Below are 112,904 nucleotides of genomic sequence, written 5' to 3'. Positions count from 1 at the left end.
CGGCATCACCCTCGCGGACCTGGCGGCGACGACCGGGGTGTCGGAGAGCACCCTGTCACGGCTGGAGAGCGGGCAGCGCCGGGCGACCCTGGAGTTGCTGCTGCCGCTGGCCCGTACCTACGACGTCCCGTTGGACGACCTCGTCGGCGCCCCGCACACGGGCGACCCCCGGATCCATCTGAAACCGATCAGGCGGTTCGGGATGGTGTTCGTTCCGCTGTCCAAGCGGCCGGGCGGTACACAGGCGTTCAAGATGATCATTCCAGCTCGACCGGAACCGCTCGGACCGGCCCCGAAGACGCACGAGGGCTTCGAATGGCTGTACGTGCTCAACGGTCGCCTGCGGCTGGTGCTCGGAGAACGCGACCTGACGCTGCCGCCCGGGGAGGCGGCCGAGTTCGACACGTCCACGCCGCACTGGCTGGGCAGCGCCGACGGCGGCGCGGTCGAGCTCCTCATCCTGTTCGGTCTGCAGGGAGTACGCGCGCACGTGCGCACCAGCCCAGGGGTCTCCCCCGGTCAACACGAAGGACGACCCGGCGAGCGCGGTCACGCGCGAGCAGGGCCGCCCTGAGCCCGGTGGACCCTGGTTGAGCCAACTACAACCCGTGGGGCGAAGCCTCACATCGGGGGTCCGGGGGTCGCCCCCCAGAAGAAACGACGAGACGACCCGGTGAGGCGGCCGAAGGCCCCCGAACAGGGTCGTCTCGGAGTCGAGTGGGCGCGAAGGGACTCGAACCCCTGGCCTATTGCTTGTAAGGCAATTGCTCTAACCAACTGAGCTACGCGCCCGTGCGTCGGAGAAGATCATACCGCTTTGCGAGGATCCTCGCGCCTGGTTCTCAGGCGAGCTCGCGCAGCCGCACCAGGTACTCGCCCACGTCGCGCGGCTGGGAGGCCGCGGTGAGGACCGACCAGCGCACGGCACCCCCGGCGTCGACCAGGAAGGTGCCCCGCCGTGCTGTACCCCGTTCGCGGTCGAACACCCCGTAGGCGTCGGCCACGCGGCCGTGCGGCCAGAAGTCCGACAGCAGGGCGAACGGGAAGCCCTCGCGGTCGGACCAGGTGCGCAGGGCGAAGACCGAGTCCACCGACACCGCCAGGACGGCGGCGCCGAACTCGGTGAGTTCCCTGTGGCGCTTGCTCAGGTCGGCGAGCTCTCCGGAGCACACACCGGAGAAGGCCAGCGGGTAGAAGACCAGCAGGACGGGGCGGCCGCGCAACGCGGCCAGCGAGGTGTCCTGACCGTACTGGTCCTGGAGAGCGAAGTCGGGCGCGGCGGCGCCCACGGGGACGGTCATGAAACGCCTTCGTCGACTGGCGGCCCGCCGTCCGGCGGGCGCCCCTCAGGGCCGCGCGCCCGCCTCTGGGACGCGCGGCACCGGATGCCTCACCCTTCGCGGGTGGTGTCCGTCACCGCTTGGGGACGACCAGGCGCGTACCCGACCAGTCGGCTCCGACACTGACCGCGCTGGTCTGTGAGAGTCCGGAGGTCGTCGCGGCCTCGGCGACGTCGTTCGGGGACACGTGCAGCTCACGTCCCGCCTTCGGGGTCAGCACCAGAATGGTCCCGCCGTCGGCGATGGTGGTCACCGTGTCCATCAACGCGTCGGTGAGGTCCTCCTCCTCGTCGGACCGCCACCACAACAGTGTCGCGTCGACGTCGCCGTCGAAGTCCTCGTCGACCAGTTCCTCACCGGTGAGTTCGGTGATGGATGCGCGCAGGCCCTCGTCCACGTCATCGTCGAAGCCGAATTCCTGCACCACCTGACCCGGCTTGAATCCGAGTCGGTCAGCCAAGCCACGTTCGCTCTGTGCCTGGCCCGCGGTCGCGCTCACGAAAGTTCTCCTCCACAGATGGTTTTTCTCAATCTTGCCTGCACTAAGCAGTTGTCACAACGATGCCGGGCCATTGCGCCGCCCGTCACGTGGGTTCGCGACCATCGCTGATGGCCTAGTTCACACGCTAGCGGCATGTTCCGTCAACGCGCTGCCAAACCTGTCCGCGTTCCCTCCGCTCAGGAGGACGACAGGTAGGACAGTCGTACCCGCCGGTCCGGGTTGTCCACGTTCAGGTCGACGACGGCGATGGACTGCCACGTACCCAGTTCGAGTCTTCCCGAGACCACCGGGACGGTGGTCTGGGGAGCGACGAAGGCGGGCATCACGTGCGACCGCCCGTGGCCGCGCGAGCCGTGCCTGTGCCGCCATCTGTCATCGGCCGGGAGCAGATCACCCAGGGAGGCGAGGAGGTCGTCGTCGGACCCCGCCCCGAGTTCGATGATCGCCACACCCGCCGTCGCGTGCGGGACGAAGACGTTGAGCAGTCCGTCGCCCCCGGTCTCTGCGACGAAGTCGCCGCACTTGCGGGTGATGTCGGTGACGCTCTCCGATCCACCGGTGTGCAGCTCAAGGATCTGTGTCCGCATAGCGCCACCTTCGCGCAGGCGCGGCGCTCGTGCAACCATCCCGGTCCGGCTGTGGACCTCACGCACCCCCGTGGAGGGCCATACTCGTCCATCACATGTGCGAACCTGGTCGAATGGAGGGAAAACGGTGACTGCTTCTTTACGTCTGGGTCCCCTGCTCAGACACGCGGGGCCGACCACGGCCACGGTGTGGGTGGAGACGGACGCTCCCTGCCTGGTACGCGTCGTGGTCGACGGTGAGGTGACGGCGACCGCACGGACCTTCACCGTGCACGGCCACCACTACGCCGTGTGCACGGTCGAGGGCCTGCCCTCCGGGGCGGTCCTGCCCTACGAGGTCTTCCTGGACGAGGACCGGGTCTGGCCCGAGCCCGACAGTCCCTTCCCGCCCAGCACCGTGCGAACCGTACACCCGGACGCGCCCACCCGACTGCTGTACGGCTCCTGCCACACGCCCACGGGCGACACTCCCGAGGGCGTGGTCCGCTACGGCCCCGACATGCTGCGCGCCACCGCGCGGCGGCTGGCCCACGAGCCGGTCGAGGGCAATCTGACGCTGTTGCTCATCGGCGACCAGGTCTACGCCGACGAGGTCCAGGAGCCGATGCTCGGCTTCCTGCGCCGCGCCCGTGAGCGGGAGGGTTCCGACGAGGCCCCCGTGGACGAGGTCGTCTACTACGACGAGTACGCCGAGCTGTACCAGCAGGCCTGGAGCGATCCCCAGGTGCGGTGGCTGATGTCCACAGTGCCGACCCTGATGGTCTTCGACGACCACGACATCCGCGACGACTGGAACACCTCCGCCGCCTGGCGACGCGCCATGGAGGAGCATCCCTGGTGGCACACCCGTGTCACCAACGGTCTGGGCACCTACTGGGTGTACCAGCACGTGGGCAACCTCTCCCCCGAGGAGAGGGGCAAGGACCCCCTGTGGACCGCCGTGCACGACTCCGAGGACGACGCCGCCGAAGCGGTCGACGCCTTCGCCTGGCGGGCGCACACCGAGCCGTCGGAGTACCAGTGGGGCCACCGCCACGACATCGGTTCGGTCCGGGTGCTGGTGGTCGACACCCGGTGCTCGCGTGCCCTGGGCGAGGACGACCCCTCCGACGGGTCCCGGTCGATCCTGGGCCCGCAGGGCCACGACTGGCTCGACGAGCACCTCGCCGGCGGCCCCGACCACGTGGTGGTCGCCTCGACGGTCCCGGTCCTGCTGCCCCACGCGGTGCACCACCTGGAGAGCTGGAACGAGGCCGTGTGCGCGGGCGCCTGGGGCCGGTGGCCGCGCGGGCTGGCCGAGAGGCTGCGCCAGGACATCGACCTGGAGCACTGGGCCGCGTTCCGGTACTCCTTCCGCCGGCTGTCCGACGCGGTCGGGGAGCTCTCACGCGGCGAGCGCGGCCCGGCACCGGCCACCGTGCTGTTCCTGGGCGGGGACGTGCACTTCTCCTACCTGGCGCGCGCCGAGCACAGGGCCGGCGGCGGCGAGAGCCGGGTGGCCCAACTGGTGTCCTCACCCCTGTGCAACCAGGCGCCGACCAGTATGCAGCGCATGGTCCACCTGTCCGTCCGCTGGCCCCTACGCCTGGTCGGACAGGCTCTGGCACGGCTGGCGCGGGTTCCCCGACCCGGCCTGCGCTGGAACGTGGAGAGCACGCCCTACTTCGGCAACACCATCGGAGAGGTCTCCTTCGAGGGCCGCGAGGCGCGGGCCTCCTGGTACCACTGCCCCGAGGGCGGCGCCGACTCCCTGCCCCGGGTGCGCCTGCACACGAGGATCTGAGGGGCTTCGTCCCCGCCCGAGGGAATCCCCCGCCCGGCGGAGCGGCCGTGCGCGCTCACGGGCCCGGCCGCTCCGGCACGTGGTAGTCCTCCCCCGGCTCCCGCCGCGGACGGTGGGAGAGGACCACCCGGGCCCCGGAGCGCGTCAGGGCTTGTTGGCGGTCGGACGGCGGGTGGACGGGGCGCCGCGCCGGGTCCTGCGCACCGCCAGGCCGAGCGCGCCGCTGCCCTGTGCCAGAAGGGAGCGGGCCCGGTGCACGGTGCCGCGAGGGGTTCGGGAGGAGGTGCCGGGACCGGAGCCCTCATCCTTGCCCGTGCCGGTGTCGGACTCCTCGCCGGTACCGGTGCCGCGGTCGGTGGCGTCCTCGTCACCGGACTCCCGGGTGGTGCCGGTGTCCGCCTCGGCGCCGTCCAGGCGCGGGAACACGCGGGTCGGCCCGACCTCCCGGTCCGAACCCAGGCGGGGCAGGGTCTCGGTCGGTTCCTCCTCCCCGTCCCCCTGTCCGGAACCCAGCTTCGGGATCACCTCGGTCGCCTCATGGGCCGAGCGGCGCCCGTCCAGCGTGTGCTTCGAGGCGGCCGGGGCAGCGGAGGCGTCGTCGCCGTCCGCCTGCTCGGTCTCCTCGCGTACGACCCGCTTCCAGGCCTTCTCCTCCTCCTTCTGGCGCAGCTCCCGGCCGGCGTTCTCGGCCTGCCAGGCGCGCCAGGTCTTCACCAGGGTCGTGATGACCGGCCAGGTCACCTTCGCCGGGCGCGACAGCGCGTGCCACAGGTAGGCGGTGGTGCCCCACGCCTCCATGGCCCTGCGCGCCCTGGTGATGGTGAAGAAGGTGGGCATGGCCAGCAACAGCTGCGGCCAGGCCAGCACCAGCGCGGCGAACAGCGGGTACATGCCGCCTCCCGCCACCGAGGCGGCGGCGCCGAGCACCACCGGCACCAGCGCCAGGGCGATCCGCAGGCCGGTGAACTGGCGGAAGCGGTGCAGCGATCGGCGCGCGGACACCGGCGGCGCCAACCCCTCGGGAAGGGGTGTGGGCTGCACGATCAGCGCCAGCAGCAGCGTTCCCACTCCCACGCTCGACGCCAGCAGTATGGTCCACCCGGAGGCGGAGAGCGTTCCGCCGACCAGGAGGTAGACCAGCCCCAGCACGGGCAGCGGCGCGGGCAGCCAGAACAGCGCCCGTCTGCGCAGCTCACCCTCCTGCGTGGGCTGGAGAACGAAATCGATCACAGGACGAAAGAACCGGGAATCCATCCTCGGTCGCTCTGCCACAGCGTTGACCCCCAAAGAAAGAACGTCGTGACGAGGCGGTGCGGGGACCTTCGCCCGAGGGTGATATGCCAACCTCAACGGTTCTATCAGTCACCCGCCCACCACAAAGCTATCCGTTTTCATGTAGTCCCCGGGCACATACGGTCAGTTACCGACATACCCGGTGCTGGTGAAACTTCCCTAAGCGAACAGACATGCCAGGCAACGATCAGGTTACGCCCTATGGTTCCCTCTTGTAACGATGTCCGCTGGCCACGGGCGTTCCGAGGCCGCCGGTTCAGCCCTCCTCCGCCCGGGAGAGCCTTCCGAGGGCGACGGCCACGCGCAGGACGAACGACCCGCGCCCGTCGGAGGGGGTCCGTCCGGTCAGTTCGGCGATCCGGCTGAGCCGGTAGCGGACCGTGTTGGGGTGCACGAACAGCATCCGCGCGGTGGCCTCCAGGGAGGAGGCGTGCTCCAGGTACACCGACAGCGTGTCCAGCAGCGGGGAGCCCGCGCCGAGCAGGGGGACGTACACCTCCTCCACCAGCTGCCGCCGTGCCTCGGCCTCGCCCTGCAGCGCGCGCTCGGGCAGCAGGTCGTCGGCCAGTACCGGCCGCGGCGCGTCCGGCCAGGCCGCGGCGGCGCGCAGCCCGTTGACCGCGGCCCGCACCGAGGACCCCGCGGCCCTCAGGTCCGGAACGGCGGGACCCGCCACCACCGGGCCGGAGCCGAAGAGCCCGGCCAGCGGCTCGGCGGCCGCCCCCGGCAGGTCCCGTACCGGGTAGCGGTCCCCCACACCGACCACCACGACCACGCGCCGTCCCTGCATCCCGGCCAGCACGTCGTGTCCGAGGCGGCGCGCGGCCGAGCGCAGGTCGTCCAGGACCTTGCCCCCGTCGTCATCGTCGCCGACCTCACCGGCCACCGCGATGACCGGGGTGTGCGACCAGCCCAGCGCCGAGCCCCAGGTCTGGAGCCCGTCCTCGTGGTCTCCGTGCAGCAGGGCGTCGACGATCAGCGCCTCCAGCCGGGCGTCCCAGGCACCGCGGGCCTCCGCGGCGCGCGCGTAGACCTTCGCGGAGCTGAAGGCCACCTCGCGCGTGTAGCGCAGCACCGCCTCACGCAACTGCTGGGCGCCGCCGGGAGCGGCCAGCTCCTCCACCTGGCCCTCGACCACGTCGATGACCACGCGGATCATGTCGACGGTCTGCTGGAGGGAGACCGAACGGGTGAGCTCGCGTGGCGCGGTGCCGAAGACCTCGACGGTGATGGCGGGGCGCCCGCGCGCCGGGTTGCGGAACCAGTCGACGAAGGCGGCCACACCGGACTGGGCGACCAGGCCGATCCACGAGCGGTCCTCGGCCGACATACGGCGGAACCAGCTCAGGCGCTGTTCCATGCGCGCCACGGCGGCCGTGCCGAGCACCCCCATGGAGCGCTCCAGACGGCGCACGGTCTCGGCGCGGACGCGTTCCCGCTCCGTCGGGGACGACGCTTCCGCGGCCTCCTCCCCTTCCGGGGTTCCCGGAGCGGTCTGGTCGTCCTGGGGCTGGTGGGGTTCGGTGTTCACACCACCAGGTTCGCATCCCCTCGTACTCTGGTCAGCGGCCTGCCCCATGTCCGCGGTGGCCGGAGGCGGCCACCGCGCCGTCGCCGCCGCCGAACGCGCACGCCGCGTACCGTCGAAAGTGATCTCTCCCACCTGTTTCGTGGCTTGTGGACACGCACCCGACCTCGTTTTGTGGAATCCCCACAAACGGTGTTGAGTGAACTTCGTGTCCCTCCCCCTCTGACTGGTGACCTCCTACAGGGCAAGGTTGATGCTGTGCTTGTTATCGTCGCTCCCGGCCAAGGTGCCCAGGTTCCCGGTCTCCTCTCCCCGTGGCTCGAACTGCCCGGTGTCTCCGCGCAGATCGACGCGTGGTCCGAGACGGCCGGACTCGACCTGGTGCGCTACGGCACCACCGCGGACGCTGAGGAGATCCGCGACACCGCCGTCGCCCAGCCCCTGCTGGTCAGCGCCGGCCTGGTGGCGGCCTCCGCCGTGCTCGGCCCCGTGTCCTCCCCCTCACCGGCTCTGCCCGCCGAGCGTTCCCTGGTGGACGCGGTCGCCGGTCACAGCGTCGGCGAGTTCACCGCCGCCGCGATCGCCGGCGTCCTGTCGCCCAAGGAGGCGCTGGCGCTGGTCGCCGAACGCGGCCGGGGTATGGCCGACGCCGCCGCGCGCACGGAGACCGGGATGACCGCGGTACTCGGCGGCGACCGTGAGCAGGTGCTGCAGGCCCTCTCGGACGCCGGTCTGACCCCGGCCAACGACAACGGCTCCGGGCAGATCGTGGCCGCCGGTACCACCGAGCAGCTCGCCGCGTTCGCCGAGAACCCGCCCGCGCGGGCCCGGCTGCGCCCTCTGCCGGTCGCGGGCGCCTTCCACACCGAGCACATGGCCCCGGCCGTGGAGCGGGTGCGTGAGGCCTCCGCAACCCTGTCCCCGTCCGATCCCACCGTGCGCCTGCTCTCCAACGCCGACGGCGCTGTGGTCGACGGCGGCGCCGAGTACCTGGAGCGGCTCGTCTCCCAGATCTCCTCCCCGGTGCGCTGGGACGCGTGCACACGGACCCTGGCCGATCTGGGGGTGACCGCACTGATCGAGCTCGCCCCGGCGGGCACGCTCACCGGTCTGGCCAAGCGTGCGCTGCGGGGCGTCGAGCTCCTCGCGGTGAAGACCCCCGACGACCTCGACCGCGCCGGCGCCCTCGTCAAGGAGCACGCCGGGTCCCCCGCGGCCACAGACCAGGAAGGCTAACCATGTTCAGCTCCCCGAGCGCTCCCGGAGGCGCGGCGATCGTCGCCTTCGGTGAGTACCAGCCCTCCAAGGTCCTCACCAACGCCGACCTGGAGGCCCGCGTCGAAACCAACGACGAGTGGATCCAGAGCCGTGTCGGCATCAAGGAGCGGCGCATCGCGGGCCCCGAGGACACCGTGGCGAGTATGGCCGTCGCGGCGGGCGGCAAGGCCCTGGCGGCCAGCGGGCTGTCCGCCGAGGACGTCGACCTGGTGATCGTGGCCACCTGCACGGTGGAGGACCAGATCCCCAACACGGCCGCCACCGTGGCCGCCCAGCTGGGCATCGCCGCCCCGGGCGCCTTCGACCTCAACGCCGCCTGCGCGGGCTTCTGCTACGCGCTGGGCGTGGCCTCGGACATGGTCCGCGGCGGCAGTGCCCGCAACGTGCTGGTGATCGGGTCGGAGAAGCTCAGCGACTGGGTGGACTGGGAGGACCGCGGCACCTGTGTGATCTTCGCGGACGGCGCCGGAGCCGCGATCGTCTCGGCCTCCGAGGAGCAGGGCGTGGGCCCCGTGGTGTGGGGTTCCTCCGGCGAGCGCGCCGACACGATCTACCTGCGCGACCACCGGTACCTGTACCAGGAGGGCCAGGCGGTCTTCCGGTGGACCACCACCGAGCTGTACAAGGTCGCCCTGGAAGCCCTGGAGCGGGCGGGTGTGGAACCCTCGGAGCTGACCGCCTTCGTCCCCCACCAGGCCAACCTGCGGATCGTGGAGTCCATCGCCAAGAAGCTGGGCGCGCCCCAGGCACTCGTGGCCCGCGATATCGTCACCGCTGGCAACACCTCCTCCGCGTCCATCCCTCTCGCGCTCTCGCGCATGATCGGACGCGGGGAACTGCCGTCGGGGAGCACCGTACTCACCCTGGGCTTCGGCGCGGGGCTGGTCTACGCCGCTCAGGTGATCAGCATCCCCTGAGCACCGCCCGAACCCGCGGTCACACCGTGCGGAACCGGACCCACGCGTCCGCGGCCCACACGATGTCCCTGAAGCGACACCGAACCACCAAGCAAGGAGAAACACGACATGGCTCACAGCGAGCAGGAGATCCTGGCCGGCCTCGGCGAGATCATCGAGGAGATCGTCGGCACCGAGGCCTCCGAGGTCACCCCGGGGAAGAGCTTCGTGGACGACCTCGACATCGACTCGCTGTCCATGGTGGAGATCGCCATCGCCGCCCAGGACAAGTTCGGCGTGGAGATCCCGGACGACCAGCTCAAGGACCTCAAGACGGTCCAGGACGTCATCAACTTCATCCAGAAGTAGCCCGTCCGGGGCGCCGGGGCACACCCTGCCCCGGCGCTCCACCCGCCGCCACACGCGGCCCTTTCCTCACAACCGCCAACGCCTCCCGGCACCGTGACCGGGAACGACCCACGAGAAGGGCGATCGGATCATGTCCAAGACCGATGTCGTCGTCACCGGCCTCGGCGCCACCACCCCCCTCGGGAGTGACGTCGCGACCACATGGTCCGCGCTCCTCGACGGCCGCTCCGGCATCACCGCGCTGCCGGAGGAGTGGCACGAGAAGCTACCGGTGCACTTCGCCGGGCAGATCGCGCAGGAGCCCTCCGAGAAGCTGCCCAGGCCGCGTCTGCGCCGTCTGGACCGCACCCAGCAGTTCGCGCTGATCGCCGCGCAGGAGGCCTGGCAGCACGCCGGGTCCCCCGAGGTCGATCCCGTTCGCCTGGGTGTGGTGGTCTCCAGCGGTATCGGTGGCATCCTCACCATCCTGGAGCAGTACGACACCTTCCGTGAGAAGGGCTGGAAGCGGGTCTCCCCGTTCACCGTGCCCATGCTCATGCCCAACAGCCCCGCCGCCGCGATCAGCCTGGAGTACACCGCCCGGGCCGGTTCGCACGTGCCGGTGAGCGCCTGCGCCTCCAGCGCCGAGGCCATCGCCAACGGTGTGGACATGATCCGCGCCGGCCGCGCCGACGTGGTGATCGCGGGCGGCACCGAGGCCGCGATCCACCCGCTCAACATCGCCTCGTTCGCCTCCATGCGCGCCCTGTCCACGCGCAACGAGGACCCGCAGAGGGCCTCCCGCCCCTGGGACAAGGACCGCGACGGCTTCGTCATGGGCGAGGGCGCGGGCATCCTCATCCTGGAGTCGGCCGAGCACGCCGCCAAGCGCGGCGCCCACGTGTACGCCCACGCCTCGGGTGTGGGATACACCAACGACGCCTACGACATCGTCCAGCCCGACCCGGAGGGCATCGGCCAGGCCCGGGCCATCACCGTCGCCCTGGACGACGCCGACCTCAAGCCCACCGACATCGTGCACGTCAACGCACACGCCACCTCCACCCCGGCCGGCGACGTGGGAGAGACGCGCGCCATCCGCTCGGCCCTGGGCGACTCCGCCACCGACCGGATCGCGGTGACCTCCACCAAGTCCATGACCGGCCACCTGCTGGGCGGCGCGGGCGCCGTGGAGTCGATCGCGACCATCCTGGCCCTGCACGACGGGCTCATCCCGCCGACCATCAACATCGATGAGCTCGACCCGGACGTGGTCGTGGACATCGTCCGCGACAAGCCCCGGGACATGCCCGGCGGCGACGTGGCCGCCATCAACGAGTCCTTCGGGTTCGGTGGCCACAACGTCGCGGTGGTCTTCCGCCGCGCCTGACCCCGCGGCGCCCACGGCGACCTCCCGTTGCGGCCGGGTTCCCCGTGGTGGTCAAGGCCGAAGGCACCGACGCCCCCGCCGGCCGGCGGGGGCGTCGTCGTGCGCGGGCCACGGTCCGGAAGAGGGCTTCGGCCGCGGAACAGGCCATGAAGGTGAGTTGAACAGCCGAGAACAGGCCTTCAGGTAGGACCGGTTTCCGGTCACCATGAGGATCGTGTCTGCTCTGCATCCCCAACACACTCCCCCGGCGCAGCGGAACGGACCCGGTACGTCCCTCCACCGCTCCCCACGCGCTTCCGCCTACCGGCCCGTCGTCGACCTGGACTCGGGATCCGTGGTGGCCGTCGAGGTCGCCGCCGCCCCGCCGCCGACCGTGCGGGGCTCCCACGCGGAGGTGACCGTCCAGGAGGAGTCGGCCGTGGCCGAGTGGCTCCTGGCCCTGGTGCGGGAGGCGGCCGAGACCGAGAGCCTGCTTCCGCTGGTGCTGCCGATGCCCGCGCGGATGCTGGCCGGCGGGGGGTTCGTGTCGTTGATGGAGAGCCATCTGCGCCGTGCGGGCCGCCGCCCGCGCGACATCACCCTCATGCTCAGCGCCGACCTGGCCGAGCTGGCGAGGCCGACCGTGGTGTCGGGGACCGCCCGGCTCCGGTCGGCCGGATTCCGATGCGGGTTCGGCACGGCGATGGTGCGCCCCGACCTGGTGGTGGAGGCCGCGCCGTTCCTCATGCGGATCGACCCCGCGATCGTGTCCGGGGTGGCCGAGGACCAGCGGCACGCCACGGTCGTGGAGGGCCTGGCACGGATCGGGCGGGGCAGCGGGGTGTACGCACTGGCCTCGGGCGTGCTCTCGGCCGAGGACGTGATGCGGCTGCGACGCTGCGGGATCCGTGTGGGGACGGGCCCGTTCTTCGCCGACCAGGGCTGGCGGCCCGGTGAGCGGGTCGCCCCGGTGCCCGAACCGACCGCCGGTCAGGGCGGGCAGGAGGACGCCGGACCGCGGGTCACCGAGTTCATGGTGCCGCCGGTGGGGCTGGACTCCGACGCCACCGCCGAGCAGGTGCTGGAGTCCTTCACCGGGAACCCCGCGCTGAACAGCATCATCCTCATCGACCACCGGGAGCGGCCGGTGGGAGTGGTCGACCGCACCAGGTTCCTGCTGTCGGTGACCGGCCGCTACGGGCACGCCCTGCACGCCAAGCGCCCGGCGCTGCGGCTGGCGGAGTCACCGCGCACGGTCCCGGCGTGGATGTCGGCGCTGGCGGCGCTACGGGTGGCCGGCCAGGACACCGAGCGGGTCTACGAGGACCTGATCGCGACCAACACCTACGGCCAGTGCCTGGGTGTGGTGCACATCAGCGACCTCATCCAGTCGCTGTCGCGCAGCTGATCCCGGACGCGGCCAAGCCCCGTGGCCGGAACGCGGGGCTCCGCGAGCGCGCGTCAGTCCACGGGTTCGGGGCCCTTGGTGCCCGACGGGCTGCTGGTCGGCATTCCCTCGACGGGGTCGAAGCCGTTGTAGGCCGCCTCCTTGGCCCCGCCCTCCTCGATGGTCCTGGCGATCTCGGCACGGGCGGTCTCGTCGTGCAGGTAGTCCAGCCGGGGGCGCTTGGGCATGCGGCCGTCGCCGGAGGAGCGGCCCATGACGCGGCGGCGCAGCCACGGCACCGCGTACTGGCGGGCCCAGCGACGGTTCTCCCTGCGGCGCAGGATACGAGGCAGCTTCTGGGGCGGGGTGGTCCACGGATCGGTCCAGGACTCGGGCGGACCCATCGGGAAGCCGAGGAGGTCGGCGATGCGCGCGGCGACGATCTGGTGTCCCGCGCCGTTGAGGTGCAGGCGGTCCTCGCTCCAGGCCCGGGGGTCGGTGAGGGCGTTGAGCGCCCACAGGTCGACGATCTCGGTGCCGGTGCGCTCGGCGACGGCCCTCATGTGCATGCTGAACACGGCGATGCGGCCGCGGTAGTACCGCAGGACCGGGATCCAGCCGGTGTCGTGGCCGGACAGGATCACCACGCGGATGCCCGCGTCGCGCAGTCGGCGGATGCCCCACTCGAAGTGGTCGGCCAGACGGTCGAGGTCGTTGCCCGGGCGCAGGACGTCGTTGCCTCCGGCGAGGACGGTGACCAGGTCGGGCTTCCACCGGAGTGTCTGGTCGAGCTGATCACCGAAGATGTGCTGCATCCGGCGCCCACGCACACCCAGGTTGGCGTAGCGGAAGTCGGGGGTGACCGTACCCAGGTGCTCCGCGAGGCGGTCGGCGAAGCCCCGGTACCCGCCGTTGGGGCCGCTGTCGTCTTCCATCCCCTCGGTGATGCTGTCGCCGATCGCCACGTAGGACCGGATGGCGTCCGGTCTGTTCAGGCGGGCGACCGCTGGGGGATTCGTCTCAAGGTCTGTCACGTCAACCAATCATCCGGCTCGACCGTCCCACGCCTGAGCAGCGCCGGGGGCGCGCGTGTACGGCAATCGCTGGTGTCGGGCCGTATTCCGGCCACCGACCCGTGTCCGAACACCGTCGACCCCTGCTCGGCCGCCGGACGCGGCCGCCCGGCCGGAGGTCGTTCGGGCGAGGACAGTGCCCGTCCAGCATACCCACCACCGGTGACAGCCCGCCTGGATCAGGGTGCGTCGACGCACCCCCGCGCCGGCCCCGTCCCACCCGGTACACGGCACGCGCCCGCGGCCCCGGGAGGGGCAACGGACACGCAGGTGTCGTGGACACCGACGACCGATGAGCCCGTGGGCATCCCGAAGTCCGATATGAGGTAGATCACATACCCGCGCAGGTCACAGGCGTGAAACTCCCCCGCCCAGGTGGACACGCACCGTGTTCGCCCGGCGGCACCTCCAGGCCGGGCCCTGCTCGGGGCTACCCATGTGGCCCGCAGGCACGTACGATCTCGGAGAAGTGCTCACGGCACCCCTGTCCCCCGGCTCGCCGTGCCCACCCACGGCGCACCGGACCGGCTTTCCGTCCGGGCCCCACGCGGGTGAGGGGCGCGTACTGTGGTGCATCGAACCGAAGGCCCGTGCGGTTCCTTCCCAATTCACGTGCAGACACCAGGAGGTCGAGGTCCCCAGCGGATGAACGCCGTCTCTCCGATCTGCCTCGTCGACCTCGCGCCCGCGTTGCGGTGGTCGAAGTCGCCGGATGTGGCACCCCTGCTCCACCACGACCGCCTGATCGACGGTTGGTGGTACTCGCTGCCGGTCGCGCGCGTCCTGGACATCGCGGGCCCGCCCTGGCTCGCCCACGGCATCGCCCGCCTGGCGCTGGAGCAGTGGGCGCACGTCCCCCTGGCCGAGTTCCTGCCGAGCCTGCGCACCCAGCCGGTGGACTGCTCCGACCTCTCCGAGCCCGTCCGCGGCGCGGTCACCGCCACCGCCGGGGACTGGGAGCACCTCATCTCCGCCAGTCCCCAGGAGATCGGCGAGTGGCGGCTTCCCGGCTGCGGCGCCATGGACGTGGTGAGCACGGTGGCCTGGCGTGCGCTGCGCCCCTGCTGTGAACTGCCCGCGGGCCCCACGCCCTCCCCCGCGCTGATGATGGAGGCCGTGCGCACCATCACCCACTGGATGCCCGACTCGGCCCCCGAACACGTGCGCAACGCGCTGGACTACCTCAACGCCGCCACGGGCGCCAACCGCGACGCGGGAGGCTCCGGGAGAGCCGGGACCGGCCCGGCGCCGCCCCAGACCCCGGCCACCCGCGCGATCCGCACTCTGAGGGCCCTGCGCGCCCAGCGCGAGGAGAACCCGGAGTCCGGGGCCGAGACCGGTGACCAGCCCATGGCCCCCACCGCCATGGTCAGCTCCGCCGCGATGATCCCCAGTTCCGCCCTGAACTCCGAGGCGGTGGGCGGTGACGGCGCCCGGGCCGACGGCGCGGGCGACCTGCGCTCGCAGTTCCGCAGTTCCCTGCTGGGCCCCGGGCGCACACTGCGCCGCCCCAGCTTCGGCCCGCCCAAGGCGACACGCCCCGACCACGTGGAGGAGCGGCCCCCCGCCCCCGCGCTGGGCCAGCACCCGCTGGTGGACCTGGTGGAGGAGATGTTCCGCTCCTGGCCCGAGCTGGAGCGCACCGTCGCCGCCGAGCGCCTGTTCGCGACCGACCCCATCAGCATCCGCGTGCTGTCGGAGCAGATCGCGGTGGACGTCACCGAGATCCGCACCGCCCAGCGCAAGGTCGAGGAGCGCCTGCTGCACTGGCTCAACGCGCCCGAGGGCGCGGCGATCACCAAGCACCTGCGCGAGCTGTCCGAGCAGCTGGGCTCGGCCACCACCATCGACCGGCTGATCAACGCCCACCCCGACCACCCGGTGGACGTCCCCACCCTGCACACGCCCCTGTGGCGGGTGATCATCACCCTGTTCACGGACCGGCGCATGCACAACGGCTGGCTGATCGCCGACGACCCCAACCGGTTGCGCTGGCAGACCCGCGAACTGCTGGGCGACTCTCCCAGCATGACCGAGGCCGGTATCCGGCTGAGCCGGATCGGCATCCGCCAACAGGAGTTGCGCGCCTGGCTGCTGAGCACTCCGGGAGTGAGTCTGAGGGACGGGCACGTGTTCGTGGACCCGTCGGTTCCCATGGAGGTGCCCACGGGCCACGCGGGCCACACCGCACAGGAGGAGTCGGGGGCCACCACCGAGAACGGACTGCCGATACGGCGCCGCATGGACGGGCAGCCCCAGTCCCCGAGCGAGCCCGAGCCCGTCCACCAGCAAAGACCCGTGCACGACCAGGGCGCCTCCTTCGGCACCGCGGTCCTGGACCCGCACCGCGTCGTTCCGCTCGGGCCGCAGCCCGGGCAGGCCCACGGCGCCCCGCCCCCCGGGGTGCCGGCGGCCGCACCCGCCTCTCACCCGCCTCCGCCCTCACGGCCCGGTGCGAGCGACTCCGCCATGTCGGCCCGCTGCTTCCGCGCACCGGACGGGCGCTGGTGGCACCGCATCGACATCACCGCCGACCACCTCAACGGCGCGCCCGTGGCCGTCCCCAACGGCTACGCCACCCACCTGGGCCTCCAGCCCGGGCGCCTGCTGTGCCTGACCGCGCCGGGGGCCGACCTTCTGGTGCTGGTCTGGCGCGACCAGCCCGCGTTCGACTCCCTGCGCCCCCTGCTGCGCCGCCAGGCCGCACAGCCCGGCGACCGCATGTTCATCACGGTGGCCGGTGACCGTCTGGACGCGCGCAAACTGCCCGCCACCGACCTGAGCCGCTACTCCCCCGCCTCCCGGGCGCTGCACCTGAGCGGGTACACCGCCCCCGCCTCCACCGACGAGGCCCTGAAGATCCTCTCCCGCCGCATCACCGACAACGACGACGAGTCCCTCGCCGACCCGCAGTCGCTGATCGACCTGCTGTCCCTGCGCGGGGACAACGACATCGCCGCGGAGCTGCGCTCGGGTCTGTTCGCCACGCACTAGGCACGGGGCCGCGCGTGTCCGCCGGACACGCCCCGCAGGCACGCGGGCCCGTCACCCTGCGCCGCTTCGACGGCACCCCGGTCACCCTCTGACCCACCACCACGAACGCGGGCGGGGGGGGGGCCCCCCCCCGCCCCCCCCCCCCCCCCCCCCCCCGCCGGGGGGGGGGCCGCCCCCCCCCGGGCCCCCCCCCGCCCGCGTGTGCGTACCGCGTCAGACGTTGAAGCCCAGCATGCGCAGCTGGTCACGCCCGTCGTCGGTGATCTTGTCCGGACCCCACGGCGGCATCCAGACCCAGTTGATCTTGACCTCGCGCCCGAACTCGTCGAGGGCGCTGTTGGTCTGGTCCTCGATGACGTCGGTCAGGGGGCACGCCGCGCTGGTCAGGGTCATGTCCAGCGTGATGGTCGTGTCGTCGGCGTTCACCCCGTACAGCAGGCCCAGGTCAACGACGTTCACGCCCAGCTCGGGGTCGATCACGTCCTTGAGCGCCTCGCCGATCTCCTCGGCCAGCGCCTCCGCCTCCGGAGAGAGGGGCGCGGCCTCGGCGGCCTCGGCGGCCTCCGTGGCCTCGGTCGTTGTCATCTCGTTCTCGCTCATCAGACGGTTTCCTTCTCCAGCGACTGGGACACCGCGTCCTTCCAGGCCATCCACCCCAACAGGGCGCACTTGATCCGCGCGGGGTACTTGGACACCCCGACGAACGCCACGGCGTCCTCCAGCACGTCCTCGTCGGGCTCGCCCTTGCCCCTGGACTGCATCAGCTCCGTGAAGGCGTCCAGGGTGGTCATGCCCTCGGCGACGGTCCGGCCGATGAGCAGGTCGGTCAGCACCGAGGTGCTGGCCTGGCTGATCGAGCAGCCCATCCCGTCGTAGGAGACGTCACTGATGACGGCCTTGTCGTCGAGGACGTCGGTGCCCTCGGCGGGGGTCAGCGCCACACGGAGTGTCACCTCGTCCCCGCAGGTGGGGTTGATGTGGTGGGCCTCGGCGTCGTGCGGATCCCGTAGGCCCTTGTGGTGCGGATTGCGGTAGTGGTCCAGGATGATCTCCTGGTACATCGCGTCCAACTGCATGGTCGTCCTCGCTCTAGGGCCGGGTCCCGAAGAACTTCTGCGCGGCCCTGATGGCCTCCACGAGCGCGTCCACGTCCTCCAACGTGTTGTAGAGGTAGAAGGACGCACGCGTGGTTGCGACGATACCCAGCTTGCGGTGTAGCGGCCAGGCGCAGTGGTGGCCCACCCGGACCTCCACGCCCTGGTCGTCGAGCACCTGGCCCACGTCGTGCGGATGGATGTCGTCCACGACGAAGGAGACCGCGCCGCCGCGGTCCACCGCCTCGGTCGGACCGACGATCCGCACGCCGTCGAGCGCGCCGACGCGTTCGAGCGCGTACTCGGTGAGCGCGTGCTCGTGCTCGGCCACCCGGTCCATGCCCACCTCGGACAGGTAGTCACAGGCCGCGGCCAGGCCGACGGCCTGGGGTGCCATCGGCACCCCGGCCTCGAACCGCTGGGGCGGGTCGGCCCACGTGGAGTACTCCATGTGGACCACGCCGATCATGGAGCCGCCGGTGATGAACGGCGGGATGGCCTCCAGCAGTTCCCGGCGTCCCCACAGCACCCCGATGCCGTTGGGACCGAGCATCTTGTGCCCGGAGAAGACCAGGAAGTCCACGCCGAGCTCGGACACGTCGACCGGCATGTGCGGAACCGACTGGCAGGCGTCCAGCACCGTCAGCGCGCCGACCTCGCGGGCCCGCTCGACCAGGGGCCGAACCGGGTTCACGGTGCCCAGCACGTTGGACTGGTGGCTGAACGCCACCACCTTGGTGCGCTCGTTGACCAGGTTCCCGAGGTCGGAGAGGTCCAGACGGCCCTCCCCGGTCACCGGGAACCAGCGCAGCGTCGCACCGGTGCGCTGGCACAGCTGCTGCCAGGGCACCAGGTTGGCGTGGTGTTCCATCTCGGTCACCACGACCTCGTCGCCGGGTCCGACCTGGAAGCGGCGCAGCTCCTCGTCGGCCGTCGCGGAGTTGCTCAGCGCGTAGGTCACCAGGTTGACGCCCTCGGTGGCGTTCTTGGTGAACACCACCTCCCCGACGTCGGCCCCGATGAACCGGGCGATGGTCTCCCGTGCCGCCTCGTAGGCGTCGGTCGCCTCCTCCGCGAGCTGGTGCGCGCCACGGTGCACCGCGGCGTTGTGGTGTTCGTAGAACTCACGCTCGGCGTCGAGCACCTGACGGGGCTTCTGTGAGGTGGCGCCGGAGTCGAGGTACACCAGCGGCCGCCCGTCGCGGACGGTCCGGGAGAGGATCGCGAAGTCCTCCCGGATCGCCGCGACGTCAAGCGGGCCCGTCCCGGCCCGGCCGAACTCGCTTGTGGTCATGGGATTACGCGCCCGCCTTCACGAAACGCTCGTAGCCGTCGGCCTCCAGCACGTCGGCCAGCTCGGCGCCGCCGGACTCGGCGATGCGGCCGTTGGCGAAGACGTGCACGAAGTCGGGCTTCACGTAGTTGAGGATCCGGGTGTAGTGGGTGATGAGCATGACGCCCATCTCGCCGCCCTCCTTGGCGCGGTTGACGCCCTCGGAGACGATCTTGAGCGCGTCGACGTCCAGGCCGGAGTCGGTCTCGTCCAGGATGGCGACCTTGGGCTTGAGCAGCTCCAGCTGGAGGATCTCGTGGCGCTTCTTCTCACCGCCGGAGAAACCCTCGTTGACGCCACGGGCGGCGAAGGCCGAGTCGATGGCCAGGTTCTTCATCGCGCCCTGCAGCTCCTTGGAGAACTGACGGAGCTTGGGGGCCTCGCCGCGCACCGAGGTGACCGAGCTGCGCAGGAAGTTGGACATGGACACACCCGGAACCTCGACCGGGTACTGCATGGCCAGGAACACGCCGGCGCGGGCACGCTCGTCGACGCTCATCTCCAGGATGTTCTCGCCGTCGACCAGGACATCGCCCTCGGTGATCTCGTAGCGCGGGTGGCCGGCGATCGCGTAGGCGAGGGTGGACTTGCCCGAGCCGTTGGGACCCATGATGGCGTGGGTCTCACCGGAGTTGATGGTCAGGTCGACGCCCTTGAGGATCTCCTGCCGCTCGTCCTCACCGATGAGGACGTCGGCGCGCAGACCGCGGATTTCGAATTTCGTCATTTCAGGCCTCAGGAATTCTTCTCATCCAGCGACACGAGCACGTTGTCGCCTTCGATCTTCACGTCGTAGGTGGGGACCGCCTGTGTGGCGGGCGGGTTGATCGGCGCTCCCGAGCTCAGGTCGAAGCACGAGCCGTGCAGCCAGCACTCGATGGTGCCGTCCTCGACCTCTCCCTCGGACAGGCGGACCTCGGCGTGCGAGCACACGTCTCGCACGGCGTAGACCTCGCCCTCGCTGCGGACCAGGGCGATGGGCGTCTCGTCGTCGGTCTCGATTCCCAGAACCCCTTCTTCGGGGATCTCCTCGAGTTCGGCGACCTTCACCCAGCGACCGGACTCACTCATGCTCGGCCAGCTTTCGCTCGACCTTGGCCATGATGCCCTCGCGCAGCTCCCCGACCGGGATCCGACCGATGAGCTCCAGGAAGTAACCGCGGATGACCAGGCGGCGGGCCTCGTCCTCCGGGATGCCCCGGGAGCGCAGGTAGAACAGGTGGATGTCGTCGAGGCGGCCGCTCGCGGAGGCGTGCCCGGCGCCCTCCACCTCACCGGTGAAGATCTCCAGGTTGGGCACCGAGTCCACGCGGGTGTCGTCGGTGAGCTGGAGGTTGCGGTTGTGCTCGTAGGAGTCGGTACCGGTGGTGCCCTCGCCGATGATCACGTCACCGATCCACACACCGTGGGCGCCCTTGCCGCTCAGCGCACCCTTGTACTCCACCCGCGAGCGGGTGTTGGAGACGTTGTGGTCGATGAGCGAGCGGTGCTCGTGGTGCTGGCCGTCGCCGGTGAAGTACAGGCCGTGCAGCTCGGCGTTGGCGCCGCGCCCCTTGTAGGCCACCTTCGGGGAGAGCCGGACCAGGTCGCCGCCCAGGGTGATCACGATCGACTTGAACGTGGCGTCCTTGGCGACCTGGGCGTTGTGCTGGGAGACGTCGACGGCGTCGTTGTCCCAGTCCTGGAGGCTGATCAGGGTCAGGCGCGCGCCCTCGCCGACGTGGACGTCCACGCTGCCCGCGCGCACGCCCGTGCCGGTGTGGTTGAGGACGACGACCGCCTCGGCCAGCGGCTTGACCTCGACGACGAACTGGTCGTAACGGGTTCCGCCCCGGGCCTCGCGGTTGACGGTGACCGGCCGCTCCGGGACCGCGCCCTGCGCGACGGTGATGACCGTGGCCTGCTCGAAGGAGCTGTGGGCCTGGGCGGTCACACGGTCGGCGGGGAAGCCGGCGGTGCCGATACGGGCGTCGTCGCGGCCGACCGTCTCGACGGTGACACCCTCGGGGGCGTCGACGTCGACCTTGTCGGTGCCGCCCGCGACGGCCTTGCCGTCGTGCAGACCCCTGAGGCGGCGCAGCGGCGTGAAGCGCCACTCCTCCTCACGGCCGTTGGGCACGGGGAAGTCGTTCACGTCGAAGGACCCGTGGGTGGCCAACTTGGAGAACGGGATCTCCCCGAGGCCGTGGCTGTGGGCCTTGGGTTCGGTGCTCGGGCTGGTCAACTTAACCAACCGCTCCTTCCATCTGAAGTTCGATCAGCCGGTTCAGTTCCAGCGCGTACTCCATGGGCAGCTCACGCGCGATGGGCTCGACGAACCCGCGCACGATCATGGCCATGGCCTCGTCCTCGTCCATCCCCCGGCTCATCAGGTAGAAGAGCTGGTCCTCGCTGACCTTGGAGACGGTCGCCTCGTGCGCGAGCTCGGCGTCGTCCTCGCGCAGGTCGTTGTAGGGGTAGGTGTCCGAGCGGCTGATGGTGTCGATCAGCAGCGCGTCGCACTTGACGGAGGACTTGGAGTGGTCGGCCCCCTCCTGAACCTGCACCAGTCCCCGGTAGGAGGCGCGGCCCCCGCCGCGTGCCACCGACTTGGAGATGATGTTGGAGGAGGTGTTGGGCGCGCAGTGCACCATCTTGGAGCCGGTGTCCTGGTGCTGGCCCTCGCCCGCGAAGGCGATGGACAGGGTCTCGCCCTTGGCGTGCTCGCCCATCAGGTACACGGCCGGGTACTTCATGGTGACCTGGGAGCCGATGTTGCCGTCGATCCACTCCATGGTCGCGCCCTCTTCGGCGACGGCGCGCTTGGTGACCAGGTTGAAGACGTTGTTCGACCAGTTCTGGATGGTCGTGTAACGGCAGCGGGCGTTCTTCTTGACGATGATCTCGACGACCGCGGAGTGCAGCGAGTCCGACTTGTAGATCGGCGCGGTGCAGCCCTCGACGTAGTGGACGTAGGCGCCCTCGTCGACGATGATCAGGGTCCGCTCGAACTGGCCCATGTTCTCGGTGTTGATCCGGAAGTAGGCCTGGAGCGGGATCTCCACGTGCACGTTCTTGGGCACGTAGATGAAGGACCCGCCGCTCCACACGGAGGTGTTGAGCGCGGCGAACTTGTTGTCGCCGGGCGGGATCACCGAGCCGAAGTACTCCTCGAAGACCTCCGGGTGCTCCTTGAGAGCGGTGTCGGTGTCCATGAAGATGACGCCCTGCTCCTCCAGGTCCTCGCGGATCTGGTGGTACACGACCTCGGACTCGTACTGCGCGGCGACACCGGAGACCAGGCGCTGCTTCTCCGCCTCGGGGATGCCGAGCTTGTCATAGGTGTTCTTGATGTCCTCGGGCAGTTCCTCCCAGGAGGTGGCCTGCTTCTCCGTGGACCGCACGAAGTACTTGATGTTGTCGAAGTCGATCTTGGACAGGTCCGCGCCCCAGTCGGGCATGGGCTTCTTACCGAAGAGCTTCAGGGACTTGAGACGGAGCTTGGTCATCCACTCCGGCTCGTCCTTCTTGGCGGAGATGTCGCGGACGACCTCTTCGTTGATGCCACGACGGGCCGTGGAACCGGCCACGTCGGAGTCGGACCAGCCGTACTCGTATGTTCCGATCCCCTCAAGCTCGGGATGCGCGATAGAAGTCATGCGCGGACTCCTCCTGGACTCAGACGTCCTGCTGGTGAACTGAACCGTCCGCCGCCTGGCGGACGGCCTTGGACGCGGGGGTGCCGTCCTCCCCGCTCGCCACGTCACCCCGCGGGGTGACGTGCGTGGTGCACACACCGTCGCCGTGGGCGATGGTGGCCAATCTGCGCACCGGGGTGCCCAGAAGTCGCGCGAAGGCCTCGATCTCGGCCTCACAGAGTTGCGGGAACTCGGCGGCCACGTGCGCGACGGGGCAGTGGTGCTGGCACAGTTGGTCGCCGCCCCCGGGTGCGGGCGCCTGGCCCGCGGTGGCGGCGTAGCCGTCGTTGGAGAGGGCCTCGGCCAGCAGCCGGACGCGTTGTTCCGCGGGAACCGCGTCCAGCACGGGCTTGTAGCGCCGCTCCAGGTCGGCGACCTGGCTGCGGGCGAACTCACCGACGGCCCCGGGCCCTGACGTCTCGGCCAGGAAGCGGAGCGCGCTGGTGGCGAGGTCGTCGTAGGCGTGGACGAAGGCGTCGCGTCCGGCCTCGGTGATGGCGAAGACGCGCGCCGGACGGCCCCTGCGGCGGCGTTCGCCGTGGGGCCGGGCGTCGCGGGCCTCGACCATGCCCTCGCTGGTCAGGTTGTCAAGGTGGCGGCGGATGGCCGCCGGAGTGAGCCCGAGTCGCTTTCCGAGCGAGGAGGCGGTGATCGGACCCTTCTCCAGGATGAGCCGGGCGACCCGGGCGCGGGTGCCGGTCTCGGCACCGCGTTCAGGTCCGGCCAGGGGGCGGGGCATACCTTCGGACACGGGCGCTCCCCTCCCTCCTCGAAAACACGGCTCATCTTTTGACAACATCAGTGTGGCCTAAATAAGTCCACCTAGGCAAACCCCGCCTCATGCCTTTTGTCACGAAGGTCAGCCTTGCCTAACAGCGAATTCACTCACGCGACGCACTCGGGGCGTAACCCCGAACCGGGGCCGAATCATTCCGACTGACCGCATGCTGGTACGGCCGTCCCGGAATGCGGACCTCCCGCGCTCCTCGCTCCCCCCGGCCCGACGGCGCCCGGTCCGGGGTGGTGAGCCGCTCCGCCGGGCCGCACGTAGACTCAGGCCCCATGGACACAGCCGCGGTCGAGGTCGTCGATCTGGTGAAGCGCTACGGCGCCACCACCGCAGTCACCGGCCTCACCTTCAGCGCGCGCCGGGGCGCGGTGACGGCACTGCTCGGGCCCAACGGCGCGGGCAAGACCAGCACCATCGAGGTCTGCGAGGGCTTTCGCCGCGCCGACGGCGGGCGGGTGCGGGTACTGGGTCTGGACCCCGTCGCCGACGCCGCCGCCCTCAAGCCCCGCGTGGGGGTGATGCCCCAGTCCGGCGGGGTGCCCACCGGCGCCCGTGCCGCCGAGTGGCTGAGGCTGCTGGCCTCCTTCCACGCGCGGCCGATCGAGCCCCGCCTGCTGCTGGAGCGGCTCGGCCTGACCTCCGTGGCCACCACGCCGTTCCGCCGCCTGTCCGGCGGCCAGCAACAGCGCCTGTCGCTGGCCTGCGCCGTGGTCGGGCGCCCCGAACTGGTCTTCCTGGACGAGCCGACCGCGGGGCTGGACCCGCAGGCGCGCATGGCCACCTGGGACCTGGTGACGGCCCTGCGCGGAGCGGGTGTGGCCGTGATCCTGACCACGCACCACATGGAGGAGGCCGAGCGGTTGGCCGACCACGTGGTCGTCATCGACCGCGGCGCCGTCGCCGCCGAGGGCACCCCGGCCGAGCTGACCGGGGGCCGCCGCGAGGTGTGCTTCTCCACGGACGCGGCCGTGGACACCGGGCGGCTGGAGGCCGTCCTGCCCGCGGGCAGCCGGGTCGGCTCGCAGGGCGCCGCCGACGGCCGCCGCGAGTACACGATCACCACCGACGACCCCGACGCGCTCGACCCGGAGTTCCTGGCGGCGGTCACCGCCTGGTGCGCCTCGACCGGAGTGCTGGCCGAGGATCTGCGCATGCGGCGACGTACCCTCGAAGACGTCTTCCTCCAACTCACCGGTCGGGAACTGCGCGAACAATGACCGAGCACACCTCCACCGCATCCGCCCGGGCGACCGCGCCCGCCGCCGGAGGCGACGACGTCTCACTGTTCACTCCCGCGCCCGGGGCCGCCCCGATGTGGCGGATGGTCGCCTCGCAGGCCGGTATGGAGCTGCGGGTGATGCTGCGCCACGGCGAGCAGTTCCTGCTGACCATGGTGATCCCGGTGCTGCTGCTGGTGGGGTTCAGCCTCACCTCGGTGCTGGACGTGGGCGAGGGGCCCCGTGTGGACGCGCTCACGCCCGGCGTGCTGGCGCTGGCGGTGATGTCCACGTCGTTCACGGGCCTGGCCATCGGCACCGGTTTCGAGCGCCGCTACGGGGTCCTCAAGCGGCTGGGGGCGACCCCGCTGTCCCGGTTCGGGCTGCTGGCCGCCAAGACCCTTGCCGTACTGGGCGTACAGACGATTCAGGTGGTGGTGCTGTGCGCGGTGGCGCTGGCGCTGGGCTGGTCTCCCTCGCTGGCTCCGGGGAGCGTGCTGGCGGCGGCCGTGCTGGTGCTGCTGGCGACCGCCGCGTTCAGCTCGCTGGCCCTGCTGATGGCGGGCACGCTGCGGGCCGAGGCGACCCTGGCCGGAGCCAACCTGGTGTACGTGCTGATGCTGGGCCTGGGCGGGGTGCTGTTCCCGACCAGCAGCTTCCCCGGCCCGTTGGAGCAGGCTGCGTCGGTCCTGCCCATCACCGCGCTCAGTTCGGGGCTGCGGGCGGCCCTGGCCGAGGGCTCCCTTCCGGGGCTGGGCGCCTTCGCGGTACTGGCCGTGTGGGCCCTCGTCTGCGGCCTCCTGGCCAGTCGCTTCTTCCGCTGGGACTGACCACCGCCAGCGGGGCGTGCGCCCAGGGGCGGGGAGGGCTGGGTCCTCCGGCGGCCACCCGGGCCGCGGGGGGCGGGTGCCCCGCCCGACTCCGTTCGGCGGGCCGGGTTCTAGCATCGGACCATGTTCGACGTCGACGCGGTGACCGCCATCCTCCACGAAGCGGTGGAGGAGGTGGTCCTCCCCCGCTTCCGGGCCCTGTCCGAGGGCCAGGTCGTGGAGAAGTCGCCCGGGGAGATCGTCACCGTGGCCGACCGCGAGGCCGAGGAACTCATCAGCGGCCGGCTCCGCGCGATCGTCGACGCGCCGGTGGTGGGCGAGGAGGCCGCCTCGGCCGATCCCGCACTGCTGCGCGCACTGCGCGAGGAGCCCACGGTCTGGCTGGTCGACCCGCTGGACGGTACGAGGAACTTCGTGAACGGCCGCCCCGAGTACGCGGTGATGGCGGCCCTGGTGCGCGGGGGCGAGACCGTCGCCGCGTGGATCGTGCAGCCCTGCGCACGGCGTGTCTACGTCGCGGAACGGGGCTCGGGCACCTGGCGGGACGGGGTGCGCGTGCGGCGGGCGCCGGCCCCCGCCTCCCCCTCCGGCATGCGCGGTGCTGTGCTGACCCGTTTCCTCGGCCCCGCCGCGCGACGGCGTGTGGAGGAGGTGGCACCCGGGTTCGCCGAGATCGGACCGGGAACGCACTGCGCCGGGGTGGACTACCCCCTCCTTTTCGAGGGTGAGCTGGACTTCGTGCTGTTCCACCGGACCCTGCCTTGGGACCATGCCCCCGGCGCGCTGATGCTGACCGAGGCGGGCGGTGTGTCCCTGCGTCCGGACGGAAGCGCGTACCGGCCCGGAGACGACGCCGTCGGGCTGCTCGACGCCGCCGACGAGAGGTGTTGGAAGACCGTGCGCTCCCTGCTGCTCGGCTGACCCCGGGGACGCCCGCGGCGGGGTGTGCGTGGGACGGGCTCAGCCCAGGGGTAGCAGCCGCCACTGCTGGTGGGCGTGCCCGCCGTCGGGCGCCTGGGTGATCCGGGTGCCGTTGTCCGGGGCCCCGCCCTGTCCTTCCAGGGCCTGGCCGGTGGCGCGGTTGACCAGGCGGACCACGTTCGGGCCGACCTCGATCACGGCCCAGTGCTGGTTGGGCGACCCGGTACGGGTGAGCAGGGCCGATCCCGGCTGGGCCGCGGGGTCGGAGGGGATCTCCAGGAGCTTGCCGCTGCCGATGCCCTCGATCTCGTAGAAGCCCTCCTCCACGGGGACGAACCGCCACTGCTGGTTGGTGTCGTCATGGCGGTCCCAGAGGTGGACGGGGGCGCCGTTGGCGGTGGACTTGTCGACGACGTCCATGACCCGGTCGCCGTGCACGTTCTGCAGGACGTAGACGAGTTCGGGGTCCAGCCCCGCCGGATGGACGACCGCCTCCTCCGTCTCCTCCTCGGCCAGCGCCTCGGTCTCCTCGGGAGCACCGGGGGGCTGGGCGAGGAGGCCTGCTTCCACACGCACGTCCGGCTCCTCGGCCTCCTCGCCGTCGGCCGCGAGCAGGCCCCCGGTGTAGCCACCGATGACGGCGACCAGGAGCAGTGCCAGGGCTCCGGCGACGAGGGGCCAGCGGGGTACGTACCGTTCGTGGGCGCGGGGGGCGCGTGCACGGCGTCGGGACATGTGAGGGACTCCAGCGGGCTACCGGGTGAGGGGCGTGGAACGTCCACGGCCACGGACCATTTCACACCACTTGGCCTGTTTTGTGCATGCTCACCCTCTGTTGCTCGCGGTGGGCTCGGTAGTGTCCGAGCATGGAAGCGATCGGCGTCCCCTGGTTCATGGCGGTCCGACACCTCGGGCCCCCGCTGCTCCTGCTCGCGGTGGGCGGCGCGCTGCTGGTGCGGCGGCGCCCGGCGCGTCCCGGACTGGTGTGGGCCGCGTTGGTGACGAACCTGGGCGCCGCGGCGCTGCCGTACCTGTGGATCGGACTGCAACTCCTCACCGACCAGGCGGAACGGACGGTGTACGGGCTGGTCATGACGCTGGTGCAGCCCGGGGTGGCGACGGTCGCCTGGCTGCTGCTGCTGGCGGCGGTCGTCGCCCGTGGCCCGTCCGGAGGTGGCCGGGACGTACCGGTCGGCAGGAAGACGGAGGGGCTGCCCGAAAACATAGGATGATTTGCCATGAGCACCCCGGACCGCCCCAAGGCACCCCTCTCCCCGTGGCGCGCGGCGGAGGCGGTACCCCCGGTCTGGCTGGTGCTGGTCGGCATCGTCTCGGTGCAGACCGGCGCGGGGGTGGCCAAGAACCTGTTCGACGCGCTTCCCCCGGCGGCGGTCGTGTGGTTGCGGCTGCTGACCTCCGCGGTGCTCCTGGTCCTGGTGGCCCGGCCTGTGCTCCGCGCGCGTTCCCGCGCCGACTGGCTGGTGGTGGTCGGCTACGGCACCGCGCTGGCGATGATGAACTTCCTCATCTACCAGGCGTTCGCGAGGATCCCGCTGGGGATCGCCGTCACCATCGAGTATCTGGGGCCGCTGGCCATCGCGATCCTGGGCTCGCGGCGCCGGATCGACCTGCTGTGGGCGGGCATGGCCGGGCTGGGCGTGGTCGCGCTGGGAGCGGAGTCGGGGTCGATGGACCCGCTCGGCATCGCGTTCGCGGTGCTGGCGGCGGCCGCGTGGGCGGGGTACATCCTGCTCAGCGCGGCGACGGGCCAGCGGTTCAGCGGTGCGTCCGGGCTGGCGATCGCCAGCGTGGTCGGCGCGGTGGTCATGGCCCCGATGGGCGTCATCGAGGGCGGCGCGGCCCTGCTGGACTGGCGCCTGCTGCTCTTCGGCCTGGTGGTCGGCGTACTGTCCTCGGTGGTGCCGTACACGCTGGAGTTGAACGCCCTGCGCCGCATGCCGCCGCGGGTGTTCGGCGTGCTGATGAGCCTGCAGCCCGCCGCGGCGGCGCTCGTGGGACTGGTACTGCTCGATGAACTGCTGACCGTGTGGCAGTGGTTCGCGGTGGCGTGCGTGATCGCCGCCAGCGCGGGCTCCACCCGCGCCTCGGCCGGGCACGGCGACCACGGACGTGAGTCCGGCGAGCCCTCCGCGCGGTCCTCTCGCGAGGACCACCCCCGCGACCGCTGAGGCGGGAACCGGCGTCGACGCCTCCGTCCCGGCGCACCCGACGACGTACCGGGCGGGCGGCGACCCCACGACACGCGGAACGGACCGCGGTGACACCGCGGGTGACTTGGGGTGCTCCGTCCGAAAGGCAGGGAGAGAACCCAGATCTGCACTCTGTGTTTCCGAACGCGCACAAATGGTTATCTGTCCTGGTGGGTCGGCCAAACGGTTCGACCACCGCATTCGAAGGGGGAGCCATGCGCACCACCGCCAAACTGATGATGACCGCTCTGTTCACCGCCGGCCTGCTCGGTATGGGTGTCGGCACCGCTTCCGCCGGGAGCGACGCGTACGAGGCATGCGTGTCCCAGCAGAACGACCTGGGCCTGATCATCCTGGACCTGAACCTGCTCAACCAGTGCATCTCGGACCACAGCGGCTAGGCGGCCCAGGGGGCGCCCACCCGTGGGCGCCCCCTTCCGCCTGCCGCGGGACGGCCGCGTCGACGCAGGTGGAGGCTGCGCCGGGGCTGGGTAACAGCCCCCGAAGCGATGTACTACAGTCTGTCGTATGTCTGTTTCCCCGGCCTCCGCGGTGCTGGCCGCGAACACGGTCCCCCCACTCGCGGCGGAGGACATCGCCCTTCTCGGAGCCCCCCTGTGGGCCTGGCAGATCGCCGTCGTGGCCGCCGGAGTACTCGCACTGGTGCTTCTGGCGCGCACCATCTGGCACCCCACCCGGAGGTCGCTGAGCGCCTGGACGTTCGGCAACATCGTCGTCAACGCCGGAATCGCCGTCACCGGCGCCACCGTGCGTGTCACCTCCTCCGGCCTGGGCTGCTCGGAGTGGCCCAGGTGCACTCCTGAGAGCTTCGTGCCCGTCGACACCGGGCACGCCGCCTTCAACGCCGCCATCGAGTTCGGCAACCGGACGCTCACCTTCGTCGTGCTGGCGGTCGCCGTCATCACGTTCGTCGCCGTCATGCGGATGAGCCCGCGCCGCCGCGACCTGGTCCGGATGGCCGCCGTCGTGCCCTTCGGGGTCCTGGGGCAGGGCGTGGTCGGCGGCATCACCGTGTGGAGCGACCTGCACCCCGCCTCGGTGGCCGCGCATTTCCTGCTGTCCATGGTGGTGGTCTTCGTCACGGTCGCCCTGTACGTGCGCTGCCGGGAGCCCGAGGGCAGGCCGCGCGTGTCCGTCGGCCCGATGCTGCACGCGATCAGCGTCGGCCTGGTCGTGGTCGGCTTCATGCTGCTGGCCGCCGGGACCGTGGTGACCGGTACCGGTCCGCACGGCGGCGACGCGGCCGCCCCCCGCTGGACCTTCGACCTGCCCGCGGTCACACGTCTGCACTCCGCGCTGGCCTGGCTCACCCTGGCGGGCGCCCTGCTGGCCGCGGTGATCGCCTTCCGCACAGGCGCCCGCCGGCCGGTCCGGACGAGCAGCGCGCTCCTCCTGGCCGCGGTGGTCCTCCAGGGCGTGCTCGGCTACACCCAGTACGCGCTGGGCCTGCCCGCGACCCTGGTGGTCCTGCACGTCCTCGGCTCGACCCTGACCTGGGTCGCGATCTGCCGCCTGTACTTCTCCACCACGCGCCTGACGCCCCCGGGCCGGGAGGTCAGCGAGGACCCCGCTGACCCTGCTGTCCGTGACGCGGAGCGTAGTCCTGCTGAGCCCGCGCCTGGGCGATGACGTGCGCGAAGTCGGCCCGGCGCAGGAAACCCGAGTCGGTGGGGCTCTCCGCCCAGCCCGGGTTGACCGGCTGGGGCAGACGTCCCAGGAAGGTGTCCCGGGCCACGTGCATCAGGGCCAGGAAGGAGTCCCGGCGCGTCTTCCAGTCCCCGCGGGGCCGTCCCGCCTCCAGCTTCTGGTGCAGCAGCGCCAGCTCGGTCGCGGCGAGCTGGTACTCCCTCATCGCCTCGCGTCCCCTGCGCCCGGCGTTGCGCGCCGCCCAGTCGCGGGCCTGACGGCGTCCCTGCAGCGAGCTGAGCATGGCGATGTCGGCCGGGGTGACCAGTCCGGTGGGGACGTAGGGCGGCAGGTGGCGGGCGATCGCGCCGATCTGGCGGTGGCGGTCGCGGGTGGCCAGCGCCAGGATGCCCACGAGCGCGGCGAACAACACCATGTAGGCGACGGCCAGGCCGTACCAGCCGAAGTAGGTGGACCCGTTCCACATTCCGTGCAGGAGCACCGCCGTCGCCCACCCGGCGACGGGGGCCACGAGGCGCAGGGGACCGGTGCGCATGGCGGCGTAGGCCACGCCGATGCCCACCATCGCGGTGTAGACGGGGTGCCCGAACGGGGCGACCAGCCCGCGGATGGCGAAGGTGGCCACCAGGGTGCCGTCGAAGAACGCGCTGAGGAAGTACAGGATGTTCTCGGTGAAGGCGAAGCCGGTGGCGACCATCCCGGCGTAGATGACCCCGTCGGTGAAGGTGTCGAGCTCGTAGCGGCGGCGCCAGAGCAGGATGAGCAGCACCATGCCCTTGGCGCTCTCCTCCACCAGGGGGGCCACCACCGACGTGCCCAGGAAGTCGCCCAGGTCCTGGCCGAACAGCGGCACGGTGACGTGGGCCAGGCCCCAGCTGTTGAGCAGCAGGGAGACCACCACGGCCACGCCCGCGCCCCAGGCGAAGGCGAAGAACAGCACCCATCCGGGCTCGGGTTCGATCCGGTCGAGCATGAGGATGAGCGGCACGAGGATGCACACCGGGATGACCGCGGTGACCAGGCTGACGGCGAAGCCGAGACCGCCGTCGATCCCGGCGGCCGCTCCCCCGGCCAGGGCCAGCAGCCACAGGTAGACCAGCATTCCGATCATGCAGAGCACGCTGACGGTGGTGCCCAGGATGAGGGTCAGCGAGTAACGGGAGCGGCGGCCCTGCAGGATGGCCTTGCTGTCGAGACGGGGCATGGGCACCGATCGTAGCGGGAGGTGGGGCGGCCTCGGATCCCGCCCCCGCGTGACCGTCCCGGAACCCGCACGTCCGGCTCCGGCGGTGCGGCGGAGACCGGAATGGGGCAGGATCTTATCCGGACGAGACCGCCGATCCTCGAACGAAGGGGCCGCACGCATGGACCGGTCGACCACGAACCCCGCCACGGGCCCGCTGTGGCTCCTGCGCGTGGCCGTACTCCTGCACCTGGCCGCGATCCTGTGGGAGGGCGCGACCGCCGGGCAGTTGGTGACGTTCAACGCGGACGCGCTGCCCCTGCACTACTACGGCGCCTTCGGGGTGCACACACTGGCCGGGCTGCAGGCACTGGCCGCGGCGCTGTACTGGCAGGGGTCCGGACGCGGCGCCGGGCTTCCCCGGACGGTCCTGCTGGTCAGCCTGCTGGCGTTCGCGCTGGGCTTCGCGCAGGCCGCGCTGGGCACCTACGGGCCGCTCCAGGCACACGTTCCCCTGGCGCTGGTCCTGACGGGGGTCGCGGTGTGGACGGCCGTGCTCGCCTGGCGCGGACGCTGAGGCTCCGGGACCGGTCAGGCCAGCATGTTCGCGATCAGCGGGTCGACGGTGACCGCGACGAACAGCAGCGCCAGGTAGGCGTTGGACAGGTGGAAGAAGCCCATCGTCTTGAGCCGGGCCCCGGTCACACCGGCGCGGGAGCGGTTGAGCAGGCGGTGCGCCTGGAAGACCAGCAGCGCGCCCAGGGCGACGGCGACGGCCCCGTAGAACCAGGTGGTGCCCGCCACCGGCCAGAAGGCGACCGACACGATCGCGGTGGCCCAGCTGTAGAGCAGGCACTCCAGCAGCACCCGGCGGTCGCTGGCGACCACGGGCAGCATCGGGACCCTGGCCTGCGCGTAGTCCTCCTTGTAGCGCATGGCCAGCGTCCAGGTGTGCGGCGGCGTCCAGAAGAACACCACCAGGAACAGCACGAACGGCGCCCAGTCCAGGCTGTTGGTCACGGCCGCCCAGCCGATGAGCACCGGCATGCACCCGGCGATACCGCCCCACACCACGTTCTGGGCGGTGCGCCGCTTGAGCAGCATCGTGTAGACGAAGATGTAGAACAGGATCGCGAAGGCCGACAGCACGGCCGAGAGCGGGTTCACCAGCAGGGCGAACCCGGCGGTGGAGCCCACCGCCAGCACCAGGCCGTAGGCGAGCGCGCCGCGCGGGGTCACCAGCTCCATCGCGCCGGGGCGCTGGCGGGTACGGCGCATCTCACGGTCGATGTCGCGGTCGATGTAGCAGTTCATCGCGTTCGCGCTGGCCGCCGACATGGTGCCGAAGAGCAGGGTGGCCACCGCGGTCCACAGCGGCGGCACTCCCCCGGCGGCGACGAACATCACCGGGATGGTGGTGATGAGCAGCAGTTCGATGACACGGGGCTTGGAGAGCGCGACGTAGGCGCGGACGTAGGCGCCCAGGGAGGCGGCCCCGCGGGGAGGCTGGGGCCCGGTACCGTCCGGGTTCGTTCGCGGAGCGCGGTTGGTCAGGGCCATCAGTACCGCGTCCTCGCGGCCGGACGGCTCGCTCGCGTCCCCACGGGGGGCACCGGCTCGGTTTCAGACACGCGGATACCTCGACAACTCTAGGGATTTCGACACTGCTCGCCACGCGGGGTAGAGCGGACCGACAAAGCGTCAGGATCGGCCGAAACCCCGTCAACGACATACTGTAGTACTTCCTCGCGGGGACCGGGGACCAGCCCCCTCGACGGGAGAACTCCCTGATCCCCGGGGGTCGGGCGCCGGCGGAGGGTCACCGGGTGTACAGCAGGGTCGCACACGCCCCGACACGCTTCCAGCCTGCCACGCACCGCCCGGGGGTGGCCACGGACCCCCGGTTTTCACCCGCAGTGACCGAATCAACACTCTCCGAACCGGAGGTGGCGGACATCCCTTTCCTACCTGCCGGTAATGAGAGGTGTCGGGCAAAGACATCCCCCGGGTCGGACGATAGGCTCGATATTGGCCGAACCCGCCGTGGTTCTCAGGCCGCGACGGCCGTCGTTCGGGGGACGACAAGGGGGACACGTCCGCGCCCTGTACACCATGCGCGGACCTTCTCTCCCCTGTTCCCCACGGCCCCGCCTCGCGGGCGGGCCGCTCCGGTGTGCCCGGCGGCGGTTCGACAACCAACGCAACCGACACACCCCCGCGCTCCGGCCACCGGACGCGAGGGGTGGCCCGAGAAGGAGAACGAAAGTCCGTGAACGCCCACACCCCGCAAACCCTGGAGTGGTCGGACCTCGACCTCCGCACCGTCGACACGGTCCGGGCGCTGGCGATGGACGCGGTCGAGAAGACGGGTAGCGGACATCCCGGCACCGCTATGAGCCTGGCTCCCGCCGCCTACATGCTCTTCCAGAAGATCATGCGGCACGACCCCTCGGACCCCGAGTGGACGGGCCGGGACCGCTTCGTCCTGTCGATCGGCCACTCCAGCCTCACCCTGTACATCCAGCTCTACCTCGCCGGATACGGGCTGGAACTGGAGGACCTCAAGAACCTGCGCCAGTGGGAGAGCCGCACTCCCGGCCACCCCGAGTTCAGCCACACCCCCGGCGTGGAGACCACCACCGGCCCGCTCGGACAGGGCCTCGGCAACGCGGTCGGCATGGCCATGGCCGCCCGCCGCGAGCGCGGCCTGTTCAACCCGGACGCCGGTCCGGGCGCCAGTCCCTTCGACCACCACATCTACGCGTTCTGCTCCGACGGCGACGTCCAGGAGGGCGTGAGCCACGAGGCCAGCGCCCTGGCGGGGACCCAGAAGCTGGGCAACCTCATCATGATCTGGGACGACAACCGGATCTCCATCGAGGACGACACCCGCATCGCCCACTCCGAGGACGTGGCCGAGCGCTACCGCGCCTACGGCTGGCACGTCGAGGAGGTCGACTGGACCGCCGGGGGCGAGTACGTCGAGGACGTCGACGCCCTGTACCAGGCGATCCTGCGCGGCAAGGCCGAGACCGGGCGCCCGACCTTCATCCGCCTGAGCACCATCATCGGCTGGCCCGCGCCCAACAAGCAGAACAGCGGCGCCATCCACGGCGCGGCCATCGGCGAGGCGGAGGTCTCCGCCACCAAGCGAATCCTGGGTCTGCCCGACGAGCCCTTCGCGGTCGAGGACGAGGTCATCGAGCACGCCCGCCGCGTCGTGGACCGGGGCCGTGAAGCGCACGCCGCCTGGGAGGTCGAGTTCAAGGCCTGGCACGAGAGCGCCGGGGAGCGCGCAGAGCTGTTCGACCGCCTGGTCGAGGGCAGGCTTCCCGAGGGCTGGGAGAAGGCGGTGCCCACCTTCGAGCCCGACGAGAAGGGCATCGCCACCCGCAAGGCCAGCGGCGAGTTCCTCTCGGCCGTCGCGCCGCTGCTGCCCGAACTGTGGGGCGGATCGGCCGACCTGGCCGGGTCCAACAACACCACGCCCAAGGGCGAGCCCTCCTTCCTGCCCTTCGACCGCGCCAGTGAGATGTTCCCGGGCAGCCCCTACGGGCGCGTGCTGCACTTCGGCGTGCGCGAGCACGGCATGGGCACGATCCTCAACGGCATCGCCCTGCACGGACCCACCCGCCCCTACGGCGGCACGTTCCTGGTCTTCAGCGACTACATGCGCCCCGCCGTCCGGCTGGCCGCGATCATGCAGTTGCCGGTCACCTACGTGTGGACGCACGACTCCATCGGCCTGGGCGAGGACGGCCCCACCCACCAGCCGGTCGAGCACCTGTGGGCGCTGCGCGCCATCTACGGCCTGGACGTGATCCGGCCGGCCGACGCCAACGAGACCGCCGTGGTGTGGCGGTCGGTCATCGAGAGGGGCGACCGCCCGTCCGCGCTGGCGCTGACCCGGCAGAACGTGCCCACCCTGGACCGCGAGGAGTACGCCTCGGCCGAGGGCGCGGTCAAGGGCGGCTACGTGCTGGCCGAGGCCGACGGGGACGCCCCCGAGGTGATCATCATGGCCACCGGCAGCGAGGTGCAGATCGCCCTGGAGGCCCGCAAGGCCCTGCAGGAGGCCGGTACGCCCACCCGTGTGGTGTCCATGACGTGCGTGGAGTGGTTCGAGCGCCAGAGCGAGGAGTACCGCGAGCAGGTACTGCCGTCCTCGGTGCGCGCCCGCGTGTCGGTGGAGGCCGGGATCGCCATGGGTTGGCGCGAGTACGTCGGTGACGCCGGCGAGTCGGTCAGCCTGGAGCACTACGGGGCCTCCGCCTCGTACCAGGTCCTGTACGAGAAGTTCGGATTCACCTCCGAGGCCGTCGTCGAGGCCGCCCGCAGGAGCCTCGCCAAGACCGGAAGCTGAGCCCGGCGGGCCCCGCCGGACACCCCGGCGGGGCCCGCCCCACTTTTGACGTGTGCGACCGGGGGCGGCACCTTCCGCCCCTAGGAAGGCGTGAGAACCCATGAGCAACGCACTCCGAGACCTGTCCGAGGCGGGCGTGTCCGTCTGGTTGGACGACCTCAGCCGTGAGCGGCTGCGCAGCGGCAACCTGGCCGGGCTGATGTCGACCCACCACCTGGTCGGCGTCACCTCCAACCCCACCATCTTCGACAAGGCGCTCGCCGAGGGCGACGCCTATGACCAGCAGGTCCGCGAACTGGCCGTGCGGGGCGTCTCGGTGGAGGAGGCGGTCCGCATGATCACCGCCTACGACATCCGCTGGGCCGCGGACACCCTGCGTCCGGTCTACGACTCCACCGACCGCGTGGACGGACGGGTCTCCCTGGAGGTGGACCCGCGTCTGGCCAACGAGACCGAGCGCACGGTCGCCGAGGCCAAGGCGCTGTGGTGGCTGGTGGACCGGCCCAACATGATGGTCAAGATCCCGGCGACGGCCGCGGGCCTGTCCGCGATCACCCAGGCGCTGGGGCACGGCATCAGCGTCAACGTCACGCTGATCTTCTCCCTGGAGCGCTACCGCCAGGTGATGGACGCGTTCCTGGAGGGCATGGAGCTCGCCCGCACCAACGGCCACGACCTGTCCCGGATCCAGTCGGTGGCCTCGTTCTTCGTCAGCCGCGTGGACACCGAGGTGGACAAGCGCCTGGAGGCGATCGGCACCGACGAGGCGCTGTCCCTGAAGGGTCGGGCCGCGCTGGCCAACGCCCGCCTGGCCTACCAGGCCTACGAGGAGGTGTTCGCCTCTCCCGAGTGGAAGGCCCTGGAGGCGCACGGCGCCAAGCCGCAGCGGCCGCTGTGGGCGTCCACCGGTGTGAAGGACCCCTCCTACGACGACTCCCTCTACGTCAGCCAGCTGGTGGCGCGCAACACCGTGAACACGATGCCGCAGGCCACCCTGGACGCCACCGCCGACCACGGCGAGATCGCCGGCAACACCGTGCTCGGCACCTACGAGCAGGCCCGGGCCGACTTCGCCGCCCTGGAGAACGCCGGGGTGGACCTGACCGACGTGTTCGCCGTGCTGGAGCAGGAGGGCGTGGACAAGTTCGTCAAGTCCTGGGAGAGCCTGCTGAACGAGCTGTCGGCCAAGCTCGACGAGTCCGCCTGAGCCGCGGCCTCCTCCCCCGGCCGGTCCGCGCCCGCCCGTCTCCGCCGGGACGGGCGGGCGCGGACCCAGCCGTCCACCGGCCACTCTCGACAGGAAGACGGGATACGTGAAAGAACCGGTGATGCCCGGAGCGGTACCCAACCCGCTCCGCAATGCCCTGGACCGCAGACTGCCCCGCATCGCCGGACCCAGCGTGCTGGTGCTCTTCGGCGTCACGGGCGACCTGGCACGCAAGAAGCTCCTGCCCGCCATCTACGACCTCGCCAACCGGGGGATGCTGCCGCCGGGCTTCGGCCTGGTGGGGTTCGCCCGCCGTGACTGGGAGGACCAGGACTTCGCCGAACAGGCCTACCACGCGGTGCGCGAGCACGCGCGCACCCCCTTCCGCGAGGACGTGTGGCGCCAGCTGAGCGAGGGGATCCGGTTCGTACAGGGCGATCTGGACGACGATGACGCCTTCGACCGCCTGGCCCACTGTGTGCGCGAGATGGACTCCGCGCGCGGCACCGGCGGCAACTACGCGTTCTACCTGTCGCTGCCGCCCAAGCTGTTCCCGACCGTGGTCAGGCAGCTCAAGCGCTGCGGCCTCGCCGAGGCCGGCGAGGAGGAGGCGACGCACGGGGTCCGGCCGTGGCGGCGGGTGGTGATCGAGAAGCCGTTCGGGCACGACCTGGCGAGCGCCCAGGAGCTCAACGCGGTGGTGGACGACGTGTTCCCGCCGACGTCGGTGTTCCGCATCGACCACTACCTGGGCAAGGAGACGGTCCAGAACATCCTGGCGCTGCGCTTCGCCAACACCCTGTTCGAGCCCCTGTGGAACCGCAGCTACGTGGACCACGTGCAGATCACCATGGCCGAGGACATCGGTGTGGGCGGCCGCGCGGGCTACTACGACGGCATCGGCGCGGCCCGCGACGTCATCCAGAACCACCTGCTGCAGCTGCTCGCGCTCGTGGCCATGGAGGAGCCCATCTCCTACAACGCGGACGCGATCCGCGCGGAGAAGGAGAAGGTGCTGGCGTCGGTGTCGCTGCCCGAGGACCTGGAGACGGGCACCGCGCGCGGCCAGTACGCGGCGGGCTGGCAGGGCGGCGCGTCGGTGCGCGGCTACCTGGAGGAGGAGGGCATCCCCTCCGACTCGGTGACCGAGACCTACGCGGCGCTGAAGCTGGCGGTGAACACCCGGCGCTGGTCGGGCGTGCCGTTCTACCTGCGCACCGGCAAGCGGCTGGGCCGCCGGGTGACGGAGGTGGCGCTGGTGTTCCAGGCGGCGCCCCAGCAGCTGTTCCCCCGCTCCGACGTCAGCGAGCTGGGGCAGAACGCCCTGGTCCTGCGCATCCAGCCGGACGAGGGCGTGACGCTGCGCTTCGGCTCCAAGGTGCCGGGGGCCAGCATGGAGGTCCGCGAGGTGAGTATGGACTTCGCCTACGGGCAGTCCTTCACCGAGGCCAGCCCCGAGGCCTACGAGCGGCTCATCCTGGACGTGCTCATCGGCGATCCGCCGCTGTTCCCGCGCCAGGAGGAGGTCGAGCTGTCCTGGCAGATCCTGGACCCGGTCGAGGAGTACTGGGCCAAGGAGGGACGTCCCGAGCAGTACGGTTCGGGCACCTGGGGCCCGGACTCGGCCCATCGACTGCTCGCCGGGGACGGACGCCAGTGGCGACGCCCGTAGCCAGCCACCAGACCGCCGGGAGGAACCGATGACGCTCTACCTGCCGCGCACCACCACCTCGCAGATCACCGAGGCGCTCATGTCCGAGCGGCTCAGCGTGGGCGGCGGTGCCATGAACATGGTGCTGACCCTGGTCATCGTCACCGACGAGGCCGACCACTACGACGCCGTGCGCGCCGCCACCGAGGCGGGCCGCGAGCACCCCTCGCGCGTGGTGGCGCTGATCCGGCGCGACCCCGAGGCCGAACCGGCCATCGACGCCGAGATCCGCCGTCCGGGCACCTCCGGACCCGGCGAGGCGGTACTGCTGCGGCTGTACGGGCCGCTGGGCGAGCACGCCGACTCGGTGATCACCCCGCTGCTGGTGCCCGACGCGCCGGTGGTGACGTGGTGGCCGGGCGTGGGCCCGGCCGATCCGGCCGCCGACCCGGTGGGGCGCCTGGCCCAGCGGCGGATCACCGACGCCCTGCGCGCCCCGGACCCCCTGAGGGACCTGGTGGAGCGGGTGTCCCACTACAGTCCGGGCGACACGGACCTGACCTGGACCCGGCTGACGCCGTGGCGTTCGCTGCTGGCCAGCGCCATGGACCAGCCGAGCGGGTGGGTGACCTCCGCCAGGGTGACCGCCGAGTCGCACTATCCGAGCGCCGAACTGCTGGCGGCGTGGCTGAGGGACCGGCTGGAGGTGCCGGTGGAGCGCGGCACCTCCAACGGCCCCGGCCTGACCGAGGTCCGGCTGACCACCGACCAGGGGGACATCGTGATCTCCCGGGTGGACGGCCAGGTGGCCACGCTGTCGCGGTTCGGGCAGCCGGACCAGACGGTGGCGCTGGCACGGCGCAACGCCTCCAGGGCCCTGGCCGAGGAGCTGCGCCGTCTGGACCCTGACGAGATCTACGAGAGCGCGGCCCGTCACCTGGGACCGCTGCTCACCGGAAGCGGAGCAAGAGGATGAGTGAACCGGAGATCGTCCGCCACTCCGACGCGGGTGCGCTGGCCGACAGCGTCGCGTTGAAGCTGGTGAACATGATCGTCCAGGCCGAGTCGGACAAGCGCGACTTCCACCTGGTGCTGACCGGGGGCGGAATCGGTATCCGCACCCTGGAGGCGGTGCGCGACCACGCCAGGGAGGCCGGGATCAACTGGTCGCACGTGCACCTGTGGTGGGGCGACGAGCGGTTCCTGCCGGACAAGGACCCCGAGCGCAACGAGACCCAGGCGTGCGAGGCGCTGATCGACGCGGTCCCGGTCCCGCCGCACAACGTGCACCCGATACCCGCCTCCGACGGGATGGACGGCGACCACGTCGAGCACGCGGCCACCCGGTACGGCCGGGAGCTGGCGGTGGCCGCGCGCGGCCGGGGACCCGTGCCCGTCTTCGACGTGTGCCTGCTGGGCGTGGGCCCGGACGCGCACGTGGCCTCGCTGTTCCCGGGCCTGCCCGAGGTGCGTGAGGAGGAGGCGTCGGTGACCGCGGTGCACGACTCCCCCAAACCGCCGCCGCGGCGGGTGTCCCTGACCATGCCCTCGATCCGGGCCGCCCGCGAGGTGTGGTTGCTGGCCTCGGGTGAGGGCAAGGCCGAGGCCGTGCGCCTGGGCCTCACCGGGGGCAGCGTGGACAAGGCCCCCGTGGCCGGTGCGCGCGGCGCGGAGCGGACCGTGTTCTGGCTGGACGAGGCGGCCGCCTCGAAGCTGTAGCCCGCCCCACACGGGTGGCCGCCCCGGCCGGACACGGCCGGGGCGGCCGTGTGCGCGGCGGCCGCTCCCCCGCCGGGCGGCGGTCCCCTCCGCGGGGGAAGCGCGGCCTCAGGCGCGGGTGAGCTCGCGTACGACCGTCATGTCGTCGAAGGGGACGAGGTCGTCACCGACGCTCTGGTACGACTCGCTGCCCTTGCCCGCGACCAGGACGACGTCCCCGGGACGGGCCGAGGACAGCGCGAGGGCGATGGCCCCGCGCCGGTCGCCGACCCGCTCGAAGGGCGTGCCGGTCGCCTCGATCCCCGGGACGACCTGGTCCATGATCGCCTCCGGGTCCTCGTACCGGGGGTTGTCCGAGGTGAGCACGCACAGGTCGGAGTAGGTGCCCGCGATCTCACCCATCCGGACGCGCTTGGTGGTGTCCCGGTCGCCGCCGCAGCCGAAGACGGTGAGCACCCGGTGCGGGGCGAACCCGCGGATCGTGCACAGGACCTTGTCCAGCGAGTCGGGCGAGTGGGCGTAGTCCACGATGACGGAGACCCCGCCCGGTGTGCCGAAGTGCTCGAACCGTCCCGGGATCTGCGGCATCCGGTCGAGGGCGTCCACCAGGCCCTGCAGATCGTGCCCCAGGAGGTGGCAGGCCGCCACCGCGGCCAGCGCGTTGGACACCGAGAAGCGGCCCGGGATGGGGATCGCCGCCGGGTACTTGCGCTCGTCGTGGTGCAGGACGAACCGTGTCCCCGAGGCGTCGACGACCAGGTCGGTCGCCCGGTAGTCCGCGTCCGCCTCGATGGCGTAGGTGGTCACGGCACCGGGCATCATGGCCGGGATCGTGGCGCCCACGGGGTCGTCGGCGTTGACCACGGCGCGCCGGCACATGCCTCCGAACAGGAGCATCTTCGCCTCCCTGTAGTGCTCCATCGTGCCGTGGTCGTCCAGGTGGTCCTGGGTCAGGTTGGTGAAGATCCCGACGTCGACGAAGGAGCCCTCCACCCTGTGGTTCAGCAGCCCCATCGACGTCGCCTCCAGCACGACGCTGTCGCTGCCCCGGTCGCGCATGCACGCCAGCAGGTACTGGAGGTCCGGTGCCTCCGGCGTGCTCAGCACCGACCTCGGCATGAGGATCGGGTCGCCGCCGGTCCGGGCGCCGGAGGTCCCGATGACCCCCACCCGGGCAGCCTCGGAGATCCTCAGCAGCGACTCGAATATGGACGACACCGACGTCTTGCCGTTGGTGCCGGTGACGGCGACCACGTCCATGGCGCGCCCCGGTTCACCGTGGTAGCGCGTCGAGACGAGTGCCGTCGCGATCCGCGCGTCCGGTACCCGGACCACGCGCACCCCGGGGTCCGTCGGCCGGTCCCCGGCCGGGTCCGGTCCTTCGACGATGACGGCGACGGCCCCGCGGGCGATCGCCTCCCCCAGGGCCTCCGGACCGCCCTCGGGGTGTCCTGGCAGGGCGATGTAGAGCGAACCGGGGGTCACACGGTCGGCGTCCAGGCACGGCCCGGCGGTGATCGGAACGTCCCGGTCTCCGTGCAGTACCTGGTGGTCGTGGCCGTGCAGCAGCTCGCTCAACTTCACGAGGGGTCCCTTCGAGAGTGGCGCGGCCGGCCTTGTGGGCACGGCCGCACCCGTGGGCGCAGCCGGTGAAGCCGACTGGCGGGGATGGTGGTGCGGGACTGGATGGAGAGGTGCGGTGCGGGTCCGGCGCGAGAGCTCGGACGGACGCGGTGCGGCGCGCGACGTGCGCGGGGAGTGACGGTCCGCGGATCGCGGGATCACGGTCGCGGGCGCCCGTGGGGGCGCGGAAGGCGGGAATACGCGGGGAGGCCGCTAACCGTGGCCGTGCAGGGCCGTGAGGCCGGTGCGGGGTGCCTCCGGGAGAACGGAGGTCGATCGGCTGACGGTCGAGGAGCCCGCGGTGGCCGAGCCCGGAATGAGGGCGGTCCGGAAGGGACCCTGATCCACCGCGCGCGTATCGGCCATGACTCAAGTGTACGCTCCTGGCCGTGACCCCAGGAGAAGGGGCCGGGAAGGGTGTGGCCCGGTCGCGCCGCGGAGCCGCCCCTGAGGCGGACAGCGGGTCTTCCGGCTCTCCCCCGCCCCCGGACGTCGACGGCCCACGCGGCCTCAGGTTCCTGCCGGGGGACAGGTGAGCCCGGGCCGGGGCACCTCGCCGGTGAGCAGGTAGGCGTCCACCGCACCGTCCACGCACGGGCTGCGCCCCCACCCGTAGACGGTGTGCCCGGCACCCTCGTAGGTGACCAGGGTGGCGGTCTCCAGCCGTTCGGCCGCCTCCCGGGCCCAGGGGTAGGGGGTGGCGGGGTCGCCGACGGTGCCGACGACCACGATCGGGGGCGCCTCAGGAGCGGTGGGGGCGGTGGGCGCCTCCTCGGTCCCGGGCCAGTAGGCGCACGGCAGGTGGTCCCACACCGGGCCGGGGCCGAACAGCGGGGAGACGTCGGCGGCCTCGTCGGCGGCGTCGCGGTAGGCCGCCACGTCCTCCGGATCGGCGCGGTCGGCGCACCTCACGGCCGTGTAGGCGGCCCCCGCGTCCTGGTGCCCCGTCCCGGGTTCGCCGGACTCCGCCTTCGCGTACCGGCCGAAGGTGTCGTCGTACAACCGCCCGAGGTGGCGCTCGACCCCTCGGGCGTCGCCCTCGGCGAGGGCGGTGAGCACGTCGGCGAGAGGGTCCCAGCTGTCCTCCTGGTACAGCGCCATACCGACCATGGTGAGCAGCATCCGGCCGTCCACCGGGATCCCCCGGACCTGGGCGGGGTCCCGGTCGAGCCGCTCCAGGAGGCCGGCCATCCGGGCGTCGGCCTCGCTGGCGGCTCCCGCTCCCCCGGAGCCCCGGCCCCGGTCCGCGCCGGCGAACGGGCACGCGCCGACCTCGGCGACGCAGTCGGCCAGGAACATCTCCCAGGCGTGCTGGAAGGCGGCGACCTGGTCGACGGCGGCCTCCGCGTTGGACATCCCGGTCGCCACGGCGCCGTCCAGGACCAGCGCCCGGGTGTTCTCCGGGTACATGTGGGCGTACAGGACGCCGATCAGCGCGCCGTAGGAGTAGCCGACGAAGTTCAGCCGGTCCTCGCCCAGGGCGTCGCGGACGATGTCGAGGTCGCGGGCGACGTTGACGCTGCCGATGTGGGCCAGGAACTCCTCCCCCGCCCTCCCCTCGCACGCGCGGGCGTACTCGCGGGCCGCGTTCGCCAGGGGCCGGAGTTCGGCGGCGTCCAGGTCGCCGGGGTCGGTACCGGCCACGCTCTGACGGGCGTCGATCAGGGCGTACCGGTCCCCGCAGGCGAAGCCCCCGCTCGCCCCGACGCCGCGCGGGTCGAAGGAGACCAGGTCGAAGGCGGCGCGGATCCCGTCACCGAACAGGGGGGACTCCAGCGCCCGGACGCCCGAGACACCGGGACCGCCCGGATTGACGACCAGGGCTCCCAGGTGGTCCTCCTCCGGGCCGTCGGCGGGCGCGCGGACCAGCGCGATGTCGAGGGTCCTCCCGTGGGGCTCGTCGTGGTCCAGGGGAACGGTGACCGTGCCGCACTCCAGGTTCTCCAGCCACTCCGGATCGGCTCCCCGGTCGGCCGCGGCCTCCTCCCCGTCGTGGCAGGGCCGCCAGGAGACCTCCTGTCCGAGGAAGGGGGTGTCCGCGGGAGAGCACCCCGTGGCCAGCGCCACCGCCATGAGCCCGCCGAGTCCGGGGGCCCGTACCCCGTGTCGCACCGCCGGCTCCGTTCCCACGACGTTCCCCTGCCCCTTCCATCCTCACCGGAAAGGGACCGCGCGGACCGTGGTGCGGGCCGCTGAGCAGGCAAAAAGTCGGTCTTGTCGGGGCGGCGGCTCCCCAACGGCGATGATCTTGCTCCCAGTGGCACTGTCGGCGGGGTGGTTTCTAGAGCTTGCTGACGTCGGTGTCCAGCAGCGGGGGCAGCGCGCCGGGGGAGGCGACCGCCACCAGGGGGCGCAGGGGCTCGCCGAAGGCGATCCGCCCCGGTTCCCGCTCCGGGTCGGCGTGGGCGATCCAGTCCACCAGTTCGACCGCGCGGCTGACGTCGCCTCCGGGCCGGGTCAGGGCGACCACCGTTCCGGCCACGTCGCAGCGCGTGCCGAGGTGCACGGTGGCGGCGAACACGCTCTGCGCCCACGCGCCCCGGCCGACCCCGTGCACCCGGCCGCCGGGGGTGCGGCGCCGGTACCAGCCCGGCGCTGTCAGGCCCACCGCGCGGTCGTCGAAGGTGAGGACCAGGCTGGGCCGCTCCTGGGCGGTCAGGCACTCCTCGGGGTCGGTGAGGGAGGCGTCCAGCCACACCCCGACCGGCCCGCTGGCCGCCCGTACCAGGGCGGTGCGGGCGGCGTCGAGCAGACCGGTGTCCACCTGGGAGCGGGCCGCAGGGCACACCCGCTCGGCCAGGGACCCGGCCGGGCCCCCGGCGCCCTCCCCCGGCCGGCCACCGGTCAGCGGTGTGTAGCCGGGCAGGACCAGCGACCAGTCCACGCTGGCGCGGCCCCGCAGGGGCAGCGAGCCGTGGGTCAGGCAGACCACGGTGCGCCTGCGCGCCAGCTGGTAGGTGGCGCAGGCGCCCGAGCGGCGGGCGGCCAGGGCCAGTCCCAGGCTCATCGCCTTGGTCCCGGTGGTGATGTCGGCGATGACCGGGGGCGGCGGTTCGGTGTCCTGTTCCCGGATGATCCAGTCCCGGGCGACGGTGGCGACCGCGTCGGCGTCGAAGCCGTCCACGGGGTCGGGGGTGAAGCGGACCCGGTCGCGGTACCCGGCCTCCTTCAGCCGGGTGGCGTCGGCGGGCGGCGCGCCGGGGTGCTCGGCGGCGTGCAGGGTGCGGGCGGCGGACTCGCGTACCCCGTCGCGCACGCTCTGTCTGGAGGGCAGGATCAGTGTGCTGGCGGGCCGGTGGGCGTGTACGGCGGTGAGGGTGCCCAGGCGGCTGCCGCCCAGGGAGGTGACCAGGACGGGTCCGTCCCGGGGGCCGGGGTGGTGTTCGGGCGGCGGGGGCGCGGAGGGCTCCGGCGGTGCGGAGTCGGGCCCGGGGCGGGCCGGGCCCGGGGCTCCCGGCCCCGGGAAGAAGGCCCTGCGGATCTCCTCGAAGGAGGTCAGCCGCGACAGCAGGTCGTCCAGGCTCCACACGTGGACGCTGCGGGCGCTCAGGGCGGGGTTGTAGGCGGTGACACGCTCCCGCAGCCCGGGGACGGCGGGGCCGGTGTGGACGAACAGCACCTGGGCGGCGGCGCCGAAGACCCGGCGGGCCTTGGCCACGGTCCACCCGGCGCGGGCCACGACGTCGCCGGGGCGGGCCTTGGCCTCCACGCACAGCACCCGGTGGCGGTAGCGCACGATGGCGTCGAAGTCGGCGATGGAGCCGTCGGGGTGGCGGGGGTCGGCGACCTGGCGGGCTCCGACGACCTCGGTGTCGGGGTGGCGGCGCGTGTGGCGCAGCAGGTGGGACAGGACGCGGCCCTCGGCGACGACGCCGCGCCGCACGGCCGGGGAGAGGTCGGGGAAGCGCGCCCGGAGGGCCTGTCGTCCTCCCTGTGCGAAGAGACGGACGGGTTCGGGGTCGCGGTTCCTCAGCCAGCGGGCGCCGTGGATCTCCGCGAGGGTGCGCAGGTCGACGCCGTCGCTGACCACGGGGCGCCCGGGATGGGAGCCGTCGGCGGTGCGCAGGGTGTCGCGGACGGCGTCGAGGTAGTGGCGCCAGCTGCGGGCGCGGGGGTGGCGGTCCGGGGGCAGGGACCGCTCGTGCAGCAGGGCCGCGGCCACGCTCATCACCTTGGTGCCGCCGGTGTAGTCCAGGAACCAGGGTTCGCCGCCGCCCGCACGGTGCAGGGCGGCCATGGTGTCGGTGACCGGGCCGAAGTCGTGGGGGTCTGGGCCCACGCTCACCACCCGCACGGACTCGGGAGAGGCCAGCCGCTCCACGGAGGCGGCGACCCGTCGGGCGAGGGAGCGGGTCCCGTCGCTGGCCACCAGGACCAGGTGGTCGGCGGGAAGGGTGAGTGAGGACAGCAGCGCGGGGGTGGGGTTTCGCCCGACGAGCACGACAGCGGCACGGGGACCGTCCACGGCGTCCCTCCCGGGAAGGGGGTGTGGTCGGCCACCACGCTACTGCGCCCGTGCGGCGTTTCCCCACGGAAGCGCCCGTTCCCCGTGGTCCCGGCTCCTCATGGTCGTCCCTATCCTCACACCCGTCTCAGGCGTTCACCCTCGTCCCACCGGACACCGGCTTGTTCCCCTGGGTTCGGCCGCCGACCCGTACCGGGGGACCGCTAACCACGAAGGAACGGCAGGCGGTGACCACACCGCTGCCGTCGCGCACGAGGTCGGAGGGCACGAGCAGGTCCCGGCGCTCGGGATGGGCGCAGACGACCACGGAGGAGACGATGAACCACACCCCCTCCTGCGGTTCGGGAAGGTTGGCCCGGGTGCGCTTCTCCGCCATCAGCGGAACCCCGGCCACCTCCAGTCCCATGGGGACGCGTACGGCCTCCACCCGGGCGGGTTGGGCCGCTTCCGGCCAGCTCCGGATGACGCGCGATCTCTCGTCCACGACTGTCACCACATGCGGCGTCAGGTTGACCACCCGCATCCGGCGACCTCCGTTCCTCTCGCTCCGGACGGGCCGGACGGGACGCCCGGCCCGTCCGTGACGCGCCCCGTTCCGGGGCCCTCACCGCAGTCTCTCGGACACGGCCGCACCCGTCGGAGCACCATGCCGCACGGGAGATCCGGGAAAAGGCTGAGGCCATTGTTGCCATTGTCCATTTCGTGAGTGTCTCTGGGTGTTTATGCAGCTTGGTACGAGAGTCCAATCGTTGACATTTCCACCTCGGCAGACCTATTTTGGGACGTGGCCTCCCGTTGACGCGGGGGTGCCACCTGAGGTCTCGCGTCTCTTTCGCACGCGCTTTCCCGGAGGGCTGGGGAAGCGACCCGGCCCCGGACCACCGGGGAGAAGAGTTCGTGAGCACGCACCACTGCTCCGCCTGGGAGCTGTTCGGTTCCGCCTCCTTCCTGCGCGCCTTCACGCGCGTGCTGGGATGCGGGCCCTGTTCCGCGGACGGAACCGCGCAGGGTTGTTCGGGTCACTCCGAACAGTTCTGCGACTATGTCGACCTGTGCGCCGAGTACTGCCCGTGCCCGGCCCACGGAGGCGATCCCGACGGCGTCGTCGCCGTGCGCATGCGGCGCGCCGCGCCCGACGGCACCGGCGTCGACCGCACCGCCGCCCACCGGCTGCGCGACGCCCTGGACGACGTGCGCCGCGACCGCTCCTACAAGAACCTGCGCCGCGTCTACCCCCAGGCCACCGCCGACGGACAGGTGCGCTGCGCCTTCTCCGAGCGCCCGCGCCGCTGGGCGCAGCGCCGCGACGTGGCCCGGGTCGCCACGGACCTGGTCGACCAGGAGGCGCTGGCCATGCTGGTGCTCACCGCGGGCTGGGGCAATCCCGCCGCCGACCTGCCCGAGGACATCCACCCGGGCGAGACGGTCTCCTTCACCGAGGACGGCAGTGCCGTACCCGTCGCCGACCTGCGCGGGCGCGCCGTGACCGCGGTCAAGGAACCGCCCATGGTCTCCACCGCCACCGGCGACTACCTGCTGCGCAAGCTGGCGGAACTGGCCTCGGGGCGCGACGCCGACCCTGGCCGCACCCCCGACCAGCGGCGCCGACTGCTGCTGCGCGGGCTGCTGCCCGACATGGGCGGCGAGGACGTCGCCCGCAGGCTCACCGGGGTCCTGGGGCGGATGGCGGTGAGCATGCCCGTCCACTTCCACCTCGTCCAGCAGGCGCGCGGCCGGGCCCGCAGCGCCCCCTACTCCCCCGTCCCCGCTTCCCCCGAACCGGTGGAGGAGGGCACCGGACGGCGCGAGGTGCTGGGCGGGCGGGAGCGCGCGTGGCTGGAGCGGACCGCCCTGGATCTGACGGCGCGGGCCCAGAGGTCGCGTGCGGACTTCGAGGCCGACCCCCAGGACGCGCTCGACACCCTGCTGTGCGCCCTGTTGGAGGAGGGATCCGTTCCCGCCCTGTGGGCGCACGCCCAGGAGGACCCCGACACGCGCGCGGACCTGCTGGAGGCACTGGCCGAGACCATCGGCGGCTGACCGGGAGGGGGCGGCCTCCCCTCACGCACGTCCGGACCACCCGGCGTCGCGGAACCGCCGGGTCAGCGGGGGCAGCACCGGGTACTCGGCGAACTCGCGCAGCGACATCACCGCGGTCTCCTCCCAGGGCAGACGGCCGCGCCACCGGCCGGCCAGGCACACGTCCACCGCCTGCTCCACCCGCCGCCACCGCTCGGGGTCGGGCTCACCCGGCAGCCGTCTGCCCGCCAGGGCGGCGCCGAACGCGTCCAGGAACCCCTGGACCCGGCGGCCCCCGGCGCGTACGACCCCGGCTGCCGGGCCCGGGTCCAGGGCGCGGGCGCGCCGGTCCACCAGGTACAGCTCCGGCCTCAGGTGCACGCTGCCCATGCCCAGCGACTTGCCCATACCGATCTTGTGGGCGTACTCGGGATCGTGGGGGTCTCCCCCGTCCACCGGGTTGTCGAGCAGCAGCGCGCGTAGCAGCGCGCCGAGTTCACCGTCGGTCAGATTGGTGAAGGTGATGCGGGAGTGAAAGGTGAGACCGTCGCGGAGGGGGATGATGTCGCGCTGGGTGTCCCGGGGCGGTTCGACCTGCGGACCGGGCCGCAGCACCATCAGCCCCAGCTCCTCCCGGGCGCGCGCGTCGTAGCGGACCGGGCTGCCCAGTTCGGCGCGGTGCCGGTGCAGGTACGCCTTGTACCCGCCCAGGCGCACCCGGCCCTCGTGCGACCACGTGATGATGTCGGGCCGCTCCCCCGAGTCCGCGTCGGGGCCCTGGACCAGGTAGTTGGCGAAGCAGCCCCGCTGGGGCGAGAGCAGCTGGACTCGCAGGGCCGCGCCGTCGGGGTAGTCGGGTTCGGGGTCGGTGCTCAGCGCGCTGCCGAACGACACCCGCCCCTTGGAGGCACCCGACTCGCCGGCGAAGGTGTCGGTGTCGCCGAACAGGGCGCGGCACACGTCCACGGTGCGTCCCGCCAGCACGGACCGGTCGGGGTCCCCGTGCTGGGGGCCCAGGACGGGCGCGGGCAGGGCGCGGCGGATCGGGTTGTCGTCGCTGACCGCGATGCGGTAGCCGCCGGAACGGCCGAAGGAGACCACCGCGCCGGAGGGGTCGAGGTCGAACCAGACCGGTTCGAGGCCGTGCCGGGGCAGGCCGCCGCCGGCCCCGGCGACCGGTTCCCGCCCGGGGTCGGCCGGCCCCGTGCCGAGGGTGTCGGGGAAGGCGGCGCGCTGGTAGCCGGTGACCTGCTCCGCCGACTCGAACAGCTCCACCATGGCGTCGGGGACGCGCAGGCCCTCGCGCAGGTCCGGGGGCCGGGGGAAGAGGTAGGCGTTGCGGCGCTCGCCGGCGGCGACCCCGGTCAGGACGAGCAGGGCGTGCACCACGCCGCCCCCGCCGAGGCCGCGGGCCGAGGCGGTGCGGGCGTCGAGGTGGGCGTGTGCCTCCTCGGCGGTGGGCGCGACGGCGGCCACGCGCCGCTCCCCGGGCAGGTGGACCGCGTACACCCACCGGTACTGCAGGTGTCCGTGCTGTTCGTGGGTGGTGGGGACGTAGGTGTTGCTCCTGGGTGGATCGGGGAAGTCCTCGACTCCGAAGTCCCACGTGCGCAGGCTCTCGCGCAGGACCGCGAAGGGCACTTTGAGGGCCTGGCCGGGCTCGCCGGACAGGGCGGTGGCGGGGACCTCGACCACGTTCCAGTGCCCGTCGGCCGGCGAGTGGAACAGGAAGCCCTGCTTGGTGCGCAGCCCGGCGCGGCGCCTCCGGTAGTGGGAGTGCTGGTGGGCCATGACCTGGCGGGCCCGGGTGGACAGGGTGCTGTCGTTGCTGTCGGGATCGATGCGCACGGGCGCGCGGAAGAACAGCATCGGGGTGTTGACCGGACCGGTCTCGCCGCTGGTGAGCATGCGCACGGTGTTGCGGACCAGACCGCGCAGGGTGGAGCCGGGGACGGCGGGCAGGCGGCGGTCGCCGTGGGGAAAGCGCAGGGACGCGCTCACCCGGCCGCGTTCGGGGGTCTGGCCGACGAAGGTGGGGGTGAGCGTGGTCAGGGTCAGGTCGATCCACCCCGAGTGGGTGCCCCGCACCGTGCGGTCGTGGCTGCGCAGGAGCTCGTCGGCCGAGTGTTCGCCGTGCAGGTCGGAGGCGGGCATGGGGGTGTCGGCGAGCCGGACCAGCCCGTAGGGCGCGGTGGCCTGGAAGCGGCCGTCCCGGCGCGCGGGAGCGGACGCGCCGCCGAGCCGCGCGGCGACCTCGCGCGGGTTCACCATCGGGGTCCCCTCCCGCGGATCTCGTCGCCGGTGCCCACGTCGAACTCCGGCCCGGTCGGCTTCGTGCCCGTACGCATACCGGTGAGCCGGTGGAAGGCCACCCCGACCGCGCCGGTGCCGGGATCGCCGGCCCAGTACTCGCGCACGGTCAGCCAGGTGCCGGAACTCTCCAGGGCGGTCCTGCCGTCGGGGCCGGGGCGCGGACGGCCGGAGAAGTCGGCCCACTCCACCGGGAGGACGGCCCGGGTCCCGGAGGGCTCCCGGGTCACCGCGAAGGGCACCTCGCCGTCCAGGGTGCGGCTGTGCGCCGGGCCGTTCCAGCCCTGGAGGAGGAAGGACCGGTCGCGCGGGCGCAGCCACTCCGGGAGCGGTCCGGGGGCGTCGGCACTGATCCACCCGGCACCGGCGCCCTCGCCGACGCGGATCTGCGCGTGCGGGCCGAACACCAGGACCTCCAGGATCCGCCAGCGGTCGCTGCCGGGGCCCGGGGGCGGGACCGCCGGGTCTCCGGTGGGCGGCTGGTCCGAGCGGCGCCACCGTGCGCCCGGGCAGGCGCCGGTGAGGCGGCCGTCGCCGAGTTCGGCGAGCAGCCACTGGGGCCGGCCGGGCGAGCCGGGGACGTCCTCGGTGCCCGTGTCGAGCAGACGGCACCGCCGGCCGCGGACGAAGACGTCGGTGAGGACCGCGTCGACCTGGCCGTCGGTCAGGCGGTGGACGGACAGGCCCTGCGGTCTCGGGGGGTCGTGGTTCACCGGGGTGCCTCCTTCGTGCCGTCGTCGGGAGCGAGCGCGGCACGCAGGGCGGTCAGCCAGCCGCGTGCCGTGGCGGCCTCCGCGCCGTCGGGGTCGAACACGGCGGCGAGCAGGTCCACCGTGCGCGGCGGGCCACCGTCGTCGGGGCGGGTGCTCAGAAGGGCCCGGGTCGCGGTCAGGCGTCCGTTCCCGCTGCCCGCTCCCGCGCCGAGGGTGTCGAACGGCACCGTGGCCAGCTCGCGCACGAGGAGGGTGAGCAGGCCGCGCACCGCGTCGTCGGGTTCGCTCACGTCCACGACCGCCTCGGCGCTTCCGCCGCAGTGCAGGTCCGTGGTGAACAGGCGGCCGTCGACGGCGTCACCGAACAGGGAGTCCACGGTCAGGCGGGTGGTGGTCAGGGGCTCGCCGCCGGTGAGGACGGGAATGGTGCGCAGCCGGATACGGGAGGGGCGCGGGCGTCCGCGGCGGTCGGTATCGGCGCCCCACCAGCGCCCGTGCCAGTCCCGCCAGCGGTCGGGCGGGGCGTCCAGGTGTTCGGCGGCGTCCCGGGCCAGGCGGCCGCCGATCCGTTTGAACAGGGCGAACAGCGCGGTGTCGCCCAGAACGGGGGCGAGGTGGACGGCGGCCTTGTCCGGGTCGGTCACGGCGGGGCGGTTCCGGTGCGCCCGGTCCACCGCACCGATCCGCTCGTGGGCGGGAGCGTCGCCGACCATGAGCAGCCCCGGGCGGAGGCCGCGCGCCGGCGGGCCGGTGGGGTCGGACCGCTCGGCGACGGCCAGGGTCAGGTGGAGTTCGTCGCGGTGGCGGTGGTCGGGCTGGTCGGCGCGGGCGGCCAGGTGCGCGGCGGTCGCCGTGCGGCCGCGGGCGCGCAGGCCGGTGGCCAGGGCGGTGGCCAGGTCGGCGGGGGCGTCGGCGAGCGCGTGGGCGCCGTCCTCCCAGCGCTGGGCCCAGGACCGGGCGTGGTAGGCGAACCAGCCGTACTCGTCGGTGAGGTCGTGGCGGTGCGCCGCCCAGTGGGTGGCGCGGACGGCGCCGTAGCCCCGGCCGGTGCGGCCGCCGACGCGGATCCCCGGACCGGGGCCGTGGGGCCCGGCCAGGCCGTCGGTGGCCAGGAGCAGCAGGGTGAGCAGACGGGCCTCGTCGACCGGGGCTTCCACGTGCAGGCGCATGTGCGCGGTGAGGACGGTGCCCGCCGGCAGGATCTCCCACCGCCAGACGCGTCCCGGCTGGACGGTGCCGGAGGCCGGGTCCACCCGGGTGCCGGTCCGGACCTCGACCGCGGCCTCCTCGGGGAGTTCGGCGAGGGCGTCGTCCACGTCCAGGGCGCTCATGGCGGGCGCGTCCCGGTCACCGGGGGTGCGCGTCCGCGCGGCGCCCATGAGCGCGCGGACGCTGTCGGGGTCGCCGGTGCGTGCGGAGAGTTCGTGGCGCAGCAGCCCGGCCAGGGTGGTGGCGCGCAGGCGGGGCGCACCGGTGCGCGGGTCGCGGTCCACGTACAGGTCCACACCGCTCTCGTCGGTGTGGCGGGGGACGGTCCGCGCGGCGCCGATATGGGTGTCGGAGAGCAGGCACAGCCGGAGGGCGATCTCCCAGAGCAGCCCGGACCCGTCGGGTTCGCCACTCACTCGGGGCCTCCCCCGCCGGGACGTCCCCCGTCCTCTTCGGCGCGCGGAGCGCGGGCGGCCTCGGCCAGCCATGAGGAGACCAGGGTCAGGGCGAGGCGCGGGGCGGCGCGCCTCTCCCAGTCGCGGGCCCGGTCGGAGAGGGCGCCGGGGTGGTCGTCGGGCGGTAGGCCGTCGGGCAGGGAGAGGTCCACGGCCGCGATCGCGCGGGCGTAGGCCGGGCTGTGCGCGGGGTCGGGCCGGTTGTCGGACCACCAGGCGGCGGCTCTCGGGCCGGACATCCCCTCCCACCAGGACCGGACTGTGACGGACCCCCGTCCGCCGGGGCGGACGAGGCGGGCGCGGGCCAGGGCGCGTACGGCGCGGTCGTGCGGGGCCTTGTGGGCGTCGGCGGAATCGGTATCCGCGTGCCCGGTGGCGACGCGTTCGAGGGCGGCCAGGGCGCTCTCGGGGGTGGGGTGGGGATGGACGGCGATCTCGCGCAGGCGGCTCAGCAGGTGGGGGGTGAGCGGATCCAGTCGGCGCGCCGAGGCCCGGGCCAGGGCGCGGGCGTGGTCGCGGACGGGCTGGGCGGCGGCGTTCCACAGTAGGTCGTCGTGGAGGGCGCGCAGCCGATCGTCCCACTCGGGAGGAAGGGGTTCCGTGTCCGGGGCACGCTCCGCGAGGGGGACGGCCACGGGGGCGAGGGGTTCGGGACCGGGAGGGGGCGGGGGCAGCAGGGTGAACTGGCCGTGGCCGTCCACGAGGCGCTCGCCCAGGGGGTGCGCCTCCAGGTCGCGGGCCTGGTCGGCGGTCAGGCCGCGGTCCAGGCGCAGGCGGACCACCGCGCCTGGACGGGCGGCCCAGCGCTGGGCCATGGGCCCCTGGTAGCCGCGGTGGTAGGCGCCGACGAGCCCGGCCTCCACATGGCTGGCCAGGACGTGCGCGCGGACACCGGGCAGGCGCCGGGCGAGGAGGTCGAGCACGGCGGGCACCAGGGCCTGGGGCCGGGCCTGGCCGTCGGCGCCGACCAACAGCGCCGGGGAGAGCAGGAGCAGGTCGACGGGGGCCCCGGCCTCCCAGGAGCGCGCGTGGACGGGGTCGACCCGGTCCGGTGCCAGGAGCCGGCCGGGGTCCACGGGGGCCACACGGACACCGCCGTGGGCGCGGGTGCCGCCGGAACCGAGGGTGAGGGTGCCGTCGGCCCCGGCGAGGAAATCCGTGATGTCTTCGGCGAGCCGTCCGAGGGAGGCGGAGTCGGGTGCGCGCAGCTGCCATCGGGCCTCGAAGACCTGGCCGGGGTCGACGCTGGTGGTGAAGAAGGGGACGCTCCGGGCGGCCTCGCCCGTGCGGGGACGGCCGAGGTACCGCTCGGAGGTGGTGCGCACCGCGGCGCGCAGGGAGCGGTCGGGGGTGAGGGGGTCGCGGACCGCGCGGTAGGGCGTGGCGGGGTCGGTGTCGCCGAAGGCGTCGACCGTGGTGTCGCCGTTCTTCCCCGGGGTGTAGAGATAGGCGGGAGCGGGGTAGGCGACGGCGGCCCTCCTCGGGGAGACGCCGGGGAGGTCGGGGTCCGCGCCCGGTTCCAGCCGGGGGTGGGCGGGGGCGAAACGGACCTGTTCGCCCCGGGCCACCCAGTCGTGGAGTTCGCGGTCGCGGCCCGCCCGCCGCAGGGCGGCGGCGAGCATGCCGCGCTGGGCGCGTCCGCTGATGGTGTGCTCGGAGTCGACGCGCAACGGGTCGAAGGAGGTGCGCACGGCCAGGGTGTCGGTGAGGACGAGGCGCAGCGGCAGGTAACCGTTCACCGCGGAGGCGTCCACGGGTCCGCTCCCTTCCGCGTTCCGGTGGCCGGGAACCGGGGACCGCGCCGGGGTGTACGCGCCGCCGTCACGGCCACGCCCGGGGGCACGGAGCGGATGCCGGACATGAGAAGTATTCACGTTATCGCCGCGGCTCCGCGTCCCCGTGGTCGAGGGCGCGGCGGAGGCGCCCTCCCCGCCCTCGCGCCCGCTCACGGGCGCGGCCAGGCACAGGGTCACGGCGTTCGGGTCGGTGTCGCCGGGCCCGGCCAGGCGCACGTCCACCCGGCCCCGGCCGCGTGTGCCCCGCAGCCCGATCCGGGTGGTGGCCAGGCAGGCACGGGCCAGCAGCCGCCAGTGCTCCTCGCGGGGCGGGGAGGCCCAGGTCAGTGCTGCGGTCAGGGTCAACCCCGGCAGGAGAACCCGGTGGGTGCGCAGGCGGCCCGGTTCGGAGGCCCCGTCCGGACCGGCCTCGATCCCCGACTCCAGGGTGGTGTAGGCGTCGGTGACCGCGCGGCGCAGGGTGGAGCGCACCGGTTCGGCGCGACCGGCGACCGCGCGGGCGACCGCCGCGCGCACCCGGTCTGCCAGGACGGCGTGCCCCACCCGCAGGATCCGGTCCGCCTCGTGGGAGCCTTCGCGGCCGAAGACCTCGTCGCGGGCCCCGGCCAGTCCGGACGCCACCGCCAGCGCGCCGACCGCGCCGGCGCGCAGCCGCGCGGCGAGGCGGTGGCGGGGCAGGTAGGGCAGACCGTGCTCGTCGGTGACCACGTCGGTGTCGGCGCCCGTACCGTCCGCGCTGGCCCCGACGAACAGCGCGGGCGAGGCCAGGTGCACCACGACGCGGTCCGGGCGGCTCATCGGGGCGCACGCCCCGGATGAGCCGCCCGGACCAGTGGGCCACCGGCCCCGGTCCGCCCCTGTGGTTGGGGCCGGTGGGGTGGGAGGGCCGCTGCCAGACCGGGGTCGAGGTGCAGGTCCATCACCTCGACCGCGTCGAGCAGCCCGCCGGGTGTCCAGTCCCGGGGCAGCTCGACGGGGTCTCCCGGCACGTGGGCGCGGCGGGCGAGTTCGGGGCCGGGATCAGTGCCCGACTCCAGCAGTGGGACCAGCGCGGAGACCAGCCAGCCCCGGTGGCGGGTGTCGCCGTCGGCGAGCAGGCTGCCCGGGGCGGTGGCGGACAGGTAGCGGTCCAGGAAGCGGGTGAACCCCGTCCCGGTCAACGGCAGGTCGGTCCGCGGGCCGGGTGCCCGGCGGGCCTGGTCGAGGCGGCGCAGCACCCGGTCGACCCCGCTGGAACGCGTCGTCCAGGCCACGGCGTGCTCGTCGGGGGTCTCGGGGTCGTCCTCGACGAGCTGGACCCGGTGCTCCTTGGCGCGACGGCACATCGCCTCGCACAGGTCGTAGCCCAGCGACAGCGGCGCGCCGACCGGCTGGACGGCGATCCCCACCCCGACCGTGGGCACGAACGTGGTGTGCGCGGCGCCGTCGGACCCGACGACGGTACGGCCGCCGCCGGGGCGGTCGCCGTGGGCCTCGGCGAGCGCGCGGTGCAGGCCCACGCGGGGGTCGCGGGGATCACCGACGAGCACGGGGTCGGCGTCCAGCCAGTCGATCGCGTAGCGCGCCAGGCTCAGGGCGAGCCGGGCGTCGCACAGGATGGTGAGGTCGTCCCCGGCGACCACGATGGGCCGTACCGGCACGCCCACGGGCCCGGGCGGCACGTGGTGGAGGGCGACGGGTCCGGCGGTACCGGTACCGGGGATGACGGGCCGCCGGCCGGGATCGGCGTGGACGGTGGCCGCCACGGCGCGGACCAGGACGCGGGCCAGCCCCTCGATGAGTCCGAAGACACGGGTGGACAGGCGCCGCTGGGCCAGCGCACCGGAGCCGGGCACGCCCGGGTTCCCCGCGCGTTCGCGGTAGTCGCCCAGGATCGCGCCGAGGCCGTTGACGTCGATGTGCACGACCGCGACACGGCTGACACCGCCGTGGTCGCGGCCCAGCCGGTCGACCTCCATCGGCAGGGTGAGGGAGGGCGCGCCGGTGGCGGTGACGGCGTCGGCCAGCCAGGCGGAACTGTGGGCACGGTGCCAGCGGCGACCGATCCCCCGCGCCCGTGCCACGTCCGCGGCCACCCGTTCGTGGACGTCGGCGTGGTCGTCCTGTGCGCGGCTGCTGTCCACCGACTCGGCGGGACCGCCGCTGACCGAGCACACGGCGGTGATCCCGTACCCGTGGGCGGGGGTGTGCAGGGCCGACATGTACCGCCGCGCCTCGCGCAGCCGCGCGGGCAGCACGGCCAGTGCCTCGTCCACCCCGACCGGGTGCCCGGCCTCCTCGGCACGCGCCACCACGGGAGCGCCGACCCCGGAAGCACCGGCCCCGGTGGCCGCGTGCGTTCCGGAGGCCCGGTCCCGCGGGAGGGGGCCGTAGGGCACGTGCGCGACCACGGGGGTCAGATCACCGGCGCGGTCACGTAGACGGCGGGTGTAGCGGGCGGTGAACTCGCGTGCCGACGCCGCGTCCGGGAAGGCCGCCGTGAGCGCTCCCCCCGCGTCACGCAGCACCACGCAGTCCGGTGGAACCAGGTCGGCGATCCCGTGCTCGGCGTCGGAGGTGTCGGTCAGCTCCGCGACCAGGGCGGCGCGCCCGACCGCGTCCAGGATGCGCCTACCGCTGTACACGTAGGCCTGGATGCCGCGCAGGTCGACGCCGACCACCACACCGCTGGGCGGAGGCCCCTCCGGGTCCTGTCCGGCTCCGGCGGGTCGGTGCTGCTGGGGGTTGCAGGTCACCGTGTCGGTCTCCTTCCCGGCGGGGCGTGCGGGGGCATGGCGCGAGACCGTGCGGAGCCGGGCCCATGACGACCCCTCTCGGACGGTGCGCTCCGCAGCGCTGTCCGAGAGAGCTGGATACACAGACCCGCCCCGGCACGGAGGTTTCCCATGATCCCGCACAGGTCCGAAGCGGTCACGCGTTGGCCGCGAGATCCGTCCGTCCCCGCCGCCGACGCGCCGCCCCTCACACCCGGGGACCTCGTGCCGCACCTGCGCGGCCTGGCCCACGCCCTGCGGGACGGGGGCGCGGACCGGACCGTGCGGGGCCCGGCTCCCTCCCGGTGAGCACACGCGTCGGCTCCCGACCCGTCCACGGGGTGGGAGCCGACGGTGGCGGCGGGCCGCACGGGACCGCGGTGGCACCGGTCCCCGCACGCCGTCCTCGGACGGGAACCGGTGGATTCGCGTACCAGTCGGATCAGTCGAACAGGGCGCCCCCGAACTCCTCCACCTCGGCGACGGCTCGGGGCCGGGCCTCACCCACCCGCTGAGGGGCGCGGCGGGCCACACGGCGCGGGCTTCGCCGGCGGCGCCGGCCGGGCACCTCCGCTGACGGCCGGCCGCCGGTCACCGTGTCCACCCGCACCGAGCCGAAACCCTGGGCGGTGTACTTGCCGACGCCCGTCAGTTCCAGCAGTTCCAGGAGGACGGCGAAGGCGTCGGTGTGGCGGCGCTCTCCCCCGGTCAGGTCCAGGCGCAGCCCTCCGTGCCAGCCGAGCACGGTGCGGTTGTCGGCGTGGTGGTGCTCCGCCAGCCGCACGTCCTCTCCGGGCAGGGGCGCGCGGCGCACCTGGGCCATGCCGTCGAACACCAGCTCAAGCCAGGAATCGGCGAGCGCGGACGGTGCGAACCGGGCCACCGCGCCCACGGCCCCGCTGCCGCCGACGATCCCGCCGCCTGAGCGGTGCACGGCACCGAAGAGGCGGCGCGGGTTGGGCCAGATGTGCGGGATCCGCTCACCGGAGGCGTCACGGGTGGTCATGACGACGGGGGTCTGGCTGCGCACCTTCGCCGAGCGCACGGCGGAGACGCCGCGCGGCTCGGTGAGCATCCGGGCGTAGGTGCGGTCGAAGGTGCGGGTCACCGAGAGCGGTACCAGCAGGTGGTCACCGATGCGCTGCGGTTCGCCGACCAGCTCCTCCGGCGACAGCGGGGGCGGGACGTCGTCGTCCAGCCAGGTGAGCGTCCAGTGGTGCAGCCGGTCGCCCAGGGACGAGGGCCAGCCGTTCATGACCCACCGCTTGGCCGCCGTGTGCTCCTCCGGGGACTGCGGCCACCAGCGGTTGAGCAGCCCGTGGCAGTCCTCGGGCCGGATCGGCCGCGCCGTGTCCGCCAGGTCCCGCAGGATCACGGTCCACCGCCTCGGCACGGGCACCACCCCTTCACATGGTCGTGACGGCGGCCGGCACGCGCCGCCGAGGACTCCTCTCGGACAGTCGCGGGCACGGTCAGCCCCCGGCCAGCTCCAGCAGGCGCAGCACGGTACGCCAGTTGCGGCCCGTGGTGGTGCCGCCGACGCGCCTGGCCACGAGGCCGGGCAGCTTGGCGTGTCCGATGCCCTGCTCGTGGATGGTGTAGACGTGGGAGCCGACCACCGCCATGCGCTCCCGCGGGTACAGGGACGGGTCGATCCCCGCCAGGCACGCGGCGTCGGGGGCTTCGGAGCAGAACAGGACGAGGAAGCCGGAGGGGTCGGCGACGGCGAGGGGGTTGTCGTCCACGGCGGCGCGCAGTTGCGCGCCGGTGCGCACGACGGTCGGCACGTCGAGTCCGAACCGGGTGTCGATGGCGACACGGATCTCCTCCGCCACGGTGGCGGGGTCCTTTCCCCCGGCCGTGAACACCGCGTTCCCGCTCTGCACGTAGGTGGCGACGTCGCCGTAGCCGAGCCCGCCGAGCAGGGTCCGCAGGTCGGCCATGGCGACGCGGCGGTGCCCGCCGACGTTGATTCCGCGCAGCAGCGCGACGTACCTGTCCATGAACGCCATTGTGCCCGGCCACCGAAGTGCGGACAAGCGTTCGAACGGGGACCGTGGACGCCCCGGACGCGGTCGGCACCGGCCGGCGGCCCGTCGGCGGAGCCCCGGAGGTGGTGGGAGCCGTGTGTGCGTACGCTGGTCCACGCGTACGCGGAGCACTCCTCCCGACGCTCCGCCCCGAACCGACCCCGGAGACACCGTGCCGCGTCTGAGCCACACCTTCGACATCACCGCCGTGGACGAGGAGGTGCTCGCGCGGATCGTCGACGCCCTGCACGAGGTCGTCCGGAGCTGCCGCTTCGACGGCCGGGGCTGGCTGCTCACCCCCGACGACGAGACCTGGGCGCGCCTGGAGCAGCGCGCCCAGGAACTCGGACTGGGCGACCGCGAGAAGGAGTCCGGGGAGCCGCGGGACGGCGCCGCCGCGGCATCGGCCGAGGCCGACGGGCCGGCCGTGGCCGCCTCGGAGACCGCGCTCCAACTCCAGAGGGGGCGCCACCTGGCGCCCCGCAGCCACTACCTCGTCGCAGAGCTGTCCCCCGAGGGCGTGCCCGTCGACCCGGCCGACGACGCGGAGAAGGGCTGGAGCGGTACCGGCCTGACCATCGTCTCCTGGGACGAGGCGGGCACCTCCTCGGTCGACTTCGCCATGCCGGACACCGTCGGCACGAACGATCCTCCCGTGACCTGGGGAAACGTCACCCACGACGCGCGAGCCGGGCTCCTGACCTGGACCGGCCGGGTGCGCGTGCCCGGGCGCGGCGCCTGGCTGCGGTCGGCCGGCGGCACCCTGCGGTTCGACACGGACGCCTGGTACACGGCGATCGCGGAAGGCGGGGAGACTCCCCCGGTCCGGCTGCACGCCACGCACGCCACGGCCGACGTCAGCGCCTGGTTGTCCCCCGCCGCCGGGCCCGACGGCCGGTGGTCGGTGGAGGCCGTGCTCGACGTGCGCGGGCGCGGCGTGCTCCGCCCGCTGGTGGCCGCGGCCTTCTGGGCGGTCACCGCCTCCTTCCGCAGGGAGGACAGGCGCAACGCCAGGCAGGGCGGCGGGGCGCCGACCACGCGCGAACGCGTCGACCGGGCCGCGCGTTCCTGGGACCGGATCGCCCGCAACGCGCCGCGGATCCCCGAGCTGCTGCGCGAACTGGCGCGGGCCATGGCGGAGGCGGGCCCGAAACGCTGATTCCCGGGCGGCCGGGCCCGTCCCCTCCGAGCCCGGGCGTTCAGTCCTGGTCGGCGCCCCAACCGGTCAGGGAGCGCACCCGCAGTTCGGTGAACCGGGCGGTGTCGCGTTCGGGTGAGAGCAGGCTGCCCACGACCGCGCACGCGAATCCGACCGGCACCGCCAGCAGCGCCGGGTTCTCCATCGGGAAGAGTTGGACGTCGATCCAGGCGGGCAGCATCGACAGGTTCTCCCCGGTCACCGGGTCGGTCCTGCCCGACACCACCGGGGACAGCAGCATGAGCAGCAGGGTGGCGGACAGCCCGCCGTAGACGCCCCACTCCACGCCCCTGGTGTTGAAGCGCCGCCAGAACATGGTGAGCACGATGACCGGCAGGTTGGCGGCGGCCGCGATGGCGAAGGCCAGCCCCACCAGGAAGGCCACGTTCTGTTCCCGGGCCTGGACGGCCAGCAGGATGGCCACGCCGCCGATCAGGCAGGCGGACAGGCGCGCCGCCCCCACCTCCTGCGACTCACGCGGGCGTCCCCACATGAGGATGTGGCCGAACAGGTCGTGCGCCACGGAGGAGGACGAGGCCAGGGTGAGACTGGCGACGACGGCGAGGATGGTGGCCAGGGCGACCGCGGACACCAGTGCGAGCAGCACGGCCGCGCCCACCGGACCGGCGGTCAGCCGTCCCAGCTCCGCGGCGAGCATCGGCACGGCGGTGTTGCCGGAGGGGTCCACGGCCGCGATGCGTTCGGACCCGACCAGGGCGGCGGCACCGAAGCCCAGCGCCAGCGTCATCAGGTAGAAGGCGCCGACCATGGTGATGGTGCGGTTGACCGACGTGCGTGCCGAACGGCCGTCGGGAACGGTGTAGAAGCGGATGAGGACGTGCGGCAACGCGACCGTGCCCAGTACCAGGGCCAGCCCGAGGCTGACCAGGTCGAGCTTGTTGAACAGGGTCCGGGCGGGATCGCCCGGCGCCTCCATCCCGAAGCGCAGTCCCGGTTCCAGGAAGGCCTGGCCGTGTCCGCTGGCCTCGGCCGCCCCGGCGAGCAGGGCGCGCGGGTCGAAGGAGAACAGGGCCAGCACCAGCACGGTCAGCAGCCCGGTGACGGCCAGCAGCGCGACCGCCTTGATGATCTGCAGCCAGGTGGCGGCCTTCATGCCGCCGTACATGACGTAGACGATCATCAGCACGCCCACGAGCACGATCACTCCGGTGCGGGCGTGGTCGGCGCTCATGCCCAGGAAGGTCCCGCCGTCGTGCAGGCCGAGCAGGACCGAGACCAGAGCGCCCGCGCCCACCATCTGCGCGACCAGGTAGAACACGCACACGGTGACGGTGGAGACGGTGCAGGCCAGGCGCACCCGCATCCGTCGCATGCGGAAGGCGGGCAGGTCGGCCATGGTGAAACGGCCGGTGTTGCGCACCAGCTGGGCCATCGGCAGTACCAGCAGCCAGGCCATCAGGAAGCCGATGGAGTACAGGAACCCGTCGTAGCCCTGGAGGGAGATCATCCCGGCGATGCCCAGGAAGGAGGCGGCGGACAGGTAGTCGCCGGTCAGGGCGAGCCCGTTCTGCGCGCTGGAGAACCCGCGTCCGCCCGCGTAGAAGTCGACCGCGCCCCGGGTGGTGCGCCGGGCGCGGATGGTGATGGCCAGGGTGATCAGGACGAACAGGGCGCACAGCCCGACCGTCCAGGCGTGCGTGGCGCCGAACTGGTCTCCCGGAGCGCCGCCCAGGGTGTCGAGGGTCTCCAGGAGGTCGGCGGCGGCGACCGATCCGCCCAGGGCGGCGCCGTCCCCCGTGACGGCGCCGCCCGCGGCTTCTCCGGCGGCGGTCATCGTCGCACCGCCGTCCCGTCGGCGGCCTCCTCCTCGCGGGCCTGCTCGCGGAGCTCACGGGCGAGCGGGTCCAGTGAGCGCCCGGCCGAACGGCCGAACGCCCAGGCGAGGACGAACGTCAACAGGAACTGTCCGATTCCCATGGCCAGTGCCACGTTCACCGAATCGGCGATCCGCGTGCTCATGAAATCACGCGCGTAGGCCGAGAGCAGCAGATAGGAAAGGTAACTGCACAGGAATACCGATACCAGCGCCCAACTCCGGACCGCGAACCCTTTTCGGAGCCTCACGAAACGCGGGTCGACCGACATGCGGTCGCGGACGCGCCCCCTGTCGGCCCGGGCGCACCGTCGGCCCGCCACGGACCAGTTCCCCCCCGGCCCGGGGGCCTCCCCCTGGTCATGGTCATCGACACGCCTTCTGTACGTGCCCTCCAAATACTCGACCACGGCCCTCCCCCTGATCCTCGTCGAACACCGCTCCCCCGCGGCGCCCGTTTCCCCATGCGCGTCGAACGGGCTCCGCCACGGGTCCGCCCGGTCCGGACGCCCGAACACGGCGGTTCCTCCCGGATAGGGCAATACCCTAGCGAGGCCTTCCGCCCCGTGTTCGCCGAACGGGTGAATCGTCTGGCGGAAACGGCATGAACGGCCCCGGGAAAAAGGACGGACAAGAAGAAAGCAAACACCCGGCACGATAACGCCCGAACCGCTTTCCCCGCCCGCCCCTCCTCGCGCGGTCGCGCCACCGGACGCCCGGCGCCTCCCGGCGACACCGGGCGGATCCCGGGGACCGTCGAGACCGTCGGCGCCGTAACCGCGCGCGGACGCCCTGGTCACCCGGGCTCACGGATCGGACACGGGCGCACAGGCCTTCAGAAACTTCGCTAGGCTTCGAGGCGACCCCGAAACCGTGACGGAACATCCGGCATGCAGCCGGTTTACGCTTTCGTACAGGTGTATGATTACGGGGTCCGCTCTGTTCACGCGATACCGAAGGGAAATCCCCGCCGTGGTCACCGAGGTCTTCACGCTCAAGTACTGCGACCCCCACGCCGTCCGTGAGGAGAAGGTCGAGGCGACTGAGGTCATCCAGTTCGCCTGGGAGGGCTCCGTCCGCGAGGTCGACGCGTGCGCCGACTGCTTCAAGGAGTACGAGGCCCGTCTGGAGCCCCTCGTCGACTACTCGCGTCCGGTGAAGAAGCGTCGCGCCACCAAGAAGGCCGCGTCCTCCGCGTCCGCCGGGGGCGCCCAGAGCGCTGACGGGGCCGCGGACAGCGAGTCCGACTAGGAACTTTTCCGGGGGACGGACTCCCGTGCCCCGGAAGCAGACCTCATCGCGTCAACCGCGAACGGGGGTCGGCAGCCACCCCGGTGGCCGTCGGCCCCCGTTTCACGGCCGGGCCCCTCGCGCGCCAAGGGCCGAGGCCCCCGTCAGCCATGGCCCATCAGCCGCGCGAGCTGGCCGCCGCGCCGCGCCTCGCGTCCCGCCGCGCGCAGCGCCCCCGCCACGGGCAGCCGGGTCTGCACGTACCCGCTCGCCGTCCCCTGGGTGCGCACCGACGCCCCGAGGCGACGCATGATCCGCATCATTCCCGTGTTGGCCAACGTGGTCTCCGCGCGCACCTCGGCCAGACCCCAGTCGGCGGCGGTGAGCGTCAGCGCGCGGGTCAGGGCGCTCCCCACCCCGCGCCGCTGCCAGGGATCCTCCACCAGAAGGGCGATCTCGCCCACCCCGGGGTCGAGGGTGTACATCAGGTGTCCGAGTGCGACGGGCTCCTCCTCACCCCTCGGGCGCACAGCCAGGGTGAGGCCGCGTTCGGAGTCACAGAACACGCGCAGCATGTGCGGGCTCAGCTCCTTCACACCGGCGAAGTAACGGTTGCGCACGGTCTCGGCGGAGCAGCGCCGGTGCAGGGCGCTCAGCGCGGGGGCGTCGCTCTCCCGAACCTGGCGCAGGGACAGCTCCACGCCCTCGGCGGTGCGCACGGTCCGGTCCGCGGGCACCGGCCCGGTCGAGGGCATCACCGAGCGCACCAGCGCGTCGGCCCGGCTCGTCTCGGTCCAGGTGAAGGGATGCGAGGCCCTGTGCACCAGGACGCCCCGCAGCGGCCCCACGGGCACCAGCATGGCGGTGCCCGGAGCCGACTCCCCGTCGTCTCGCGCACGCGTCAGGTTGGTCCAGTGCGCCTCGTCGGCCAGCAGCAGCTCGGCCAGAGCGTCGGGCAGCCGGTTGGGGTGGGACCGCAGCCGTTCGGTGAGCAGGAGCGCGCGGGTGACGTCGTCGCCGACCTCGCGCCTGTGGGCGGGGACGGCCGTCACCGTACCGGTGGGACTGTGCTCGGCGACCGCGCGCAGGGCGGGCCCGTGGTCGCCGGGCAGGTCCACGACCAACTCGTCGACCACACCGGACACGTCGGTGTGCAGGGACAGGCCGACGATGTTCCCGCCGTGGCCCGCCAGGGCGTCGACGACACGGGCGAGGCTGCCGGGGCGGTCCTCGACCGCCGTCCTGATGCGCCACAGGCTCACCGCGAACCTCCTGGGAGTCGGGGGGCGGTGCCCCGCCGCCGCGGAACGGCGCTGTACCGCGGCGGCGGACTCGCACCGACGTGACTCCAGGTTCGGTGCCGCGGGTTTCCGGAAGGTTAGGCGGCCGTTGAGTTCGTGAGGACGTTCGGCGATCCGTGTGTCGTACTCCGCTCCCGCCCCGGCTCAGGGGTGCCCGGAGACCAGTTCCCCGTCCTTCCAGACCGCCGCGACCTGCGGTACTCCGGGACGGTAGGCCAGGTAGAGGTGGTTGGGCGCGTCCAACAGGACCAGGTCGGCGCGCGCGCCGGGGGCCAGGTGGCCCACGTCGGTGCGGCGCAGCGCCCGCGCACCGCCCGCGGTGGCCGCCCACACCGCCTCGTCGGGGGTCATGCCCATGTCCCGGACCGCGACCGCGATGCAGAAGGCCAAGCTGGAGGTGAAGCAGGACCCGGGGTTGCAGTCGCTGGCCAGGGCGACCAGGGCACCGGCGTCGATGAGCGCGCGGACGTCCGGGTAGGCCTGGCGGGTGGAGAAGTCCACGCCCGGCAGCAGGGTGGCGACCGTGGGCTCGGGGCGGGCCGCCGCCTGGACCAGGGCGTCCACGTCCTCGGCTGCCAGGTAGGTGCAGTGGTCGACCGAGGCGGCGCCCAGTTCGACGGCCAGGCGCACGCCCGGTCCCTCGCCCAGCTGGTTGCCGTGCACGCGGGGCAGCAGGCCCCGCTCCATCCCGGCGGTGAGGACCCGGCGGGAGGCGTCCTCGTCGAAGGCGCCGCGCTCGCAGAAGACGTCGATCCACCTGGCGTGCGGCGCGCAGGCGTCGAGCATGGGACCGGTGACCAGGTCGACGTAGCCCCGGGGGTCGTCGGCGTACTCGGGCGCGACCACGTGTGCGCCCAGGAAGGTGACCTCGTCGGCGACCCGGGAGGCCACGGCCAGGCAGCGCTCCTCGTCGTCGACGGTGAGGCCGTAACCGGACTTGGCCTCCAGGGTGGTGGTGCCCTGGGCGCGGGCCTCGCGCACCAGGCGCCGGGCGCCCGCGAGCAGGTCGGCGTCCGTGGCCTCGCGGGTGGCGGCCACGGTGGTGCGGATGCCGCCCGCCGAGTAGGGCCTGCCACTCATCCGGGCGGCGAACTCGCGGCTGCGGTCGCCCGCGAACACGATGTGGGAGTGGCTGTCGACGAACCCCGGGATGACGCAGCGCCCCGCGGCGTCGACCCGCGCGTCGGCGGCGGGCGCCTGGGCGCGCGGACCCGACCAGGCCACCCGGCCGTCCTCGACGACCAGGGCGGCGTCCCGGATCTCCCCCACCTCTCCCCTTCCCCGCGAGGGGTCGTTGGTGACCAGGGTGGCGATGTCGTCGACGAGGACGCTCTCGGGCACGTCGTTCATGTGTGCAACTCCTTGATGGCCGTGTCGAGTTCGCGTGCGGTGTCGGGCAGCAGTGTGTGGACCCCGTCGCGGACGACCCAGCGGCCGTCGGCCATCACGTGCCGCACGTCGGCGGCGGCGGCCGCGAAGACCACGGCGTCGACGGCCCTGGCCGGGTCGACCCCGGCCAGGCGGACGCCGTCCAGGCAGACGTTGACCAGGTCGGCCCGTGTTCCGGGGGTCAGGGCACCGGCGTCGGGCAGTCCCTCGGAGCGCGGAGGTCCCTGTGGACGTCCTCCACGAAGCGCGGGAACCTCGTGTGCGCCCGGCGTCCCGTGTCCGGCGCGGGTCCAGCCCAGGCTGGCGTGCCCGTGCGCGGTGCCGGCGTGCAGCAGCGCACCGGCGCCCAGGGTGCCGCGATGGTGGGTGCGCAGGCGCTCGTGGAGTTCGACCGCCCGGGCCTCCTCGAACATGTCCGTCGCCACGTGCTGGTCGGTGCCCAGGCTGAGCGGGGCGGGCAGTAGGTCGCCGGTGCGCGGCAGGCCGTCGGCCAGATCGCGCTCGGTCGTGGGGCACAGGCACACGGTGGCACCGGACGCGCGGACGTCCGCGACGTCGGCGGCGGTCAGGTGGGTGGCGTGCACCAGGCTGGTGCGTTCGGTGAGCGCGCCCGCGTCGGCGAGCACGGCCGTGGGGGTGCGGCCGTGGGCGGCCAGGCAGGCGGCGTTCTCGGCGGGCTGCTCGGAGACGTGGACGTGCAGCGGGGCGTCGTGTTCGGCGGCGAACGCGGCGACGTCGGGGAGCCGCTCCGCGGGGACGGCCCGCACCGAGTGGGCGGCCGTGCCCGTGCGCGCGTGGCCGCCGTCGGGGGCGAACGCGGCCAGGCGGTCGGCCCAGCGGTCCGTGTCGCCGTCGCCGAACCGCAGTTGGGGTCCGGCCAGCGGCTGGTGGTCGCCGTGGGCGTCCGGGCCGCCGGACAGGTAGCACACGTCCAGCAGGGTGATCCGGATCCCGGCGTCGGCCGCCGCGGCCACCAGGGCGTGGCCCATGGCGTTGGGGTCGGCGTAGCGGATGCCTCCGGGAGCGTGGTGGAGGTAGTGGAACTCGCCCACACAGGTGATCCCGGCCAGGGCCATCTCGGCGTAGACCGCCCGGGCGAGCCGGCGGTAGGTGTCGGGGTCCAGGCGGTCCGCCACCCGGTACATCGTCTCGCGCCAGGTCCAGAAGGACCCGCCGTCCGCGTGGGTGCGTCCCCGCAGCGCCCGGTGGAAGGCGTGCGAGTGGGCGTTGGCGAACCCGGGCAGGGTCAGTCCGGTGAGGACCTCGGCGTCGGCGGGCGCAGGGACCCCCGCCTCCACCGAGGTGATCCGGCCGTCGGCCACCCGTATGAGTACGCCGTGCTCCGGAGCGCCGTCCCGGTCCCCGGTCCAGGCCCACTCGCACCACACGCGGTGGCCGCGTGCCCTCCCGGACCACCCGTTCGCTTCGAGGGTCACCGGTTCCCCTTCCGGACGGGACGGGCGAGCAGGTCCTGGAGCACGTCGGCGAGGGCGAGCACCCCGGAGTGGCAGTCCTCGGGCCGGGCCCACTCCCGCGGGGAGTGCGACACCCCGGTCGGGTTGCGCACGTACAGCATCGCGGTGGGCACGTGCGCGGCGAGCACGCCGGCGTCGTGCCCGGCTCCGGTCGGCAGCACCGGTACCCCGGGCTCCGGGGCGCGGGCGGCGACCACGGCCGCCAGCCGCTCCCGCAGACCGTGCGCGAACGACACCAGCGGGGTCAGGGACTCGTTGGCCATCGCGTGGTCCACGCCGTGTTCGCGGGCGGCTCTCCCGGCCGCCTCCCGCACCCCGGCCACGACCGTGTCGAGTACGGCACCGTCCGCGGCTCGGGCGTCCAGCCAGGCGCTGACCAGGGAGGGGATCGCGTTCGTGCCGTTGGGGGTGACCAGGGCCTTGGCGATGGTGGCGCGGGCGTCGTGCTCCTCGGCCAGGGACCGCGCGGCCAGGACGGTGCGCGCGAACGGCAGCATGGGGTCGCTGCGGTCGGACAGGCGGGTGGTGCCGGCGTGGTCGGCGCGGCCGGTGAAGTCCATCCGCCAGCGCCCGTGCGGCCAGATCGCGCTGGCCACGCCCACCGGGTGCCGGGTGTCCTCCAGGGCGCGCCCCTGTTCCACGTGCAGTTCGACGAACACGTCCAGGTCCGCCAGGGCCCCGGGGTCGGCGCCGATGGCGTGCGGGTCGTGCCCGGCGGCCTCCATGGCCCGGGCCCAGGTGGTCCCGGAGGCGTCGGTGAGGTCGCGTGCGCGTTCGGGGGAGATCTCCCCGGCCGTCAGGCGGCTGCCCAGGCAGGGGACACCGAACCGCCCGCCCTCCTCCTCGGCGAAGACCGTGACGGCGAGCGGGCGTCCGGGGACGGTGCCGCGCCGTCGCAGCTCGTCCACGGCGGCCAGGGCGCTGACCACGCCCAGGGGCCCGTCGAAGGCCCCTCCGTCGGGGACCGAGTCCAGGTGGGATCCGGTGGCCACGGCGCCCGGACCGGGTGTGCCCCACCAGGCCCACAGGTTGCCGTTGCGGTCGGCGCGCACGTCCAGGCCCCGCGCGGCGGCGGCCTCGGTGAACCAGGCGCGTGCGTCGGTGTCGGCGCCGTTCCAGGCGTGGCGGCGGTAGCCGCCGGTGCCGGGGTCGCGGCCCACGGGCGCCAGGTCGGCCCACATGCGGTCGAACGTCTCGGTGCCGGGGGCGGTGTACTGATCGTTCACAGGATGTTTTCCCACGTCAGGACGGATGGTTTCGCGCGTTCCGCGCTCTCGGGCGCGGTCCGCCGGGGCGCTTCCGGGGCGCCCCGGCGGGGGTCACTCGCCCTCGCGCATCGGAACGCGGATGCCGTGCTCCCGCGCCACGCGGTCGGCCTCCTCGTATCCGGCGTCCACGTGCCGGATGACACCCGTGGCGGGGTCGTTGGTGAGCACACGCTCCAGCTTGGCGGCGGCCAGGTCCGTGCCGTCGGCGACGCTGACCTGGCCCGCGTGGATCGAGCGGCCCATGCCGACGCCGCCGCCGTGGTGGATGGACACCCACGAGGCACCGGAGGAGGTGTTGACCAGGGCGTTGAGCAGCGGCCAGTCGGCGATGGCGTCGGAGCCGTCCTTCATGCTCTCGGTCTCGCGGTAGGGGGAGGCCACCGAGCCGGTGTCCAGGTGGTCGCGGCCGATGGCCAGCGGCGCGGAGACCTCTCCGGAGGCGACCAGCTCGTTGAACCTCGCTCCGGCGGCGGCCCGCTCGCCCTGGCCCAGCCAGCAGATGCGGGCGGGCAGCCCCTGGAAGGCGACCCGCTCCCCCGCCATGCGGATCCACCGGGCCAGGTGTTCGTTGTCGGGGAACAGGTCCAGGACCGCCTGGTCGGTGCGGGCGATGTCGGCGGGGTCGCCCGACAGCGCCGCCCACCGGAACGGGCCCCTGCCCTCGCAGAACAGCGGCCGGATGTAGGCGGGCACGAACCCGGGAAAGTCGAAGGCGCGGGCGAAGCCGCCGCTTCGCGCCTCGTCGCGGATGGAGTTGCCGTAGTCGAAGACCTCGGCGCCGGCGTCCTGGAAGCCGACCATGGCCTCCACGTGCGCGGCCATGGACTCACGGGCCCGGGCGGTGAACTCCTCGGGCCTGGCGGCGGCCAGGCCCCTCCAGTCCTCGAAGGCCACCCCGGCGGGCAGGTAGGCGAGCGGGTCGTGGGCGGAGGTCTGGTCGGTGACCACGTCGATCGGAGCGCCGCGTGAGAGCAGTTCGGGGAAGACCTCCGCGGCGTTGCCGAGCACGCCGACCGACAGCGGGCGCCGCTCGCCGCGCGCCCGCTCGGCCAGTTCCAGGGCGTGGTCCAGGCTGTCGGCGCGCACGTCCAGGTAGCGGTGCTCGATACGGCGGTCGATACGGCTGGAGTCGCACTCGACCACGATCGCGACGCCGTCGTTCATGGTGACGGCCAGCGGCTGGGCACCGCCCATACCGCCGAGCCCGGCGGTCAGGGTGACCGTTCCGGCCAGGGTCCCGCCGAACCTCTTGGCGGCCACGGCGGCGAAGGTCTCGTAGGTGCCCTGGAGGATGCCCTGGGTACCGATGTAGATCCACGAACCGGCGGTCATCTGCCCGTACATGGTCAGTCCCCGGGCCTCCAGGCGGCGGAACTCGGGCCAGTTCGCCCAGTCCCCCACCAGGTTGCCGTTGGCGATGAGCACCCGGGGCGCCCACTCGTGGGTGCGCATGATCCCCACCGGGCGGCCCGACTGCACGAGCAGGGTCTCGTCGCCCTCCAGGTCGCGCAGGGACGCGGTGATGCGGTCGAAGCTGCGCCAGTCGCGCGCGGCACGGCCGGTGCCGCCGTAGACGACCAGGTCCTCGGGGTGCTCGGCGACCTCGGGGTCTAGGTTGTTGTGGAACATGCGCAGGGCGGCCTCCTGCGGCCATCCCTTCGCGGACAGGGTGGTGCCGCGCGCGGCGCGGACGGTACGTGGACTACTCACGCGATTCTCCTCGAAGTAGTGGGGTCTGGTGCCGGGCGGCTCCCGTCGGGGGTTCGGCCGGGCGCCCGCGGGGTCCTGGAGGTGGGTGCCGTGTGAGGGCTGGAGCCGAAGGCCCTCCGTTGAGGGTGGTGGAGGGCGACGGGCGGGAACGAGCCGACTCTCCGCAGGCACCGAGGGTTCCCGCCCCCTGTGCGCCCGGACACGGGGGGAAGCGGAGCGAAGCCCCCAAAGGGCACTGCTCAGGCCAGCGGGGCGACGGACTCGGCGGCCTCGACCACCGAACCGTCGGTGACCAGGGCGGTGGCGGCCTCGATCTCGGGGGCCAGGTGGCGGTCGGGGCCGGGGCCGGGGACCTTCTCGCGCACGGCGCGCAGTACGGCGCCGGTGGCCGGTCCGGGCTCCAGGGGCGAGCGCAGGTCCAGGGCGCGGGCGGCGGTGAGCAGTTCCACCGCCAGCACGCTGGCCAGGCCGTCCACGGCGCGTCGCAGCTTGCGGGCCGCCGACCAGCCCATGGACACGTGGTCCTCCTGCATGGCCGAACTGGGGATGGAGTCGACGCTGGCCGGCACGGCCAGTCGCTTGAGCTCGGAGACGATGGCGGCCTGCGTGTACTGGGCGATCATGTGCCCCGAGTCCACGCCGGGGTCGTCGGCCAGGAAGGCGGGCAGTCCGTGGGAGCGCGACACGTCGAGCATGCGGTCGGTGCGCCGCTCGGCGATGGAGGCGGTGTCGGCGACCGCGATGGCCAGGAAGTCGAGCACGTAGGCCACGGGCGCGCCGTGGAAGTTGCCGTTGGACTCCACGCGGCCGTCGTCCAGCACCACCGGGTTGTCGATGACGCTGTCGAGTTCGCGCCCGGCCACGAGCAGCGCGTGGGACAGGGTGTCGCGGGCGGCTCCGGCGACCTGCGGGGCGCAGCGCAGCGAGTAGGCGTCCTGGACACGGGTGCAGTCGGGTCCGCGGTGGGAGGCCACGATCGGCGAGTCGGCCAGCAGCAGGCGCAGGTTGGCGGCGGAGGCGGCCTGGCCGGGGTGCGGGCGCAGCCGCTGCAGCTCCTCGGCGAAGACCCGGTCGGTGCCCAGCAGCGCCTCGACGCTCATCGCGGCGGTGATGTCGGCGACCTTGAACAGGCGTTCCAGGTCCATGCAGGCCAGCACGAGCATGCCGAGCATGCCGTCGGTGCCGTTGATCAGCGCCAGGCCCTCCTTGGCGCCCAGCTCCACCGGGCGGATGCCGGCCTCGTGTAGTGCCGTGTAGGCGGGGCGGACCTCGCCGGAGGCGTCGCGGACCTGCCCCTCCCCCATCAGGGCGAGGGCCACGTGCGACAGCGGAGCCAGGTCGCCGGAACAGCCCAGGCTGCCGTACTCGTGCACGATCGGCGTGATCCGCGCGTTGAGCAGTGCGGCGAGGGTCTCGGCGGTGACGACCTCCACCCCGGTGTTGCCCGATGCCAGGGTGCGCAGGCGCAGCAGCATCAGGGCGCGCACGACCTCGCGCTCCACCTCGGGGCCGGTCCCGGCGGCGTGCGAGCGGATGAGCGACCGCTGCAGGCGTGCCCGAAGGTCGGGGGCGATGTGGCGGGTGGCGAGGGCGCCGAAGCCGGTGCTGACCCCGTAGGCGGGGACCTCGCCGCGGGCGAGGGACTCGACCCGCTCGCGGCCGTGCCGGAGAGCCTTGCGGGACTCCTCGGAGAGGGTGACGTGCGCGCCGCGGCGGGCGACGTCGAGGACCTGGGCCGGGGTGAGCGGGGCACCGCCGACGATGACGGAAGGAACTGCTGTGGACATGTCTTCCATTTGATCGTCCGCGAGGCCCCTGGTGAAGGGCTGACACGAGGGTTCCGTCTGACATGCCAGACATACGGATCGGTGCCCCTCTCGTTCCCACCACCGGGACCGCCGGCGCCCCGGGGCGCACGGACGGCGCTGCCGCGGCGTCACCACCGCGCCGAGGCGGCGCTCTGACCCGCTGTTCCCGCGGAGGAGGACGAGCACGTGCCACAGGGCCTGCCCTCGGGTTCCTCCGCCCAGGACCCGTGAACAGCTCCGTGGGACAATCGGGGTATGAGCCTCGTTCCGGCGGCCACCCGCGCGCTGCGGCTGCTGCGCTTCCTGGCGACCCGCCCGGGGCCGGTGTCGGCCTCGGCGATAGCCGCCGAGCTCGGTGTCCCCCGCTCCAGCGTGTACCAGCTGCTGGAGGCCATGGCGGAGGAGGGCTTCGTGACCCACCTGCCCGAGGAGCGCCGCTGGGGGCTGGGAGTGGCCGCGTTCGAGATCGGCTCGGCCTACCTGCGCCACGACGGCGTGGAGCGCCTGGCGCGCCCGCTCCTGCACCAGCTCACCGAGGCCACCGGCGCCACCGCCCACCTGGGCGTGCTGCACGGCGCCGACACCCTGTACCTGCTCAAGGAGCAGCCCCCGCACGCCCCGGCCCTGATCACCGGGGTGGGGGTGCGCCTGCCCGCGCACCTGACGGCGTCGGGGCGGGCCATGCTGGCCCGGCTGCCGCGCGCGCAGGTGCGCGCGCTGTACCCGGACGCGACGGCGTTCACCAGCCGTACCGGGCGCGGGCCGGCCGCCCCCGGGGAGCTGCGCCGGGTACTGGCCGAGGAGCGGCGCCGGGGCTGGTCGATCGAGAACGGCCAGGTCACCGAGGGCTTCGTGTCGGTGGCCGCGGCCGCCACGGACCACAACGGCCGTCCGGCGGCGGCGATCAGCCTGACGGTGCCCAGCGCGCGGCCGGTCACCCCCCAGGCGCTGGCCGGCCGGGTGCGCGACGCCGCCGCCGAGCTGACCCGGCGCCTGGGCGGACGCGTGTCACCGTAGTGGCGGGGTCCGCTCCACGACGGAGGGCAGGGGGGCGGTGCGCTCCACCATCCTGAGGATCCTCTCCTTGAGCTCCTCGGGCACCTGGACGTAGAACTGCGTGGGCGCGTCCACCGCCTCCAGGCCGAGGCCCTCGGCGTCCTCGGCCCAGTTGGGCAGTTCTGCCTCGGTGCGGTGGGTGTCCAGCACGAACTCGATGAAGTAGGTGAGCCGGCGGCCGCCGGTGTGCACCTCCCGGATGCGCCGGATCTCCTGCCAGGCGATGAACGTCCCCTCGCCGGGGAACCACCACTTGCGTTCCTGCAGGACCGTGACGCCGTCGCTGTCGGCGCTGATGCCCTGCCTGGTGATGCGCTGCGGCAGTCCGCGCATCACGAACACGTTGCTCCCCGGACCGACGAAGAGCATGACCAGGGCCGCCGAGGCCCACAGGGACACCGATCCGACCGTGGCCTCCCCGCGCAGCACGTGCCAGAGCATGGACCCGAGGACCAGGAGGAAGCCCAGGGTGAGGGCGGCGGAGAAGTAGGCCGCGGTCATCCACATCCGCGCGTTCGGACCGCGCAGGCTGACGTACCTGCGCAGGTGCGAGACGCTGCCGGGCCGCTGGATCAGGTCGGAGGGAGGGGCCGGGGGCGCGGTGGGGGGGTCCGGTGGTTCGGAGGAGGCCATGCCCCCATTCTTCCAACTCCCGGGTGTGGTCCGTGCGCCGGATCGCCCCTGCCCGGGGACCGGGCGCTCGGGGTCTGCCAAAGCGCGGGCGGCCGCGGCCCCGGACCGTTAGAGTCCGGTGCATGAGGCCGAACACGAACGAGTACGACACCGAGCTGCGGGTGAACGACGAGGTCGTCGTCCTGGACGGAATGCCCTACCAGGGCCGTACCGTGCTTCCGGATGGGCCGGACCGGTTCGCCTGTCTGGAGCGCTGGGCCAAGGGGGTGGCCGAGACTCTGGGGGAACCGGTGACCTGGCGCGCCGCGGAGAAGGGACGGCTCGCCGGGCGCGGAACGATGCAGCCGGGCCCCGGAGCTCAGAACCGTCGGGCGCTCTGAGCTCCGCACTTGGCGCACTGGAACTTGCGGTCGTCGCCGAGGATCCAGTCATGGTCCCCGCCGGTGGGGCACGTAGACATCGACACCATCTCCTCACAGTGGCTGTCGGGGGTGCTGACGATCACTGTATTTCCCACCAACCACACCAGTCCCGAGAATGAGAAAGTTGACCTTCATATTCACCTATGGGCGAGCGCGTTCGCTCCCCGTCAGGGTCTGATCCCCGACTCGTGTCCGCTCCCCGTCCGTTGCGGCCGGGGTCCGAGCCGGGGCGGACGCGCCACCAGCGTTCCCACGGCGACGACCGTCGCAAACGCGGTACCCGTCGGGTGCAGCGCCAGGACCGCACGGCCCGACCTGGGCGTGAGCATGCGGTCCGCCGCGTCGGAGTAGGGTGCCCACGCCCAGCCCGCGCTCGTACCCGCCAGCACCAGGCCGGCCATCAGCGCCACCGGTTCCCGCGCCAGGGCCACCAGCCCCATACCGGCCGCCGCGCACAGACCGCCCACGACCACCGGCAGCCGCGGGCCCACCCTGCCCACGAACAGTCCCACCAGGACCAGCGCGGCGAGGTAACCGGCGTAGGAGGCGCTGGCGATGGCGCCCACCCACGTCAGCGACAGCCCGAACGCCTCCCTGAGCTGCGGCAGGAAGAGGCCGTACCCGTACCGCGCGAACCCGAAGGCCACACCGATTCCCAGGATGCCCGCCAGCGCCAGGTGCCGACAGGCGGTCCTCTCGTCCGCTTCACGGTCCATCCGCGATCACGTCCCTTCCACGGCCCGCGGACCTTCCGCGAACCGGGAACCAGCATCCGGCACCGGGCTGAGGCGTCGGCAGTGGCAAAAACGTCGGGTATCCGTATATTTACGCCATGATCCCTATCGCGCCGGAGCGGAACGACGGCCGCCTCCGCGTCGTCGTCCCGCTGCTGGAGGACTGTCCCCTGTTCGAGCTGGCCGTGGCATGCGAGGTGTTCGGCTCACCGCGCGTGGGGCCGGACCCGCGCTGGTACGACCTCACCGTCTGCCGGACCGTGCCCGGCCCCAGCGCGGCCCCGGAGGACTGTTCCTGGGCGTCGTCCACGACCTGACCGCCGTGGAGGAGGCCGACCTGGTCGTGGTCCCCGCTTGCCGGATGCCGTCCTACCGCGCGCCCGCCCAGCTCCTGGACGCCCTGCGCCGGTCCCATGCCCGCGGAGGTGGGCCTGACCCCACTGGCCTGGGTGAACCGGCAGCGGGTCACCCGTGCGAGGGAGCTGCTGGAGAGCACCGACCTACCGCTGTCGGTGGTCGCCCGGCGTTGCGGCCTGGGCACCGACGACGGGCTGCGACAGCACTTCCGACGGCACCTGGGCACCACGCCGTCGGCCTATCGGCGCACCTTCGGCGGTGAGCGCACGAGCGGGTGAGGGGGCTCGGACCGTACACACGCGCGGGGCCCGTCGCGATCGCGACGGGCCCCGGCGGAAGCCTCGGGAGACCTGGGAGGACTAGTTCTGCGCGGCCTTCATGTGGGCCTCGACGGCGGCGCGGTCGGCACGCAGCTTGGCCAGGGCCTCATCGAGGATGAGCTTGCCCTCCTCCTCGCTGCGGCGCTCCTTCACGTACGCCAGGTGGGTCTTGTACGGCTCGGTGCGCGGCGGCGACGGGGGGTTCGCCTTGTCCTTGCCCGCGGGGAAACCGCAGCGCGGGCAGTCCCACTCGTCGGGCACCAGCGCCTCGCTCGCGAAGCTGGGCACGACCTCGTGCAGGTTCGCGCAGTAGAACGGAACCCGAACACGGGGGGCGGCCTCGCCCCGCTCCGCCTCGCCCATGGGGCCGGCTCCGACACGGCTGCCACGGATGGCACTGCCACTACCCACGAAAAACTCCTTCGGCGAACTCGCTCACCGGTTCTCGGGCGAGCTTGACTGTGGACGGGGGTGCGTCCCGCGGGGCGCGGGCTACATCCCCCGGTTGATCAGCAGGCCGAGGACGACGATGGCGAGGATCCAGGCGACCGCGATCCCGACGGTCATCCGGTCGAGGTTGCGCTCGACCACCGACGATCCGCCGAGCGAGGACGTGACGCCGCCGCCGAACATGTCGGAGAGACCGCCGCCCTTGCCCTTGTGCATGAGCACCAGCAGGACCAGCAGCACGCTGAGAAGCATCACGAAGATGGACAGACCGAGGATCACACGCTCACCCGTAGCTCGACCCCGAAGCGGGGGGATGGACACCTCGATCCCCATTTCCCGCCCGCGGCAGCGGCTGTACCGGGCCGATACGGGTATCGGGGAAGGAGGAGACCGGGGACAATTTCGGATTTTACCGTGCCCATGGCGGCACGGGCGGGGGAAACCGTGGGACACGGAGAACCCCACCGCGAAGTCTAGCCCGACCGGACGACTTGTCGGGCACCCGGCCCGTCACTATCGGGCATCGAGGGTGACGGACCGGGTTTCCCGCCCGGCGGCTACCGCTCGCCGAAGCGGATGATCCTGGCGAACTCGTCGGCCTTGAGGCAGGCACCGCCGACCAGGGCGCCGTCGACGTCGTCCTTGGCCATGATGCCGGGGGCGTTGTCGCCCTTGACCGAACCGCCGTACAGGACGCGCACCGCGCCCGCGACCTCGGGCGAGTACAGCTCGGCCAGGCGCTTGCGGATCGCCGAGCACACCTCCTGGGCGTCCTCGGGGGTGGCGACCTCTCCGGTGCCGATCGCCCACACCGGCTCGTAGGCGACGACGATCCTCTCGGCCTGCCCGGCCGGGACCTCGTCGAGGGCGCCGTCCAGCTGAGCCAGGACGTGCTCGACCTGCTGGCCCGCCTGGCGTACCTCCAGGCCCTCGCCGACGCACAGGATCGGGACGATGTCGTTCTTGAAGGCCGCCTTGACCTTGGCGTTGGCCAGGGCGTCGTCCTCGCGGTGGTACTCGCGGCGCTCGGAGTGGCCCACGAGCACGTAGGAGCAGTCCAGCTTGGCCAGCATGGCACCGGAGACCTCACCGGTGTAGGCGCCCTTGTCGTGGGCGGAGACGTCCTGGGCGCCGTAGCCGATCCTGAGCTTGTCGCCGTCGACCAGCGTCTGGACGCTGCGCAGGTCGGTGAACGGCGGCAGGACGACGACCTCGGCGTTGTCGTAGTCCTTGTCGTTCAGCGCGAACGCCAGTTTCTGGACGAGCGCGATGGCCTCCAGGTGGTTGTTGTTCATCTTCCAGTTGCCCGCGATGAGCGGCAGTCGCTGGGACATGTCGGTACTTCCTTACGGGATGGTCGAGGGATTCGCCCGGGCACCGTCGGAGGGGGACACGGCGGGTCCCGGAGCGAACACCGCTTACTTGAGGGCGTCGATACCGGGCAGGTCCCTGCCCTCCAGGTATTCCAGGCTGGCACCGCCACCGGTGGAGATGTGGCCGAAGGCCGCCTCGTCGAAGCCGAGCGCGCGCACGGCCGCGGCGGAGTCGCCGCCGCCGACCACGGTGAACGCGCCCGAGTCGATCAGGGCCCGGGCCAGCGCGCGGGTACCGCCCGCGTAGGGCTCCATCTCGAACACGCCCATCGGGCCGTTCCAGAACACGGTCCTGGTGTCGGCGAGCTTCTCGGCGAAGAGCGCCTGGCTCCTGGGGCCGATGTCCAGGCCCATCCGGTCGGCCGGGATGGAGTCGACGTCGACCGCGTCGTGCGCCGCGTCGGCGGAGAACTTCTCGGCGGCCACGACGTCCACCGGCAGGACGATCTCCACGCCCTCGCGCTCGGCGCGCTCCAGGTAGCCCCTGACGGTGTCGACCTGGTCGGTCTCCAACAGGCTGGAACCGACCTCGTAGCCCTTCGCCTTGAGGAAGGTGAAGACCATGCCGCCGCCGATGAACAGGCGGTCGGCGGCGCCCAGGAGGTTGTCGATGACACCGAGCTTGTCGGAGACCTTGGAGCCGCCCAGGACCACGGCGTAGGGGCGCTGGGGCTCGCCGGTGAGCTTCCTGAGCACCTCGACCTCGGTCAGCACCAGGCCGCCGACGGCGTGCGGGAGCCTGCCGGGCAGGTCGTAGACGCTGGCGTGCCTGCGGTGCACGGCGCCGAAGGCGTCACCGACGTACAGGTCGGCGAGCTGGGCGAAGCGGTCGGCGAGCTCGCCGCGCTCGGCGTCGTCCTTGCTGGTCTCGCCGGGCTCGAAGCGCACGTTCTCCAGCAGCGCGACCCCGCCGTCCTCCAGCGCGGCGGAGGTGGCGCGGGCGGACTCGCCGGCGGTGTCGGCGGCGAAGGCCACCTCGGCGCCGAGAAGTTCGCCCAGGCGTGCGGCGACCGGGCGCAGGGAGTAGCGGGGGTCCGGGGCGCCCTTGGGGCGGCCCAGGTGGGCGGCGACGATGACACGGGCACCGCGCTCGCGGAGCGCGGAGATGGTCGGCACGGCCGCGCGGATGCGACCGTCGTCGGTGATCCGGTCGCCGTCCAGGGGCACGTTCAGGTCGGCCCGGACGAACACGCGCTTGCCGGAGACGTCGAGTTCGTCGATCGTCCGCATCTGGTCTCCTCTTGGGATGTGGGGTCGGGCGGTCCCGGAGCGGTGGATCCGGGAGGGACGTGGACGACGGCACCCCTTCGCGCGCACTGCGGGCGAAGGGGTGCCGTCTCACGCGCCGGCGGCTATGAGGGCCGTGGACGCTACAGGCCGGATCCGACCAGCTTGGCCACGTCGACCAGGCGGTTGGAGTAGCCCCACTCGTTGTCGTACCAGCCGACGATCTTGACCTGGTTGCCGAAGGCCATGGTCAGGCTGGAGTCGAAGGTGCAGGAGGGCGAGGTGCCGACGATGTCGGAGGAGACGATCGGGTCCTCGGTGTAGACCAGCACGTCCTTGAGCGGCCCCTCGGCGGCGGCCTTGAACGCGGCGTTGACCTCGTCCTTGGTGACCTCGCGCTCCAGGGTGACGACCAGGTCGGTCACCGAGCCGTCCGGCACGGGCACGCGCATGGCCATGCCGTCCAGCTTGCCCTGCAGCTCCGGGATGACCAGGGCGGTGGCCTTGGCGGCGCCGGTGGTGGTCGGGATGATGTTCTGCGCGGCCGCGCGGGCACGACGCAGGTCCTTGTGCGGGAAGTCCAGGATGACCTGGTCGTTGGTGTAGGCGTGCACCGTGGTCATCAGGCCCTGCTGGATGCCGAAGCTGTCCAGGAGCACCTTCGCCATGGGCGCCACACAGTTGGTGGTGCAGGAGGCGTTGGAGACGACGTGGTGGTTGGCCGCGTCGTACTTGTCGTCGTTGACGCCCATGACGACGGTCAGGTCCTCGCCCTTGGCCGGGGCGGAGATGATGACCTTCTTGGCGCCGGCCTCAATGTGCTTCTTGGCGTCATCGGCCTTGGTGAAGTGGCCGGTGGACTCGATGACGACGTCCACGTTCAGGTCCGACCAGGGCAGCTGGGCCGGGTCGCGCTGGGCCAGGACCTTGATGCTCTTGTCGCCGACGCGGATGAAGTCGTCACCGACCTCGACGTCGCCGCTCAGGGTGCCGAGCACGGTGTCGTACTTGAGCAGGTGCGCGAGCGTCTTGGTGTCGGTGAGGTCGTTGACCGCGACGATTTCGACGTCGCTGCCGCCAGCGGCGACCGCGCGCCAGAAATTGCGGCCGATTCGACCGAAGCCGTTGACGCCTACACGGATGGTCACGGAACCAATCCCCTCATATATCGCACATCATTTCCACCCGGGCATTCCTCCTGCCTGGAACGAGACGTGCCGGAACGAACCGGACGGCCGCCATGAGCAGGGTCAACGCACACCGGGTGTTCGGGAAGAGCCTAGCGGAGCACCGGCGGAGAGCCGTGGCCGGGCACTACCGGACCCTTGTGGATTCGCGACCATCCTGGCACCGCGCGCCGTAAAGGTCTATACCATTGTCGGAAGTTATCCACAGGTTTGTCCTGTTAACAAAGCCGAACACCGGTGTTACGCCGGAGTAGAGAACTTCCGGCGGTCGCCCGGTCAGGGGACCATCATGTCCGGGGTGAGGTTGGCCTCGGTCCCCTCGATACCCAGGTCACTCGCGCGCTTGTCCGCCATGGCCAGCAGCCTGCGGATACGTCCCGCGATGGCGTCCTTGGTCAGCGGCGGGACGGACAGCTGGCCCAGCTCCTCCAGCGAGGCCTGCTTGTGCGCCAGGCGCAGCTGGCCCGCGGCCACCAGGTGCTTGGGCGCGTCGTCGCCCAGGATCTCCAGAGCCCGCTCCACGCGCGCCCCGGCGGCCACCGCCGCCCGCGCGCTGCGCCGCAGGTTGGCGTCGTCGAAGTTGGCCAGCCGGTTGGCGGTCGCGCGCACCTCCCGGCGCATCCGCCTCTCCTCCCACGCCAGCACGCTCTGGTGCGCGCCCAGCAGGGTCAGCAGCGCGCCGATGGAGTCGCCGTCGCGCACCACCACCCGGTCCACGCCCCGCACCTCACGGGCCTTGGCGTGCACCTTCAGGCGGCGCGCCGCGCCCACCAGCGCCAGTGCGGCCTCCGGTCCGGGGCAGGTGACCTCCAGGGACATCGACCGGCCCGGCTCGGTCAGGGAGCCGTGCGCGATGAACGCGCCCCGCCACGCCGACTCGGCGTCGCAGGCCCCGCCCGCCACCACGTGCCGGGGCAGGCCGCGCACCGGGCGGCCGTTGTTGTCCACCAGCCCCGTCTGCCGGGCCAGGGACTCGCCGTCCTTGATCACACGCAGCACGTACCGGTTGCCCTTGCGCAGACCGCTGGGAGAGAGCACGACCATCTCGGACTCGTGTCCGAAGACCTCGGAGATGTCCTTGCGCAGACGGCGCGCGGCCACGCCGGTGTCGAGTTCGGCCTCGATCACGATCCGCCCGCCCACCAGGTGCAGGCCCCCCGTGAACCGCAGGATGGTGGACACCTCCGCCTTGCGGCAGCATGGCTTGAGAATGGCCAGACGGCTCAACTCATCCTTCACCACGCCGGTCATCGCCATCGCTGCGGTCCTCCCCGTCGAACAAGCCGACCCGGCACCGCGGGCTCGGTGCCGGGATGTGCCGCCGCGGCCCTGCCACGAGCGGCTTTCCCCGTGGCAGACTACGTGACGCGACGCCAGGCGCCGACCCCTGCACGGCGTGTCGCCCATCCACCGTCCGGGCCGGGGACGGTCCTGTCGGCCTTCGTGCCGGTGTGCGGTCAATTGCTCCCGGGCTGGGAGGACAGCACCTCACGCAGGTGGTCGCGCAGGACGAGGGCGTGGTTGTGCTCGGTGTCCCGGGCCGCGTACAGCAGGGTGACGGGCCCCCTCCGCGCCGCCTCCAGGATCGGCTCCAGCACCTCCGGGCGGGTCTCCAGTTCCGCCCGGTAGCGCTCGGCGAACCCGGCGAAGCGCGAGGAGTCGTGGCCGAACCACCTGCGCAGCCCGTCGCCCGGTGCGACATCCCTCACCCAGGCGACACCCTCCAGGGCGTCCTTGGACACCCCTCGCGGCCACATCCGGTCCACCAGGAAGCGCCGGCCCGGCGGCGTGTCCGCTTCCCGGTCCGGGCTTCGCGCCGCGCGGACCTCGTCGTGGACGCGCTCCAGGTACACGTGGTGCTCGGCCATGGCGGTGGTCCTCCCCGTTCCTCCGCCGACCGAACCCGTCAGCCCTCCAGGATCCGCTCGAAGGCCGTCGCGAGTCGGTCGGGGTCGTGGCGCGGGGTGCCGTCGTCGCGCGACAGGTACTCCAGCTCCAGGCGTCCGCCCAGCTGGCCGACCGCCTCCAGCAGGGGGTCGGTCTCCTCCACGGTCCTCCGGTCGGCGAGCACCACGTCCACCCCGAGTTTGGGTGCGTGCTCGTGCAGCACCTCCAGGTAGGTCTCGGGGCGGAAGCCGTCGGTCTCGCCCTGCTGGGGCGACAGGTTCAGCGCCACCATGCGCCTGGCCCGGGTGGTGACCAGGGCGTGTGCCAGGTCCGGGACCAACAGGTGGGGCAGCACACTGGTGAACCACGACCCGGGGCCGAACACCACCCAGTCGGCCTCACGCACCGCCTTGACCGCCTGCGCGCTGGCGGGCGGGGCCTCCGGGACCAGGGAGATGGAGCGCACCTTGCCGCTGGTGCTGGCGCACGCCACCTGGCCGCGCACCGTGGTCAGCTCCTCGGGGCGCTCCGGGTCGATCCCCGAGACCTCCGCGACGATGTCCAGGGGCACCGACGACATCGGCAGCACGCGGCCGTGCGCGCCCAACAGCTGGCCCACCCAGTCCAGGCCCGCCACCGAGTCGCCGAGCAGCTCCCACAGGGCCACGATCAGCAGGTTGCCGACCGCGTGACCGTGCAGCTCCCCCTCCGAGCGGAACCGGTGCTGGATCACCTGGCTCCAGGTGTGCCCCCACTCGTCGTCACCGCACAGGGCGGCCAGCGCCATGCGCAGGTCGCCGGGCGGCAGGACTCCGAGCTCCTTGCGGAGCCGACCGCTGGATCCGCCGTCGTCGGCGACCGTGACGATCGCCGTCACGTCGGTGGTCACCCTCCTCAGAGCCGACAGGGAGGCGTGCAGGCCGTGCCCGCCTCCCAACGCGACCACCCGGGGCGGGCGCTGCCCGTCCTCGTCGGGTGTTGTACTCATCATGGCTGTGGTCTGCCCCTCGTCCCATGTCCACCGGACGAATCGGACCGTACCACCGAGAACGACACACCGACGGCCTTCGGAACCCCGAACGGTCGATCCGGACTCACTCTCGGCCGACGTCCCGGTGGACCACGTGCACGTCCACGCTCTGGCCGCGCAGGCGTTCGGCGAACTGCTCGGCCATGGCCACGCTGCGGTGCCTGCCGCCGGTGCAGCCCACCGCCAGGGTCATGTAGTGCTTGCCCTCGCGCTGGTACCCGGCGATGGTCAGCCGGAGGACCTCGGTGTAGGCCTCCAGCATCTCCTTGGCCCCGTCCTGGGACAGGACGTAGTCGCTCACCGGGGCGTCGCGGCCGTTCATCGGCTTGAGCTCGGGCACCCAGTGGGGGTTGGGCAGGAAACGGCAGTCCAGCACCAGGTCGGCGTCGACGGGCAGTCCGTGCTTGAAACCGAAGGAGACCACGTTGGCGCGGGGACGCGCCTCGTCGCTCTGCCCGAAGAAGCCGATCACCCGGGCCTTGAGCTGGTGCACGTTGAGCTGGGAGGTGTCGATGACCAGGTCGGCCTCGCCGCGGACCGCGCGCAGGGTGTCGCGCTCGCGGTCGATCCCGTCGGTCAGGCGGCCGTCGTTCTGGAGGGGGTGGGGCCTGCGTACTCCCTCGAAGCGTCGGACCAGGGCCTCGTCACTGGCCTCCAGGTAGAGCACGCGCGCGACGATGTCGCGCTTGCGTAGTTCCTCCACCGTGGACAGCAGGTCCTCGGTGAAGGCCAGCGAGCGCACGTCGACGACCACCGCGACCCGCGGCACGGCACCGTGCGTGCGCCCGGCCAGCTCGATCATCGTCGGCAGCAGGCCCGGTGGCAGGTTGTCCACCACGAACCAGTCCAGGTCCTCCAGCGCCCTGGCCGCCGTACTGCGGCCCGCACCGGACATACCGGTGACTATGACCACCTCGGGCGGTAGTTCTCCGCCCAGTTCGACCGTCATACCTCTCCTCCCCCGTTCTCGATGTGCCGTTCTGGTGCCCCGTCACCCTCCCCGCCCGTTCCGGCGGGGCCGCCGGACAGGTGCGCGTGCACGGCCTCGGCCAGCTTGGGGCCGATCCCGGGCACCGCCGCGATCTCCTCGGCCGTGGCCGAGGCCAGTCGTTTCACCGATCCGAACTCCTTGATCAGGGCCGACCTGCGGGTCGGACCGAGGCCGGGCAGCTCGTCCAGGCTGCTGCCGGTGAGCGCCTTGGCGCGCTTCTGCCTGTGGTAGCGAACGGCGAAGCGGTGCGCCTCGTCACGCACACGCTGGAGCAGGTAGAGGCCCTCGCCCGCGCGGGGCAGGATCACCGGATCCTCGTCACCGGGCAACCACACCTCCTCCAGGCGCTTGGCCAGGCCGCACACCGCGACGTCCTCGATCCCGAGTTCGTCCAGGGCGCGGCGCGCCGCCTCGGCCTGGGGCCGGGCGCCGTCCACCACCACAAGGTTAGGCGGATAGGCGAACCTGCCGGGTGACGGTTCGTCGTCGTTCTGATGACCACCGTGGTCCCCGGTCTCGCCCATGCGGGCGACCTCGCCGTTCCTGGCGCTCTCCTCCAGGTAGCGGCGGAAGCGGCGGCGGATCACCTCGTACATGGCGGCGACGTCGTGCTGTTCGCGTCCGCCCTCGCCGCTGCCGCGGATGGAGAAGCGGCGGTACTCGGACTTGCGGGCCAGCCCGTCCTCGAAGACCACCATGGACGCCACCACGTGCTCGCCCTGGAGGTTGGAGATGTCGAAGCACTCGATGCGCAGCGGCGCCTCGGACAGGTCCAGGGCCTCCTGGACCTCGTTGAGCGCACGGCCGCGGGTGCTCAGGTCCCCGGCGCGGTGGGTCTTGTGCCGGGCCAGCGCCTCGCGGGCGTTCTTGTCGACGGTCTCCAGGAGGGACCTCTTGTCACCGCGCCGGGGAACCCGCAGGTCCACGGTGGCGCCGCGGTGCTCCGACAGCCAGGCGGCCATCGCCGCGGGGTCGGAGGGCTCGTGGGAGACCAGGACCTCGCGGGGGACCGCGGTGCCGGTGCCCTCGCTCTCGTCGGCGCCCTCGGTGGGTCCGTAGAGCTGGCCCAGGAAGGTGCTCATCAGCTCGGCCGGGGAGTCGTCGGCGACCTTGTCCACGACGTAGCCGCGCTGGCCGCGGATGCGCCCGCCGCGTACGTGGAAGATCTGGACGGCGGCCTCCAACGGGTCGTCGGCCATGGCGATGACGTCGCAGTCGGTGGAGTCGGGCAGGACGACGGCCTGCTTCTCCAGGGCGGCGCGCAGGGCCGCGATGTCGTCGCGGAGGCGGGCGGCGCGCTCGTACTCCATCTCCTGGGCGGCCTCCCTCATCCGCGCCTCCAGTTCGCGGATGAACCGGCCGGTGTCACCCGCCAGGAAGGAGCAGAAGTCCTCGACCAGGGTCCTGTGGTCCTGGGGCGAGGCCCTGCCGACGCAGGGGGCCACGCACTTGCCGATGTAGCCGAGCAGGCAGGGGCGGCCGCTGTTGCGGGCGCCGCGGAACACCCCGGACGAGCAGGTGCGCACGGGAAAGACCCGCAGCAGCAGGTCGACGGTCTCGCGGATGGCCCAGGCGTGCGAGTAGGGGCCGAAGTAGCGCACCCCCTTGCGCTTGGCGCCGCGCATCACCTGCACCCGGGGGAACTCCTCGTTGAGGGTGACTGCCAGGTAGGGGTAGCTCTTGTCGTCGCGGTACTTGACGTTGAACCGGGGGCCGTACTGCTTGATCCAGGAGTACTCCAGCTGGAGGGCCTCCACCTCGGTACCGACGATCGTCCAGTCCACGTCGGCGGCGGTGGAGACCATCTGCTGGGTGCGCGGGTGCAGACCGGCGAAGTCGCGGAAGTAGGAGGAGAGCCGGGACCGCAGGTTCTTGGCCTTGCCCACGTAGATGACGCGGCCCGACGCGTCCCGGAACCGGTACACGCCCGGGTCGGTCGGAATGGACCCGGGCGCGGGACGCAGGTGAGGAGTCGCAGCCATGCCCCCATTCTGGTCTCTCGGAGGGACATACGGCCAACCGAGGACCGCGCGCCCGGAGGGTGTCGCACCTCACCCGATGAACCGCGACCGTCCTCCCGGTCCCGGACGGTCCGGTTTCGGGCCGGGGACGCGCTTCCCGGCTCCCGTCGCGTGCAAGGCGAACGTCACGATTACGTATCCGCATGGTCTAAGTTGGGCGAGGACGTTTGGAACTTCCCGATATGGACGAGAAGGGGGCCCTCGCCGTGAGCGTTCAGCAATGGATAACGATCGGTGTCGCCGTCGCCGTCGCGGTGCTGCTGGTCTTCGCCACACGCTGGGTGCTCAAGCACAAGCTGGGCAGGGTCTGGCGGGTGTCCCGGTACCTGGTCTCGCGTACGACCTACACGGCCTACGGCGCGGCCGCCGTGCTCGGTGTGAACCTGGCCCTGCCCAATCCGGGCAACGACCCGGGTGAGGTGGACTGGAGCACGTTCCGGACCATCGACCACGCGATGAGCATCCTCATGATCGCGACGCTGACGGCGCTGGGCATCAGTCTGGCCTACGCCGCCACGGACATGATCCTGGCGCGCCTGTCGACCGCCAACGGCGACGCCGACCGCAAGGCCCGTCGCCTGCAGACCCAGGTGCGGCTGCTGCGCAGGGTCATCACCTCGATCATCGTGGTCCTGGCGATCGCCGCCATCCTGTTCACCTTCGACGAGGTCCGGGCGCTCGGCGCCGGGCTGTTGGCCTCCGCGGGCGTCATCGGCATCGTCGCCGGTGTGGCCGCCCAGTCCACCCTGAGCAACCTGTTCGCCGGGCTGCAGCTGACCTTCAGCGACGCCCTGCGCATCGGCGACGTGGTCGTGGTCGAGGGCGAGTGGGGCCGGGTCGAGGAGCTCAGCCTGGTCAACGTCACCATCAAGATCTGGGACGAACGACGCCTCGTGGTTCCGGTCGCCAACTTCACCACGACCAGCTTCGAGAACTGGACCAAGCAGAGCACGGCGATCACCGCCAAGGTGATGCTGCCGCTGGACTGGGAGGTCCCGATCGATGAGCTGCGCGAGGAGACCGGGCGCCTGGTCACCTCCAGCAAGCACTGGGACGGCCGCAGCTGGTCCTGCCAGGTCGTGGACATCACCGAGACCGGCGATGTGATGGTGCGCGTGGTGGCCACCGCCGCCGACACGGGCAACCAGTGGGACATCGCCTGCCAGATCCGCGAACACCTGATCGGCTGGCTGGTCGCCAACTACCCCGAGTCCCTGCCGCGCGACCGCACCCAGTTCCTCGCCGCGGACGAGAGCGAGGCCTCCTACGCCTCCCGGTTCCCGACCTCGGCGTTCCGGCGCCGCGAGCCCAACGGTGTCAGCGGCCCTCCCGGAGGCGACCCCGGCGAGGTCTGAACCCCTGCCACACGACGCGAACGGCGCCCGGAGCGATTCGCTCCGGGCGCCGTTCGCGTGTGGCGGGCGGCGCCATCCGGCCCCTCAGGACTCGGCGGCCGACTCCAGGATGATGTCGGTGCCGTCGATGGTGACGACGAACGACTCCAGCGGCGCCTGCGCCGGTCCGGTCACCGGTTCCCCCGTGGAGATGTCGAACTCGCTGCCGTGGCACAGGCAGCGGACGACCTCGTCCACCTCCTGGACGGTGCAGCCCCCGTGCGTGCACGCGGCGCCGAAGGCCCGGTAGTCGCCCTTCTCCGGCTGGGTGACGACCAGCTTGCTGTTGCTGAAGACGACTCCCGCGCCCTCGGGGACGTCGGTGGTCTGCCCGACCACCTGGCCGTACCGGACCTCCTGGGGCTTGGTCTCCTCGCCGCCGCAGGCGCTCGCGGCCGTGACAGCCGCGGCCGCCCCCGCCGTCCCGAGCAGTCGACGCCTGCTCATCCCGCACCCGCACGTCCTCTTACCGGCCACGACCAAACGCTCCTCATCTGCACCGAAATATCACTACACAATGTAGTAGCCATGGCGGAGTGCCCGGTTCCGGGGTGCCCGGGGGGACCTCCCTCCCCGGCCGTCAGAGCATCTTGGCCAGGAACCGCCCGGTGTAGGACTCGGCCACCGCCGCGATCTCCTCGGGGGTACCCTCCGCGACCACGTTGCCGCCGCCGGAGCCGCCCTCGGGCCCCATGTCGATGACGTGGTCGGCGGTCTTGATGACGTCGAGGTTGTGCTCGATGACGATCACCGTGTTACCGCTGTCCGTCAGCCGGTCGAGCACTCCCAGGAGCTTGCGGATGTCCTCGAAGTGCAGACCGGTGGTGGGCTCGTCGAGCACGTACACCGTCCGCCCGGTGGAGCGGCGCTGCAGCTCGGAGGCGAGCTTGACCCGCTGCGCCTCACCGCCGGAGAGCGTGGTGGCGGGCTGGCCCAGCCGCACGTACCCCAGGCCTACGTCCTCCAGGGTCTGCAGGTGGCGGCGGATCGCGTTGATCGGCTCGAAGAACTCCAGGGCCTCGGAGATGGGCATGGCGAGCACCTCGGAGATGTTCTTGCCCTTGTACCGGACCTGGAGGGTCTCCCGGTTGTACCGGGCGCCCTGGCACACCTCGCAGGGCACGTAGACGTCGGGCAGGAACTGCATCTCGATCTTGAGCGTGCCGTCCCCGGCGCAGGCCTCGCAGCGGCCGCCCTTGACGTTGAAGGAGAACCGGCCGGGCATGTAGCCGCGCGTCTTGGCGTCGGTGGTCTGCGCGAACAGCTTGCGGACGTGGTCGAAGACCCCGGAGTAGGTGGCCGGGTTGGAGCGCGGGGTCCGCCCGATGGGGCTCTGGTCCACGTGCACGACCTTGTCGACCTTGCTCGTGCCGTTGACCCGCAGGTGGCGGCCGGGCACGTCGCGCGCCCCGTTGAGCTCCTTGGCCAGCGCCTTGTACAGGATCTCGTTGACCAGGGTGGACTTGCCCGAACCCGACACACCGGTGATGGCGGTGAAGACGCCCAGCGGGAAGGCGACGTCGATGCCGTCGAGGTTGTTCTCGCGGGCGCCCCTGACCACCAGCTCGTGTCCCCGGGTGAGGGGGCGGCGGGTGGCGGGCAGCGCGATGCTGCGCCGCCCGGCCAGGTAGTCGCCGGTCAGCGACTCGGAGGAGGTGAGCAACTCGTCCACGGTCCCCGAGACCACGACGTGGCCGCCGTGCTCGCCCGCGCCGGGGCCGATGTCGACCACCCAGTCGGCGTGGCGGATGGTGTCCTCGTCGTGTTCGACGACGATGAGCGTGTTGCCGATGTCGCGCAGCCGCTGCAGGGTCTCCAGCAGGCGGGCGTTGTCACGCTGGTGCAGGCCGATGGAGGGCTCGTCCAGCACGTAGAGCACGCCCACCAGGCCGGAACCGATCTGGGTCGCCAGACGGATGCGCTGGGCCTCGCCGCCGGAGAGCGAGCCGGAGGAGCGGGCCAGGCTCAGGTAGTCCAGGCCCACGTCGAGCAGGAAGCCCATGCGGGCGTTGATCTCCTTGAGCACCTGGGAGGCGATGACCATGTCGCGCTCGGAGAGCCTGAGGTCGGCCAGGAAGGCCGCGCTCTCGCTGAGCGACATCTGGGCGACCTCGGCGATGGACCTTCCGCCCACGGTCACGGCCAGCACGACCGGCTTGAGGCGGGTCCCCCCGCAGGTGGGGCAGGGCACCGTGCGCATGTACCCCTCCAGCCGCTCGCGACCGTAGTCGCTCTCGGTCTCGGAGTGGCGGCGCTTGACCCAGGGGATGACGCCCTCGAACTCGGTGTAGTAGGAGCGGTGGCGCCCGTACCGGTTGCGGTAGGAGACGTGGACCTGGGTGTCGTGCCCCTCCAGCAGGGCCTTGCGGGCGCGGCGCGGCAGCTTCTCCCAGGGGGTGTCCAGGTCGAAGCCCACGGCCTCGCCCACCGCCTTGAGGATGCGCTCCCAGTAGCCGCTGTTGGGCCCGCCCGACCAGGGTCCGATCGCGCCCTCGGCCAGGGTCCTCTCGGGGTCGGGGACCAGCAGGTCGGGATCGACCTCCATACGGGTGCCCAGGCCCGAGCAGGCGGAGCAGGCGCCGTAGGGGGCGTTGAAGGAGAAGGAGCGCGGTTCGAGCTGTTCGAAGGACAGGTCGTCGTAGGGACAGTACAGGTGCTCGGAGAAGACCTTCTCGCGGTCGGGGTCGCCGGACTCCACGTCCACGAAGTCCAGGACGATGGTGCCTCCCGCCAGCTTGAGGGCGGTCTCGACGGAGTCGGTCAGGCGCCCGCGCGCGGAGGGCTTGACGGCGAGGCGGTCCACGACCACGGCGATGTCGTGCTTGTCGTAGCGGCCCAGCTTGGGCGCCTCGTCCAGGCGGACGGCCTGCCCGTCCACGACGGCGCGGGTGTAGCCCTTGGACTGCAGGTCCTTGAAGAGTTCGACGTACTCGCCCTTGCGTCCGCGCACGACGGGGGCGAGCACCTGGAAGCGGGTGCCCTCCTCCATCTCCAGAACGCGGTCCACGATCTGCTGGGGGGTCTGCCGGGCGATCTCGCGGCGGCACTCCGGACAGTGCGGAACGCCCACGCGGGCCCACAGCAGGCGCAGGTAGTCGTAGACCTCGGTGATGGTGCCGACCGTGGAGCGCGGGTTGCGGCTGGTGGACTTCTGGTCGATGGACACCGCCGGGGACAGGCCCTCGATGAAGTCCACGTCCGGCTTGTCCATCTGGCCCAGGAACTGGCGGGCGTAGGCCGACAGGGACTCGACGTAGCGCCGCTGCCCCTCGGCGAAGATCGTGTCGAAGGCCAGCGACGACTTGCCCGAGCCGGACAGGCCGGTGAACACGATCATGGAGTCGCGCGGCAGGTCCAGCGAGACGTCCTTGAGGTTGTGCTCGCGGGCTCCCCGGACTACCAGTTGTTCGACCATCGAGTGAGACATCCTTCGGCGTTGGCGCACAGGAAGCGGACCTCGTCGCGTGAGTCGGCTGACCCGTGTGTGATTTCGCGGTGTGGCGGTCGAAGACCTACCGGGGGCCACCTCGGCCTCGGAGGTGGGCCGTTGAGGGGCGTGGGGAAGGCCGCGCGACTCCCCGCCCGTCCAGACTAACGACCGCCGGCGACGGTTTCTTCCACCTCGAAAAAGTGGTGGCACCCCGGCGCCGGAGCGCCGAAGTGCCACCACTATAGACGAACAACCGTTCGAATCCAGTCGTTTCGCGGAATGTCACGCGAGGGCGGACGCGACCGCCCGCCCGCTGTCAGTAGCGGTCGGTCGAGGGATCCCTCTCAGCCTTCAGCTCGGGGCGCTTGCGCTCGTCGGAACGGGACTTGAGCAGGCTGCCGATGACGGTGATCGCCATGATGCCGAGGATGACGGTCAGCGAAAGGCCGATACCGATCTCGGGCACGGTCACGCCGTTCTCGTGCAGGGCGTGCAGGATCATCTTCACGCCGATGAACACCATGATCGCCGACAGGCCCCAGCTGATGTAGGCCAGGCGGTCCATCAGGCCGGCCAGCAGGAAGTACAGCTGGCGCAGACCCAGCAGGGCGAACGCGTTGGCGGTGAAGACGATGTAGGCGTCCTGGGTCAGGCCGAAGATCGCCGGGATGGAGTCGACGGCGAAGACCAGGTCGATGACGCCGATGGCGACGATGACCAGCAGCATCGGCGTGACGTGTCGCCTGCCGTCGAGCTTCACCGTGAGCTTGGCGCCGTGGTACTCGTCGGTCACCGGCCAGAAGCGCCTGACCAGGCGCACCGCCGGAGTCTGCGTGTAGTCCGCGTCCTCGTCGTCGCCCTTCACGTGGTCACGGACGATCTTGTAACCGGTGTAGATGAGGAAGGCGCCGAACAGGTAGAAGACCTCGCTCCAGGCGTTGATCACCTGGGCGCCGAGGACGATGAAGATGCCGCGCATGACCAGCGCGATCACGATGCCGACGAGCAGGACCTCGTGCTGGTACTTCTTGGGCACCGCGAAGGAGCCCATCAGAAGGTAGAACACGAAGAGGTTGTCGATGCTCAGGCTCTTCTCGGTGACGAACCCGGCGAAGTACTCGGCGCCGGCGGACCCGCCGGCGAAGAACCAGACACCGAAACCGAACACGATCGCGATGCCGATGTAGAAGACCGCCCACCAGGCGGCCTGCTTCATGCCGAACTCCTGGGGACCCCTCTTCTTGCTCCAGGGGTGGTCCACGATGGCCAGGTCGATCACGAGGATGACGACCATGGCGCCGATGGTGGCAGCCCACAGCCACAGGGGAACATTCACGAACGGACTCTCCTCCGGTCAGTGCGCGCGAGCGGTGTGCACGCACGTCGGACAACCGGAGGTCTCTCCCGCTCACGTCGTCGTGCAGTGAGCCGACGGCGCCGGGAGGACGACTCTGTTCTCCGTGATGACGACACCGTCGCGACAGGGATACTCCCCTCACGCGTCAAGCAAGGGTACCGGCTGATCAGCACGCACGGCGCACACCGGGCCACGAGCAAGGATGCCATCGAACCTTCCTTGGCATAAGTTGCGGCGAAGGTGGTGTTCATCGCACTCCGAGGACATCTCCACCGGTCCGTCCGGCCACGGAACCGGGCGGATCGGAGCCGTTGGCCGGGGGCCGGGAGCCGGACTCGCTCCCCCGCTACCCGGATCACCACCGCAGTACCGACTTGTACACCCCGGTCGCCGCCTCCACCGCGTCGTCCTCGGTCGGCAGCGCCTTGGCCGCCTCGCGCGAGCGCGCCCGCATCTCCTCGGCCAGCGCGGGGTCGTCCAGCACCCGTCCCACCGCGGCGGCGAACGCCGCCGGGTCCCCCGGGGGCACCATCAGGACCGTCCCCGTGTACAGGTCCGGGATGCCGCCGACCCGGGTGGAGACCACGGGAAGCCCCGCACGCAGTGCCTCCATGATCACCAGGGACGGCCCCTCCCACTGGCTGGTCAGGCAGAAGACGTCCGCGGCCGCCAACAGGTCGGCCACGTCCGAGCGGTACCCCAGCATGCGCACGTCGGCGCGCATCTCCGCGGCCGTGTCGTGCAGGCGCCCCCACAGGGGCCCGTCCCCGGCGATGGCCACCACCGGTTCGGGCCTGCGGTCGGCGATGGCGGGCGCCGCATCCAGCAGCATGTCCAGCCCCTTCTGCTCGGCCAGGCGTGCGATGGTCAGCAGCAGGGGCCGGTCGGGCCGCACCGCCAGGTCGGCCCGGGTGGCCTCGCGCCCGTTCAGCGGAGTACCGGTCTCGGGCGCGGCCACCACCGCCGACCGGGCGTCCCGGGCCCCGGCGGCGCGCAGCCGCCGCACCAGGTCGCCGGACACGCCCAGCACCGCGTCCGCGCGGCCGGCCACGACCCGCTCCAGCACCGGGTAGGCCGCCGACAGGGGGCCCCGGACCAGCGGCGGCGCGTTGTGCGCGGTCACCACCAGCGGCGCGGCGCCCGCCAGCGCGCACAGCGCGCCGGCCCGCAGCCCGTGGGCGTGGACCACGTCCGCGCCCCGGGTCAGGGCACGCAGCCGCAGCACGGCGCCGGGGTCGCTCACGGAAGGGGACGCGCCGATCCGGACCGGGGAGAACCGCAGACCCACCGAGGTGAAGCCGAACTCCCGCTCGGCCGAGGCCGGACCGAGCACCGCCACGCGGTGGCCACGCGCGCGCAGGCCCGCGCCCAGCGAGCGCACGTGGCGCCCCACACCCCCACTGCTGGTTCCCACGACCAGCGCGATCCTGCTGTTCACCGCTTCCCCCTCCTCTGTCCGAGTACGGTCCCGGCCCGGCCGGCGAGTGCCCGCACCGACGGCCGGTCCACCGCCGCCGCGACGGCCGCGTAGGCCGCCATCCCCGCGGTGCCCGCCGCGGCGGCGACCGCCGCCGTCTGCCACACGCCCCCCACGGGCAGGGCCGCGACCACCGAACGGCCCACGATCCACCCGACCACACCGCCGAGCACCGCCGCCACCATCGAGCGCGCGACCCCGTCCAGCGCGTCGCGCCCGTGCGTACGCACCACCCCGGCGCACAGCAGGGCGGCGGCCAGGGTCAGTCCGACCGTGCTGGCCGCGCCCAGCCCCGCGATGGTCCACCCCGGGGGCAGCGCCCACACCAGCGACACCGCACACACCGTCACCACCAGCCATCCCGACACCTGGGCGATGGCGGCCCGCCGGCCGTGGTGCGAGGCGTACAGGGCCCGGCTGAGCAGGGCGACCAGGCCGAACCCGACCACCCCGGGCGCGTAGGCGAGCAGGGCGCGCTCCAGGGGCAGCGGATCCTGCTGGGCGAAGACCAGGGCCACCGGCCCCGCGGCGGCGGCCAGGGCGGTCCCCACAGCGGCGGTGGCCACCACGCAGGCGCGGGCGCTGCCCGAGGCCAGGGAGGCGAACCCCCGCCGGTCGTGCTCGGCGTGTGCCACCGCCAGTGCCGTGAACGCGCTGGTGGCGATGGGGACCGCGATCACCCCGTAGGGCAGGGTGAACAGGGCCCAGGCGTAGGTGTAGAGCACGGCCGCGCCCGCGCCACCGCCCCAGTTGGCCAGGGCCACCGACAGGAGCAGGCACACCTGCATGGCCACCAGCGGCAGCAGGGAGGCCGCCGCCAGCGAGCGCACACGCTCCCCCACCCCGGTGGGAAAGGCCAGCCGGGGCCGGGGCCGCACGCGCAGCCGCCCGGCGGGGCCCAGGACCGTGAGGAAGAGCGCGGCCACCCCCGCGGTGGTGCCCAGGGACAGGGTGAGCTCGGCCGCCAGCGGTAGCCCCGCCACGTCCTGGCGGTGGTCGGCGCCCAGCGGCACGAAGACCAGGTAGGCGGCGATGACCACGAGGCTGGACACCAGCGGGGCCAGGGCCGGCGCCAGGAAGCGCCGGTGGGCCTGCAGGACGCCGTAGAGCACGGCGGCCAGACCGTAGAGGACGACCTGGGGGGCGAAGACCACGAGCATGCGGGCGGAGAGCGCGAGCAGCTCACCCCGGTCGCAACCGGTACCCGCCCCGAGCATGAGCGACATCGCCGGAACGGAGGCCAGGGCGAGCAGCGCGGACAGGGGCACCGCCAGCAGCACCACCCAGGTGATGAGGGCCGAGGCGGTGTGGCGCACCTGCTCGCGGTCGTCGCGCTGGGCGGCGGCGGCCAGGACCGGGACGACCACGGCGGTGAGTGCCCCGCCGATGACGATCTCGAACAGGACCGCGGGCAGCTGGTTGGCGGTGACGTAGGCGGTGCCCAGACAGGTGTCGCCGACGGTCTGGGAGAACACCACGGTGCGTCCGAACCCCGCCAGGCGTGCCCCCACGGTGACCACGGCGATGAGCACCGCCGCCGTGCCCACCCCGCGTGTCACACCGTGAATGGTACGGGACACCGTGGCCGCCTCACTCGCGCGTGCCCCACCGGTCGAGGCGACGCAGGACCGGGACGCGGTCGATGACGCGGGAGAAGCTGACACGCTCACTGGCCAGGGTCAGGGCGACCGCCCCGCCGAGCAGGGCCGCGCGCAGCGGTCGCGGAGCCCGCGCCGCCGCCGCGGCGCCCAGGGCGGCGCCGAGGGCGTTGGCGCCCGCGTCACCGAGCATGCAGCGCTCCGCGAGCTCGTCGGGCAGCAACACCGCCGAGGCGCCCACGACGGGGCCCAGCAGCGGTGCGGCCGGGGAGGCCAGGGCGGGGGCCGCGGCGAGCAGGGCGACCTTGGCGGCGCGGCCGGGGCGCAGGTCGAACAGGTTGAGCAGGTTGGCGCTGGCGGCGATGAGCGCCCCGTCCAGGACGGTGTCCAGCGGGGAGCGGCGCAGCAGGCGGGCGGCGGCGATCCCGGTGGCGCCGATGCCCGCCACCTTGACCATGCCGGTGGTGACCCGTCCCCGCGCGAGCGCGCCCAGGTGTCCGCGCAGCCCGCGTGCCCGCGCCGAGCCCGCCAGGTCGTCGTAGACGCCGAAGGCGGCGGCGCCCGCCGCGGCCAGCGCGGAGGCGGCGCGCACGCGCGGGTCCGGACCGGGCACGAGGGCGGTGGCCGCGCACACCCCGCAGGCCAGGGCGGTGCCCTGGTGGAGGGTGACGGTGCGGCCGCGGAAGTTGGTGCGCTGCCAGCTGCCGGGGGGAGCGGGTCGGGGACCGTCCGGGGCGCTACGTGGCGCGGGGCGCCCCACGCCACCGTCCGGCACGGCGGGGCGGCGGGTGAGCAGGGCGTAGGCGGTGGAGGCCGCCGCCGCGCCGACCAGGGCGCCGGTCAGCCCCTGGAACAGGAGGGGCGCGAAGGAGGGGGCCGGGCGGGGGACGAGTGCCGTCACAGGCGTCACTTCCCGTCCTGGTTGGTGCGGCGGACCTCGGCGGCGCCGCCGTCGCCTCCCGATCCGGCGGCGCCCCCTCCGTCGGAGGACCTCTCGTCGGAAGGCTCCTCGTCGGAGGACTCGATACGGTCGGGCAGCGGGTCGGGCAGGAAGCCCCGGACCCTCTCACCGATGCCGTAGGCTCCCCCGCCCTGCTCCAGGTTCTCGGCCAGGGCCAGGATCGTGATGATCTCGCCCATGGGGCGTCCGGCCACGTCCACCGTGGCGAACGCCGACTCCTGGGCACGCGCCTGCGCGAGCATCCCGTCGCCCCGCGCGGAGGGACCGTCACCGGCCACGGCGACGGCGTCGACCTCCTCGTGCAGGGCGGCGGTGAGGGTGCCCAGCACGGCGTTGGCCGCCTCCGGGTCGTCGCCGCCGTGCGAGGCGCCGGCCGCGGGCGCGACGAAGAGCACGGCGTCGGCCGCCCCGGCGGGATCGTCCTCGACCGTGATCAGACCGCCCTCGGAGAAGGCATCCAGGACGGCCTCGGGGTCGTAGCCGCTCTTCCCGTCGCCGCTTCCTCCGTCCTCCTCCCCGTCCGACGCGGCGTCGGAGGCCCCGTCGGACCCGGTGTCCCCTCCGGAGTCCTCCGCGGTGCCGGGCTCCGTCCCGCCCTCGGTACCGGTGTCCTCGTCCTCCTCGGTGACGGCCAGCGCGCGGCCGATCTCGGCGCCCGCCTTCTCGTAGGGGCTGCCGGTGAGGTCCCCGGGTTCGTGGGCGATCTGCAGGGACAGCTCGTCGACGAACGTGGCCTTGTCGCCCTCCAGGAACGCCCCGGTGATCTGGATCCGGCCGACGACCTCGCCGTCCGCCTCCTCCACGCGCTTGACCAGGGCGTCGGTCATCTTCTGGTCGGCGCCGGGCGCGGCCACCACGACCACGCCCAGGTCGGTGAGGAGACCGTCGAGCATGTCCTTCGAGACCGCCTCGGCCATCTCGTCGGCACCGGCGTTGACCTTGTCGGCGACATCGCGCTCGGTGCGCAGGTCCTCGGTCTGACCGCGCAGGTCGGAGGTCTCGGACTGCAGTGTGTTGAGCAGTGGGTCCTGGAGCATGGTGGTGCCCAGGACGAGCCCCACGGTGAGCGCGAGGAACACCGCGATGATGGACACCAGGTGATAGCGGAAATCGATCACGTCAGCAGCCCCGTCAGCCAGTAGGAGAACGCGTCCCAGCGCGCCGCGAGAAAGGTGAGGTAGACCTGGCCCGCCGGTGAGCTGTAGGCGGCGACCACGATGGTGAGCAGGCAGGCGGCGACCAGTCCGAGCAGCGCCCAGGGGGAGATGCGCGCGCGGTACAGGCGGCTGACGCCCTTGGCGTCGACGAGCTTGCCCCCCACCCGCAGACGGGTCAGGAAGGTGCTGGCCATCCCCGAACGGCCCTTGTCGAGGAACTCCTCCAGGGTGGCGTGGGTGCCCACCGCCACGATGAGCGCGGCGCCCGTACCGTCGGCGAGCATCATCGCCACGTCCTCGCTGGTACCGGTCGCGGGGAAGACGACCGCGTTGTGCCCCAGGTCGGTGAGTCTGGGCAGGCCCGGCGCCCGGCCGTCCCGGTAGGCGTGCACGACCAGTTCGGCCCCGCTGGCGAGCGCGTGGTCGGACACCGAGTCGAAGTCGCCGACGATGATGTCGGGCCGGTACCCGGCCTCCATGACCGCGTCCGCCCCGCCGTCCACGGCGATGATGACCGGGTGGAACTCCCGGATGTAGGGCCGCAGGGCCGCGATGTCCTCCCGGTAGTGGTAGCCGCGGACCACGATGAGGACGTGGCGGCCCTCCATGTCGGTCTCGATGGAGGGGATCCCGATGCCGTCCAGGAGCAGGTCCCGCTCGTGCTGGAGGTAGGCCATGGTGTTGGCCGCGAAGGCCTCCAGCTGGATGGCGAGCCCGGCGCGGGCCTCGGTCATCGCGGCGCCGACGGTCACGGAGTCCTGGAGGGTGCCGCGGGCGACGACCTCGTCGCCGCGGTACAGGGTGGCGCCCTCCAGGCGGAGCCGCTCGCCGTCGCGGACCCGGGTGAAGACCTCCGGGTCGACGTCGTCGACCAGGGGGATGCCCGCCTCGACGATCATCTCCGGCCCCTGGTTGGGATAGCGGCCGCTGATGCTCGTGGCGACGTTGAGCACCGCGGACACGCCGCAGCCCACCAGCGCCTCGGCGCTGACACGGTCCAGGTCGACGTGGTCGATGACCGCGATGTCGCCCGGACGTAGGCGTTTGGTCAGGTTCTTGGTGCGCCGGTCCGAGCGGACGGGCGCGAGCAGCCCTGTGGGAGCGTCCGCACGGGTGCGGCGGAACCGCATGACTGTGGCGCTGAGCGCATCCGATACCTTCATCGCTGGCATACTGTCAGAACTCTACTGCGGAGAGTTATAACACCTGTGAGATCGGCGTGTTCATGGGCGGGGTCCCGCCTTCGCCTCACACAAAACGTCGGCGGCGGCCCTGTGGCGGGCCCTACCCCCAAAGGCTCCCGTGTCACACATCCGCGATGGGCAGCGACGGCGGCCCTGGTCAGGCGGCCGGGTAGGCGCGCTCCGGGTCGGCGTTGGTGAGCAGTTCCTCGGCGTGGGCGCGGCCGAGTTCGGAGTCCTCCAGGCCCGCCAGCATCCGCGACAGCTCGCGGACCCGGCCCGCGCGGTCCAGCCGTACCACGCCGCTCTCGGTGACCAGGCCCTCGGTGGACTTCTCCACCACCAGGTGGGCGTCGGCGAAGGCCGCGACCTGCGGCAGGTGGGTGACCACGATGACCTGGGCGCGCTGGGCCAGGCGGGCCAGGCGGCGACCGATCTCCACCGCGGCCTTGCCGCCCACGCCCGCGTCGACCTCGTCGAAGACGAAGGTGGGTACCGGGTCGGCACCGGCGAAGACCACCTCGATGGCCAGCATCACGCGTGAGAGCTCACCGCCGGAGGCACCCTTGTGCAGGGCCAGCGGCGGGGAGCTGGGGTGCGGGGCCAGCAGCAGCTCGACCTCGTCGCGACCGTACTGGCCGAACTCCTCGCCCGTGGTGATCCGCACGCTCACGCTGGCGTGCGGCATGGCCAGCGCGGTCAGCTCATCGGTGACCGCGCCGCCGAAGCGCTCGGCGGCCTCGGTCCGGATGCGGGTCAGCTCGGCGGCGGTCCGGTCCATGCGCTCACGCAGTTCCTCGACCTCGTCGCGCAACTCGTCGATGTGCTCGTCGTCGCCCTCCAGGTCGGTCAGCCGCTTGACCGCGTTCTCGGCCCAGGCCAGCACCTCGTCGGTGCTCCCGCCGTACTTGCGCGAGAGCGAGGTGAGCAGCGCCCGGCGCTCCTGGATCTCGGCCAGGCGTGCCGGATCGGCGTCCACGGACTCGGCGTAGGAGGCCAGCTCGGTGGCGGCGTCGGCGAGGATGTAGGAAGCCTCGTCCAGACGGTCGCCGATCGCTGCCAGTTCGGAGTCGTGCTCGCGCACCGCCGACACGGCCTGCCGGGCCGCCGCGAGCAGGGCGGCCACGTCGATCTCCACGTCCGAGGCCGGGTCCCCGGCCAGCGCCTCGTGCGCGGTGGTGGCCGCCACGCGCAGGCTGTCGGCGTGCGCCAGCCGCGTCTCCTCCGCCAGTAGTTCGGTGTCCTCGCCCGGCAGGGGCTCGGCGGCGGCGATCTCCTCCGCCCCGAACCGGAGCATGTCGGCCTCCTGGGCGCGCTCGCGCGCCCGCTCCACCAGCTCCTCCAGCTCCGCCGACACCTCGCGGTGGCGCCGGTAGGCCACCGTGTACTGCTTGAGCGCCTTCGACAGCTGGTCACCGGCGAAGCGGTCCAGGGAGGAGCGCTGCCGGTCGGTGCGCAGCAGGCGCTGCTGGTCGGACTGGCCGTGCACCGCCACCAGGTCGTCGGCCAGGTAGGCGAGCAGGCTCACCGGGGCGGAGCGACCGCCCATGGTGGCGCGTGAACGGCCCTCGGCCGAGACCGCGCGCGTGAGGATGAGGACGTCGTCGTCGATGTCACCGCCGGCCTCCAGTACCCGGGCGGCCACCCGGCCAGCGGAAGGCACGGTCAGCCTCCCCTCCACCACGGCCCGGTCGGCGCCCGGGCGCACGCGCTGGGGATCGGCGCGACCGCCGAAGAGCAGCCCGAGCCCGGTGACGACCATGGTCTTTCCCGCGCCGGTCTCACCAGTGACGACGGTCAGCCCCGGTGACAACTCCAAAACGGCGTCGTCAATGACCCCGAGTCCCTGGATGCGGACTTCTTCGAGCACCGGTCCCTCTCCTGATAGTTGACGCCACTCCTCCACGTGCGTACCCACACGCGTGCACGGCCTGCCAGGACACCCGGTCCCGGTCAGCGGCCGTGCTCGCCCCGACCCCGCCAGCCCGAGACCGGCAGCCCGAACTTGGCCACCAGCCGGTCGGTGAACGGCGCCCGGTGCAAACGGGCCAGCCGAACCGGCGTATCGGCACGGGTGATCTCGATTCGTGCCCCGGCGGGCAATTCGACCATACGCCGTCCGTCGCACCAGAGCACGCCCGGCGCCGTGTTCGGGACCACCTCCAGGGCCACCGTGGCCCGGGGGCCCACCACCATGGGCCGGGCGAACAGGGCGTGCGCGCTGATCGGCACGACCAGCAGCGCTTCCACGTCCGGCCACACCACCGGGCCCCCCGCGGAGAAGGCGTGCGCCGTCGAGCCCGTGGGGGTCGCGCACACCACCCCGTCGCAGGCCCACCGTGACAGCGGACGGTCGTCTATCTCCAGGACGGTCTCCAGGATGCGGCGGGCCTCGCCCTTCTCCAGGGTCGCGTCGTTGAGCGCCCAGGTCCGCACGGGCGGGGCCGAGTCACCGCGGCCCCCGTTGAAGACCGCCACGTCCAGGGTCATGCGCTCCTCGACGTCGTAGTCGCGGTTGACGACGTTGCGCACGGTCTCGCCGAGGTCCTCGCGTTCGGCCTCGGCGAGGAAGCCGACGTGGCCCAGGTTCACCCCCAGCAGAGGCACCCCGGCCGGACGCGCCGTCTCGGCGGCCCGCAACAGGGTGCCGTCGCCGCCGAGCACCATGACCAGTTCGGCGCCCTCGGCGGCACCGGCCGGCGCGACGACCTCGATCGGGGAGAGCACGCAGCCCTCCCCCGCCAGTTCCTCGACCTCGTTCTTGAGCATGCGCACGGTCAGACCGGCACGGCTGAGGCGTTCGTGGACCAACTGTGCGCTGCGTACCGCCGCGGGCCGACCGGTGTGGGCCAGCAGGAGAACACTGCGTCCGCTGGTCATCGCCGCCCCCTTACGTTCGCTCCCCGACGGGAGGTCTGAGTGCTGGCCGGAGGCGTTCGCCGCCCCGGCCGGGTCACGTTACCGGACTCCTGCGACACGGTGCCACGATCGCTAACGCGGTCCCTCCTCCACGGCCCTGGCCAGCGCGGCCGGGTCCAGGGGCGCGGCGTCCGCGCGCATCCACAGGAAGTACTCGACATTGCCGGAGGGGCCGGGCAGCGGGCTGGCGGCGACGCCGACGGTGCCCAGACCCAGGGTGAGGGCGTGGGCGGCGACGTCGGAGACCGCCTCGGCGCGCAACCCGGGGTCGCGCACCACTCCCCCGGCGCCGACCCGGTTCCGGCCCACCTCGAACTGGGGCTTGACCATGAGCACGAAGTCGGCCTCCGGGGCGACGCAACCCCTGAGCGGCGACAGCACCAGTCGCAACGAGATGAACGACAGGTCCCCCACGACGAGGTCGGGTCGGGGTTCGCCGATCTGCTCGGGGGTGAGCTCGCGGACGTTGACCCGTTCCATCACACGCACCCGGTCGTTGCTGCGCAGCGACCAGGCGAGCTGGCCGTAGCCGACGTCGACCGCGGTGACGTGGGCGGCCCCGCGGCGCAGCAGCACGTCGGTGAACCCGCCGGTGGAGGCCCCGGCGTCCAGGGCGCGCCGGTCGGTGATGTCGAGGGCGAAGGCGTCCAGGGCACCGATGAGCTTGCGGGCGCCCCTGGAGACGTAGGGGGGTTCGTCGGAGGGCGGGCGGACCACGATGGGCTGGTCCTGACCGACCTGGGTGGCGGCCTTGGAGGCCACCATCCCCGCGACCTTGACGAACCCGCCCTCGATGATCTCGGCGGCGTGTCCGCGGGAGCGTGCGTGCCCGCGGCGGACGAGTTCCGCGTCGAGCCGGGTGCGTTTTGCCATGGTCACCTAGGTTACCGGGGTCATCGGGAGGTGTTCGCGTCCTGGTCGAGTGCCCCGAGTACCCCGGACAGCTCCTGGTGCAGGGTGTCGAAGACCGCGACGTGCTCGACGGTGGGCGCCGAGTCCAGTGCCTCCAACCTCTCCCTGGTACCGCGCAGGGTCTGCTCGGCCAGTGCCTCGGCCTGTTCCTTGGGGTCCATGGCTCTCCCGGGTGCTCGCGCTGCTCGGACTCTACTTCTTCGTGGTGCCGCCCCTGCCCTTGGTGGTGCGCTTGGCGGCGGAGTGCGTCCGGGCGGTCTTGGGCGTGTTCTTGGCGGCGGTGCGGGGCCTGCTCTTGGCGGTGGTCTGCTTCTCGGCGGTCGCGGGCCCGCCGCCGGAGCCGGTACCGCCCTTCCGTGCGGGGGCCTCCCCGCCGCCGGCACCGGTGTCCGCGGACGTGTCCGGGGTGTCCCCCGCCCCGGAGCCCTCGGCGCTGGCCGCCTCCTCCGCGGCCGCCGGCTCGTCCGCCGGGGCCGAACCGTCGGCCGGGGCGCCGGCGGGAGCGGAGGACGCGGCGGGAACCACGGCGCGCACCGGTGAGGACGCCCCGGTGCCGGTGGTGACCAGGGCGCGCTCGACCGCGTGTCGGGCGGCCAGGCGGCGTTCGAGCTCGGCGACCCGGCGCGCCAGCCGCTCGTGCTCGGCGCGCGGGACGACGTCCATGCGCTCCAACTGGCGCTCCACCTCGGAGCGGACCAGGTCGGTGATGGCCTCCCGGTTGGCCTGGCTGGTCTCGATGAGCTCCCCGGCCAGGGCCTGGATGCTCTGCCCCACCCGCGGCGGCAGGCTCTCGTTCTCCCCCGCCACGGGAGCGGCCGGGCCGCTGGCCCTCAACAGGGTCTTGGCGGCGGCGACGGCCTGCTTGCGCGAGAGTTCGGTAAGGCCATTGGCGGCATCGAGGTAGGTGCGTACCGCGTCGACGACCATGATTCACGTGCTCCTTGCTGAGACCGCGGAAGGTGGAAGAGGAGGGCGCAGGAGGGGGGAGCCACTACGCGACGGGGGGTCGTGGCCAACGCTACCGGGCAGGAACGGCCTCTGACACGCGAACTCCCTAGGTCGCCCCATTCGTCCCGATGGGCGCACCGGGATTCCGTTCTCCGGCGGTTGGGGCATGATGTGCCCATGAGCAGCCTCGACGCGTGCCTGTCCGGTATCGAGAAACTGAACCAGCGCATCCTCACCCAGCCCGAGGAGGAGCGCCGCAAGCACATCAGGGAGCGCTCCCTCAGCGTGGTGGTCCCGGACCTGGAGACCGTCTTCGACATGCGGCTCACCCTGGACGGCCTGGTCGACGTGACCCACCGCTCCGCGGGCCGGCCCGCGCCCCGGCCCCAGGTGCGGATCACCGTGGACAGCGACGACCTGGTGGCGCTGGCCGAGGACCGCATGGACGCCGCCAAGGCCCTGTTCGGCCGCCGGGTGAGGGTGGACGCCAGCGTCGGTGACCTGCTGCGCATGCGGCGTCTGCTCTGACCGGGCCGCCGCGTACCCGAGCGACGTCCGGTGCCAGGTACCTTGCTGGGATGCCACGCCAACCTCTCGAACTGGCTCCCTTCCGCGGTCTGCGCTACGCGAGTCCGGACGTGGACCGGTTCATCGACGGAGAGTTCGACCTCGCACGACTCCTGGCCCCGCCCTACGACATCCCCGACGCCCAGGAGGCGCGCGCGCTGCAGCGCTCCGATCCGCACAACGCGGCGAGGGTCACACTGCCCTTCGAGCTGAGCAGGCGGGACTCCGGAGGCTCCGTGCCGCACCGCTACCGGGCCGCCGCCGACCTGCTGCGCAGCTGGATCGGGGACGGCGTGCTCGCCCTGGACGGGGAACCGGCCCTGTACGTGTACGAGCAGGTCACGGCGGACGGGCGGCGCCAGCGAGGCCTGGTGGGCGGTCTGCGCCTGCCCGAGGAGGGCACCGACCCCGCCGTGCGCCCGCACGAGGACGTGGCCGACCCCCCGGTGCGCGACCGGTTCAGCCTCATGGGCCTGGCACGGGCCAACCTCGAACCGATCTTCCTGGTCTACCGGGGCGGCGGCGGTGCCGCCTCAGCGGTGACCGAGGCGGTCTCCGACACTCCGCTGGTGTCCGCGCGCACCCGTGACGGCGCCGAGCACCGGTTGTGGGCCGTCGCCGACCCCGTCAGGCTGCGGCGGATCGCCGACGACCTCGCGGGCCGGTCCGCGCTGATCGCCGACGGCCACCACCGCTACGCCGCCTACCGGCGCCTGCACGAACAGTACGACGACCCCGGCTGGCGGTACGGGCTGGCCCTGCTGGTGGACAGCGACACCCACCCGCCCCGGCTGGGCGCCATCCACCGGGTGCTGCCCGGGCTGGACACGGCCGACGCGGTCGGGGCCGCCCGGACGGTGGCCGCGGTGGAGCGGGTCACGGAGTCCTCCGAACGGATTCTGGCGGACGTGGAGGCACCCTCCCTGCTGCTGGTCTCGGCCGAGGGGGAGGCCCACCTGGTGCACGGCTTCGACGAGGACGTGCTGGAGCGGGCCATGCCCGACCACTCCCCCGAGTGGCGCCACCTGTCGACGGCAGCCCTGCACGAGGTGCTGATGCCGCTGTGGCGGGCGACGGAGGAACAGGTGCGGATGGTGCACGACGACGCGGCCGAGGCGGTCGAGGCCGCCCGCGACGAGAGGGGCACCGCCGTCATCGTGCCCGCGCTGGGGGTGGAGCAGGTGTACGCGGTGGCCGACCGCGGGGAACTGACCCCGCGCAAGTCCACCTCGTTCGGCCCCAAACCACGTACCGGACTGGTCATGCGCCTCGTGGACCCGGCGGGGTGACCGCCGGACGGGCCGGCCGCACCGCACTTTCCCGGGCGCCGGCCGCATCTCCCCTGGTGCGGTGCCGGTGCCTCCGGTACGCATGAGGGTCCGATCCGTTCCCCTCCGGACGAGGAGCACACCGCGTGTCCGCCGACGCGAAGAACCCCGAACACCCGCAGACCCGGGCGTCCCTGGCCCGCGACCTGATCACACTGGGGGTCGTTCCCGGCGACACCCTTCTCGTGCACTCCTCACTCAGTTCGCTGGGCTGGGTGTGCGGCGGGGAGCAGACGGTCGTCCAGGCCCTGCTGGACTCCGTCGGCCCCGAGGGGACACTCGTCGTGCCCACCCAGACCATGGACAACAGCGATCCCGCGCAGTGGCGCGACCCCCCGGTCCCCGAGGACTGGTGGCCGGTCATCCGCGCGGAGGCACCCGGCTTCGATCCGCGTCTGACACCGGGCAGGCGCATGGGCCGCGTCCCGGAGATGGTGCGCACCTGGCCGGGGGCGGTCCGCAGCGCGAACCCGCAGACCTCCTTCGCCGCCCTCGGCCCCCGCGCCCGTACCCTCCTGGGCCACCACCCGGTCGGCTGCCGGCTGGGTGAGGACTCCCCGCTCGCCGCCCTGGAGAGGATCCGGGCCAGGGTCCTGCTGCTGGGGACGGGGTTCGACTCCTGTACCGCCTTCCACCTGGCCGAGTACCGGACCCCCCGCCCGCGCCTGGAGGAGTGCGGTTGCGCGGTACCGACCCCCGACGGCGGCCGGGAGTGGGTCACCTTCACCGACGTGTTCCTCGACGAGGAGGACTTCGAGCGGTTGGGCGGCGACTTCGAGGGCACCGGGGCGGTGGAGTCGGGCCCCGTGGGCGAGGCCACCGCGCGGCTGTTCTCCCTTCCCGGGGCGGTGGCGTTCGCGACCAACTGGATGATCGTCAACCGCGACAGCTGACCGGGGCGCGGACACCCGGAACGGACGGGCCCTCTCCAACGGCCCCCGGCGGGGGTCCCCGCCCGCCCGCGGACCCCGCGGTGCGACACAGCGCACACCCCCGCCCCGGACGGGCGGTCACGGCCGACCGGACCCTGGCCATAGCCTGGGAAACGACCACTCCCACCGCACGGAACGAGTTCTCCGACATGCCCCTGCTCGCCGCAGACCGTCCCCTGAACGAGATCCACGACGCGATGCTCCTGGACCTGGACGGGGTCGTCTACATCGGCCGCAGGGCCGTTCCCGCGGCGCCTGAGGCGGTGGGCAAGGCACGGGCCGCCGGGGCGCGGGTGGCGTTCGTGACCAACAACGCCGGACGCACGCCGGCACGGATCGCCGAGCACCTCACCGACCTGGGTGTGGCCGCCGCCCCCGAGGACGTGGTGACCTCCGCCGAGGCCTCCGCCCGCCTGGTCGCCGAGCGCTACCCAGCCGGTTCGGAGGTGCTGGTGGTGGGCGACACCGCCCTGCGCCAGGCCGTGCGCAGGATGGGACTGCGGCCCGCCTCGGTCGACACCGGGGCGGCGGTGGCCGTGATCCAGGGCTACTCCCGGAACATGAACCGTGACCTGCTCGACCAGGGCGCGCTCGCGGTCCGGCGCGGCGCGTTCTACGTGGCCAGCAACGGCGACGCCACCGCACCCGGCGAGTGGGGCATCACCCCGGGCAACGGATCCTTCGTCCGGGTCATCGCCAACGCCACCGGCGTCGAGCCCGTCATCGCCGGGAAGCCGATGCGTCCTTTGCACGAGGAGGGCATCCTGCGCACCGGCGCGCGGAACCCGCTGATCGTGGGCGACCGGCTGGACACCGACATCGAGGGCGCGACCACGCACGGCGCGGCCGGGCTGCTGGTGCTGTCCGGGGTGGCCACACCGCTGGAAGCGCTCGCCGCACCGGAGCACCAGCGTCCTCGCTACCTGGCCTGGGACCTGTCCGGAATGAACCACACGCACCCGGCGGTGGTCCGCGAGGGCGACCGGACCCGCTGCGAGGGGTGGGCGGTGACCGTCACCGGCGGCACACCGCGGCTGGAGGGGACGGGCGACCGGCTGGACGGACTGCGCGCCCTGTGCGCGGCGGTGTGGGCGGACGGCTCGGTGGACCCCTCCGGCCCGGCCGCACGCGAGGCCCTGGCTCACCTGGGCTGGTGAGCCCGCGCAGCGGGGCCTCACCGCCGCTCCGCCCCACGGCCCCCGACCGCCCGCACCAGGGCCGCGGTCCGGGCCTCCACCTCGCAGACGCTGCGCACGCCCTCGCGGGCACGCCAGGTGCGCCGGCGCAGCTCCCCGGTCATCCGGACCACGTCGCCCAGCCGCCAGGCGCGGACCCGCTCGTGTAGACCGTGGTCGAAGCTCGTGCAGGTGATCGAGTCGACCCGGCGTCCGCCGTAGCGGCTGTCGGAGGGCCGGACCACGCAGATGCGCCAGGTGGCCAGCCGGTCCCCGCTGGGAAGTTCCCGGATGAGGGGCGCGGCGGTGATCCGCCCAGCCACGAGGACCTCGTTGCGATGGTCCGGATCCCGTTCGGCCCGGGCGCCGGGTCCCGCGTCGGGCACCGCGTCGAACGTGCCGACCGCCGGAGGGGTGGCCGGTGGGCGCCGCCCCTCCGACGGGGGCCGGGTCTGCCGTTGGTGCCGGGGGTGTGTGGCGGCCGGGATCGGGGCGGCCGCGGACTCCTGCTGCATGTGCACGTCTTCCCTGGGCTGAGGGGCGAAGGACCGGGCACGACGCGGCGGAGGGGCGCGGAGCCGACGGTGCGGCCGTCCGCGGGCGGTGGGGGCGTTGTGCTCCACCCTCAGGATCACCCCGACGGGGGCTTGGGGAAAGACCCCGTCGAAAGCTGTGGACAACCGTCCCCGCACCCCGAAAAACTAGGCCACCCCCGCTCCGGCCTGTCATGACACCCTTGTCCTAGAGTCGGGTTCTCTTCGGTTCGGTCCTCACCGAACCGCACGACGACCGAGGAACAGGGGTGCTTGCAGTGCACGACGACGTGGACGTGAGCGGTCTGCCCGAGGGGATCACCCCGCTGGGCGACGACATCTTCGCCATCGACACGATGCTCGCCGGGTACCCGGGGATCGTGTCGAGCTACCTCATCCGCTCCGAGCGGCCCTGCATCGTCGAGGTCGGCACCTCCACCTCCGCACGGGTCCTGCACGAGGCCGTCACCCGGCTGGGGCTGGCGCCCGAGGACCTGGCCACCATCGTCGTCACGCACATCCACCTGGACCACGCGGGCGGCACGGGCGACATGGCCGCCCTGTTCCCCAACGCGGAGATCGTCGTGCACGAGCGCGGCGCCCGCCACCTGGCCGACCCGAGCCGGTTGATGCACAGCGCCGCCATGGTGTGGGGCGACCGGCTGGACACCCTGTTCGGGCGGATGAGCCCGACCGAGGGAACGCGTATCCGCGCGGTGGCCGGGACCGGGGAGATCGACCTGGGCGGCGGGCGCAAGCTGGTGACGCACCACGCGCCCGGCCACGCCAAGCACCACATGGGCCTGGTCGACACCCTCACCGGCGACCTGTACGTCGGCGACGCGCTGGGCGTGTACAAGCCGCTCACCGGGGACCTCAGCCCGGCCACCCCGCCGCCGGACTTCGACATGGAGGCCTGCCTGCGCACCCTGCGGCTGTTCGGGGACATCGGTGCCCGGCGGCTCATGTTCTCCCACTTCGGCGCGGTCACGTCGGTCTCCGAGACCATCGACCGAGCCGAGGCCGAACTACGCCTGTGGGTGGAGACGGTGCGCGAGTCCCACGGCAGCACCGGAGACCTGGACCACGCGATCGCCATGGTCCGGGACAAGGTGGTCTCGCGGTACAAGCCGCTGCCACCGGAGGTGTCCCCGGGAACCGCCGAGATCCTGGACACCCTCAGCGGCGCGGAGACCAACGTGTCCGGCATCGTGCACTGGCTGGACAGGCTCGCCCAGGAACAGGCCGAGGCCCGGCGCGCGGAGGAGGAGCGCGCCTAGCTCGTGTTTTTTGCACCGTTCCGGGCCCGGGTCCCGCGGAAAACCAGGTGCGGCCGCGGAGCCCCTCACCTAGCCTCGCCGCATGGCGATCGAGATCCTCCCCATGGAGCGGGCCGACATTCCCCGGGTCTTCCCCCTCCTCCGCGGCGCCCACCCCTGCCGTGTGCTGACCCGGGAGGCCATGGACTGGCGGTACGACCACCCCCTCTCCGGCACCAGGGAGACCAGCCTCCTGGCGGTGGAGGGCGAGGCCGTGGTCGGCTTCCTGCGCTCGGTGCTGCGTTCGGACGACGACGGCCGGCGCCGCGGGCTGTCCTTCCTGGCCACCGTCGCCGGCTCCCACCGCGACACGGATCTGGGCTCCCGGCTGCTGAAGGCCTCCGAACGCGGCCTCGTGGAGGGCGGGGCCGAGGTCCTGCGTGCCGAGGCGGCCGACGGGGCCGTCCACGCGGGCGGGGACGGGTTCCGGCGAACGTTGCTCGACCACGGGTACGTCCCGGAGGACGACCACCACATCCTGGGCCTGGACCTGTCCACGCTCCCGGAGGCGCCGCCGGCTTCCGGGGGCATCAGGGTGCGCCCCTTCAGCGACCACGCCGACGATCCTCGTGGGATCTACTGGATCGACAGACTCACCACCCTGGACGAACCGGGCGCGGACCCGTGGTTCCCGTCCTACGAGGACTGGCGGAAGAACGTGTGGGGGCACCCGCTCACCGACCTGGACCTGTGCCTACTCGTACTCGCCGACGGGGTACCGGCCGCCGTCACCTGCTACGTGTCCGACGGGGGAACCCGGCTGGAGTCGTCCATGACCGGCACCCTGCGCGGGTACCGGGGACGCGGGCTGGCCGGATACGCCAAGGCCGTGGCGCTGCGCCGGGCCCGGGATCGGGGCTTCACGCACGCCTACGCCGGAAACCACGAGGACAACGCGCCGATGCTGGCCATCAACGACCGGCTCGGCTACACCCTGGTCGGGACCGAGACCAGCTACGTCAAGCGGCTCGGGGAAGGGCCCCGGCGGGGCCGCCCGTCTCCCAGGACCTCCCCGAACACGCCCTAACGTCCGGTTCCGAGCGCGGGAGGGGGAGGGGCTCCGGGCAGTCCCAGCACTTGGAGCAGGTGGGCGTAGAGGCCGTCCGACCAGGAGAGCTCTTCGTCAGGGGGCAGGACGTCGAAGGCGCGCACCTCCACGGTCTCGAACTCCCCGGTGAGCGGGGCCAGACCGGTCACACGCGCGTGGGTGACCACCGTGACGTGCCCGCCGGACAGAACGTAGTAGCCGACGGGCCTGATGTCGCCGAGGGCGGCACCGGCCTCCTCACGGACCTCTCGGCGCGCGGTCTCCTGGACGGTCTCCCCGGGTTCGGCGTGCCCGCCGGGGAACTCCCAGGCACGGCGCCGGTTGCGCACGAGCAGGGGACGGTCACCGGTGTAGGTCAGGCACACCACCGAGTCGTGGGCGCGGGGCAGGACCCCCAGGTACACGACGGCACCGCCGAGCGGCGCCCGGCCACCCGACGGTGCGGTGTCGTGGAAGGAACTCAGTCCCGGTCCCGGTCCCTGTCCCGGTAGTCGCGGCCGCCGCTCGAAGGCTGTGCCTCCTCCGGGAGCTCCTGCTCCTCGACGTCGGTCCAGACGATGCCGTCCTCGGCGTCGTAGTCGACCAGCTCCATGCCCTCCAGCGCGGCCATGCGCTCGTCCGCGTCGGTGACACCGTCACTGTCCACGGCCGAGGCTCGCGAGAAGTACTCGCGGGCGTCGTCCTCGCGGCCCAGTTCCTCCAGGACGTCGGCGTAGGCGTAGAAGAGGCGGGCGACCCACGGACGGGCGCGCCGCTCCTTGAGCTCGGGCACCCGGAGCTCGGCCAGAGCCGCCTTGGGGTCGCCCATGTCCCGGCGGGCACCGGAGGCGACGATGCGCAGCTCGATGCGGTCGGCGGCGTCCAGGTCCTTGGCCGCCGGATCGTCGGCGATCTCCAGCGCCCGCTCGGGGCGTCCCAGGCCGCGCTCGCAGTCGGCCATGATCGCGAGGAAGTTGTCGCGGCCGCTCATCCGACGCGCGGCACGCAGATCGGACAGGGCCTCCTGCCACTTGCCCACGGTGTAGGCGGCGACGCCGGAGGCCTCACGCACACCGGGAACGCGCGACGCCTTGCGGCGGGCGTAGGAGGCGTGGGCGTAGGCACGCTCAGGGTCCTCGTCCAGCAGCATCCCCGCGGCGACGATGTGCTTGCCGATCAGCTCGGCCAGCGACTTGGGCAGGGAGTGGAGGTCGCGCTTGGTCTCCGCGTCCAGCTGGGCGTAGCTGACCTCCTCCGGGAGCTGGGGCGCGACGTCCGCCGGGTCACGCTCCTCACGCGGGCCGCGCCGGTCGTCCCGGCGGTCCCCTCCACGGAAACCACCGCCGCGACGGTCGTTCCGGCGGTCCCCTCCACGGGCGTCGCCACCCCTGCGGTCGTCCCGCCCGCGGTGGCCCCCGCCGGAGCGGTCATCGCGGCGCTCGTCCCGCCCGCGGAAGTCACCGCCACCGCGACGTTCGCCGCGGCCCTGTTGGCCACCACGATCGTCCCGCCGGTAGCCTCCGCCCCGGTCATCGCGCCCTCTCTGGTCCCGGTTCCCCGAACCGCCGTAGCCGGACCGGGTGCGAGGTCCGTCACCGCGCCCCCGACCACCAGGCCCACCGGAGCGGTAACCGCCACGCTCGTTGGCTCCGGAGTCCTCGCGGTCTCCCGATCGGCTGTCCTCAGTCATCCAACCCGTCCGTCAACACTCAAAAGCGCTGCCACCTTGACCAGTGGCAGCGCGTCATAGTACTTCGTACACTCCAGCTTACGACATGGCATCGATGCTCACCGCCAAAGCGCGGGTGCCCGACGCCCCATGCCCGGGTGGGCACTCTCTCCCGAAGAGGTTCTCGCCACGGTGCGGCCCGGCCTCACCCGCTGTCCGGACCACCCCGACCGGGGTTTCCTGGAACCAACTGGAACCAAGAGGCCCTCCAGGGAAGGCCGACACTCCACTCGTCTTCACATGTTCACAAGCCCGGGCGGACAAACACCCCACACACAAAAAAAGGGGGGCCACCCCGCAAGGCAACCCCCCCAAAAAAAACCGTGGCAGCAACCTACTCTCCCACCCCACCACAGGGCAGTACCATCAGCGCAAAGAGACTTAACGACCGGGTTCGGAAAGAGACCGGGTGTGACCCTCCAGCAATAACCACCACGGAAACCCA

At 72.6% G+C, this 112,904-nt stretch carries 100 protein-coding genes, 1 tRNA gene and 1 rRNA gene (1 of these 102 running past the window's edge); 36 read left to right on the top strand and 66 right to left on the bottom strand.

Going from position 1 to position 112,904, the window contains the following annotated elements; all coding sequences use genetic code 11:
• Window positions 1-574, top strand: the 3' portion of a protein-coding gene (locus FYX01_RS19845; protein WP_223830559.1) for an XRE family transcriptional regulator. Its footprint begins 68 nt before the window's first position; only the last 574 of its 642 coding nucleotides appear in the window; the start codon falls outside the window, past its left edge; the stop codon is at window positions 572-574.
• Between the two features lie 144 nt (window positions 575-718).
• Here the strand turns inward: FYX01_RS19845 and FYX01_RS19840 are convergent.
• From FYX01_RS19840 to FYX01_RS19825, 4 genes are all read right to left on the bottom strand, one after another.
• Window positions 719-792: transfer RNA gene (locus tag FYX01_RS19840), tRNA-Val, on the bottom strand.
• A 50-nt stretch (window positions 793-842) separates the two neighbouring features.
• A complete protein-coding gene (locus FYX01_RS19835; protein ID WP_150243581.1) occupies window positions 843-1,301 on the bottom strand; it encodes a peroxiredoxin in 459 nt (152 codons plus the stop codon).
• Between the two features lie 112 nt (window positions 1,302-1,413).
• Window positions 1,414-1,839: a DUF3052 domain-containing protein gene (locus FYX01_RS19830; RefSeq protein WP_150243579.1), complete on the bottom strand. Its 426-nt coding sequence runs from the start codon at window positions 1,837-1,839 to the stop codon at window positions 1,414-1,416.
• Between the two features lie 179 nt (window positions 1,840-2,018).
• Window positions 2,019-2,429, bottom strand: coding sequence for a secondary thiamine-phosphate synthase enzyme YjbQ (locus FYX01_RS19825; RefSeq protein WP_150243577.1), 411 nt, complete (start codon window positions 2,427-2,429; stop codon window positions 2,019-2,021).
• Between the two features lie 127 nt (window positions 2,430-2,556).
• On the opposite strand from FYX01_RS19825, the gene FYX01_RS19820 reads away from it, so the two are divergent.
• Entirely contained in the window at window positions 2,557-4,212 is a 1,656-nt protein-coding gene (locus FYX01_RS19820) for a DUF7800 domain-containing protein (RefSeq protein WP_150243575.1), read from the top strand.
• 144 nt (window positions 4,213-4,356) lie between these two features.
• Here the strand turns inward: FYX01_RS19820 and FYX01_RS19815 are convergent, their stop codons facing one another.
• Window positions 4,357-5,442 (bottom strand): hypothetical protein, encoded by a 1,086-nt coding sequence (locus FYX01_RS19815; protein WP_150243573.1) that lies wholly within the window; start codon window positions 5,440-5,442, stop codon window positions 4,357-4,359.
• A gap of 319 nt (window positions 5,443-5,761) precedes the next feature.
• Window positions 5,762-7,036, bottom strand: a complete 1,275-nt coding sequence (locus FYX01_RS19810; RefSeq protein WP_150243571.1) for a PucR family transcriptional regulator — start codon at window positions 7,034-7,036, stop codon at window positions 5,762-5,764.
• A 255-nt stretch (window positions 7,037-7,291) separates the two neighbouring features.
• On the opposite strand from FYX01_RS19810, the gene FYX01_RS19805 reads away from it, so the two are divergent.
• From FYX01_RS19805 to FYX01_RS19785, 5 genes are all read left to right on the top strand, one after another.
• Window positions 7,292-8,269, top strand: coding sequence for an ACP S-malonyltransferase (locus tag FYX01_RS19805; protein ID WP_150243569.1), 978 nt, complete (start codon window positions 7,292-7,294; stop codon window positions 8,267-8,269).
• Between the two features lie 2 nt (window positions 8,270-8,271).
• Entirely contained in the window at window positions 8,272-9,228 is a 957-nt protein-coding gene (locus tag FYX01_RS19800; RefSeq protein WP_150243567.1) for a beta-ketoacyl-ACP synthase III, read from the top strand.
• A 108-nt stretch (window positions 9,229-9,336) separates the two neighbouring features.
• Window positions 9,337-9,576 carry an acyl carrier protein gene (locus tag FYX01_RS19795; RefSeq protein ID WP_150243565.1) on the top strand — a complete coding sequence of 80 codons (240 nt, stop codon included), beginning with the start codon at window positions 9,337-9,339 and terminating at the stop codon, window positions 9,574-9,576.
• 130 nt (window positions 9,577-9,706) lie between these two features.
• Window positions 9,707-10,945 carry a beta-ketoacyl-ACP synthase II gene (gene fabF, locus FYX01_RS19790; protein ID WP_150243563.1) on the top strand — a complete coding sequence of 413 codons (1,239 nt, stop codon included), beginning with the start codon at window positions 9,707-9,709 and terminating at the stop codon, window positions 10,943-10,945.
• A gap of 214 nt (window positions 10,946-11,159) precedes the next feature.
• Window positions 11,160-12,332, top strand: coding sequence for an EAL domain-containing protein (locus FYX01_RS19785; protein ID WP_150243561.1), 1,173 nt, complete (start codon window positions 11,160-11,162; stop codon window positions 12,330-12,332).
• Window positions 12,333-12,385: 53 nt separating this feature from the next.
• Here the strand turns inward: FYX01_RS19785 and FYX01_RS19780 are convergent, their stop codons facing one another.
• Window positions 12,386-13,276 (bottom strand): SGNH/GDSL hydrolase family protein, encoded by an 891-nt coding sequence (locus FYX01_RS19780; protein ID WP_150243614.1) that lies wholly within the window; start codon window positions 13,274-13,276, stop codon window positions 12,386-12,388.
• A gap of 753 nt (window positions 13,277-14,029) precedes the next feature.
• Between FYX01_RS19780 and FYX01_RS19775 the strand changes: the two genes are divergently transcribed.
• Window positions 14,030-16,378, top strand: a complete 2,349-nt coding sequence (locus FYX01_RS19775; protein ID WP_150243559.1) for a hypothetical protein — start codon at window positions 14,030-14,032, stop codon at window positions 16,376-16,378.
• A gap of 213 nt (window positions 16,379-16,591) precedes the next feature.
• Here the strand turns inward: FYX01_RS19775 and FYX01_RS19765 are convergent, their stop codons facing one another.
• Genes FYX01_RS19765 through FYX01_RS19730 form a run of 8 tightly spaced genes read right to left on the bottom strand, consistent with a single transcriptional unit; the run spans window position 16,592 to window position 23,221 of the window.
• Complete coding sequence (locus FYX01_RS19765) at window positions 16,592-16,978, bottom strand: metal-sulfur cluster assembly factor (protein ID WP_150243557.1); 387 nt, start codon at window positions 16,976-16,978, stop codon at window positions 16,592-16,594.
• Complete coding sequence (gene sufU / locus FYX01_RS19760) at window positions 16,978-17,454, bottom strand: Fe-S cluster assembly sulfur transfer protein SufU (RefSeq protein WP_150243555.1); 477 nt, start codon at window positions 17,452-17,454, stop codon at window positions 16,978-16,980. Before sufU ends, FYX01_RS19765 begins: the two co-directional genes overlap by 1 nt.
• Before the next feature lie 13 nt (window positions 17,455-17,467).
• Entirely contained in the window at window positions 17,468-18,766 is a 1,299-nt protein-coding gene (locus FYX01_RS19755) for a cysteine desulfurase (RefSeq protein ID WP_150243553.1), read from the bottom strand.
• Between the two features lie 4 nt (window positions 18,767-18,770).
• Window positions 18,771-19,532: a Fe-S cluster assembly ATPase SufC gene (gene sufC / locus FYX01_RS19750; RefSeq protein ID WP_150243551.1), complete on the bottom strand. Its 762-nt coding sequence runs from the start codon at window positions 19,530-19,532 to the stop codon at window positions 18,771-18,773.
• 8 nt (window positions 19,533-19,540) lie between these two features.
• Window positions 19,541-19,876 carry a non-heme iron oxygenase ferredoxin subunit gene (locus FYX01_RS19745; RefSeq protein ID WP_150243549.1) on the bottom strand — a complete coding sequence of 112 codons (336 nt, stop codon included), beginning with the start codon at window positions 19,874-19,876 and terminating at the stop codon, window positions 19,541-19,543.
• Window positions 19,869-21,029, bottom strand: coding sequence for a Fe-S cluster assembly protein SufD (gene sufD, locus FYX01_RS19740; RefSeq protein ID WP_150243547.1), 1,161 nt, complete (start codon window positions 21,027-21,029; stop codon window positions 19,869-19,871). Before sufD ends, FYX01_RS19745 begins: the two co-directional genes overlap by 8 nt.
• 1 nt (window position 21,030) lies before the next feature.
• The gene (sufB, locus tag FYX01_RS19735; RefSeq protein WP_150243545.1) at window positions 21,031-22,443 is read right to left on the bottom strand and encodes a Fe-S cluster assembly protein SufB; all 1,413 of its coding nucleotides are present in this window, start codon (window positions 22,441-22,443) and stop codon (window positions 21,031-21,033) included.
• A gap of 19 nt (window positions 22,444-22,462) precedes the next feature.
• On the bottom strand, window positions 22,463-23,221 hold the full coding sequence (locus FYX01_RS19730) for a helix-turn-helix transcriptional regulator (RefSeq protein WP_190394401.1): 759 nt from the start codon (window positions 23,219-23,221) through the stop codon (window positions 22,463-22,465).
• A 323-nt stretch (window positions 23,222-23,544) separates the two neighbouring features.
• Here FYX01_RS19730 and FYX01_RS19725 point away from each other — a divergent pair, with 323 nt between their 5' ends.
• The 3 genes from FYX01_RS19725 to FYX01_RS19715 all read left to right on the top strand — a co-directional run bounded on the left by FYX01_RS19725 (window position 23,545) and on the right by FYX01_RS19715 (window position 26,240).
• Entirely contained in the window at window positions 23,545-24,489 is a 945-nt protein-coding gene (locus tag FYX01_RS19725; RefSeq protein WP_150243541.1) for an ABC transporter ATP-binding protein, read from the top strand.
• Complete coding sequence (locus FYX01_RS19720; RefSeq protein WP_150243539.1) at window positions 24,486-25,319, top strand: ABC transporter permease; 834 nt, start codon at window positions 24,486-24,488, stop codon at window positions 25,317-25,319. The genes FYX01_RS19725 and FYX01_RS19720 overlap by 4 nt, the downstream gene beginning before the upstream one ends.
• Before the next feature lie 123 nt (window positions 25,320-25,442).
• Window positions 25,443-26,240, top strand: coding sequence for an inositol monophosphatase family protein (locus tag FYX01_RS19715; RefSeq protein ID WP_150243536.1), 798 nt, complete (start codon window positions 25,443-25,445; stop codon window positions 26,238-26,240).
• 39 nt (window positions 26,241-26,279) lie between these two features.
• Here the strand turns inward: FYX01_RS19715 and FYX01_RS19710 are convergent, their stop codons facing one another.
• A complete protein-coding gene (locus FYX01_RS19710) occupies window positions 26,280-26,975 on the bottom strand; it encodes an RICIN domain-containing protein (RefSeq protein WP_150243534.1) in 696 nt (231 codons plus the stop codon).
• 131 nt (window positions 26,976-27,106) lie between these two features.
• Here FYX01_RS19710 and FYX01_RS19705 point away from each other — a divergent pair, with 131 nt between their 5' ends.
• The 4 genes from FYX01_RS19705 to FYX01_RS19690 all read left to right on the top strand — a co-directional run bounded on the left by FYX01_RS19705 (window position 27,107) and on the right by FYX01_RS19690 (window position 30,100).
• The gene (locus tag FYX01_RS19705) at window positions 27,107-27,472 is read left to right on the top strand and encodes a hypothetical protein (RefSeq protein WP_150243532.1); all 366 of its coding nucleotides are present in this window, start codon (window positions 27,107-27,109) and stop codon (window positions 27,470-27,472) included.
• A gap of 6 nt (window positions 27,473-27,478) precedes the next feature.
• On the top strand, window positions 27,479-28,429 hold the full coding sequence (locus FYX01_RS19700) for an EamA family transporter (protein ID WP_150243530.1): 951 nt from the start codon (window positions 27,479-27,481) through the stop codon (window positions 28,427-28,429).
• A gap of 236 nt (window positions 28,430-28,665) precedes the next feature.
• On the top strand, window positions 28,666-28,851 hold the full coding sequence (locus FYX01_RS19695; RefSeq protein WP_150243528.1) for a hypothetical protein: 186 nt from the start codon (window positions 28,666-28,668) through the stop codon (window positions 28,849-28,851).
• Window positions 28,852-28,978: 127 nt separating this feature from the next.
• Window positions 28,979-30,100, top strand: a complete 1,122-nt coding sequence (locus FYX01_RS19690) for a COX15/CtaA family protein (protein WP_150243526.1) — start codon at window positions 28,979-28,981, stop codon at window positions 30,098-30,100.
• Here the strand turns inward: FYX01_RS19690 and FYX01_RS19685 are convergent.
• Window positions 30,027-31,322 (bottom strand): PrsW family intramembrane metalloprotease, encoded by a 1,296-nt coding sequence (locus tag FYX01_RS19685; RefSeq protein WP_150243524.1) that lies wholly within the window; start codon window positions 31,320-31,322, stop codon window positions 30,027-30,029. The genes FYX01_RS19690 and FYX01_RS19685 overlap by 74 nt on opposite strands.
• A gap of 160 nt (window positions 31,323-31,482) precedes the next feature.
• On the opposite strand from FYX01_RS19685, the gene FYX01_RS19680 reads away from it, so the two are divergent.
• The gene (locus FYX01_RS19680) at window positions 31,483-31,878 is read left to right on the top strand and encodes a hypothetical protein (RefSeq protein ID WP_150243522.1); all 396 of its coding nucleotides are present in this window, start codon (window positions 31,483-31,485) and stop codon (window positions 31,876-31,878) included.
• A 14-nt stretch (window positions 31,879-31,892) separates the two neighbouring features.
• On the opposite strand, the gene FYX01_RS19675 is transcribed toward FYX01_RS19680, so the two are convergent.
• On the bottom strand, window positions 31,893-32,861 hold the full coding sequence (locus FYX01_RS19675; protein WP_150243520.1) for a heme o synthase: 969 nt from the start codon (window positions 32,859-32,861) through the stop codon (window positions 31,893-31,895).
• A 709-nt stretch (window positions 32,862-33,570) separates the two neighbouring features.
• On the opposite strand from FYX01_RS19675, the gene tkt reads away from it, so the two are divergent.
• The 5 genes from tkt to pgl all read left to right on the top strand — a co-directional run bounded on the left by tkt (window position 33,571) and on the right by pgl (window position 40,241).
• Window positions 33,571-35,664, top strand: a complete 2,094-nt coding sequence (tkt, locus tag FYX01_RS19670) for a transketolase (RefSeq protein ID WP_150243518.1) — start codon at window positions 33,571-33,573, stop codon at window positions 35,662-35,664.
• Window positions 35,665-35,764: 100 nt separating this feature from the next.
• Window positions 35,765-36,871 (top strand): transaldolase, encoded by a 1,107-nt coding sequence (tal, locus tag FYX01_RS19665; RefSeq protein ID WP_150243516.1) that lies wholly within the window; start codon window positions 35,765-35,767, stop codon window positions 36,869-36,871.
• A 121-nt stretch (window positions 36,872-36,992) separates the two neighbouring features.
• A complete protein-coding gene (zwf, locus tag FYX01_RS19660; protein ID WP_150243612.1) occupies window positions 36,993-38,543 on the top strand; it encodes a glucose-6-phosphate dehydrogenase in 1,551 nt (516 codons plus the stop codon).
• Window positions 38,544-38,571: 28 nt separating this feature from the next.
• Complete coding sequence (locus tag FYX01_RS19655; RefSeq protein WP_150243514.1) at window positions 38,572-39,498, top strand: glucose-6-phosphate dehydrogenase assembly protein OpcA; 927 nt, start codon at window positions 38,572-38,574, stop codon at window positions 39,496-39,498.
• The gene (gene pgl, locus FYX01_RS19650) at window positions 39,495-40,241 is read left to right on the top strand and encodes a 6-phosphogluconolactonase (RefSeq protein WP_150243512.1); all 747 of its coding nucleotides are present in this window, start codon (window positions 39,495-39,497) and stop codon (window positions 40,239-40,241) included. The genes FYX01_RS19655 and pgl overlap by 4 nt, the downstream gene beginning before the upstream one ends.
• A gap of 108 nt (window positions 40,242-40,349) precedes the next feature.
• Here pgl and FYX01_RS19645 read toward each other — a convergent pair whose 3' ends face one another.
• From FYX01_RS19645 to FYX01_RS19630, 4 genes are all read right to left on the bottom strand, one after another.
• On the bottom strand, window positions 40,350-41,825 hold the full coding sequence (locus FYX01_RS19645; RefSeq protein WP_150243510.1) for a UDP-N-acetylmuramoyl-L-alanyl-D-glutamate--2,6-diaminopimelate ligase: 1,476 nt from the start codon (window positions 41,823-41,825) through the stop codon (window positions 40,350-40,352).
• 549 nt (window positions 41,826-42,374) lie between these two features.
• Window positions 42,375-43,937, bottom strand: a complete 1,563-nt coding sequence (locus FYX01_RS19640) for an alpha/beta hydrolase (RefSeq protein WP_150243610.1) — start codon at window positions 43,935-43,937, stop codon at window positions 42,375-42,377.
• A 208-nt stretch (window positions 43,938-44,145) separates the two neighbouring features.
• Window positions 44,146-46,329, bottom strand: coding sequence for a CRISPR-associated protein (locus FYX01_RS19635; protein ID WP_150243508.1), 2,184 nt, complete (start codon window positions 46,327-46,329; stop codon window positions 44,146-44,148).
• 127 nt (window positions 46,330-46,456) lie between these two features.
• Window positions 46,457-46,852, bottom strand: a complete 396-nt coding sequence (locus FYX01_RS19630; protein ID WP_150243506.1) for a hypothetical protein — start codon at window positions 46,850-46,852, stop codon at window positions 46,457-46,459.
• 374 nt (window positions 46,853-47,226) lie between these two features.
• Between FYX01_RS19630 and FYX01_RS19625 the strand changes: the two genes are divergently transcribed.
• Window positions 47,227-48,369, top strand: coding sequence for a hypothetical protein (locus tag FYX01_RS19625; protein ID WP_150243504.1), 1,143 nt, complete (start codon window positions 47,227-47,229; stop codon window positions 48,367-48,369).
• Between the two features lie 21 nt (window positions 48,370-48,390).
• Here FYX01_RS19625 and FYX01_RS19620 read toward each other — a convergent pair whose 3' ends face one another.
• The 5 genes from FYX01_RS19620 to FYX01_RS19595 are packed head-to-tail and all read right to left on the bottom strand — an operon-like array spanning window position 48,391 to window position 57,566.
• Window positions 48,391-50,619, bottom strand: a complete 2,229-nt coding sequence (locus FYX01_RS19620) for a TIGR03986 family type III CRISPR-associated RAMP protein (RefSeq protein WP_150243502.1) — start codon at window positions 50,617-50,619, stop codon at window positions 48,391-48,393.
• Window positions 50,613-51,371, bottom strand: coding sequence for a hypothetical protein (locus tag FYX01_RS19615; RefSeq protein ID WP_150243500.1), 759 nt, complete (start codon window positions 51,369-51,371; stop codon window positions 50,613-50,615). The genes FYX01_RS19620 and FYX01_RS19615 overlap by 7 nt, the downstream gene beginning before the upstream one ends.
• Window positions 51,368-52,996, bottom strand: coding sequence for an RAMP superfamily CRISPR-associated protein (locus FYX01_RS19610; protein ID WP_150243498.1), 1,629 nt, complete (start codon window positions 52,994-52,996; stop codon window positions 51,368-51,370). The genes FYX01_RS19615 and FYX01_RS19610 overlap by 4 nt, the downstream gene beginning before the upstream one ends.
• Entirely contained in the window at window positions 52,993-55,629 is a 2,637-nt protein-coding gene (locus tag FYX01_RS19605; RefSeq protein WP_394350491.1) for a hypothetical protein, read from the bottom strand. Before FYX01_RS19605 ends, FYX01_RS19610 begins: the two co-directional genes overlap by 4 nt.
• Window positions 55,626-57,566, bottom strand: coding sequence for a hypothetical protein (locus FYX01_RS19595; protein ID WP_394350490.1), 1,941 nt, complete (start codon window positions 57,564-57,566; stop codon window positions 55,626-55,628). The genes FYX01_RS19605 and FYX01_RS19595 overlap by 4 nt, the downstream gene beginning before the upstream one ends.
• Window positions 57,567-57,716: 150 nt before the next feature.
• On the opposite strand from FYX01_RS19595, the gene FYX01_RS26275 reads away from it, so the two are divergent.
• The gene (locus FYX01_RS26275; protein ID WP_190394397.1) at window positions 57,717-57,893 is read left to right on the top strand and encodes a hypothetical protein; all 177 of its coding nucleotides are present in this window, start codon (window positions 57,717-57,719) and stop codon (window positions 57,891-57,893) included.
• Window positions 57,894-58,026: 133 nt separating this feature from the next.
• On the opposite strand, the gene cas6 is transcribed toward FYX01_RS26275, so the two are convergent.
• Together cas6 and FYX01_RS19585 are read right to left on the bottom strand one after the other, a co-directional pair.
• On the bottom strand, window positions 58,027-58,986 hold the full coding sequence (gene cas6, locus FYX01_RS19590; protein WP_150243495.1) for a CRISPR system precrRNA processing endoribonuclease RAMP protein Cas6: 960 nt from the start codon (window positions 58,984-58,986) through the stop codon (window positions 58,027-58,029).
• 70 nt (window positions 58,987-59,056) lie between these two features.
• Entirely contained in the window at window positions 59,057-59,596 is a 540-nt protein-coding gene (locus FYX01_RS19585; RefSeq protein ID WP_150243493.1) for a DUF1697 domain-containing protein, read from the bottom strand.
• Window positions 59,597-59,786: 190 nt separating this feature from the next.
• On the opposite strand from FYX01_RS19585, the gene FYX01_RS19580 reads away from it, so the two are divergent.
• On the top strand, window positions 59,787-60,773 hold the full coding sequence (locus tag FYX01_RS19580; protein ID WP_150243491.1) for a hypothetical protein: 987 nt from the start codon (window positions 59,787-59,789) through the stop codon (window positions 60,771-60,773).
• A gap of 40 nt (window positions 60,774-60,813) precedes the next feature.
• On the opposite strand, the gene FYX01_RS19575 is transcribed toward FYX01_RS19580, so the two are convergent.
• Both FYX01_RS19575 and FYX01_RS19570 read right to left on the bottom strand, forming a co-directional pair.
• Window positions 60,814-62,607 carry a solute symporter family protein gene (locus FYX01_RS19575; protein ID WP_150243489.1) on the bottom strand — a complete coding sequence of 598 codons (1,794 nt, stop codon included), beginning with the start codon at window positions 62,605-62,607 and terminating at the stop codon, window positions 60,814-60,816.
• Complete coding sequence (locus FYX01_RS19570) at window positions 62,604-62,918, bottom strand: DUF485 domain-containing protein (RefSeq protein WP_223830558.1); 315 nt, start codon at window positions 62,916-62,918, stop codon at window positions 62,604-62,606. Before FYX01_RS19570 ends, FYX01_RS19575 begins: the two co-directional genes overlap by 4 nt.
• Window positions 62,919-63,618: 700 nt before the next feature.
• Here FYX01_RS19570 and FYX01_RS19565 point away from each other — a divergent pair.
• Window positions 63,619-63,897, top strand: a complete 279-nt coding sequence (locus FYX01_RS19565) for an Lsr2 family protein (RefSeq protein WP_150243487.1) — start codon at window positions 63,619-63,621, stop codon at window positions 63,895-63,897.
• Window positions 63,898-64,040: 143 nt separating this feature from the next.
• Here the strand turns inward: FYX01_RS19565 and FYX01_RS19560 are convergent, their stop codons facing one another.
• The 6 genes from FYX01_RS19560 to hutH form a co-directional block, all read right to left on the bottom strand.
• Window positions 64,041-65,138 (bottom strand): GNAT family N-acetyltransferase, encoded by a 1,098-nt coding sequence (locus FYX01_RS19560; protein WP_150243485.1) that lies wholly within the window; start codon window positions 65,136-65,138, stop codon window positions 64,041-64,043.
• Window positions 65,139-65,321: 183 nt separating this feature from the next.
• On the bottom strand, window positions 65,322-66,527 hold the full coding sequence (gene hutI, locus FYX01_RS19555) for an imidazolonepropionase (RefSeq protein ID WP_150243484.1): 1,206 nt from the start codon (window positions 66,525-66,527) through the stop codon (window positions 65,322-65,324).
• Window positions 66,524-68,002 carry a formimidoylglutamate deiminase gene (locus tag FYX01_RS19550; protein ID WP_150243482.1) on the bottom strand — a complete coding sequence of 493 codons (1,479 nt, stop codon included), beginning with the start codon at window positions 68,000-68,002 and terminating at the stop codon, window positions 66,524-66,526. Before FYX01_RS19550 ends, hutI begins: the two co-directional genes overlap by 4 nt.
• A complete protein-coding gene (locus FYX01_RS19545; protein ID WP_150243602.1) occupies window positions 67,999-69,222 on the bottom strand; it encodes an allantoate amidohydrolase in 1,224 nt (407 codons plus the stop codon). The genes FYX01_RS19550 and FYX01_RS19545 overlap by 4 nt, the downstream gene beginning before the upstream one ends.
• Window positions 69,223-69,360: 138 nt before the next feature.
• Window positions 69,361-71,019, bottom strand: coding sequence for a urocanate hydratase (gene hutU, locus FYX01_RS19540; protein WP_150243480.1), 1,659 nt, complete (start codon window positions 71,017-71,019; stop codon window positions 69,361-69,363).
• 239 nt (window positions 71,020-71,258) lie between these two features.
• Complete coding sequence (gene hutH, locus FYX01_RS19535; RefSeq protein ID WP_150243479.1) at window positions 71,259-72,806, bottom strand: histidine ammonia-lyase; 1,548 nt, start codon at window positions 72,804-72,806, stop codon at window positions 71,259-71,261.
• 276 nt (window positions 72,807-73,082) lie between these two features.
• Between hutH and FYX01_RS19530 the strand changes: the two genes are divergently transcribed.
• Window positions 73,083-73,844, top strand: a complete 762-nt coding sequence (locus FYX01_RS19530; protein WP_150243477.1) for an IclR family transcriptional regulator — start codon at window positions 73,083-73,085, stop codon at window positions 73,842-73,844.
• Here FYX01_RS19530 and FYX01_RS19525 read toward each other — a convergent pair.
• A complete protein-coding gene (locus FYX01_RS19525; protein ID WP_150243475.1) occupies window positions 73,836-74,516 on the bottom strand; it encodes a hypothetical protein in 681 nt (226 codons plus the stop codon). The genes FYX01_RS19530 and FYX01_RS19525 overlap by 9 nt on opposite strands.
• A gap of 122 nt (window positions 74,517-74,638) precedes the next feature.
• Here FYX01_RS19525 and FYX01_RS19520 point away from each other — a divergent pair, with 122 nt between their 5' ends.
• On the top strand, window positions 74,639-74,896 hold the full coding sequence (locus FYX01_RS19520) for a hypothetical protein (RefSeq protein ID WP_150243472.1): 258 nt from the start codon (window positions 74,639-74,641) through the stop codon (window positions 74,894-74,896).
• 209 nt (window positions 74,897-75,105) lie between these two features.
• Here the strand turns inward: FYX01_RS19520 and FYX01_RS19515 are convergent, their stop codons facing one another.
• Window positions 75,106-75,654: an MFS transporter gene (locus tag FYX01_RS19515; RefSeq protein ID WP_150243470.1), complete on the bottom strand. Its 549-nt coding sequence runs from the start codon at window positions 75,652-75,654 to the stop codon at window positions 75,106-75,108.
• Between the two features lie 116 nt (window positions 75,655-75,770).
• Here FYX01_RS19515 and FYX01_RS19510 point away from each other — a divergent pair, with 116 nt between their 5' ends.
• Together FYX01_RS19510 and FYX01_RS19505 are read left to right on the top strand one after the other, a co-directional pair.
• The gene (locus FYX01_RS19510; RefSeq protein ID WP_150243467.1) at window positions 75,771-75,989 is read left to right on the top strand and encodes a hypothetical protein; all 219 of its coding nucleotides are present in this window, start codon (window positions 75,771-75,773) and stop codon (window positions 75,987-75,989) included.
• 96 nt (window positions 75,990-76,085) lie between these two features.
• A complete protein-coding gene (locus tag FYX01_RS19505) occupies window positions 76,086-76,307 on the top strand; it encodes a helix-turn-helix domain-containing protein (protein ID WP_150243465.1) in 222 nt (73 codons plus the stop codon).
• A gap of 81 nt (window positions 76,308-76,388) precedes the next feature.
• On the opposite strand, the gene FYX01_RS19500 is transcribed toward FYX01_RS19505, so the two are convergent.
• The 10 genes from FYX01_RS19500 to uvrC all read right to left on the bottom strand — a co-directional run bounded on the left by FYX01_RS19500 (window position 76,389) and on the right by uvrC (window position 86,476).
• Window positions 76,389-76,760 carry an RNA polymerase-binding protein RbpA gene (locus FYX01_RS19500; RefSeq protein ID WP_083922390.1) on the bottom strand — a complete coding sequence of 124 codons (372 nt, stop codon included), beginning with the start codon at window positions 76,758-76,760 and terminating at the stop codon, window positions 76,389-76,391.
• An 81-nt stretch (window positions 76,761-76,841) separates the two neighbouring features.
• The gene (gene secG, locus FYX01_RS19495) at window positions 76,842-77,078 is read right to left on the bottom strand and encodes a preprotein translocase subunit SecG (RefSeq protein ID WP_077691009.1); all 237 of its coding nucleotides are present in this window, start codon (window positions 77,076-77,078) and stop codon (window positions 76,842-76,844) included.
• A 278-nt stretch (window positions 77,079-77,356) separates the two neighbouring features.
• Window positions 77,357-78,133 (bottom strand): triose-phosphate isomerase, encoded by a 777-nt coding sequence (gene tpiA / locus FYX01_RS19490; protein ID WP_150243463.1) that lies wholly within the window; start codon window positions 78,131-78,133, stop codon window positions 77,357-77,359.
• Window positions 78,134-78,217: 84 nt separating this feature from the next.
• Complete coding sequence (locus tag FYX01_RS19485) at window positions 78,218-79,402, bottom strand: phosphoglycerate kinase (protein WP_150243461.1); 1,185 nt, start codon at window positions 79,400-79,402, stop codon at window positions 78,218-78,220.
• A 140-nt stretch (window positions 79,403-79,542) separates the two neighbouring features.
• Window positions 79,543-80,547, bottom strand: a complete 1,005-nt coding sequence (gene gap / locus FYX01_RS19480; RefSeq protein ID WP_150243458.1) for a type I glyceraldehyde-3-phosphate dehydrogenase — start codon at window positions 80,545-80,547, stop codon at window positions 79,543-79,545.
• 315 nt (window positions 80,548-80,862) lie between these two features.
• Window positions 80,863-81,843, bottom strand: coding sequence for a DNA-binding protein WhiA (whiA, locus tag FYX01_RS19475; protein ID WP_150243456.1), 981 nt, complete (start codon window positions 81,841-81,843; stop codon window positions 80,863-80,865).
• Window positions 81,844-82,043: 200 nt separating this feature from the next.
• Window positions 82,044-82,454, bottom strand: coding sequence for a DUF488 domain-containing protein (locus tag FYX01_RS19470; protein ID WP_150243454.1), 411 nt, complete (start codon window positions 82,452-82,454; stop codon window positions 82,044-82,046).
• A gap of 38 nt (window positions 82,455-82,492) precedes the next feature.
• Complete coding sequence (locus FYX01_RS19465) at window positions 82,493-83,464, bottom strand: gluconeogenesis factor YvcK family protein (protein WP_190394396.1); 972 nt, start codon at window positions 83,462-83,464, stop codon at window positions 82,493-82,495.
• A 103-nt stretch (window positions 83,465-83,567) separates the two neighbouring features.
• A complete protein-coding gene (rapZ, locus tag FYX01_RS19460; protein WP_150243452.1) occupies window positions 83,568-84,452 on the bottom strand; it encodes an RNase adapter RapZ in 885 nt (294 codons plus the stop codon).
• Complete coding sequence (gene uvrC, locus FYX01_RS19455; protein ID WP_150243450.1) at window positions 84,449-86,476, bottom strand: excinuclease ABC subunit UvrC; 2,028 nt, start codon at window positions 86,474-86,476, stop codon at window positions 84,449-84,451. Before uvrC ends, rapZ begins: the two co-directional genes overlap by 4 nt.
• A gap of 245 nt (window positions 86,477-86,721) precedes the next feature.
• Here uvrC and FYX01_RS19450 point away from each other — a divergent pair, with 245 nt between their 5' ends.
• Window positions 86,722-87,870 carry a mechanosensitive ion channel family protein gene (locus FYX01_RS19450; RefSeq protein ID WP_150243448.1) on the top strand — a complete coding sequence of 383 codons (1,149 nt, stop codon included), beginning with the start codon at window positions 86,722-86,724 and terminating at the stop codon, window positions 87,868-87,870.
• Between the two features lie 84 nt (window positions 87,871-87,954).
• On the opposite strand, the gene FYX01_RS19445 is transcribed toward FYX01_RS19450, so the two are convergent.
• The 13 genes from FYX01_RS19445 to FYX01_RS19385 all read right to left on the bottom strand — a co-directional run bounded on the left by FYX01_RS19445 (window position 87,955) and on the right by FYX01_RS19385 (window position 103,828).
• On the bottom strand, window positions 87,955-88,356 hold the full coding sequence (locus FYX01_RS19445; RefSeq protein ID WP_150243446.1) for a Rieske (2Fe-2S) protein: 402 nt from the start codon (window positions 88,354-88,356) through the stop codon (window positions 87,955-87,957).
• 133 nt (window positions 88,357-88,489) lie between these two features.
• Entirely contained in the window at window positions 88,490-91,324 is a 2,835-nt protein-coding gene (uvrA, locus tag FYX01_RS19440) for an excinuclease ABC subunit UvrA (protein WP_150243444.1), read from the bottom strand.
• A 331-nt stretch (window positions 91,325-91,655) separates the two neighbouring features.
• Window positions 91,656-92,675: a TerC family protein gene (locus FYX01_RS19435; protein WP_150243442.1), complete on the bottom strand. Its 1,020-nt coding sequence runs from the start codon at window positions 92,673-92,675 to the stop codon at window positions 91,656-91,658.
• Window positions 92,676-93,051: 376 nt separating this feature from the next.
• On the bottom strand, window positions 93,052-94,134 hold the full coding sequence (locus tag FYX01_RS19430) for a glycosyltransferase family 4 protein (RefSeq protein WP_150243440.1): 1,083 nt from the start codon (window positions 94,132-94,134) through the stop codon (window positions 93,052-93,054).
• A complete protein-coding gene (gene murJ, locus FYX01_RS19425) occupies window positions 94,131-95,732 on the bottom strand; it encodes a murein biosynthesis integral membrane protein MurJ (RefSeq protein ID WP_394350489.1) in 1,602 nt (533 codons plus the stop codon). The genes FYX01_RS19430 and murJ overlap by 4 nt, the downstream gene beginning before the upstream one ends.
• Window positions 95,733-95,763: 31 nt before the next feature.
• Window positions 95,764-96,681, bottom strand: coding sequence for a hypothetical protein (locus tag FYX01_RS19420; protein ID WP_223830557.1), 918 nt, complete (start codon window positions 96,679-96,681; stop codon window positions 95,764-95,766).
• Entirely contained in the window at window positions 96,678-97,850 is a 1,173-nt protein-coding gene (locus FYX01_RS19415) for a copper transporter (RefSeq protein WP_150243436.1), read from the bottom strand. Before FYX01_RS19415 ends, FYX01_RS19420 begins: the two co-directional genes overlap by 4 nt.
• Window positions 97,847-99,019: a putative cytokinetic ring protein SteA gene (gene steA / locus FYX01_RS19410; RefSeq protein WP_150243595.1), complete on the bottom strand. Its 1,173-nt coding sequence runs from the start codon at window positions 99,017-99,019 to the stop codon at window positions 97,847-97,849. The genes FYX01_RS19415 and steA overlap by 4 nt, the downstream gene beginning before the upstream one ends.
• A 211-nt stretch (window positions 99,020-99,230) precedes the next feature.
• A complete protein-coding gene (gene recN, locus FYX01_RS19405; protein WP_150243434.1) occupies window positions 99,231-100,940 on the bottom strand; it encodes a DNA repair protein RecN in 1,710 nt (569 codons plus the stop codon).
• Between the two features lie 83 nt (window positions 100,941-101,023).
• Window positions 101,024-101,950, bottom strand: coding sequence for an NAD kinase (locus tag FYX01_RS19400; protein ID WP_150243432.1), 927 nt, complete (start codon window positions 101,948-101,950; stop codon window positions 101,024-101,026).
• A 111-nt stretch (window positions 101,951-102,061) separates the two neighbouring features.
• Window positions 102,062-102,862: a TlyA family RNA methyltransferase gene (locus FYX01_RS19395; RefSeq protein WP_150243430.1), complete on the bottom strand. Its 801-nt coding sequence runs from the start codon at window positions 102,860-102,862 to the stop codon at window positions 102,062-102,064.
• A gap of 20 nt (window positions 102,863-102,882) precedes the next feature.
• The gene (locus FYX01_RS19390; protein ID WP_150243428.1) at window positions 102,883-103,062 is read right to left on the bottom strand and encodes a hypothetical protein; all 180 of its coding nucleotides are present in this window, start codon (window positions 103,060-103,062) and stop codon (window positions 102,883-102,885) included.
• A 31-nt stretch (window positions 103,063-103,093) separates the two neighbouring features.
• Window positions 103,094-103,828 (bottom strand): accessory factor UbiK family protein, encoded by a 735-nt coding sequence (locus FYX01_RS19385; RefSeq protein WP_150243426.1) that lies wholly within the window; start codon window positions 103,826-103,828, stop codon window positions 103,094-103,096.
• A 198-nt stretch (window positions 103,829-104,026) separates the two neighbouring features.
• Here FYX01_RS19385 and FYX01_RS19380 point away from each other — a divergent pair, with 198 nt between their 5' ends.
• From FYX01_RS19380 to FYX01_RS19365, 4 genes are all read left to right on the top strand, one after another.
• Window positions 104,027-104,377 carry an SCP2 sterol-binding domain-containing protein gene (locus FYX01_RS19380; RefSeq protein ID WP_150243424.1) on the top strand — a complete coding sequence of 117 codons (351 nt, stop codon included), beginning with the start codon at window positions 104,027-104,029 and terminating at the stop codon, window positions 104,375-104,377.
• A 50-nt stretch (window positions 104,378-104,427) separates the two neighbouring features.
• On the top strand, window positions 104,428-105,705 hold the full coding sequence (locus tag FYX01_RS19375) for a DUF1015 domain-containing protein (RefSeq protein ID WP_150243422.1): 1,278 nt from the start codon (window positions 104,428-104,430) through the stop codon (window positions 105,703-105,705).
• Window positions 105,706-105,830: 125 nt separating this feature from the next.
• On the top strand, window positions 105,831-106,637 hold the full coding sequence (locus FYX01_RS19370) for an AAC(3) family N-acetyltransferase (RefSeq protein ID WP_150243420.1): 807 nt from the start codon (window positions 105,831-105,833) through the stop codon (window positions 106,635-106,637).
• 188 nt (window positions 106,638-106,825) lie between these two features.
• On the top strand, window positions 106,826-107,833 hold the full coding sequence (locus FYX01_RS19365) for an HAD-IIA family hydrolase (RefSeq protein WP_150243593.1): 1,008 nt from the start codon (window positions 106,826-106,828) through the stop codon (window positions 107,831-107,833).
• A gap of 17 nt (window positions 107,834-107,850) precedes the next feature.
• Here FYX01_RS19365 and FYX01_RS19360 read toward each other — a convergent pair whose 3' ends face one another.
• A complete protein-coding gene (locus FYX01_RS19360) occupies window positions 107,851-108,366 on the bottom strand; it encodes a single-stranded DNA-binding protein (RefSeq protein ID WP_150243418.1) in 516 nt (171 codons plus the stop codon).
• Window positions 108,367-108,662: 296 nt separating this feature from the next.
• Here FYX01_RS19360 and FYX01_RS19355 point away from each other — a divergent pair, with 296 nt between their 5' ends.
• Complete coding sequence (locus FYX01_RS19355; protein WP_190394399.1) at window positions 108,663-109,664, top strand: MBL fold metallo-hydrolase; 1,002 nt, start codon at window positions 108,663-108,665, stop codon at window positions 109,662-109,664.
• Between the two features lie 82 nt (window positions 109,665-109,746).
• Complete coding sequence (locus tag FYX01_RS19350) at window positions 109,747-110,730, top strand: GNAT family N-acetyltransferase (RefSeq protein ID WP_150243413.1); 984 nt, start codon at window positions 109,747-109,749, stop codon at window positions 110,728-110,730.
• Here the strand turns inward: FYX01_RS19350 and FYX01_RS19345 are convergent.
• The 3 genes from FYX01_RS19345 to rrf form a co-directional block, all read right to left on the bottom strand.
• Window positions 110,727-111,155: an NUDIX hydrolase gene (locus FYX01_RS19345; RefSeq protein ID WP_150243411.1), complete on the bottom strand. Its 429-nt coding sequence runs from the start codon at window positions 111,153-111,155 to the stop codon at window positions 110,727-110,729. The genes FYX01_RS19350 and FYX01_RS19345 overlap by 4 nt on opposite strands.
• A gap of 56 nt (window positions 111,156-111,211) precedes the next feature.
• Window positions 111,212-112,420 (bottom strand): tetratricopeptide repeat protein, encoded by a 1,209-nt coding sequence (locus tag FYX01_RS19340; RefSeq protein ID WP_150243409.1) that lies wholly within the window; start codon window positions 112,418-112,420, stop codon window positions 111,212-111,214.
• A gap of 360 nt (window positions 112,421-112,780) precedes the next feature.
• A 5S ribosomal RNA gene (gene rrf / locus FYX01_RS19335) occupies window positions 112,781-112,896 on the bottom strand.
• Window positions 112,897-112,904 lie beyond the last annotated feature (8 nt).

The sequence above is a fragment of the Nocardiopsis quinghaiensis genome, assembly GCF_008638365.1.
Taxonomy (GTDB): Bacteria; Actinomycetota; Actinomycetes; order Streptosporangiales; family Streptosporangiaceae; genus Nocardiopsis; species Nocardiopsis quinghaiensis.
Note: the sequence above shows the minus strand (reverse complement) of the source record. Positions and strands in the feature narration are given on the sequence as shown.

What these genes read in the sequence shown, in the direction of transcription:
- FYX01_RS19835 (WP_150243581.1), bottom strand. Translation starts at nt 1,301, where the DNA reads ATGACCGTCCCCGTGGGCGCCGCCGCGCCCGACTTCGCTCTCCAGGAC.
- FYX01_RS19825 (WP_150243577.1), bottom strand. Translation starts at nt 2,429, where the DNA reads ATGCGGACACAGATCCTTGAGCTGCACACCGGTGGATCGGAGAGCGTC.
- FYX01_RS19800 (WP_150243567.1), top strand. Translation starts at nt 8,272, where the DNA reads ATGTTCAGCTCCCCGAGCGCTCCCGGAGGCGCGGCGATCGTCGCCTTC.
- FYX01_RS19795 (WP_150243565.1), top strand. Translation starts at nt 9,337, where the DNA reads ATGGCTCACAGCGAGCAGGAGATCCTGGCCGGCCTCGGCGAGATCATC.
- fabF (WP_150243563.1), top strand. Translation starts at nt 9,707, where the DNA reads ATGTCCAAGACCGATGTCGTCGTCACCGGCCTCGGCGCCACCACCCCC.
- FYX01_RS19775 (WP_150243559.1), top strand. Translation starts at nt 14,030, where the DNA reads ATGAACGCCGTCTCTCCGATCTGCCTCGTCGACCTCGCGCCCGCGTTG.
- FYX01_RS19765 (WP_150243557.1), bottom strand. Translation starts at nt 16,978, where the DNA reads ATGAGCGAGAACGAGATGACAACGACCGAGGCCACGGAGGCCGCCGAG.
- sufU (WP_150243555.1), bottom strand. Translation starts at nt 17,454, where the DNA reads ATGCAGTTGGACGCGATGTACCAGGAGATCATCCTGGACCACTACCGC.
- FYX01_RS19755 (WP_150243553.1), bottom strand. Translation starts at nt 18,766, where the DNA reads ATGACCACAAGCGAGTTCGGCCGGGCCGGGACGGGCCCGCTTGACGTC.
- sufC (WP_150243551.1), bottom strand. Translation starts at nt 19,532, where the DNA reads ATGACGAAATTCGAAATCCGCGGTCTGCGCGCCGACGTCCTCATCGGT.
- FYX01_RS19745 (WP_150243549.1), bottom strand. Translation starts at nt 19,876, where the DNA reads ATGAGTGAGTCCGGTCGCTGGGTGAAGGTCGCCGAACTCGAGGAGATC.
- sufB (WP_150243545.1), bottom strand. Translation starts at nt 22,443, where the DNA reads ATGACTTCTATCGCGCATCCCGAGCTTGAGGGGATCGGAACATACGAG.
- FYX01_RS19730 (WP_190394401.1), bottom strand. Translation starts at nt 23,221, where the DNA reads ATGCCCCGCCCCCTGGCCGGACCTGAACGCGGTGCCGAGACCGGCACC.
- FYX01_RS19725 (WP_150243541.1), top strand. Translation starts at nt 23,545, where the DNA reads ATGGACACAGCCGCGGTCGAGGTCGTCGATCTGGTGAAGCGCTACGGC.
- FYX01_RS19720 (WP_150243539.1), top strand. Translation starts at nt 24,486, where the DNA reads ATGACCGAGCACACCTCCACCGCATCCGCCCGGGCGACCGCGCCCGCC.
- FYX01_RS19715 (WP_150243536.1), top strand. Translation starts at nt 25,443, where the DNA reads ATGTTCGACGTCGACGCGGTGACCGCCATCCTCCACGAAGCGGTGGAG.
- FYX01_RS19710 (WP_150243534.1), bottom strand. Translation starts at nt 26,975, where the DNA reads ATGTCCCGACGCCGTGCACGCGCCCCCCGCGCCCACGAACGGTACGTA.
- FYX01_RS19705 (WP_150243532.1), top strand. Translation starts at nt 27,107, where the DNA reads ATGGAAGCGATCGGCGTCCCCTGGTTCATGGCGGTCCGACACCTCGGG.
- FYX01_RS19700 (WP_150243530.1), top strand. Translation starts at nt 27,479, where the DNA reads ATGAGCACCCCGGACCGCCCCAAGGCACCCCTCTCCCCGTGGCGCGCG.
- FYX01_RS19695 (WP_150243528.1), top strand. Translation starts at nt 28,666, where the DNA reads ATGCGCACCACCGCCAAACTGATGATGACCGCTCTGTTCACCGCCGGC.
- FYX01_RS19690 (WP_150243526.1), top strand. Translation starts at nt 28,979, where the DNA reads ATGTCTGTTTCCCCGGCCTCCGCGGTGCTGGCCGCGAACACGGTCCCC.
- FYX01_RS19685 (WP_150243524.1), bottom strand. Translation starts at nt 31,322, where the DNA reads ATGCCCCGTCTCGACAGCAAGGCCATCCTGCAGGGCCGCCGCTCCCGT.
- FYX01_RS19680 (WP_150243522.1), top strand. Translation starts at nt 31,483, where the DNA reads ATGGACCGGTCGACCACGAACCCCGCCACGGGCCCGCTGTGGCTCCTG.
- FYX01_RS19675 (WP_150243520.1), bottom strand. Translation starts at nt 32,861, where the DNA reads ATGGCCCTGACCAACCGCGCTCCGCGAACGAACCCGGACGGTACCGGG.
- tal (WP_150243516.1), top strand. Translation starts at nt 35,765, where the DNA reads ATGAGCAACGCACTCCGAGACCTGTCCGAGGCGGGCGTGTCCGTCTGG.
- zwf (WP_150243612.1), top strand. Translation starts at nt 36,993, where the DNA reads ATGCCCGGAGCGGTACCCAACCCGCTCCGCAATGCCCTGGACCGCAGA.
- FYX01_RS19655 (WP_150243514.1), top strand. Translation starts at nt 38,572, where the DNA reads ATGACGCTCTACCTGCCGCGCACCACCACCTCGCAGATCACCGAGGCG.
- pgl (WP_150243512.1), top strand. Translation starts at nt 39,495, where the DNA reads ATGAGTGAACCGGAGATCGTCCGCCACTCCGACGCGGGTGCGCTGGCC.
- FYX01_RS19640 (WP_150243610.1), bottom strand. Translation starts at nt 43,937, where the DNA reads ATGGCGGTGGCGCTGGCCACGGGGTGCTCTCCCGCGGACACCCCCTTC.
- FYX01_RS19630 (WP_150243506.1), bottom strand. Translation starts at nt 46,852, where the DNA reads ATGCGGGTGGTCAACCTGACGCCGCATGTGGTGACAGTCGTGGACGAG.
- FYX01_RS19620 (WP_150243502.1), bottom strand. Translation starts at nt 50,619, where the DNA reads ATGGTGAACCCGCGCGAGGTCGCCGCGCGGCTCGGCGGCGCGTCCGCT.
- FYX01_RS19605 (WP_394350491.1), bottom strand. Translation starts at nt 55,629, where the DNA reads ATGAGCCGCCCGGACCGCGTCGTGGTGCACCTGGCCTCGCCCGCGCTG.
- FYX01_RS26275 (WP_190394397.1), top strand. Translation starts at nt 57,717, where the DNA reads ATGATCCCGCACAGGTCCGAAGCGGTCACGCGTTGGCCGCGAGATCCG.
- FYX01_RS19585 (WP_150243493.1), bottom strand. Translation starts at nt 59,596, where the DNA reads ATGGCGTTCATGGACAGGTACGTCGCGCTGCTGCGCGGAATCAACGTC.
- FYX01_RS19575 (WP_150243489.1), bottom strand. Translation starts at nt 62,607, where the DNA reads ATGACCGCCGCCGGAGAAGCCGCGGGCGGCGCCGTCACGGGGGACGGC.
- FYX01_RS19570 (WP_223830558.1), bottom strand. Translation starts at nt 62,918, where the DNA reads ATGTCGGTCGACCCGCGTTTCGTGAGGCTCCGAAAAGGGTTCGCGGTC.
- hutI (WP_150243484.1), bottom strand. Translation starts at nt 66,527, where the DNA reads ATGAACGACGTGCCCGAGAGCGTCCTCGTCGACGACATCGCCACCCTG.
- FYX01_RS19545 (WP_150243602.1), bottom strand. Translation starts at nt 69,222, where the DNA reads ATGTGGGCCGACCTGGCGCCCGTGGGCCGCGACCCCGGCACCGGCGGC.
- hutH (WP_150243479.1), bottom strand. Translation starts at nt 72,806, where the DNA reads ATGTCCACAGCAGTTCCTTCCGTCATCGTCGGCGGTGCCCCGCTCACC.
- FYX01_RS19530 (WP_150243477.1), top strand. Translation starts at nt 73,083, where the DNA reads ATGAGCCTCGTTCCGGCGGCCACCCGCGCGCTGCGGCTGCTGCGCTTC.
- FYX01_RS19525 (WP_150243475.1), bottom strand. Translation starts at nt 74,516, where the DNA reads ATGGCCTCCTCCGAACCACCGGACCCCCCCACCGCGCCCCCGGCCCCT.
- FYX01_RS19520 (WP_150243472.1), top strand. Translation starts at nt 74,639, where the DNA reads ATGAGGCCGAACACGAACGAGTACGACACCGAGCTGCGGGTGAACGAC.
- FYX01_RS19515 (WP_150243470.1), bottom strand. Translation starts at nt 75,654, where the DNA reads ATGGACCGTGAAGCGGACGAGAGGACCGCCTGTCGGCACCTGGCGCTG.
- FYX01_RS19510 (WP_150243467.1), top strand. Translation starts at nt 75,771, where the DNA reads ATGATCCCTATCGCGCCGGAGCGGAACGACGGCCGCCTCCGCGTCGTC.
- FYX01_RS19505 (WP_150243465.1), top strand. Translation starts at nt 76,086, where the DNA reads ATGCCCGCGGAGGTGGGCCTGACCCCACTGGCCTGGGTGAACCGGCAG.
- tpiA (WP_150243463.1), bottom strand. Translation starts at nt 78,133, where the DNA reads ATGTCCCAGCGACTGCCGCTCATCGCGGGCAACTGGAAGATGAACAAC.
- FYX01_RS19485 (WP_150243461.1), bottom strand. Translation starts at nt 79,402, where the DNA reads ATGCGGACGATCGACGAACTCGACGTCTCCGGCAAGCGCGTGTTCGTC.
- whiA (WP_150243456.1), bottom strand. Translation starts at nt 81,843, where the DNA reads ATGGCGATGACCGGCGTGGTGAAGGATGAGTTGAGCCGTCTGGCCATT.
- FYX01_RS19470 (WP_150243454.1), bottom strand. Translation starts at nt 82,454, where the DNA reads ATGGCCGAGCACCACGTGTACCTGGAGCGCGTCCACGACGAGGTCCGC.
- FYX01_RS19465 (WP_190394396.1), bottom strand. Translation starts at nt 83,464, where the DNA reads ATGATGAGTACAACACCCGACGAGGACGGGCAGCGCCCGCCCCGGGTG.
- rapZ (WP_150243452.1), bottom strand. Translation starts at nt 84,452, where the DNA reads ATGACGGTCGAACTGGGCGGAGAACTACCGCCCGAGGTGGTCATAGTC.
- uvrC (WP_150243450.1), bottom strand. Translation starts at nt 86,476, where the DNA reads ATGGCTGCGACTCCTCACCTGCGTCCCGCGCCCGGGTCCATTCCGACC.
- FYX01_RS19445 (WP_150243446.1), bottom strand. Translation starts at nt 88,356, where the DNA reads ATGAGCAGGCGTCGACTGCTCGGGACGGCGGGGGCGGCCGCGGCTGTC.
- uvrA (WP_150243444.1), bottom strand. Translation starts at nt 91,324, where the DNA reads ATGGTCGAACAACTGGTAGTCCGGGGAGCCCGCGAGCACAACCTCAAG.
- steA (WP_150243595.1), bottom strand. Translation starts at nt 99,019, where the DNA reads ATGCGGTTCCGCCGCACCCGTGCGGACGCTCCCACAGGGCTGCTCGCG.
- FYX01_RS19400 (WP_150243432.1), bottom strand. Translation starts at nt 101,950, where the DNA reads ATGACCAGCGGACGCAGTGTTCTCCTGCTGGCCCACACCGGTCGGCCC.
- FYX01_RS19395 (WP_150243430.1), bottom strand. Translation starts at nt 102,862, where the DNA reads ATGGCAAAACGCACCCGGCTCGACGCGGAACTCGTCCGCCGCGGGCAC.
- FYX01_RS19390 (WP_150243428.1), bottom strand. Translation starts at nt 103,062, where the DNA reads ATGGACCCCAAGGAACAGGCCGAGGCACTGGCCGAGCAGACCCTGCGC.
- FYX01_RS19385 (WP_150243426.1), bottom strand. Translation starts at nt 103,828, where the DNA reads ATGGTCGTCGACGCGGTACGCACCTACCTCGATGCCGCCAATGGCCTT.
- FYX01_RS19380 (WP_150243424.1), top strand. Translation starts at nt 104,027, where the DNA reads ATGAGCAGCCTCGACGCGTGCCTGTCCGGTATCGAGAAACTGAACCAG.
- FYX01_RS19375 (WP_150243422.1), top strand. Translation starts at nt 104,428, where the DNA reads ATGCCACGCCAACCTCTCGAACTGGCTCCCTTCCGCGGTCTGCGCTAC.
- FYX01_RS19365 (WP_150243593.1), top strand. Translation starts at nt 106,826, where the DNA reads ATGCCCCTGCTCGCCGCAGACCGTCCCCTGAACGAGATCCACGACGCG.
- FYX01_RS19360 (WP_150243418.1), bottom strand. Translation starts at nt 108,366, where the DNA reads ATGCAGCAGGAGTCCGCGGCCGCCCCGATCCCGGCCGCCACACACCCC.
- FYX01_RS19350 (WP_150243413.1), top strand. Translation starts at nt 109,747, where the DNA reads ATGGCGATCGAGATCCTCCCCATGGAGCGGGCCGACATTCCCCGGGTC.
- FYX01_RS19340 (WP_150243409.1), bottom strand. Translation starts at nt 112,420, where the DNA reads ATGACTGAGGACAGCCGATCGGGAGACCGCGAGGACTCCGGAGCCAAC.